Genomic DNA, 114158 nt, shown 5'->3' with positions numbered 1-114158 from the left:
GGCTGGGGCGGGTGGGGCGGCTCGCTCGTCATGGTCGATCCCTCGGCCCGGATGGCGGTCGCGTACGTGACCAACCAGATGCGCGAGCCCGCGAACGACCAGCGGGGCCTGGAGATCGTCTCGGCGGCGTACGAGGGCCTCCAGGGCCTGTCGGCCTGACATCGGGCGCGCACACCGGTCGCCTCGGGGCCTGGTCCGGCGTTCCCTTCCAGGCACGCCGGGCACGCTCCGGCCTTCGTCCCGCTGTCCGGCCGTACAGGCCGGGCATGCCGCGGTCCTCGTCCGTCGTGGTGTGCCAGGTCGCCGCGGTCCTCGTCCGTCCTGGTGTGCCAGGTCGCCGCGGTCCTCGTCCGTCCAGGTACGCCCGATCCTCGTCCCTCCTGGTGTGCCAGGTACGCCCGATCCTCGTCCCTCCTGGTGTGCCATGTGCGCCCCGATCCTCGTCCGCCCCTTCCACCCGAAGGCGCCGAGCGCACTCCCGTCCCCGTCCGTCCGGGCGCACCACACGCGCCCCAGACCCCGTCCCCCTAACGCGCCGCACGCCACCGCCCGCGTCCACACCATCCGCCCGGAAAGGTCGCCCGCGTTTCCGTCCCCGCCCGCCCGAGCGCGCCACACCCGCCCCAGCCCCCGTCCCCCTCCGCCCTAACGCATCGCACGCCACCGCCCGCGTCCACACCTTCCGCCCGAACGTGCCGCGCGCGCCACCGCCCGCGTCCACACCATCCGCCCGGAAAGGTCGCCCGCGTTTCCGTCCCCGCCCGCCCAGGCGCGCCACACCCGCCCCAGCCCCCGTCCCCCCTCCGCCCGAACGGGCCACCGCTCGCGTCCGCGCCTTCCGCCCGAACGTGCCGCGCGCCGCACTGTCCGCGTCCACACCATCCGCTCGGACAGGTCGCCCGCGTTTCCGTCCCCCTCCGCCCGGACGTGCCGCTCGCGCCCCAGTCCCCGGACGCCTGGGAATGCCAAATGCGCCCCAGTCCCCGACCACCCCCCTCCGCCCGAAGACGCCTGGCACGCCCCCACCCCACCCCCGCCCATCCCTCCCGCCCGGGTGCGCCGCAGGCGTGTCGTGGCGCATTCTTGCTGTGTCGCCCGAGTGGCGGCACAGCGACGAGGCAGGGCTCATGACTGGGAGCGGCGAGGACGCGCACCGGGCGCCGGGACGGCTGGCCGCGCTGCTGATCGACGCCTTGACGGAGGCGATCGGCGCGGCCGGGGGTCACGCCGGCGGTGTCTACCTGCGCTCGCACACCCCGGGAGTGCTGCGGCTGGCGGTCCTCGCCGGACTGCCGGGGCCGCTGTTCAAGCCCTGGTGGCGGCTGCACGCCGACCGGCCCTTCCCCGTCGCCGACGCCTACCGGCTCGGGGTGGACGTGGTGCTGCCGAACGCCACGGAGACGATGCGCCGCTATCCGCAGTTCGCGGCGGGCCTGCCGTTCCAGTTCGGGTCGATGTACGTACCCGTGGTCGGGGCGTCGGAGACGTACGGCGTGCTGACCGTGCTGCGGCCCGCGGTCCCCGACGCCGCCGAGGTGCTGCCCGCGCGCGAGCGGCTGACACGGGTGGCCGAGGAGCTGGCCGCGCGTCTGGAGGACCACCGGGAGGCGGTCGCCTGGGAAGGCGAGCCCCTGTGCGTACGGCCGCCGACCGCGCACCCGTCCGAGGGACGGCTGGGGCGGTTCGCCTGGGACCCGGCGAGCGGTGTCGTCACCGCCGACGCGCCGCTGCACGCGCTGCTCGGCGTGGCGCCGGACGAGTTCGAGGGGACCGTGGAGGCGCTCGCGGAGGCGCTGTCCCCGGGCGACACGGAACGGGTGCTGGCGACACTCCAGGAGACCGCGGCGAGCCGGCCCCCGCCGTCGCTGCCGATGTATGTGCGGGCCCCGGACGGTGGCCTGCGGCTCATGGAGTTCTGGACCCCGGATCCCGGTCCGTCCGGCTCGGACACCCGGCCCGTGCGGGGGTTCGTGCTCGATCCGGGGCCTTCGGTGGCGGGCGACGCGGCCGCCGACCTGCTGCCGGAGGGCGTGTTCTGTCTGGACCGGCTGGGGCTGGTCGCCTACGCCAACCCGCGCGCGGCCCAGCTGCTGCAACGGCCGCGCGACCTGCTCCTCGGGCGCTCGCTGTGGGAGGGCGTGCCCTGGCTGAACCAGCCCGACTTCGAGGACCACCTGCGCAGCGCCCTGCTGTCACCGGACCCGGTGCATCTGCATGTGCGGCGGCCGCCCGACCCGGCGAACGACTCGTACGAGGGCGACTGGCTGGCGTTGTCGGTGTATCCCGGCCCGGATGTGCTGACCTGCACGGTCCAGCCCACGAGCCGGATGCCGGACGCGGCGGAGGCCACGGACGGCGCCGATACGGCCGGCGCGTCCTCGCTGGCCCCGCTGTACCGGCCGATCGTCCTCGCCATCGCCCTGACGGAGGCCGTCACCGCCCGTCAGGTCTCCGCGGTGGTTATGCGGGAGCTGCTGCCGGCGTTCGGCGGCCGGCGGTTCGCGCTGTACCTCCTGCAGGACCGGCATCTGTTCCTGGCCTGGGAGTCCGGTTTCCCGCCGGGGTTCCTCGCCCCGTTCGACGGTGTGGGCCTCGACGCGCAGCTGCCCGGCGTCGAGACGCTCACCACCGGCCGGCCGCTCTTCTTCGACTCGATGGAACAGCTCTCCGCCGCCTACCCGGGCATCGCCCTGGACGCGACGGAGGGCGCCCGTGCCTTCCTGCCGCTGATCGCCTCGGGGCGCCCGGTCGGCTCCTGCATCCTGGGCTTCGACGGGCGGCGCAGCTTCAGCGGCGAGGAGCGTTCGGTGCTGACCGCGCTCGCCGGGCTGATCGCCCACGCCATGGAGAAGGCCCAGCGCTACGAGAGCGAGGCCTCGCTGGCCCGCGGGCTCCAGCAGGCGCTGCTGCCCCGGCGGCTGACGGAGCATCCGCTGGTGGAGACCGCCGGACGCTATCTGCCGGGCACCCAGGGCATGGAGGTCGGCGGCGACTGGTACGACGTCGTCGAGTCGGGGGACGGCCTGGCCCTGGTCATCGGGGACGTCCAGGGACACGGCGTGCAGGCCGCCGCCACGATGGGGCAACTGCGCAGCGCGGTGCGGGCGTTCGCGCTCGGCGACCGGCCGCCGGACGAGGTGATGAGCGGTACGAACCATCTCCTCATCGACCTCGATCCCGGTCAGTTCGCCAGTTGCTGCTACATCCGGCTCGACCCGGCCACCGGACTCGCCCGTGCCGCCCGGGCCGGCCATCCCCCGCCCCTGCTGCGCAACCCCGACGGCAGCACCCGCGTCCTCGACCTGCCCGGCGGTGTCGTCCTCGGCGTCGATCCCGGGGCCCGCTACCCGGTCACCGAGTTGCAGATGGAACCCGGCGCCGTCCTCGCGCTGTACACCGACGGTCTCGTCGAGCGGCCCGGCATCGACATCGACGACGGCATCAGCGCCCTGCGGGTGGCCCTGACCCGGGCCGGCAACCCCTCGACCCGTCTCGCGGACCTGGCCGACCGCCTCACCACGGCGGCCCGGCACACGGCCGAACGGCCGGACGACATCGCCCTGCTGCTGGCGACCCGGCGCCCGGAGCGAAGGCGGCGGCAGCGATGACCCGCCCCGGCACCGTGGCCGCGGCGGCCGGAACCACCGGACCTGCGGTGCGGAAGTGTCGTGCAGGTCGTGTCACGGACCGTGACGCCCCTCGCCTCCTGGGGCCGTGCAGTGTAGACATGGCACATGGGCCGACTCTCGCAGCGTGACGCAGGCCCGTCGCGGCGCGCGCGGCCGGAGGTACGGTCGGCGCTGGGCGGACGCAGCGTCGCCGGACAGGTGTTCGTCCTCCAGGTCGTGATCGTGCTGCTGCTGGTCGTGGCCGCTGTGGTGGCCCTGGTGCTCCAGGTGCGGCACGACAGCACGACCGAGGCCCGCAACCGCTCGGTCGCCGTCGCCCAGGCCTTCGCCAACGCGCCGGGCACCCGTGAGGCGCTCGACGACCCCGATCCGACCGCGGTGCTGCAGCCCCGGGCCGAGGCCGCGCGCAAGGCGACCGGCGTCGACTTCATCGTCGTACTCAACACCGACGGCATCCGCTACACGCACCCCAAGCCGAACCGTATCGGGAAGAAGTTCGTCGGCAATCTCGAACCCGCACTGGCCGGGCACGTGGTGACCGAGGAGATCAACGGGACCATCGGGCAGCTGGTGCAGGCGATCGTGCCGATCAAGGACCCGGACGGGAAGGTGGTCGGCGCGGTGTCGGCCGGTATCACCACGGCCCACGTGGGCGGCGCCGCGGACGAGCAGCTGCCGTTGCTGATCGCGATGGCGGCCGGCGGACTCGCGGTGGCCACGGCGGGCACGGCCCTGGTCAGCAGACGGTTGCAGCGCCAGACGCACGGCCTGGGTCCGCACGAGATGACCCGCATGTACGAACACCACGACGCGGTGCTGCACTCGGTGCGCGAGGGTGTGCTCATAGCGGACGGCGAGGGCCGGCTCCTGCTCGTCAACGACGAGGCGCAGCGGCTGCTGCACCTGCCCGCGGACGCCGAGGGCCGACAGGTCGCCGAGCTCGGTCTGCCGCCGGACACCGCCGATCTGCTGGCCTCCGGGCGGGTCGCGACGGACGAGGTGCACCTGGTCGGCGACCGGCTGCTGGTCATCAACCAGCGGGCCACGGAGCTGGAGGGCGGCCCGGCGGGCACCGTGGCGACCCTGCGCGACTCCACGGAGCTGCGGGCCCTGTCGGGCCGGGCGGAGGCGGCGCGGGAGCGGCTGAACATGCTGTACGACGCCGGGGTGGGCATCGGCACCAGCCTGGACGTCACCCGTACCGCCGAGGAGCTGGCGGAGCTGGTCGTACCCCGGTTCGCGGACTTCGCCACCGTGGACCTGTTCGACGCGGTGCTCGGCGGCGGGCAGCCGGAGGCGGGGACGGAGCTGCGTCGTACGGCGTTCAGCGGCATCCGCAAGGACGCGCCGCTGTACCCGGTGGGCGAGCGGATGCGGCTGGTGGCGTCCGCTCCGCAGGCCCGTGCCCTGCGCTCCGGTCAGGCGGTCCTGGAATCCCGGCTGGCGGAGTCGCCGGGCTGGCGGGCCCAGGATCTGGAACGCACCTCGCAGGTCCTGGAGTTCGGCATCCACTCGCTGATCGCCGTGCCGCTGCGGGCGGGCGCGCTGGTTCTGGGCGTGGTCAACTTCTGGCGTTCGCAGAAGGCGGAGCCCTTCGACACCGACGAAGTGGCCCTGGCGGAGGAGCTGGTGGCACGGGCGGCGGTCTCCATCGACAACTCCCGCCGCTACACGCGCGAGCACACCATGGCGGTCACGCTCCAGCGCAGCCTGCTGCCGCGCAGCCTGCCCGAGCAGAACGCCCTGGACATCGCCTACCGCTATCTGCCCGCGCAGGCGGGCGTGGGCGGCGACTGGTTCGACGTCCTGCCCCTGTCCGGCGCCCGGGTCGCGCTGGTCGTCGGCGACGTCGTCGGCCACGGGCTGCACGCGGCGGCGACGATGGGCCGGCTGCGCACCGCGGTCCACAACTTCTCCTCGCTCGACCTGCCGCCCGACGAACTGCTGGTCCTGCTGGACGAGTTGGTCGGCCGCATCGACCAGGACGAGACCCAGGAGGGCGACAGCGCCCCGGTGACCGGCGCGACCTGTCTGTACGCCGTCTACGACCCCGTCTCCCGGCGCTGCACCCTGGCCCGCGCCGGCCATCCGCCGCCCGCGCTGATCCACCCCGACGGCAGCGTGGAGTTCCCCGACGTGCCCGCCGGTCCCCCGCTGGGCCTGGGCGGTCTGCCGTTCGAGACCGTCGACCTCGAACTCGCCGAGGGCAGCAGGCTGGTGCTGTACACGGACGGGCTGGTCGAGGACCGGGAGCGGGACATCGACGTGGGTCTGGAGCTGCTGGCCGCCGCGCTGGAGCGGGCCGGGGAGACGCCCGAGGAGACCTGCCAGGTGGTGCTGGACTCCAAGCTGACGGCCCGCCCGAGCGACGACATCGCCCTGATCGTGGCCCGCACCCGCGCGCTCGATCCCGGCCGGGTGGCCGAGTGGCAGGTGCCGTCCGACCCGGCGGCGGTCGGGCGGGTCCGGGCCGACGTCACCCGGCAGCTGGCCCAATGGGGCCTGGAGGACCTGGAGTTCACCACCGAGCTGATCCTGAGCGAGCTGGTGACCAACGCGATCCGCTACGGCGGTGATCACATCCGGGTCCGGATGCTGTACGACCGCAGCCTGATCTGCGAGGTCTTCGACAGCAGCAGCACCTCACCCCATCTGCGCTACGCGGCGATGACGGACGAGGGCGGCCGCGGCCTGTTCCTGGTCGCGCAGCTCGCCGACCGCTGGGGCACGCGGTACACGCCCGGGGGCAAGGTCATCTGGGCGGAGCAGCCGGTGCCGTAGCCCGGCCCCTCTCGTTCATTGGTACGAACCTTCTGCCGAAGGGCTGTTCTTCGCGCGCGGCGTCTGATAGGAAACCTTCCTATCAGTGTCACGTACGGCCAACTCCCCACCCCCCACCTCCCTTTGGAGCCGCCGTGAAGCACCCCGCGCGCACCTCGCGCCGCACCCTCCTCACCCTGATCGGCGCGTCCCTGGCGTCGGTCCCGCTCCTTAACAACTCCCCCCGTGCCGCCGCCGCTTCGGCCGCGGTCGGGCTCGACGACCCGGCGAAGAAGGAGATCGCCATGAAACTGGTGTCGAGCGCGGAGAACTCCTCGCTCGACTGGAAGGCGCAGTACAAGTACATCGAGGACATCGGAGACGGCCGCGGCTACACCGCGGGCATCATCGGGTTCTGCTCGGGCACCGGCGACATGCTCGACCTCGTCGAGCTCTACACCGACCGCAAACCCGGCAACGTCCTCGCCCGCTATCTGCCGGCGCTCCGCCGGGTCAACGGCAGCGACTCGCACTCCGGTCTGGACCCGAACTTCCCGGCGGACTGGCGCCGGGCCGCACAGGACGCGGAGTTCCGGCGGGCCCAGGACGACGAGCGCGACCGCGTGTACTTCAACCCCGCGGTCCGTCAGGGCAAGACCGACGGACTGCGCGTGCTCGGCCAGTTCGCCTACTACGACGCCATCGTCATGCACGGCGACGGCGACGACCCGACCAGCTTCCGCAACATCCGGGCGCGGGCCCTGAACCGGGCCCGGCCCCCGGCCCAGGGCGGCGACGAGGTCACCTACCTCAACGCCTTCCTGGACGCCCGGGTGTGGGCCATGAAGCAGGAGGAGGCCCACAGCGACACCAGCCGCGTCGACACGGCCCAGCGGGTGTTCCTGCGCAAGGGCAACCTCGACCTGAACACGCCGCTGGACTGGAAGGTGTACGGCGACAGCTACCACATCGGCTGACCGGGAGCCGGCAGCTGTCTACGGGCGTTGTCCGATGCGGTCGACAACGCCCGTCTCCTGCCGGGCCCGCAGCTCGTGATACCGGTCACGCAACCTCATCCGGCCGTCCACCATCTCCCCGGTGCCGCCGTCGACGTTCAACCCGAGGTAGGCGTAGGTCTTCGTGTCGAAGAGGAACGCGAAGTCGAACGTCGGGTAGGAGACCGCGACCCCCTGGCGGCCGAGCGCGTCCACCGCTTCGCGGTCGGTCCGGACACCGGGGATCAGAGCGACCGCTTCGAAGGTCGCGGCCTCCAGCCCAGGCGGCATGGCGCGCGGCACCACGAAGAACTGGACGGCGTTCACGAACGCCATGCGATCGTCGCCGCCCTTGCCCATCCGCAGCCGCTGCAGGAGCTCGTCCGGCTCCGTCGGCCACTGCGCCAGCTCGGCGTACTCGGTCGGCGGCCACATCACCTGGTGCTTGCCGAGGGGCGGATCGCGGTGGACCTTGCCGTACTCCTGGCGCCGGGAGGGCTTGGAGCCGTCCACGGACATCCAGCTCTCGTCCGTCCAGGTCCTGCGCTTCCCGCCCTTCACATAGGTCCGGGTGATGAACATCTTCGTGTACACGTACTGGTCGTCGCGCGGGATCGGCGTCCCGGCACTGTCGGCACGGGATCGCGCCGCGGCCTTGTGCAGCAGCTCGGCCGCGCTGAGCGTTCCCATCCGCGAGCCGTCCGCGCCTCCGTCCCCGTGGTGCCGCCCGGCCACGACCGCACCACCGGCGACCGCCGCGGTGGCGGTCCCCACCACCGCGACCCTGAGCATCAGCCGCCGCGACAGATCGCCCGGGCGGCCCTCCCGCACGATGGCGCGCCGCAGCCGGGCGCGGGCCGCGAAACGGGCGTCGCCGGTGAGAGGGGCCACGTCGGCCTCGAACTCGCGTACCGCAGTGAGGTCATCCACGACCGGTCTCCTCGTTCTCCTCGTGCAGGGCTGTGGGGTCCGCCCCGCCCAGTGCCTCGCGCAGCCTGGTCCGCGCCCGGTTGAGCCGTGAGCGCACCGTGCCCACGGGGATGCCGAGGGCCTCGGCGGCCTCGGCGTAGTCGAGATCGCCCCAGGCGATCACGAGCAGCACGTCCCGGTACCGCGCGGGCAACTTCGCGAGCGCGCTCGCCAGTTGGGCGCGGGAGTGCTCGGCACCGACCCTCGCCACCACCCGGTCGGCCAGCGCCTCGCCACCGTCTCCGGTCCCCGTCGTGGCGACCCGCGAGAACGCCCTGAGCCGCCGCGCCTCGGCGCGCCGGTGCCGGCCGACGAGGTTGGTGACGATCCCGTACAGCCACGGGCGGGCCTGCGGCCGCGACAGGTCGTAGCGGTGGCGCTGCTGGAACGCGATGACGAAGGTCTCGGCCATCAGGTCGTCGGCCGCCTCGGCGCCGAGCCGCCGGGACGCGTAGCGGTGGATGTCGTCGGCGTATCGGTGAAAGAGGATCTCGAAGGCATCGGGCTCCTCCCGCGATCGCTCGACGACCGCGGCGTCGGACTCGACGCCGTCGCGGGGAACGACGTCGGGAAGGTCCTCGACGCGCGGATCGCCTGTCGATTGCATGCGGTTCCCTTGAGGTCATGGGCATGGTCGACTGCTGTTGTCCGATGCCCGTGATCGAGTTCCCGCGCCGCATGAGAGAGTGCTCGCACAGCCCGTTCAGGTCATAAAGTAGCCTTATGAGCTCATAGACCAGACCCGCGTACCCACTTAGGTTTGCCTTAGTTTAGGCTTCCCGTCGAGATCGCTTGTCGCCTCTCGAAGGGAACCTGATCATGCCCCGCCCCCTGCGGGTAGCCATCGTCGGCGCCGGCCCGGCCGGCATCTACGCCGCCGACGCTCTGCTCAAGTCCGACGTGGCCGCCGAGCCCGGTGTGTCCATCGACCTCTTCGAGCGGATGCCCGCCCCGTTCGGGCTGATCCGGTACGGCGTCGCCCCCGACCACCCCCGTATCAAGGGCATCGTCAAGGCTCTCCACCAGGTCCTCGACAAGCCGCAGGTCCGCCTCTTCGGCAACGTGGACTACGGCACGGACATCCACCTGGACGACCTGCGCGCGTTCTACGACGCGGTGATCTTCTCGACCGGCGCCATGGCGGACCGCGAGCTGAAGATCCCGGGGGTCGAGCTCGACGGTTCCTACGGCGCCGCCGACTTCGCCTCCTGGTACGACGGCCACCCGGACGTCCCGCGCACCTGGCCGCTGGAGGCGGAGAAGGTCGCGGTCCTGGGCGTGGGCAACGTGGCGCTCGACATCTCCCGCATCCTCGCCAAGACGGCGGACGAGCTGCTGCCGACCGAGATCCCGCCGAACGTCTACGAGGGCCTCAAGGCGAACAAGGCCGTCGAAATACACGTGTTCGGCCGCCGTGGCCCGGCGCAGGCGAAGTTCTCCCCGATGGAGCTGCGCGAGCTGGACCACTCCCCCAACATCGAGGTCATCGTCAACCCCGAGGACATCGACTACGACGAGGGCTCGATCGCCGAGCGCCGGGGCAACAAGCAGGTCGACATGGTCGCCAAGACCCTGGAGAACTGGGCGATCCGCGACATCGGCGACCGCCCGCACAAGCTGTTCCTGCACTTCTTCGAGTCCCCGACGGAGATCCTCGGCGAGGACGGCAAGGTCGTCGGCCTGCGCACCGAGCGCACCGAGCTGGACGGCACCGGCAACGTCAAGGGCACCGGCCAGTTCACCGACTGGGACGTCGACGCGGTCTACCGCGCGGTCGGTTACCTCTCCGACAAGCTTCCCAAGCTGCCCTGGGACATCGACTCGGGCACCGTCCCGGACGAGGGCGGCCGGGTCCTCCAGGAGAACGGCGAGCACTTCCCGTCGACGTACGTCACCGGCTGGATCCGGCGTGGCCCGGTGGGCCTCATCGGCCACACCAAGGGCGACGCCAACGAGACGGTCGCCAACCTCCTGGACGACTTCGCCAACGAGCGTCTCCAGAAGCCGGCTTCGCCCGCTCCCGAGGCCGTGGAGGCATTCCTCGCCGAGCGCGAGATCCGCTTCACCACCTGGGAGGGCTGGTACCAGCTGGACGCCGCCGAGAAGGCGCTGGGCGAGCCGCAGGGCCGCGAGCGCGTGAAGATCGTCGAGCGCGAGGACATGCTCAAGGCCAGCGGCGCGTGAGCGAGTTGCCGTAGGCGAGGCGAAGGGGCCGGGAGGTGCACTCCCCGGCCCCTTCGCACGTTCACCGGTGGTCGACGGTGACGACGATCTTCCCGATCTGTGAACCCGCCTCCATGTACCGGTGCGCCTCGGCGATGTCCTCCAGGGCGAAGGTCCGGTCGACGACCGGCGCGAAGACCCCCGTGCGCAGCCCGGACGCGACGAACGCCTCGGCGCGGCGCAGCCGTTCGGGATCGCGGGTCGTCTCGTGGAGGGTGTACGTCCGCATGTTCAGCGCGGGCATCCCCAGGTCGAACCCCGGGTACGGGGTCGGCTGCCCGCTGAGCGCCCCGTACAGCAGCAGCGTGCCGCCGGGGGCGACCGCCCGGGCCAGGTCGACGACCCCGGGGCCGGCCACGGCGTCGAAGACGAACTCGGCACCCCGCCCGGCCGTGCGGTCGAGGACGCGTGCGGTGACGTCCCCCTCCTCGGTCACGATCACGTCGGCCGCCCCCGCCTTCCGCAGCGCCTCCGCCTTGGCGCGGGTGCGCGTGGTGGCGACGGGGACGGCGCCGACGCTGCGGGCGACCTGGATCGCGGCCAGGCCGACACTGCTGGAGGCGGCGGTCAGGACGACCGTGTCCCCGGCCCGCATCCCGGCGACCTCCACCAGTGCCCCGTACGCCGTCACGTACGGCATCCACACGGCGGCGCCCGCCACCGCGTCGAGCCCTTCGGGGCGGTGGAGGACCGCGCGGGCGGGGACGATCGCGCGCTCGGCGTAGACGCCGTACTCGTTCATCGAGAACGCGGGCACCACGCTGACCGGTTGGCCGGCCGCGAACCCCGTCACACCCGGGCCGACGGCCTCGACGACGCCGGCGGCCTCGGTGCCGAGCCGGGCCGGGAACTCCTTGACGGGCTCGATGTACTGGCCGCTGCGGAAGAGCACCTCGGCCCGGTTGAGGCCGATCGTGTCCACCCGGATGAGCAGTTCGCCCGGGCCGGGCTCGCCGACCGGCACCTCTTCGAGCCGCAGCACCTCGGGCCCGCCGACCTCGTGGAACCGTACCGTCCTGACCATGACTCTTCCCCCATCGATCGGGCATTCAAGTTCGACATGCGTCGAACTTCGATGGCCATCGTAATATGGTGAGGCCTACAGCTGGTCGAGATCTCCAGTCGTACGCCCCAGGCAGACGACCGACTCCAGGTCCGGTACCGGGATCTCCCGGAAGCCCAGCCGGTCGTAGAAGGCACGGGCCGGGACGTTGGCCGTCGCCATGACCAGGTGGACCGCCGGGACCCCGCGGTCCCGCAGGGCCGCCAGGAGCGTGCGCATCAACTCCCTGCCGTGTCCGCGGCCCTGCCACTCGGGAAGCAGGTCGATGTGCAAGTGGGCGGGGTACTCGGCGAGTTCGGGGACGATCATCCGCTCGGGGTCGTGCAGGAGCCGGATCATCAGCTCGTCCGGGGTGCCGGGGGCGGCACTGCCCTCCGGATACCGGTCGGCGACGAGCGGGAGCCACTTGGTGCGGAACTCCGCGGCGAAGCGGGGGGTGTCGGCGACGCCGAGGATGTAGCCGACGGCCTGCCCCCGACCGTCGTCGAGCACGAAGGCGAGGTCCGGCTCCAGTTCGGCGTACGGCTGCGCGAAGATCGCCGGGAGGATGGTGGGGTCGGCGTAAACGGGCCTGGCGTCCAGGCCGTTGTGGGCGGTGCGGATGCAGATGTCGTCGAGGGCGGCCCGGTCGCCGGGGCGGTACCGGCGGATCACTGCTGGCGAGGTCATCGCAGCATCCTGACCCGTTGGGAGCGCTCCCACAAGCCTTCCGGCCCCAACACGCCCGCCGGGGGCGGAAGATCGCCTGTTAGCGTCCTGCGGTGTTCTCCCTTCACGAGCCTGCCCTCTTCACCCGTCTGCGTGCGGCGCGGCGGGTTCTCGTCGCGGGCGCAGGCGGCGGTTTCGACGTCTACGCCGGGCTGCCGCTGGCGCTCGCCCTTCAGGCCGCCGGAAAGGAGGTGCACCTGGCCAACCTGTCGTTCGCGGACCTCTACGGCCTGGACCTGGACGCGTGGCTCGACCAGGACGTCGCGGCCGTACGCCCCGACACCGCCGCCCGCGGCGACTACTTCCCCGAGCGCACCCTCGCCCGCTGGCTGGAGAGGCAGGGCCTGCCCGCAACGGTGTACGCCTTCCCGCTCATCGGGGTGGCCCCGCTGCGGGCCGCCTATCGCAGGCTCCTCGACCACCTGGGTCCGGTGGACGCGATCGTCCTGGTGGACGGCGGCACCGACATCCTGCTGCGCGGCGACGAGCACGGGCTCGGCACCCCGGAGGAGGACATGGCGAGCCTGGCGGCGGTGGCCGGACTGGACGACGTACCCGAACGACTGGTCGCCTCCCTGGGGTTCGGGGTGGACGCGCATCACGGCGTGAACCACTCCCTGGTCCTGGAGAACCTGGCCGCGCTGGACCGCGAGGGCGGTTACCTGGGCGCCTTCTCCCTGCCGCGCGACAGCCGCGAGGGCGCCCTGTACCTGGACGCGGTGGCGCACGCCCAGGAGTGCACCCCGGACCATCCGAGCATCGTCAACGGCTCCGTCGCCGCTGCCGTGCGCGGCGACTTCGGAGATGTGCGCTTCACCGAACGCACCCGGGGCAGCGAGCTGTTCATCAACCCCCTGATGTCCCTGTACTTCTGCGTGGACGCGCCCGCCCTGGCCCGGCGCAACCTCTACCTCGACCGGCTGGAGGACACCGCGCTGATGCGCCAGATCCACTCCGTCATCGCGGAGTTCCGCGACGCACTGCCCCGACAGCGGCAGCCGCGTGCCTACCCGCACTGACGTGGTCACAGTTCGGGGAATCGGCCGTGACCCTACAAGAAGGTTGTATACGCTCCAGGTTCTTCTTCACCGAACCATCACAAGGGGGGCTTTCTCATGCGGATACGTCTTGCCGCCACCACGGCCGCTGCCGCCACCGCCGCCGGGACGCTCATCGCGCTCACCGCCGTGCCCGCGCAGGCCACCGAGTACTCGTCCGCGCTGAAGATCCGCGGCGTCCAGTACGACGCGCCCGGCCGTGACTCCAACAACTGCGCCACCGGGAACACCGACGAGGAGTACGTGACGATCAAGAACTACTCGTCGACCAAGACCGTGAACCTCAAGGGGTACTGGGTCGAGGACGCGGCCGGGAACTACTTCGAGTTCACCGCGAACCACTATCTCCAGCCCGGCGACTACGTGAAGCTGCGCGGCGGCCACGGCACCGACTCGGACGCGAAGAACGTCGTGTACCGCGACAACTGCAACTTCCTGTGGAACAACGACAAGGACACGATCTACCTGTTCAAGCCGGCCGGCAGCCGGGCCGACGTCCACTCCTACACCAAGAGCGGGTCCGACCCGGACGGCAACGGCTACATCAAGTTCCACAGCTGAGCGCGCGGCGCGACCCCGTCAGCGGGGGGCGAGGTCGCGCCTGGCCACCACACCCAGCACCAGGACCAGCAGCGTGAGCGCGGCCGCCTGGGCGTACGCGCCGGCGAGGTAGACGGCGGGCAGCGGAAGGCCGCTCCACAGGAGCAGCGACGCCGCCCGGACCGCGAGGACCAGCAGGCCGAGGACCGCCAGGGCCAGCGCTCCGCTGCCTGTTCCCGGTTCCGCACGGCGGGTGCGCAGCAGCAGCCAGCCGAGGGCGGCGAGGACGAAGCAGGTGGCGGGCGCCCAGGCGATGTCGGCCAGGGTGGGCAGCAGGGCGACGGAGCCGCCGGTGACGACACAGCAGGCCAGGAAGGCCAGCCCGGGGGTGCTCACGGGGAGCGTGGCCGGCGGGGCGTCGCGGTGGTACGCGGCGCACACCGCGAGGGCGGGCAGCCAGGCGAACAGCGCGTTGGCCGTGGCGAAATAGGGCGCGGACATCGGCCACTCGGTCACCAGCGGCTCGATGAGCGGCCACAGCGAGGGCAGCGCGGCCAGCAGCACGGCGGCCCGGGCGAGCCGCCGGCGGTCGTGGACGAGGGCGAAGAACCCGACCGTCCACAGCAGCGGCAGCACCCATCCGGCGATCGCGACGACGGTCGGCAGCGGACCGCTGCCGGTGAAGCCGGTCAGGAACAGGTCCCATTCCCGGGGACCGCGGGTGGCCGACCAGGTGACCCGCAGGACCTCGTCGGAGACGATGACCGCCGCCTGGAGCAGTACGGCGTACAGCGCGAAGTTCCGTACGGCCGAGCCGAACACGGCGTAGCGCCGGGGCGCCCCGGTGGTGGCCAGCCTGCTGCGCACGGCGAGGGCGGCGATGCTGGCGACCTCGCCGAGGGTGGGCCTGCTCTGGTCCTGGGTCTCCTGGTCGACGTCCCAGAGATAGACCTCGACCATCTCCTCCTCGCGGGCCTCGCGGTAATAGGAGGGCAGCAGGCGCAGCACGGTGCGGTAGCGCGCTTCGAGCAGGGTCGTCATGCGAGGCCTCCCGCGAGTCCGGGTCCGGTGACGGGCGGGGTGGTGCCGCCGGCCTTGCGGCCCTCGGCGATGCGCTGCTTGGCGGCGCTGGCGCCCGCGGCCATCCGCTCCGCCTCGGCGTCCAGGGCCCGCATCCCCTCGTCGGTGAGGCGGTAGTAGCGCCGGAGCCGGCCCTGCTGCACCTCCTCACGGTCCAGGACGATCAGTCCGTCCGCGGTGAGCCGGTCGAGTACGCCGTACAGCGTGCCGACGCGCAGCTGGACCGTGCCGTCGGACAGCTCCTCGACCTCGCGCAGGATGCCGTACCCGTGTCGCGGTTCGTCGGCCAGGGCGGTCAGGACGAAGAACGCCGCCTGTGTCATGTTCCTCGGTGCCATGAAACTGAATATATCGGCTGCCGATATATTCTGCGAGCCGAACGCGCCGCGGATTCCGGGCGGTCGCGCCGCCGATGTCCGGGCGGTCAGGAATGGAGAAGCGGGGGGCACGGGTCCGGACCTAGCCTGAGAGCCACGCCGCCTCGGCCCCGCCGAGCGCCCCGGCCCCACGGAGGAGAGACGACCACCATGGCCAGGAAGACGGACTCGCAGCCCGCCGCGCCGCACGTTGCCGACAGCCACGATCTGATCCGCGTGCACGGGGCGCGCGAGAACAATCTGAAGGACGTCAGCATCGAGATCCCCAAGCGCCGGCTGACGGTGTTCACCGGGGTGTCCGGCTCCGGCAAGAGCTCGCTCGTCTTCGACACCATCGCCGCGGAGTCGCAGCGGCTGATCAACGAGACGTACAGCGCCTTCGTGCAGGGGTTCATGCCGACGCTGGCCCGTCCCGAGGTGGACGTCCTCGACGGCCTGACGACGGCGATCAGCGTGGACCAGAGCCGGATGGGCGCCGACCCGCGCTCGACCGTGGGGACCGCCACGGACGCCAACGCGATGCTGCGCATCCTGTTCAGCCGGCTCGGCAAGCCGCACATCGGCCCGCCGAGCGCGTACTCCTTCAACGTCGCCTCGGTCTCGGCGCAGGGCGGCCTCACCGTCGACCGGGGCAGCGAGAAGACCAAGACCGAGAAGGTCACCTTCAACCGCACCGGCGGCATGTGCACCCGCTGCGAGGGCCGCGGCACGGTCACCGACATCGACCTCGCCCAGCTCTTCGACGACTCCAAGTCGCTCAACGAGGACCCGTTCACCATCCCCACCTACACCGGGGACGGCTGGGTGGTGCGGGTCATCAGGGAGTCCGGCTTCTTCGACCCGGACAAGCCGATCCGCAAGTACACCAAGAAGGAGCGGCACGACTTCCTGTACCGCGAGCCCGTCAAGGTCAAGATCAACGGCGTCAACCTCACCTACGAAGGCCTGATCCCCAAGCTCCAGAAGTCGATGCTGTCCAAGGACCCCGAGGCGATGCAGCCGCACATCCGGGCCTTCGTGGAGCGCGCCGTCACCTTCGCCGTCTGTCCCGAGTGCGACGGCACCCGTCTGACCGAGGGTGCCCGCTCCTCGAAGATCGAGGGGATCAGCATCGCCGACGCCTGTGCGATGGAGATCCGGGACCTGGCCGACTGGGCCCGCTCCCTCAACGAGCCCTCGGTGGCCCCGCTCCTCACCGCGCTCCAGCACACCCTGGACTCGTTCGTCGAGATCGGCCTCGGCTATCTCGCCCTCGACCGTCCGGCCGGCACGCTGTCGGGCGGTGAGGCGCAGCGCGTGAAGATGATCCGCCACCTCGGCTCCTCGCTCACCGACGTCACCTACGTCTTCGACGAGCCGACCGCGGGGCTGCACCCGCACGACATCCAGCGGATGAACGACCTGCTGCTGCGCCTGCGCGACAAGGGCAACACCGTGCTCGTCGTGGAGCACAAGCCGGAGATGATCGCGATCGCCGACCATGTCGTGGACCTCGGCCCCGGCGCCGGGGTCGCGGGCGGCGCCGTCTGCTACGAGGGCACCCTGGAAGGGCTGCGGGCCTCCGGCACCATCACCGGCCGGCATCTCGACGACCGGGCCGGCGTCAAGGAGAGCGTGCGCAAGCCCACCGGCGCGCTGGAGATCCGTGGTGCCACGGCCAACAACCTCCAGGGCGTCGACGTCGACATCCCGCTCGGCGTCCTCACCGTCATCACCGGTGTCGCCGGGTCCGGCAAGAGCTCGCTGGTGCACGGCTCGGTGCCGCTCGACGCGGGCGTGGTGTCGGTGGACCAGAGCCCGATCAAGGGCTCCCGGCGCAGCAACCCGGCCACCTACACCGGGCTGCTCGAACCGATCCGCAAGGCCTTCGCCAAGGCCAACGGCGTCAAGCCGGCCCTGTTCAGCGCCAACTCCGAGGGCGCCTGCCCCACCTGCAACGGCGCCGGCGTCGTCTACACCGACCTCGGGATGATGGCCGGTGTCTCCACCACCTGCGAGGACTGCGACGGCAAGCGGTTCGACGCGTCGGTGCTGGAGTACCGGCTCGGCGGCCGGGACATCAGCGAGGTGCTGGAGATGTCGGTGACGGACGCGGAGGAGTTCTTCGGCTCCGGCGAGGCCCACACCCCGGCCGCGCACAAGATCCTGGAGCGGCTCGTGGACGTCGGCCTCGGCTATCTCACCATCGGCCAGCCGCTGACCACGCTGTCCGGCGGTGAGCGGCAGCGCCTGAAGCTGGCCACGCACATGGGCGACAAGGGCGGCGTCTACGTCCTCGACGAGCCGACGACCGGTCTGCACCTGGCCGACGTCGAGCAACTGCTGGGGCTGCTCGACCGGTTGGTGGACTCCGGCAAGTCCGTCATCGTCGTCGAGCACCACCAGGCGGTCATGGCCCACGCCGACTGGATCATCGACCTCGGCCCGGGCGCGGGCCACGACGGCGGCCGGATCGTGTTCGAGGGCACCCCGGCCGACCTGGTCGCCGCCCGCTCCACGCTCACCGGCGAGCACCTCGCGGCCTACGTGGGCGCCTGACCCGGAGCACCGCCGGCCCTCCGGGGCGACCGCCGTAGCATGACCGGACCGCAGTCGCCCCGAAGGAGTCCCCATGGCCCGCCCCCGCACCGCCGCACGGACGGTGGAGCACCCCGCCGTGGCGGAGGTGTCGCTCCAGCAGGTGCTGGAGGCCCTGGTGGACCCGGTGCGGCGCGCCGTGGTCTCCCAACTCGCGGGCGCCGGCACGGAGATGAGCTGCGGCACCTTCGACGTGGCGGTGTCCCGGTCGACGCTGACGCACCACTTCAACGTGCTGCGCGAGGCCGGGCTGATTCGTCAGTACTACGTCGGCACCACCAAGATGAACGCCCTGCGCACCGACGAGATGCAGGAGCGCTTCCCCGGTCTGCTGACGGCACTGGTGGAGGCCTCGGCCCGGGAGGACCGGCACACCGCCGGCCGCTGAGGCCGGGCTTCAGGAGTCGAGGTCGTCGGCGAAGTGCCGGAACCCGTGCCGGTCCCGGTGCAGTTCCCACAAGGTGTCCGCCAGGGTGTCCGGGTCCTTGCGGGGGTGCCCGGGGATGATCGCGCCGGGGATGACCAGCTGGGCGACATGGATGCCCTCGGCCGCGAGGGTGTCGTGCAGCAGATGCCCGTACGCGCTCTCCGCGGCGAAGGCGATCGACGTACCCGCGCGGTCCGGGTGCGGGACGACTGCGGTGCCGCCGTTGACGAACAGGATGGTGCCGCGGCCGAGTTCGCGCATGCCGGGCAGGACCTGCTGGACCGCGGCGACCGGACCGTAGACCGAGAACTCGACCGGACCGGTGAGGTCGGCGTGGGTGGTCTCCAGGACGTGGCGCATGAAGCCGGGCTGCGGGACCGGGCTGTACTGGAGGACCTCGATCGGGCCCAGCGCCGCCCGCGCCTCGTCGAGGGCGGCCGCCAGGGCCTTCGGGTCGCGTACGTCGGCGGTGAAGGCGCGGGCCGTGACGCCCTGGCCGGTCAGGCCGGCCGCGAGGGCCGCGACGCGCTCGGGGGTGCGGGCGACGAGGGCGACGTCGAAGCCCTCGCTGCCGAACCGCCGGGCCACGGCCGCGCCGAGTCCGGGGCCGGCTCCGATGATGGCGATGGTGGTCATGGACCCATCCTTCCCCCGCCGGGGCCGGCATGCGCCACGGCGAACAGGACCCGCCCCGATGCGGATGGTGGGCGGGCCCTGTTCGTGCCGGTCATTGTGGTGGTCGCGGGGGCCGCGCGACACGGGTGAACGACGCCCACCCGAAGCGCGCCCCGCACACCCCGAGTGATCCGGACCGCCAGGGGCTCGTCCCGTCTGTCGACCCCGCCCGATGTCGTGCCGGCCGCGGCGACGATACTGGGAGGCGCACGTGCCCCCGCCTCCAGATGGACTCATGCCGATCTCCCCCACCACCGCCCCGTCCACCACGACCCCCGCCACCGTGTGGCAGGTGCGCGGCCGCCATGCCGACTCCGCCGCGGTGGACGTGCTCCGGGCCTCTCACCTGCGGCAACTGAAGGACGAGGGGGTCGTCGACGACTTCCAGGAACTTCCGGAGGAACGGGTCTTCGAGGCCCGCTGGCGGGTCGAGGACGAGGTGACCGTGCGGGCCCGGCTGACCCTCACCGACGAGGAGTGGGTGCTGGTCGCGGAGGCGGAGCGGGCCTGGAACATGTCCTGGCCCTCCCCCGTCGGCATGTTCTGGCCGCTCGGCCCGGAGGCGCAGTGGGATCACGACACGGTCGCCGGAGTGCGCTTCCGGGAGGTCAACCGGCTCACCGAGGACGACAAGGAGATGCGGCGCCTGCTGAAGAGCTGCGCGCGTGAGTCGTGGGCGGTCCATGTAGTGGTGCACGAGGCCATGACGCCCGACGAGCGCGGCCTGCGCCCGCTGGCCGGGCTGCTGCCGCCGGGACTTGCGCACCGTGTGGTGGAGCACCGCGCCGCGCCGCACCAACTGCGGGCCGTCAACTGGGCGTTGAAGGACCTCGACGTGCAGGTGCCGCGCGGCGGCGCCGTCGTCCTGCCGCCGCTGCCGTCCGGTCACGACGCCGACGAGTTCTCCGTACGCAGCGTCTTCCTCGACGGGACGCCGCCCACGGAGCTGATCGACGTCCTGACCCGGTTCGCCACGCTCCCCAGGCCGTTGCCCGGTGACGCCGAGGAAGCGGTCACCGACCTGCGTGAGAAGTGGGGGCTGCTGACCCTGGAGGAGGAGCTCGCCCGCCAGCGCGAACTCGTCGCCATGTACGCCGAGGCCCTCGACGCCATGACCAAGTCCCGGGACCTGTACCGGGAGGCCGCCGAACGCGCCAACGAGGCGCTGGCCGCCTACCGCGAGGGCCGCGCCGTCGACCCGGCCGAGCCGCCCGCCGAGCAGCAGCCCGCGTCCCCGCTGCACCAGCTCACCCGGACCTTCGAGCGCCTCAAGCGCCGCCCCCCGAAGGACGGCGACGGCGTCAGCTGAACAGCGGGATGCGTTCGGCGTCGGCTCCTAGGACGCGGCGGTCGGCATCCGTGAGGGGTGCGCGCCCGGTGGCGGCACGGGCGTAGTGCTCGTCGCTCCACGCCACCGGGACGGGACGGCCCAGCAGCCCGTCCAGGGTGGCGCGCACCGCGGCCAGGCCCACGGCTGACGGCCCCGGCACGCCGGGCAGGTCCACGACGAGGTCGAGGTGGTGGATGGTGGCCTCGACGGCCAGGGTCGTCATGAGGTTCCCGGCGGTGAGCACATGGCCCTGCGTGGCGACGAGGCGGTCCGGGGCCGCCGCCTCGGCGGCCGTGACCGTGGCCGCCGCGGTCTCCAGGTACAGCTCCCGCAGCTGACGGAAGTCCAGGAACATGCTGGCGCCCACCCGGCTCCAGCGCCGCCCGTTGGCCGCGCCGGCGGGATCGGGCCGCCAGTCCTGCCAGTAGGTGACGGCGTCACGGTCGGCGGGTCCGGCGGCCGGGGTGTGCAGGGCGACCAGGGCCCGCTGGCAGTCGGAGACGCAGTGCAGGATCAGATCCCGCACCGCCCAGCCCGTGCAGCCGGACGGCCGCCAGGACTCCTCGTCCTCCAACGGCCGGACCACGTCCGCGAAGGCGGTGTAGGCGGCGCGGAGCACCTCGGACGGGGGCGTGGGGTCCGCGGGCACATGGGTCATGACGCCAGCGTAGGCACCGCGCCGCTGCCGCAGGGGCCGGGGCGGCCGGGGCGGCGTCCATCTTGGTCTCGAACTCGGACTGGGCCACCGCGTCGTCGACGGAGGGCTGGAGGTTCTGAGGTGGAGCACCGCGTCGGGCTCCTGGAGCTGCGCGGTCTGACCGTCCTACGGACGGGGTCGGACCGTCGTTCGGCGCCCCCGGCCTCGCCACCGGCCGAGGGCCGGACGGCGGCGACCGGGCAACCAGACGACAGGGTGTCAGGGCGCCAGGGCCTCTGGGCGACGGCGTGTCAATCCGCCCGGTGCTGGGCCTCCGCGAGCAGGCGTTCCGGCGCGTTCGGGCGCGGCGTCGGGGAGGCCAGTCGTACGACCAGCGCGGTCAGCGCGGCGAGGGCCGCGCACACGGCGGCCAGTCCGGCGGCCCAGGCCGGGGCGAGGGTGAGGTCGAGGGCGTGGGACAGCCGGCCCGCGTCGAAGCGGGCCGCGTACAGCTGGGTCGCGGCCAGGGCGGCCGGCACCAGGACCGCGAGGGTGAGCGGCGGCGCCGTCGGGCGCAGGGTCACCAGCAGGGCGAGGAGCAGGCAGAGGCCGGACAGGCCGAGGACGAAGCCGTAGCGGCGCAGGGAGACTCCGTCCTGGTGGGCCGGGAAGTACGCGGCGGCGCAGACGAGCAGCGCCAGTGCGGCCAGTCGGGCGGGCCAGGCGGGCGGGGTGGCGCCGCGGAAGCGCACGCGTGCCGTGCGGGGCACCGGTGTCCCCTCGCGAGGCGGCGCGGCCGGCATGGGGGCGGTCTCCTGCGGCTGCTGGGGCGGGTGGGGGCCGCCGCGTTCGTCGGCCAGGCGGCCGATCAGCTCCACGAGGTCCTCGACGGGCCGGCCGGTGGCGGCCGCCCGCACCGCCTCCTGGCCGCAGTGGGGTTCCAGCGGGGCCTGCTGGAGGAGGGCCATCAGCCGGGTCACCTCCTCGACCGGGCGGGACTCGGCCGCGGCGCGGATCGCCTCGTCGGCTCCGGACGCGTCCCGCGGCGGCTGGGTCAGCAGGACCACGAGCCGGGTGACGTCGTCCACGGAGCGGTTCACCCCGACCGCGCGGAGCGCGTCGGCGGTGGCGCGGGCGTACCGGGGTGACTGTTCGAGCAGCCTGATGAGCTGGGCCACCTCGTCCAGGGGGCGATCGGCCACGGCGGCACGGACCAGTCCGTCGACCGGGTCGCCGTACGCCGGGACGCTCCCGTCCCCTCGGTCGCCGGTCGGCGCGAGGGGGCTGGTCGGCTCCGTGACGGATATGGCGGGTTCGTTCGACTGGGGTGTGGACGGACTACTGGTCATGCGCGGTTCTCCAAGCGGATGAGATGCGGCCGCTGCTGCGCCCCCGAAGCGCGACACGCAACGTTACGGTGACCATTACTAGGTGTCGGCGCCCGACCGTGCCACTCGGATGGGCCACGGGTATGACGGACCCCCGACGGCCCACGCCCCTGCACTCCCACTGGTCTTCGACGGCACCGGTTCGAGCCTTGTCGGTCATACCCGTGTCGGGAACGGGAATCCGTGAAGAGATGCACACACCCTGATACGGCACGTCCCGATTCGAGGAGGGCCTGTGGACACCAGCACCGTGATCGTCGTCGCCGCGGTGATCGCGGCGGTCCTGCTGGCCGCGGCCGTGGTCGTTTTCGCACGACTCCTGCGCACCCGGCGGGACCTGAGGCGGGCCGGGCTGCCGACCGGTCCGCGGTGGGTCTTCTGGGGCGCCCTCGCCTACTTCCTGTTGCCGGCCGACCTGTTGGTCGACCCTGTGTATCTGGACGACATCGGAGTTCTCCTGCTCGCTCTGCGCAGCATGCGCGCGTACGCGGAGCGTGACCAATTCACCGATACGGCCTGATCAAACGCCTCGACGTCCCCATCTGTCTCCCCCGCCCCCGCTCCCCCCACCGCCTCTGGTTACACACGGTAAGGAAACCAACCACTCGTTCGATTCGTATAAGTCTCAGGAGGCCGACGGCAGTCGGCGACCCGGGCGACGGTGCGAGTGACCGCCGCCGGCTCGGCGCAGCATCCACGAGGGAGAGACGATGCAACCGTTCGCGCTCAACTACGCCCGCCCGGCAGCACAGTCGGAGGCCACCACTCCGTATGTGTACGACTCCGGACGGCAGTTGAACGTGCTCTCGGACGGGCGGATAGCCGCCCATGACCTGGCGTTGCTGAGAGAGCTCGGAACGACGACGTCAACTGCCGGTTCGAAGACCCATTTCGACGACTGAACACGGGCCTGCGCACATGACCGTGTTGATCCTGACCTGTGAGGAAGACGTGACCGCCGACATGGTGGTCGCCCATCTCAACGCGTCCGGGGTGCCGGTGGTCCGGCTCGACCCGGCCGATCTGACGGGGAGCGCGGCGCTGTCCGGGGAGTACGTGCACGGCTCCTTCCGCGGCCATCTGTCGTCCGGGGGGCGGCTGGTGAGCATCGACGGGCTGCGGTCCGTGTGGGTGCGCCGACCGGGCACGGCCGCCACCCGGGCCGCCGAGCCGTCCCAGTGGCTGACGGAGGAGTCGTCGCAGGCGCTCTACGGCATGCTCCGCAGTTCGCGGGCGCGGTGGATGAACCACCCGGACGCGGCCCGCCGGGCCCGCCACAAGCCCTGGCAGCTACGGCTGGCCCAGCGCTCCGGGCTGCCCGTGCCGGCCACGCTGATCACGACCTTTCCGCAGGCCGCCCGGGAGTTCGCCGAGCGGTACCCGGATCTGGTGGTCAAGCCGGTGTCGGGGGCGCATCCGCAGGATCCGCCGCGGGCGGTGCCGACCAGCAGGGTGGCCCCGGACGCGGACTTCGGGGCCGTGGCGTACGGTCCGACGCTGCTCCAGCGCCGGATAGCCAAGCGGGCGGACATCCGGCTCACGGTGGTGGGTGAGCGGATGCTGGCCGCGCGCAAGTCCACGGCGGCGGACCCGGACGAGGTGGACGTCCGCTTCGCCTCCCCCACTCATCCGTGGGAGGCCGCAGAGGTGCCGCCGCGGGTCGCCGACGCCGTGCGCGCCTATCTGCGGGGCGCCGAACTGGCCTACGGCGCCTTCGACTTCGCGGAGGACGCCGACGGGACGTGGTGGTTCCTGGAGTGCAACCAGTCGGGGCAGTTCGGCTTCGTGGAGGTGGAGACGGGTCAGCCGATCGCGCGCACCATCGCCGAGTGGCTGGCCCGTCCCGTGCCGGGCGAGGGGGCACAGGTCAATGGCGCGAACACCGCGCTCACCTGAGGGTCACAGCTGTCCGGGGCCGGGCATGAGCGCGTTGCGCTGCCAGCCCGGGGGCGGCGGAGGCGGCGAGGGCAGCTCGCCGAGCTGGGAACGGCCGACGGACTGGAAGGGCTGCATGACGAACTCCAGTTCCCTGCTGACTCGTTCGGCCTCCCTGCGAACCTGAGTGGGTATGTCGCCGCGCTCCGCGATGAGTCGGTCATAGATGGGGGAATCCTGGAACACCCGTCAACGTGCCTTTCGTGTCACGGCCCACAGGTATGGGCACGGCTGTCGAGTCTAGGCGTCCCTGCACCCTGCGGGGTGAATTCCTCCGTTCGGCTTGACTCACGCTCCCGTCGTGGAGCCGGGCCGGACGATCATGAGCACGGTGACGGTGGCCCACAGCAGGTTGAAGACGCCGGTGAACATGGCGAGTTGGGCGGATTCGGAGCGCTCGACGGGCTGCCCCGCGTCGAGTTGTTCGAGGAGTTCCGACTGCCGGGGGAGAACGAAGGCCACCAGGACGCCTGCCGCCGTGGCCGTCAGCGCCATGGAGGCGATCAGCCAGCCGCTGCTCAGCACCCCCATCGCGGCGGCCGTGGCGAAGCCGAGGAGCGGGACGGCCAGTCCCAGGGCCGCGTAGACGCGGCATATGCGGTGCAGCAGGGCGACGGTGCCCGTGCCCGCCCCGTCGTCGCCGGACCGGCGGGCCGCGGGCGGGAACATGCTGGCCGCGACGGTGACGGGGCCGACGGCGACGATGGCCGCGAGGACATGGAGGGACAGCAGGAGCTTGGTCATCGGGTGAGGTCCAGGGTCGGTCGTGGGTGGTCGGCGGCCCACGTTAGGGATCTTCGCGACCGTCGCACAGGGGCTGGAACGACAGGTGCCAACGGATTCTCGCCAACCGTGCTGACGTTGGTCTTTCTCTCTGTCCCCTGGTACAGCGGCTGGCGGGAACCCGCTTATCGTGGTCTTCATGCACACCGTGGCGATCCTGGCTCTCGACCAGGTGGTGCCGTTCGACATGGCGGCGCCGATGCAGGTCTTCGACTGGACGCGGCTGCCCGACGGCCGCGGGCCCTACCGGGTCCGGCTGTGCGCCGAGTCTCCTGAGGTGCGGGCCGACGGCGGCTTCTCGCTCCGCGTCGAACACGGCCTGGAGACCCTGGCGGACGCGGACACGATCATCGTGCCCGGCTGCTCCCCCGAGGCCGGTCCCACCCCCGCCCCCGTCCTCGACGCGCTCCGGCAGGCCGCGGCGGCGGGCACCCGGATCGCCTCGGTGTGCGCGGGCGCGTTCGTGCTGGCGGAGGCCGGGCTGCTGGACGGGCTGCGGGCCACCACGCACTGGGTGGCCGCGGGCGAACTGGCCCGCCGCTTCCCCCGGGTGCGGGTGGAGCCGGACGTCCTCTACGTCGACAACGGCCGGATCCTCACCTCGGCGGGTGCCGCCGCCGGCCTCGACATGTGTCTGCACCTGATCCGGCGCGACTTCGGGTCGGCCGTCGCCGCCGATGCCGCGCGGATGTCGGTCATGCCCCTGGAACGGGAGGGCGGCCAGGCCCAGTTCATCGTGCTGGACCATCCGCCGGTGCCGCGCGGCTCGACCCTCGAACCGGTCCTGGAGTGGATCGAGGACAACCTGGCCCGCGAGATCACCCTGGCCGCGATGGCGGCCCGGTCGGGGATGAGCGAGCGCACCTTCAGCCGCCGCTTCCGTGAGCAGACCGGCACCACTCCGCTGCAGTGGCTGCTGCGGGCGCGGGTGCGGCGCGCCCAGTACCTGCTGGAGAACAGCGACCACCCGATCGAACGCGTCGCGCGGCAGGCCGGGTTCGGTTCCCCGACCGCGTTCCGCGAGCGGTTCCGGCGCGTCGCCGGAACCACTCCGCAGGCCTACCGCGCCGCGTTCCACGTGAGTTCGAAAAGACCCTAGATCAGGGCGTCCGCCTTGGCCACGGCGTCGTGGACCGCGCTGGCGCCCATCAGGACGCACAGGGTGTAGTTGACGTCCTCCAACTCCCGCGCGACCATGGCGTCGCCGCGCTCGGCGTGGGCGATCTGAAGCGACGCGTACTGCGTGAGCAGCTTCCTGACGACCTTCGGGTCCGGCACCAACACGGAACAGCCCCTCTCAAGACGGATCGGTCCACGGGCCCGGTTCCGGCATGCTCACATCTCCCGCATCCGGGCCCGCATTTGACGGAATCCTGACGCTTCGTGCCCGAGTGGCGCTCGAATCCGGCCTGCGGGAGACCCACAGGAGTGACGTTCCGGCGAGCGTGGAACCGAACCGCTTCCCCACGGGCCCTCGGCAGTTGAACAGGGGGCATCCCCTCGCACGAACGGTGTACGTCATGAACTGGCTCCCCCGCCTGCTCTGCGCGATCTACGTCGCCACGAGCGCCGGACTCGCCTGGACCTCGGTCCTGCAGCACCGCCACGGCCCCACGTGGGCCGTGTATCTCCTCGCCGCCGCGAGCCTCGTCCCGGTCATCGCCGTCGTCCGCGAGGCCGAGTGGCACGAGGAGCGGACGGCGGCCGCCCCGGCCGGGTACGCGGGCGGTCTCGGCATCGCCGAGGCCGCCGACGACGTCGTCCAGGCCGAGCTCGACGCCGCGTGCTGCGAGCGCTGGTGGACCAGTTGCGGCACGGACCACGACACCCGCTGCCCGCACCGCGTCCCGCGCAGCAGCGCCGCCTGACGGACCACCGTCGCGCGCGTGCCCTCCGGGCGCCGGTGCCGCCCGGAGGGCACCGCTCAGGCCACCTGCCCGCTGTGCAGCGCCGTGTACGCACCGCCCCGGCGCAGGAGTTCCTCGTGCGTGCCGATCTCCTGGATGCGGCCGTCGCCCAGCACGACGATCCGGTCCGCGCCGCGCACGGTGGACAGCCGGTGGGCCACCACGAAGGTGGTGCGGCCGTGCAGGAGCCGGGCGAGGGCCTCCTGGACCAGGGCCTCCGAGCGGGTGTCCAGCGCCGAGGTGGCCTCGTCGAGGACGAGGACCCGGGGGTCGCGGATCAGGGCGCGGGCGATCGCGAGGCGCTGGCGCTGGCCGCCGGACAGCCGGGCCCCGCGCTCGCCGACGACCGTGTCCAGGCCCTGCGGCAGCCGGTCGACGAACTCCAGCGCGTTGGCGTCCCGCAGAGCCGCCCGCACCTTCTCCTCGTCGGCCTCGTCCTCCATGCCGTAGGCGACGTTCTCCCGGATCGTGCCGTCGAACAGGATCGACTCCTGCGGCACCACCGACACGAACCGGCGGTAGGTACGCAGGTCGAGGTCGTTCATGTCGGTGCCGTCGAGCAGCAGCCGGCCCGAGGTGGGGCGGATGAAGCCGATGACGAGGTTGAGGACGGTGGACTTGCCCGCGCCGGAGGCGCCGACCAGGGCGATGGTCTCCCCGGGCCGCACGGCGAGGGTGAAGTCGTGCACGGCGGGCCGCTCCCCGTCCCCGTACACATGGCCGACCCGCTCGAAGGCGACGGCCCCGCGGACCTCGCCGACCTCGGACTTGCCCGCGTTGTCCTCCAGTTCGGGAGCCTGGAGCACCTCGCCCACCGAACGCACCGACTCCAGCCCCTTGGTGATGACCGGGGCGAGCCCCGCCAGCGTCGTCGTGGAGTTGGTCAGGGTGGTCAGGAACGCGCTGAGCATCACCACGTCGCCGGGGGTGACGCCCCAGACGCCGTAGTACGACACCAGCGCGGCGCCCGCGAGGACCAGCACGCCGACGACGTTGAGCACCACCCAGGCCAGCGAGCCGAAGCGGCCGTTGACGAGGTCGAGGCGGTTGCCGGAGGTGAGCAGGCGGTGCAGGGTGCCGTCGATGCGGCGCAGCGCCTTGCGTTCCAGGCCGTGGGCGCGGGTGACGGGGATCAGCCGGGTCATCTCGGTGACCCGGGACGACAGGGTCTCGACCTCGTGCCGGAAGTGCTCGTTGTGGGTGCGCAGCCGGGCCCTGAGGCGGGCCACGACGAGCGCGGCGGCGGGGACGACGACCAGGAACACCGGCAGGAACTCCGGGGTGCGGATGCCGATGATGACGAGCCCGCCGATGAGCACGGTGCCCGCACCGAGGCCGGTCTCGGCGGTCTGCTGCACCATCTGCTCGACGGTCTCGACGTCCCGCACGACCTTGGCCTGCAACACGCCGGCGCTGACCCGGGAGTGGTAGCCGATGGACAGCTGCTGCATGCGGGTGCACAGCGCGGAGCGCAGCGAGGTGCCCATGCGGCGCACGCTGCCGTACAGCAGGCGGACGTAGAGCACGTGCAGCGGGTAGTTGACCAGCAGGATCAGCAGGATGATCCCGGTGCTCAGCCAGAGGTCGCCGATCGGACCGTGCTGGACGACCGTGTCGATGATGGACGCGGTGATCAGCGGCAGCAGCCAGATGGGGCTGTGCTTGACCGTGAAGACGCCGACCGCCACGGCGAGGCGGCGGCGGTCGGCACGGAACAGGTAGGCGAGGGTGCGGATGGGGTGCTCGCCCCGGTAGCGGTGGTCGAGCGGTCTCTCCAACGGCGAGGCCATGGGCGGTGGTCCTTCCCGGGGTCGACTGGTCGGGCGGGCACTCCCTGGGGCTACACCTGGTCGAGCGTGGCGATCTCCGCGGCGCTCAGGGTGAGGTCGGCCGCAGCGAGGGAGTCGAGGATGGTCTCCGGCCGGCTGGCCCCCGGGATCGGTACGACGACCGGCGACTTGGCGAGCATCCAGGCCAGGCACACCCGCTGCGGGCTCACCCCGTGCACCTCGGCGATCCGCGCGAACGGCGCGTAGGCGGAGCCGAGTTCACCCGCCCGGGAGATACCGCCGAGCGGGCTCCACGGCAGGAAGGCGACGCCGAGTTCGTCGCAGAGCTCCAGCTCCGGCTCGCTGGAGCGGAAGGCCGGGGAGAACTGGTTCTGCACGGAGACGAGCCGTCCGCCGAGGATGTCGTTCGCCTGCCGGATCTGCTCCGGGTTCGCGTTGGAGATCCCCGCCATCCGGATCTTGCCCTCGTCCAGCAGGTCCCGCACGGCACCGACGGAGTCGGCGTACGGCACCCGCGGGTCGGGGCGGTGGAACTGGTAGAGCCCGATGGCCTCCACGCCCAGCCGGCGCAGCGACGCCTCGCAGGCCGCCTTCAGATGCTCCGGGCGGCCGTCGAGGGTCCAACTGCCGTCGCCGGGCCGCAGATGGCCGCCCTTGGTGGCGACGAGGACGTCCCCGCCCCGGTCGTGGGAGGCGAGGGCCTTCGCGATCAGGGTCTCGTTGTGGCCGACCTCGTCGGCGCCCACGTGGTAGGCGTCCGCGGTGTCGATGAGCGTCACGCCCGCGTCGAGGGCGGCGTGCAGGGTGGCGAGGGAACGCGCCTCGTCCGGGCGTCCCTCGATGGACATGGGCATTCCGCCCAGGCCGATGGCACTGACCTCGACGTCACCGATGCGTCGCGTGTGCATGGGGTGTGACCTCTCTGCGGCTGCCGTACGGGTGCGAATGTCCGGTGGATCGACACACGGCCGCCCGGCCGGACACCCGTCTCAGCCTGAACCGGTCCGGGCCCACAGGTCCAATAGAAGAAAGAGAACGCATTCAGCACTGCGAGGACTGAATTGCGCGGCACGTCGACCGGTGTGCGACCCGTCTTCCCGATCCGCTTGCGCGGGCTTCGGGTACGTGTGGCACGCTCGCCCTCGACCAGCGACGACGGTGAGAGGCGGCGGTATGCGCATCGGACTGCTCGGCACCGGCCCATGGGCCGAGGGGGCGCACGCGCCCGCCCTGAGCGAGCACACGGAACTGGACTTCGCCGGGGTGTGGGGCCGCCGTCCGGACGCCGCGAAGGAGTTGGCGGGCCGCTTCGGCACGCGGGCCTACGACGACGTCGACGCGCTCTTCGCCGACGTGGACGCCGTCGCGATGGCGCTGCCGCCGGGGGCGCAGGCCGAGCTGGCGGTACGGGCCGCGCGGGCGGGCTGCCATCTGCTCCTGGACAAGCCCCTGGCGCCGACGGTCGAGCAGGGGCGGGCCGTGGTGGACGCGGTGCGGGAGGCCGGGGTCGCCTCGGTCGTGTTCTTCACGACGCGCTTCCAGGCCGTGACCGAGGCGTGGATCACCGAACAGGCGGCGGTGGAGGGCTGGTTCACCGCGCGCGCCGAGTGGCTGGGCGCGGTGTTCACCACCGACAGCCCCTTCGGGGCGTCACCGTGGCGGCGGGAGAAGGGCGCGCTGTGGGACGTGGGCCCGCACGCGCTGTCGGTGCTGCTGCCGGTCCTCGGCGACGTACGACGGGTCACGGCGGCCGCCCACGGTCCGGCGGACACCGTGCATCTCGTCCTCGAACACACCGGTGGCGCGTCCAGCACCCTCACCCTGAGCCTGAGCGCGCCGCCCGCTGCGGCGGGCGCGGCCGTCGAACTGCGCGGCGAGGCGGGGGCCACGCTGCTGCCGCGCAGCCCGGAGGGCGCGGTGCCGGCCCTGGTCCGCGCGGCGGACGCCCTGCTCGCCGCGGCTCGCACCGGCCGACCGCACCCGTGCGACGCCGCGTTCGGCTTGCGCGTCACCGAGATCCTGGCCACGGCGGAGGGCCTGCTGGGCGAGGAACGCCCCTGACGCGGGCGGTGGTTGGCGGGCGGCGGCTGAGGCTCAGGTCCCTGCGGTCGTCGCGAGGCGGGTCACGGCAGCCGGGTCCGGCAGGGTCGCCAGGGTGTCGACGACCCTGTTGCTCGCGAACTCGCGTTGTTCCGGGGTCACTTCGGGGTCGATCGCGCACTCGGCCTGGACGTACACGAAATTCAGGTCCGTGGCGAAGAGCATCGAGAAGGAGTCGAGGCCCGTGATCCGGGCGGGGCCTCCGGCGTCCGTGTAGGCGCGGGTGAGGCGCCGGGCGGCCTCGGCGGAGAAGGCGTTGCCGCCCGCCCATACGTAGAGCGCGCGGGCGAGTTCACGTTCCGCCGAGATGACGCCGGCGTTGTCCCAGTCGATGAGGGTGGGGCCGGCCGGGCCGACCAGGACGTTCGGGGGCTGCATGTCGAGGTGCGAGGTCACCAGGCCGTCGGGGCCGGACGGTGTGACGTGCCGGGCCAGTTCGGGCATTCGGGTGTCGAGGAACCGGGCCAGCTCGTCCGCCCACTCCACCCCGGCCCGGCGCACGTCCTTCGACAGACGGGCCCAGTCGGCTTCCTGGGGACACTCCTCGTACCAGGCGTCCGGCGCCTCCGTGGCCCCTTCGCCGGCCCGGTGCAGGAGGGCCAGCGTGCGCCCGCACCAGCCGAGCGTCTCGGGGTCGGTGGGGTCGGCCGGGCTGCCGCCGACCCAGTCGTACACCTTGACGTAGGAACCGTCGAGCCGCGTGACGTGGGAGCCGTCGTGGTTGGGCAGCAGCCGGGGCGCGGAGGTCCCCAGTTCCTCGGCGGCGTCCCGCAGTGCGGCCTCGCGCCGTACCTGTCCCTCGTCGCAGCCGAAGAGCAGTTCCTTCACCGCCCACGTGGTGCCGCTTCCCGACAGCTTCCAGATCTGCCCCAGCGCCCCACGGGCGACAGAGGTCATGGTCCACGGTCCACCGCCGAGTCCGTAGTGGTCGGCGATGGCATCGGCTGCTCGCTGCACAGGGGTCCTCTCCACGGTCACGACGACCACCCAAGATCCCAGGTACGACGGCTAGTCGTCGAACGGTTTGTCGCTCCACCGGAACCAGGCCCGGTCCCCCTCGATGTGCAGCAGGAACTCGGGGACCGGGCCGTCCGGCGAGACCAGCGACACCCGCCGCCGGATCTCGTCGTAGACCCGCTCCCACTCCTCCCGGTGACCGTCGTCGTCCCGTTCGGCCAGGGCGAGTTCCCGCGCGAACAGTTCTCGTACGACGTCGTAGCCCGGCCCTGCCGTGAACTGGCCCGACAGCCAGGGGAAGTCGGCTTCGTCGATGAGGATCTCCCCCACCGGACCGTCGCCGCCGCGCACCTGCCAGACCTGACTGTCGAACCCCACTGCGCCTCCGTCACCCGGTGCCGATGCCTGCGTTCACCTTGTCATCCGGCACTGACGGAGGCCGTCGTGGCTACCGCGCGTCCGCCGGGAGATGGAAGTTGACCCGCTCCCGGGTCACGGGATAGCCGGCCTTGGCGAAGTGCGCGGCCATGGGGAAGTTGCCCTGGTCGGTCGCCGCGACGATGTACTCGGCGCCCTGCTCGACGAGGTAGTGGGTGCACTCGGTCAGCAGGTCGTAGGCGTAGCCGTGGCCGCGCTGTTCCGGGACGACGCCGATGAAGGCGATGATCGGGGCCTGGTGGTTGCGTGCGGGGATGTGGATGCCGGCCAGCTCTCCGTCCGGTGTGCGGGCGACCTGCCACCATTCGCGCGGGGAGGGGCACCAGCGGAAGAAGTCCAGTTCCTCCTGGGCCGCTCGGTCGAGGCCTCCTTCCTCGGCGGCCTTCTGGCTGTGGGCGTCGAGGGTGGCGGAGTGGATGCGGCGCAGCGCGTCGAAGAAGACGGCGTCGTCGGGCTCGGGGGCGTGGACGAGGCGGCCGGTCCGCTCGGGCAGGCCGCAGTCGGTGGTCCAGCGGTAGTGGAAGCGCTCGACGAGGAGTTCGTAGCCGGCGGCTCGCGCGGCGGCGAAGCGGGCCTCGACCGCGGGGCGCAGGGCCGGGTCGTCGCGCCAGCCGGGCGGCAGGCTGAAGTCGATGTCGACGCGCCAGGGCGCCGTGCGCAGAAGTTCCGCCGCCGCCTCGGTCTCCCCCTCGGCCAGGTCGAGGCGGTCGACGCAGAGCGGCTCGGTGTCGTCGGGGCCGCCCCACCAGGCGGCGCGGGCGACGACCCGGCCGTCGCGCAGGGCGATCCGCTGCCAGTCGGGGCGGTGCCGGGTCAGCGGATGCGCGGCGCGCACGCCGAGGGGGTCGGGAAGCGTGTCGTACTCATGGGCGGTGCTCTCGTCGAGCGCGCGGATGACCAGACCGGTCATGGGTTCCTCCGGGATACAGGCTGCGTGAAGCGCTCCCGGGAACTCAGACGTGCACGCCCGGGGCAACGGGAAGGGAGCGCTGGATGTCGGTGAACTGCATGGCACTCGCCTCCTTCCGTCGGTCCTGGGGCGTGACGTGGACACGTTAGAAGATCCATCGGGGAACGCGCCAGCGGTTTTTCCGTACCGCTCGCCTTCCGCCCGGACCGCCGCTCGTGTTCAAGGGCGAGCGGGGCACTCGGTGACGGTCGGAGCAGTCCAGGCCCGGGAGGGACACCATGAACGTGCCGACACGGAAGTCCGTCGACGGTCCGGCGCGGCACAAAATGCTGGACATCTACCTCAACGACCATCTGGCCGGCGCCACGAGCGGTACCGCGCTCGCCCGCCGCATGGCCAAGGAGCATCACGCGTCGGCATACGGCAACGACCTGGAGAAACTGGCGACGGAGATCGCCCAGGACCGCCGGGCGCTCGCCGCGCTGCTGAGGGACCTCGATGTTCCCGTGCGGCGCTACAAACGGGGCCTCGCCTGGCTGGCGGAGCGGATCGCGCGCGTGAAGCCCAACGGCCGGGTGCTGCGCCGCTCCGGCCTCGCCGTGCTGGTCGAGCTGGAGGCCCTGCGGCTGGGCGTGCAGGGCAAGGCGTCGCTCTGGCGCGCGCTGCTGCCGGTGTCGGCGCTGGAGCCGCGTCTGGACGCCGATCGGCTCGAACAGCTGCTGCGCAGGGCGGAGCAGCAGATCAAGACCCTGGACGCCCTGCACGCCAGGGCGGTCGTGCAGGTGTTCCGGCTGCATCCCCGGCCCACGCCTCACCCGGCGCCCTGACGACCCCCTCGGCATGCGTCCCACCCCCGTACGGAGGACCGTGGAGGCGTGGGCAAGGAGCGGGAGGCGGAGCAGGAGGGCTGGTTGCGCGGGGCGCCGCCGCCCGGGTGGGTGCGGGTGTTGCCCGTCGCGTTGTTGGCGGGAGTGTGCGCGGCGACCCTCGCGAGCCCCGAGCCGCTGGACATCGGCTTTCTGCTGGGCGCGATCCCCCCGCTGGCCGTGCTCTCGTACGGCCCCGCCGCGACGGCCGTCCTCGGTGGCCTCGTCGTGGCCGTCCTGGTCGCCCCGGCGTTCCGGCTCGACGACCCCGGCAACACCGACCTGCTCACCGTGGGGTTCGTCGCGGCACTGAGCGTGGTCGTGTCCTTCGTCCGCAGCCACCGTGACGCCCAACTGGTCACCGAGCGGGCGGTGGCCGAGGCGGCGCAGCGGGCGGTCGTGCCGCCGTTGCCCGCGCGGGTGGGGCCCGTGGGGTGTGCGGGGCTGTACCGGGCGGCGCAGCGCGGCACGCTCGTCGGCGGCGACTTCTTCGACGTACGCCGGGGGCCGCACGGCGTGCGGGCGGTCATGGGGGACGTCCAGGGGCACGGGCTGGCGGCCGTGGCCACCGTCGCCTCGCTGCTGGGCGCGTTCCGGGAGGCGGTGCTGGACGAGCCGGACCCGGAGTCGGTGGCGGCGCGCCTGGACCGCCGGCTGGTGGTGGACTCGGCGGACGTGCCGCACGCCGAGCTGTTCGCGACCGCCGTACTGCTGGACTTCGCCGCCGACGCCCGGTCCGTCCGGATCGTGGTGTGCGGGCATCCGGCACCCGTGCTGCTGCGCGAGGGGCGGGCCGTCGAGCTGGAGGTGGCGGCGGGCGTGCCGCTGGGACTGGGGCTGGGCGGCGCCGGGTCCCCGGCCGGGCTCACCCTGCCGCTGCTGAGCGGTGACCGGCTCTTCCTGGCGTCCGACGGCGTCACCGAGGCCAGGGATGGGGGCGGGGCGTTCTATCCGCTCACCGAGCGGCTCACCGGCTTCATGGACCTGGAACCGGCGGTCCTGGTGGAGCGCGTGTGGCGGGACCTGCTCGGCCATGGCGGTACCGCCGTCGACGACGTGACGATGCTCGTCCTCAGTCCAGTCTGAGCTGCTCAGCCCTGCATGACCGTGGGCCGCTCCTCGGCCGACTCCGCCTCCCCCTCCGCGTCGATGTGCGGCAGCATCCGGTCCAGCCACCGGGGTGTCCACCAGGCGTGCGGGCCGAGCAGTGTCATCACGGCCGGCACCATCAGCAGCCGCACCACGGTCGCATCGATCAACACGCTCACCGCGAGGCCCAGCCCGAGCATCTTGACCACGATGTTGTCGCTGACGATGAACGCGGCGAACACGCTCACCATGATCAGCGCAGCACACGTGATGACCCTCGCGGTGATCTCCAGCGCGTGCGCGACCGACGCCTTGGCGTCCCCCGTGTGCAGCCAGGCCTCGTGGACTCGGGACAGCAGGAAGATCTCGTAGTCCATGCTCAGCCCGAAGATGATCGCGAACATCATCATCGGCACATAGCTCTCGATGGGCACCTTGCCCGAGACGCCGAGCGCGGGCCCGCCCCAGCCCCACTGGAAGACGGCGACGACGACACCGTAGGAGGCCGCGATCGACACGACGTTGAGGACGGCGGCCTTCAGGGCGACGAGCAGGCCGCGGAACACGGCGAGGATGATCAGGAAGGCCAGGGCGACCACCACGCCGATGATCAGCGGGAGCCGGCTCGCGACGATGTCGCGGAAGTCGACCTGGGCCGCGGTCGTGCCGGTGACGTATCCCTGGGCCTTGGTGCCGGAGACCGCGGCGGGCAGGGTGTCGTCGATCAGACGGTTCGTCAGGTCCGTGGTGGCGGCGCTCTGCGGCGACTGTTTCGAGTAGACGGTGCTGATCAGGACGTCGCCGTCCTTGGTGGGGGTGAGCGGGGTGACGAAGGCCGCGCCGGACACGCCGTCGAGGGTCTTGCCGGCCTGGGTGGCGAGGGAGGAGCGCTGCGAGGACGGTACGGAGGTCTGGTCGACGACGACGGTGAGCGGGCCGTTGGAGCCGGGTCCGAACGCGTCGGTCATCAGGTCGTAGGCGCGCCGGTCGGTGAAGGAGGTCGGGTCGGCGCCGTCGCCGATGTGGCCGAGCTGGATCGAGAACACCGGGATGGCGAGGACCACGACGGTCACCACGCCCGCGGCAAGATAGCGCAGCGGATGGTGTTCGACGCGCTGGGCGTAGCGGTGCCAGGTGCCCTGCGGGGTCTCCCCCGCCGCGGCGTCGGTCTCGGCGACGGGACGGCGCACCCGGTAGCGGTCGATGCGGGTGCCGATGAGCCCGAGCAGGGCGGGCACCAGCGTGAGCGCACCGAGCACCGCGGAGACCACCGTCACGGCGGCGGCCAAGCCCAGTTTGCTGATGAAGGTCACGCCGGACGCGGACAGGCCCGCCAGGGCGACGATGACCGTGCAGCCGGAGACGAGCACGGCGCGGCCGCTGGTGGCGTTCGCGCGGCCCGCCGAGGTCACGGGGTCGGCGCCGTCCATGAGGTTCTGCCGGTGCCGGGTGATCTGGAACAGGGCGTAGTCGATGCCGACCCCGAGGCCGATCATCGTGGCCAGGGTCGGCGAGACGGTGGCGAAGGTGAACGCGGCGGCGAGCAGTCCCAGACAGGCCAGCCCGCCGATCGCGCTGAGCAGAGCCGTCACCAGCGGCAGTCCGGCGGCGATCACGCTGCCGAAGCCGATGAGCAGGACGACGATCGCGACCGCGAAGCCGATCAGTTCGCTCACCCGGTCGTCCGCGGCGGGCCGCGCCAGTTCGCCGAGCGGTCCGCCGTACTCGACGTCGGCGCCGGCTGCCCGCAGCGGGTGCACCGCGCTGTCCACGCCGTGGAGGTAGGCGTCGCCGAGGGTGGAGGGCTGGACGTCGAAGCGGACGGTGACGTACGCCGTCTTCGCGTCCTTGGACAGCGGTCCGACCGGCGTGGTGGAGACGGTCAGGGGGTTCTGGACGGCCAGGACGTGCGGCAGCTTCTGCAGATCACCGACCGTCGTGGACATCTGGGAGTCCAGCGAGGTCAGCGGCTTCTGCGCGTCGTGCACGACGATCTGGCTGCTGTAGCCGCCGGCCGCCGGGTCGTGCTTCTTCAGGACGTCCAGACCTTGCTGCGACTGCACGTCCGGAAGGGAGAAGTTGTCCTCGTACTCGCCGCCGACGGACCGGTTGAGGATCTGGAGGGCGACGATGGCGACGAGCCAGGCCACGAGGACGATCACGAAATGCCGGGCGCACCACTGCCCCAGCCGCCGCAGTCCCCCGGTGGCGGCGGGCCCCCCGTCCCCTGGCGTGCTGCGGGTGGGTGCCATGGCATTCGCCTTTGCTCGCTACCCCCATTAGACGCCCGCCCGATCCCCCCGGCATCCGGGGCGGGCGTCTCTCCGGATGCAGACGGCGCTCCCCGGGTGAATGGTGATATCGGACCCGATGACGACCCGAGGAGCACACATCATGCCGACGTCACAGCCCGAAGCGGCCGGGCCCTCCGAGGACCGCGCCACCCCCGACGCCCTGCTGCACACAGGGGCCGGCTCCGAGGTGTCCCCCGAGGACGTGGTGCTCGCGGCCGGCCGCGACCTGACCCCGCGCAACCTGGAGTGGGCGCGGCGCAAGCTGGAGTCCGAGGGGCCGGCCGCGCTGGAGAAGCTGCTGCCGTAGCCGTACGACGTCCGGGCCCGGCTCGCGTCGGGCCCTTCAGGCGTGCGCGTCCTCGTCGAGGCAGAGGACGGGCACCCGCTGGACGAGGTTGACGGCGAAGCCGCCGCGGTTCCACGGCTGGTCCAGCGGCTGGGTGTGGCCGTCCGCGTCGGTGGCCCGCGCGGTCAGCGTGTGCTCGCCCGGGGTCGCCGTCCAGGTGGAGCGCCAGTGGCGCCAGGCCCAGCGGTGCCCCGCGTCCGGCTCCAGTCCGGCCTCCTGCCAGGTCTGTCCGGCGTCCGCGCTCACCTCGACGCGGGTCACGGGCGCCCGCCCCGACCAGGCGCGCCCTTCCAGCGGCACGGGGCCGGGCCGGACCACGCGGGTGCGGGACATGAAGTCCGGGAACCCCGGCGGGACCAGCAGGGCGCGCGGCGCGATCCGGGTGACGGGTTCGCCCGTGTCGCCGGGGTGCCGGCGCAGCCGGTAGGCGACGGACTGCTGGAATCCCTCGAACGCGGTGTCGGTGACGGTCACTTCGCGCAGCCACTTCACGTGCGCCATGCCGTACCAGCCGGGCACGACCAGGCGCAGCGGGCGGCCGTGCTGTGGTGGCAGCGGGGCGCCGTTCATGGCGTACGCCACGAGAACCTCGGGTTCGGTGCCGGTGGCCGTTCCGATCGGCAGGGCGCGCTGGTAGTCCTGTTCGACGCCGCGCTCCACGCCGTGGTCCGCGCCGGTGAACACCACGTCCGCGGCGCCCTGTTCGACGCCGGCCTCTTCCAGGAGCAGCCGCAGCGGCACTCCGGTCCAGTCGGCGGTGCCGACGGCCTCGACGAGCCAGGGCTGGCTGACCGGGCGGGGTGTCAGCAGGGCCCGGCCGTTGCCCGCGCACTCCAGCGTCACCCGGGTGGTGACCTGCGGGAACGCCCGCAGGTCGGCGGGGGTGAGGCGGAGCGGGCGGCGGACCAGGCCGCCGACGGTGAGCTGCCACTGCGTGTCGTCGGGGACGTACGGGATGTCGTAGTGCGTCAGCACGTAGTGCAGGCCCGGCGGGGTGACGTCGTAGCGCAGGGCTTCCAGGGGCAGTCCGTGGTTGCGGGTCGCGAGGGCGAGTTCGTCCCGGCCGATGCCCTCGTCGGGGGCGGCCAGCCGGGCGGGGGCGCTCACGTCGTCGAGTCGATGGCCCATGACGGCATTGTCGCGCCGCGCGGCGGACTCGGCACCCCGCCGCTCAACTGATCATCATCGACGAGGAGTTGTCCGCTCTTCCGGAGCGGGCCGTTGAACTGACACACTTCTGAGGGTGCCCGACTTCGACTTTGATCTGCTCGTCATCGGATCCGGCCCGGGTGGCCAGAAGGCCGCCATCGCCGCGGCCAAACTGGGCCGCCGGGTGGCCGTCGTCGACCGCCCCGACATGGTCGGCGGGGTCTCCATCCACACCGGCACCATTCCCTCCAAGACCCTGCGCGAGGCGGTGCTGTACCTCACCGGTCTCACCCAGCGCGATCTGTACGGGCAGAGCTACCGGCTGAAGGAGGACATCACCGTCGCCGATCTGACCGCCCGCACCCAGCACGTGGTCAGTCGCGAGGTGGACGTCATCCGCAGCCAGCTCTCCCGCAACCATGTCTCCCTCTACGCCGGAACCGGCCGTTTCGTCGACCCCCACACCGTCGCCCTGCGCGAGGTGACCGGTCAGGAACGTCTGCTGAGCGCCGAGCACATCGTCATCGCCACCGGCACCCGGCCGGCCCGCCCGGACAGTGTCGAGTTCGACGGGCGCACCATCATGGACTCCGACAACGTCCTCGCCCTGGAGCATGTGCCGCGCTCGATGGTCATCGTCGGGGCGGGCGTCATCGGTATGGAGTACGCGTCGATGTTCGCCGCGCTCGGCAGCAAGATCACCGTGGTGGAGAAGCGGGCCGGGATGCTCGACATCTGCGACGTCGAGGTGATCGAGTCGCTCAAGTACCACCTGCGGGACCTCGCCGTGACCTTCCGGTTCGGCGAGACGGTGGCCGCGGTGGAGCGGCATCCGCGCGGCACGCTGACGATCCTGGAGAGCGGCAAGAAGATCCCCGCCGACGCCGTGATGTACTCGGCGGGCCGGCAGGGCCTCACCGACGACCTCGACCTGGACAAGGCCGGCCTGTCGGCGGACCGGCGCGGCCGGATCACGGTCGACGAGTTCTACCGCACCGAGGTGCCGCACATCTACGCCGTCGGCGATGTCATCGGCTTCCCGGCGCTGGCCGCGACGTCGATGGAGCAGGGCCGCTCGGCCGCGTACCACGCCTTCGGGGAGCCGGTCGGGCGGATGCACCACCTCCAGCCGATCGGCATCTACACCATTCCCGAGATCAGCTTCGTGGGCCGGACGGAGGACCAACTCACCAAGGACAGCGTGCCGTTCGAGGTCGGTATCTCCCGTTATCGGGAGCTGGCCCGAGGACAGATCATCGGCGACTCGCACGGCATGCTGAAGCTGCTGGTGTCCCCCGAGGACCGCACCCTCCTCGGCGTGCACTGCTTCGGGACGGGCGCCACCGAGCTCATCCACATCGGCCAGTCCGTGATGGGCTGCGGCGGCACGGTCGACTATCTCGTCGACGCGGTGTTCAACTACCCGACGCTCGCGGAGTCCTACAAGGTCGCCGCCCTGGACGCCACCAACAAGCTCCGCCAGATCGACCGCATCGGCGACTGAGCCACAGCCTCCGGCTCCGCCCCGGGCAACCCTGCTGACCTGCGGCGGAGTTGGAAGCGGGAGATTCCCCTCCGGCCAATCTTGAAAGGCCGACGGGGAGGGCTATCATCACTCGCACACACGGTGTGACCGTCTGCCGACGCAGTGCTGAACGGTGTCTGCCGCCCCCCTTTGTGCCGCCCCTTGCCCGAGGCCATCCCTCGCCGTGGGAGGCGGGTTCCACCCCCCACCCCCCTACGCCGTCGGGGTTCTGGTCGCCCCCGCGTCGTGCACGACGGAAAGCAGCAAGTCATGAGCAACAACAGGGGCAGAGGGCTGCAAGCAGGCGCCCTCGGAACCTTCGACACGGTGGTGATGGCCGTCGCGGGCAGCGCCCCGGCGTACTCGATCGCCGCCACCACCGCCGTCCTCGTCGGTGCGGTGGGCCTCGCCAGCCCGGCCGCCCTGCTGTACTGCGCGATCCCCATGCTGGGCATCGCCCTGGCGTTCAGCCGGCTCAGCCGTATCGACGTGAACGCGGGCGCCAGTTACTCATGGGTGGGCCGAACGCTACACCCGTTCCTGGGCTTTCTGAGCGGCTGGGCGCTGGTGGTGTCGGCGACCCTCTTCATGGTGGCCGGCTCGCTGCCCGCCGGGTCGATGACGCTGGCCCTGTTCGACGAGGGACTCGCCGACAACACCGCGCTGTCGACGCTGGTCGGTGCGGGCTGGTTCGTGGTGATGCTGCTGGTGGTGCTCGGCGGCGCCCGGCTCACCGTCCGCGCCCAGTTGCTCATGTCCGGCATCGAACTCGCGATACTCGCCCTGTTCGCGGTGCTGGCCCTCTTCCACTCGGACAACGCCCGCGCCTTCGACTGGTCCTGGTTCGGCTTCGGCCAGTTCGACGGGGTGTCGGGCTTCGCGTCCGGGGCGCTCATCGCCGCCTTCTACTACTGGGGTTGGGACGTCACCAGCAACCTCTCCGAGGAGACCCGCAACAGCCGTCGTACGACCGGACTCGCGGGCCTGATCGGGGTGGGCGTGGTCTTCCTGCTGTTCGAGGCGTTCACCATCGCCGTGAACATGGTGCTGTCCTCGCGGCAGATCGAGGAGAACGACGCCAATGTGCTGGCCGTGCTGGGCGAGGAGATCTGGCCGGGCTGGGGCGGCAAGCTGCTGATCGTCGCGGTGATGCTGTCGACCATCGCCACACTGGAGACCACCCTCATCCAGGTCACGCGCTCGCTGTTCGCGATGGGCCGCGACCGTACGATGCCGGCCGCGCTCGGCAAGGTGCACCGCCGCTGGAACACGCCGTCGGTGGCCATCGGCGTGGTCGGCGTGGTGGCGCTGGTGATGCTGATCGCCTCCAACCTGCTGGGCACGGTGGGCGACATCCTCTCCGACGCGATCTCGGCGATCGGACTCCAGATCGCCGTGTACTACGGACTCGCGGGCCTCGCGGCGGTCGTCGCCTACCGCAAGACGCTGCTGAGATCGGCGGCCCACTTCCTGCTCGGCGGCCTGTGGCCGCTGCTGGGCGCCGTGTTCATGTTCTGGGTCTTCGTGGAGTCGCTGAGCGAGCTGAGCGCCGCCGCGGTCACCATCGGCATCGGCGGTCTCGCCGTCGGACTGCTGCCGATGCTCTGGTACTGGCGGCAGGGCAGCGACTACTACCGGCCCGCCGCACTCGACGCCACGCGCACCGTCGAGACGGACTACGTCCCCGACCGCCTCATGATCGCGCAGTCCCGTGCCCACGAGGGTCTCCCCACCGACTTCTGAGGGAGCCGGTAATGGCGCGAGACCGCTTCACCCTCGACTTCGACCCCGACTGCGGCGACACGGCCCTCACCGACGCCCGCCACGACATCGTCATCGGCCGCTGGCAGGGACTGCGGGAGCTGCTGCGCGCGACCGGCCCGGACTGGCTCAGCCGCGGCCACCGCGTCCGGCTGCTCGCGCAGGCCTGCGCGAGCAGTTCGACGGCCGAGTCCTGGCTGGCCGCCGAACCGCACAGCGCCGACGCGCTGGTGCTGCGGGCGGCGACGGAGACCGCCCGGGCGTTCAACGTGGCGATCGCCGCGGGCCGTGGCGTGCCGATCGACCAGCAGCGCATCGACACCGCCGTGCTCGCCTGCCTCCAGGCCGCCGACGCCTACCTCGACGATCCGACGCCATGGATCTCCCTGATCTCCGTCGCCCGGCTCTATCCGTCCGGGGTGCGCAGACAGGAACTGGCGCGCTGGTGGGACGAGTTGCACCGCCGCGACCCGTACAGCGTGGAAGGCCACCTCCAGATACTCCACTACTACTCGTCCCGCTGGCACGGCACGCACGGCCTGATGTACGACTTCGCCCGCGACGCCGCCGGGGTGGCCCCGCCGGGCTGCGCGCTGCCCGTCCTGGTCCAGTACGCCCGCGTGGAGGAGTACCGCTACGCCCTGGACGCGGCCCAGGGGCGCCGTTCCGCGGTCGGTCTCGCCGAGCACTGGAGCAACGACGGCGCCGTCGGCGACGTACGCCGCACCTGGCACCGCTGGTTCGCCGACAGCCCGCGGGCCGTCGCCCCCGGTGAGCTGCGCGACCTCAACTACCTGACCCACGCGGCCTGTCACGCGGGCCTGACGGACATCGCGGGCCCACTGCTGCGTGTCCAGGGCGCCCTCGCCACGCGCACTCCCTGGTCGTACACGGGAGATCCGGAGAGGCAGATGGTGAAGTGGCGCAAGGAACTTCGGCTGTGAGCGGGGTCAGTCCGCCAGATCCGCCGTCCACTTCTCCTCGATCCGGCCGGCCTTCCACACCACCAGCGCGACGATCCAGGTCAGCACGAACAGGCCTACGACGGCGAAGCCGAGGGTGTTGAGGTCGAGGCCGGAGACCCAGGTCCAGAACGGGCCGTGCAGGTCGAGCTTCTCGGCGAGCAGGCCGAGGAGTTCGACCGTGCCGATCAGCAGGGCGACGGCGACGGACAGGCCGGTGATGGTGAGGTTGTAGTAGACCTTGCGGACCGGCTGGGAGAAGGCCCAGCCATAGGCGAAGTTCATGAACGTGCCGTCGATCGTGTCCAGCAGGGACATCCCGGCCGCGAACAGGACGGGCAGGCACAGGATCGCGTACCAGGGCAGCCCGGACGCGGCGCCCGAGCCGGCCAGGACGAGCAGGGCGACCTCGGTGGCGGTGTCGAAGCCGAGGCCGAAGAGGAGGCCGAGCGGATACATCTGCCACGGCTTGGTGACCGACCCCATGACCCGGCCCAGGAGCCGGTTCATGAAGCCGCGGTTGTTCAGGTGCTCCTCCAGCGCGGTCTCGTCGAAGTCTCCCGAGCGCATCCGGCGGAACACCTTCCAGATCCCGGCCAGGATCACGAGGTTGATGCCGGCGATGACGTACAGGAAGGTCCCGGAGATCGTCGTACCGATCAGGCCCGTGACGTCGTGCAGCGAGGAGTCGTCGTCGCGGACCGGGCCCGCGAGGGCCTTCATGCCCAGCGAGAGCAGGAAGGTCAGGCCGAAGACGACGCTGGAGTGGCCGAGCGAGAACCAGAAGCCGACCGACAGCGGCCGCTTGCCCTCCCCCATCAGCTTGCGGGTGGTGTTGTCGATCGCGGCGATGTGGTCGGCGTCGAACGCGTGCCGCATGCCGAGGGTGTACGCGGTGACGCCGATGCCGATGCCGAAGGACTTCGTGCCGACGCTGTAGTGCTCGGGCGCCACGAGGACGACCAGGGTGAACCAGCCGATGACGTGCAGGGCGAGGATGAACGCGGCCATCCCCCCGACCCTGATCCACTCCTCACGCGTCATGGAGCCGCGGACGCGTTGCCAGACCCCGGCGCTTGCGGTGGCCGAGGCGGGGAGGGGCGGAGCGGAGTCAGGGGCGACCGGCATCGGGAGGATCTTTCGTTCGGCGAAGCGGCCGCTACAGGCAGCCTTATGCCATCCTCCAGTAACTGCAACTCATGTGCAGTAAAGGCCGCGGCAGATCTTCCCCACGAGAGGGAAAAGAGCCTGGTGAAAGGGGTCAGGGTGTCGCGCTGGGGCCGTCCGGTCGGGCGCGGCGCTGCTCCACCATCTCCCGGCTGAGCTCCTCCGTCACCGGCTCCGCCAGCCGCTCGAAGCCGTCCTCGGTGATGACCGACAGGATCGGGAAGATGCGGCGGCTGATGTCGGGGCCGCCGGTCGCGGAGTCGTCGTCCGCGGCGTCGTACAGCGCCTGGAGCGCGGCGAGCGCGGCCTCGCGCCGGGACATGCCCCGCCGGAAGAGCTTCTTCAGCGCGCCCCGGGCGTACGGCGAACCGGACCCCTCGGCATGGAAGTCCTGCTTCTCGTACAGGCCCCCGGCGACGTCGAAGCTGAAGATGCGGCCCCGCTCGCCCTCGGGCGCCGCGTCGTCGTACCCGGTGAGCAGCGGCACGACCGCGAGACCCTGCATGGCCTGGCCGAGGTTCTGCCGGATCATGCCCGCCAGCCGCCTCGCCTTGGCGTTGAGGGTCATGGGGATGCCCTCGATCTTCTCGAAGTGCTTCAGCTCGACCTGGTACAGCTTCACCATGTCGAGGGCGAGACCGACGGTGCCCGCGAAGGCGACGGCCGTGTAGTCGTCGGCGGGGTGCACCTTCTCCAGGTCGCGCTGGGCGATGAGGTTGCCCATCGTGGCCCTGCGGTCGCCGGCGATGAGCACGCCGTCGCGGTAGGCGAGGGCCAGCACGGTGGTGCCGTGCGGGAAGCGGTCGGGGGCGGCACGGACGTGGTCCGGGAAGGGCTTGCGGGTGGGCAGCAGGTCCGGGCGGTGGGCGGTCAGGAACTCGGTGAAGGACGAGGTCCCGGGAGTGAAGAACTCCTCCCCCAGCCGCCCGCCTTGGTCACTCGCCGTCATCGTGGTCCCCCCTGGTCGTCTCCGGGCCGACAAACGTGTCCTACCTGAAGTCCGCGGAGGGGAAACACGGGTGGGGCTCAGAGGGCTTTGCGGCGTACCAGTACGGCCAGGACCACCAGGCCCGGGATCAGCGGCAGCCACACCGTCAGCAGGCGGTAGCCGAGGACCGCGGAGGCGGCGGTCGCGCCCGGGGCGCCGCTCGCCGTGAGGGCGAAGGCGAGGGCGGCGTCGAGGGAACCGAGGCCGCCGGGCGTGGGCAACAGCGCGGCGGCGCTGCTGGCGGCGACGTACAGGAGGGCCACCCGGGCCGGGGGCAGGGAGAGGGCGACGGCTTGAGTGACGGCGATCAGGACGAGAGCGTGCAGGGCGGCGAAAGCCAGCTGGCCGCCCCAAAGTGCCGCCGCCCGGGGCGGGTTGGCGTGCACGGCCCTGATGTCCGCGAGGACGGTCGCGAGCGCGCGCCGACACCGGGACCAGGCCAACAGGAGGGTCACGCACGCGACGGCGGCGAACAGGGCGGCGAGGACCGCGAGGTGCGACAGCGGCATCTGCAGCATGCCGGGGCAGGCGACCACGAGGGTGACGGTCAGGACCACTCGGACGACCGCGGCGGCGGTCCCCTTGACGGCGAGGGCGCTCGCGGCGCGCCCCGCGGTCAGACCGCAGCGCATCAGAAAGCGGAGGTTCACCGCGCCGGCGCCGAGCCCGGCGGGCAGCAGGTGGTTGGCGGCACCGGCGGCGAACTGCGCGGCCACCAGCCGCCCTTGAGGCAACCGCGGTACGACCGCGCCCTGTTGGGCCAGCGCGGCGCACACCCAGGTCGCGGCGGCGGCGACCCCGCCCACCAGCAGCCAGCCCTGGTCGGCGACGGCGAGCCGCACGGCCCCGCGTTCCAGCGTCGGCCAGTGCCGCCGGGCCAGACAGGCGGTGCCGACGAGGACGGCGAGGGTGACGGCGGTCTGCCAGTAGACGCGTCTTCGAGACGGGCTGACGACGACCGATCCGGACGTCACCGCACACCATCCGCGAGACCTGGAGACGCCGACCACACGACCACCGCCCCGCCCCCGAACGGCTCAGGCGCCACGCGCCGCCGCGCTCCGCGCCGGACCGGCGCGGCCGCCATCCGCCACCAACCGCCGGGCCCGACCGGCACGGACGACATCCGACGCCACCCACCTGCCCCAACCGGCACCAACGCCATCCGCTGCCACCCACCGGCCCCACCCCGCTCGGGCGTCATTTGCCGCCCCCGTCCGGGCCCGGCGGTGCCAGTCGCACCAGTACCCCGTCCGTCTGGTACGGCGTCCAGTGGCGGGCGTACCGGGCCGTGGCGCCGTCCGGGGCGGTGAGGTACGCGACCGGGATGTGGCGGGCCGTGGCGCGGATCTCGGCCGCGGTGGAGTTGGCGTTGTGGCCGCCGGTCGCCGCGGAGGAGCAGCCGGTGTAGTAGGCGATGGGGATGGCCTCGTGCCCGGTGAGCAGGCAGGGCGGGCGGACTCCTAGGCGGTGCAGCTCGGCCGCGGTGCGCTCCCATCCCTGCCGGGAGGCGGTGGAGTTGGAGACCGCGCGGTGCAGGACGCTCACCTGGACGGCCAGATGCAGGGCGAGGCCGACGGCGAGGACGGTCGCGGCCACGGGACGCCACGTGCCGTTCGGCCTGGTGGCCAGGTACAGGAGCGCCTCGGCGACCGGCAGCGCGAGCAGCACGTAGGCGGGCAGCAGGAACCGCGGTGCGGCGTACCCGATCATGAACAGGTACGGGACGGCCGCGGTGACGGCACACGCGAGCGGCACCAGGGTGCGCTCGGTGCGGCCAGCACGGACGGCGACGACGAGCCCGAGCACGGCGAGCACCGGAAGGACGTACCACCACGCGGTGACCAGCGGATTCGGCATCGATCCGGTGCACGGCCGGCACAGCGCGCGCCCCGCCAGGCTGCGCATCTGGTCGTCGACGGCCATGTTCCAGCCGAGCCCGCCCTGGATGCGGGACGCCTCGTGCAGCCGCTCGGAGAGGCCGCCGAAGGAGACGTACGCCTCGATGATCCACTGCACCGCGCCGAGGGCGAGCCCCGTGACGAGCGCGGCGAGCGGCCGCCACCGCCGGGCCGCGACCGCGAACACGAGCAGGGGCACCGTCACCCACACCGCGTCCGTGGGCCGCATCCACGCCATGAGGGCGGCGCCAGCCAGGACACCCCACACGCGGCCCTTCAGGAAGCTGCCCACGGCGATCAGCGCGCCGATGGCGACCCAGTAGTTGGGCATGGCCTGCGGGCCGTAGAAGACCGTCACCCACAGGGAGGCGAACAGTGCCCCCGCGACGGCCAGGACGCGGAACCGGAACAGCCCGTGCCACACGCGCAGGCCGAGATAGAGGCCGAGGCCCGAGAGGACGGCGAGGTACACGCGCAGCAGCTCCGTGGACGTCGACCAGGAGGCGATCGGCGCCACCAGCAGGGAGACGCCGCGGGCGCGCGGGGCGCTGAAGAAGGCGGGCGGCGCGCCGGAGCCGACCTGGCTGACGTACACCGCTTCGTCCCAGCCGAGGCCCATCCCCGGCCGGACGAGCAGCAGTTGCGCGAGGACGAAGACCCCGGCGACGGCCGCGAGCAGCGCGTCGCCCCGCCAGTACCGGAACGTGATGGGCACGGTCACCCTCTCGCTCCGTCGTCCCTCGGCGAGCAGGGCATTCATGCCGTGCGCCATCGTCCACCCCTTACCCCGTCGATGCCACGGAGGTGCTCGGCTCTGGTCAGGAGCCGTAAAAAGAACAGAAACAGGGACAAATTAACCCGCAGCCGCGCCGTGCGCCGCACGATGTTCGCCCACTTGTATGACGATCGGTCATATGCTCAGGTTCCGGTTGGGGCGGGTCAGTCGTGGGGGAACGAGTGGTGCTCGTGCGCGACGAGCCAGCGCCCGTTCTCCTTGCGCAGACCGAAGGTCAGCCGCAGCCGCAGGGTGGGGTGTTCGGCGAGTTCCTCGGGGGTCGCGCAGCGCAGCAGCGCGTGGGCCCAGGCGACGTCGGAGCCTGCGGTGACGTCGAGGGTCTCGATGTCGAAGCAGGCGCCCTGGGCCTGCCAGGCGAAGAACGGGCGCCAGGCGGCGCGGTAGGCGGCGAGACCGTGGATGCCGTGGTGGGGCGCCGGTACGTCGTACATGACGAGGTCCTCGGCGTGGTCGGCGACGACGGCGTCGAGGTCGCCCCGGTGGACGGCGTCGGCCCACTTCGTGATCAGCGCGCGGATCTGCGCGGCGTCGCCGGTCCCGGCGGTCTCGTCGGTCCCGGTGGTCTCCTCGGACACGGTGGCGGCTCCCTCCTGCGTCCCCCTCTCACTCCATCTCCCTGCGTCCCGGGGAATGGGCGGCACATGCCCCGGTGGCACACTCTCCAGTGTGCCGCTGACATTCGACGACCTGCTCGTTCGCGCCCGTTCCCTCGCGCGGGGCGACCGGCGCGCGATCCTCGGCATCGCGGGCAGCCCCGGCGCGGGCAAGACGACGCTCGCCGAGACGCTGGTGCGCGAGCTGAACGCCGGCGGTGAGCCGTGGGTGGCGCATGTCCCGATGGACGGTTTCCATCTCGCCGACGTCGAACTGGACCGGCTGGGGCTGCGGGACCGCAAGGGCGCGCCGCCCACCTTCGACGCGGCGGGCTGTGCGGCGCTGCTGCGGCGGTTGCGCGCCGAAGAGGACGGCGACGACATCGTGTACGCGCCCGGCTTCGAGCGGGTGCTGGAGCAGCCGGTCGCCGGGGCCGTACCGGTGCCGCCCTCCGCCCGGCTGGTGGTGACCGAGGGGAACTATCTGCTGCTGGGCACGGGCGCGTGGCCGCGGGTGCGGGAGCAGCTGGACGAGGTGTGGTTCTGCGAGCTGGAGGAGGGCGAGCGGATCCGGCGCCTGGTGGCCCGGCACGAGGAGTTCGGCAAGGGGCACGAGGAGGCGGTGGCCTGGGTGCGGCGCACGGACCAGCCCAACGCCGAGCTGGTCGCGACGACCCGGGACCGGGCGGACCTGATCGTGCCGGTCGCCACGCTCGACACACCGGGGCGTCAGGCGGTGTCGTAGGCGCGCGGAACGGGCGGTGCGGCGAAGTGTCAGGCCTCGTCGTAGGCCTGTCTGGCCTCCTCCACCTCACCGAGGTGCTCGATCGACCACTCGGCCAGGTGCGCGAAGAGCGGGGCGAGACTGCGGCCCAGTTCGCTGATCTCGTACTCGACGCGCGGCGGCACTTCCGGGTGGTACGTCCGCACGACCAGCCCGTCCCGTTCCAGCTGGCGCAGCCGCTGGGTCAGCACCTTCGGCGTGATCCTGGTGATGCGCCGCTCCAGCTCGACGAAGCGCTGGCGGCCGTGCGCGTGCAGGCTCCACAGGATCGGGGTGGTCCAGCGACTGAACACGATGTCCACGACCGGGCTTATGGGGCAGGCGATTTCAGGTTCCGTGGCGGTGTCGGCGACCCGCATCCGCATCCCTCCGAGGTAGTCACTTTCCTCTAGGTACCTACTATATCCACGGTGTTAGCGTCCCTTCACCGGCAACAAGGCCGGTTTCACAAGGGAGTTGCTCATGATCGTGGTGACGGGGGCGACGGGGAACGTCGGCCGGGAGCTCGTCCGGAATCTGGCCGCGTCAGGTGCTCGGGTGACGGCGACGTCCCGGCGGATCGCCGAGGCGGAGGTGCCGGACGGAGTCCGGGTGCGGCGGGCGGAGTTGACCGACCCCGAGAGTCTCAGGCCCGTGGTCGACGGCGCGGAGGCGCTGTTCCTGCACGACGGCGGTCCCGTCGCGCATCTGCTCGATGTGCCGCATCTGCTGGACGTGGCCAAGGCCGGCGGGGTGCGGCGGATCGTGCTGCTGTCCTCGCTGGGCGTGCTGACCAGGCCGGAGTCGGCCTCGCACGGCGGCACGGGCCGCGGCATCGAGGAGGCCGTACGGCAGTCGGGCCTGGACTGGACGCTGCTGCGACCGGGCGGCTTCCACTCCAACGCGTTCCAGTGGGCGGAGTCGGTACGCGAACAGCGCACCGTCGCCGCGCCGTTCGGCGACACCGGGCTGCCCACGGTCGACCCGTCCGACATCGCCGCCGTGGCGGCGGTGGCCCTGCGCGAGGACGGACACGCGGGCCAGGCCTACGAGTTGACCGGTCCCGCGGTCGTGACGCCTCGTCAGCAGGCGGCGGCCCTCGGGGAGGCGGTGGGTGAGCCGGTCCGGTTCGTCGAGCTGGGCCGGGACGAGGCCCGGGCTCGGCTGCTGCGGTTCATGCCCGAGCCGGTGGCCGACACCACCCTTGACGTCCTCGGCGCACCCACGGCTGTCGAGCAGCGGGTCAGCCCCGACGTCGAGCGCGTCACGGGCCGGGCCCCGGGGGCGTTCGCGGACTGGGCGCGCCGGAACGCCGCCGCGTTCCGCTGAGGCACCCGGCGCGCGACCGAGATCACGTATGCAGCGACAACGAGGTCACGCGTGCAGCGTCAACTCCGGTTCCCCGTGGGCGTCTCCGGCTGCCTCGCCGATGACGGCCGTGAACGCCTCGGTGCGGACGGTCAGGCCGGAGGCGCTCTGCTCGAACGTCGGCAGGAACTGCCTGCCGGGTCCGTAGCGCACCGCGAAGACGTGCAGGTCCTCGGGCCCGTCCGGTACCGGCCCGGCCTCCAGGGCCGTCGAGGAGACCAGGTGCCGCCAGCCCTCGTCCGGGTTGCCGTAGCCCCGGGGGTCGGCGGCGAGGGCGAACGCCGCCTGTTCCTGGGTCTGCTGCGAACGGGCGTCGAAGTGGTCGACCCCTTCCGACTCGGGGTGCGTCAGCCGCAGTTCACCGGCGGCGACGACCTCGGCGTCGGAGGTACGGCGCACCCGGTCGCCGTCGTCCGCGGCGTACGGCAGCCCGGCGAGCAGATAGGGCGTGCCGGGGAGGCGTTCCACCGCGACGGTCATCCACAGGTTCGTGCCGTCGGTGACGTACAGGGACCGCACGTGCCGCAGGACGTGGTCGCGGCCGACGGCGGGCTTGGTGACGAGCTTGGCCGTGAGGCCGCCGGCGCGCAGGTCGCGGACGCGGACCTCGCCCATCGGCCGGCACAGCAGGAAGCCGTCGACGACCGGGCCGAAGCCGTGCTGGCGGTTGACGGCGGCGGGGAGGTAGTAGGTGCCGGCGGCCTCGACCAGCGCCGGGGTCATGCGGTCGTCGAAGGCCACCGAGACCGTCCCGGCGCGCAGTTGGTGCCGGGCGAGGGCGGTCGACGGCTCGCGGTGCCAGCGGGTGGTGTCCTGGATCTGCCAGATCAGCATCCACGCGAAGTGGCCGTCGACGCCTCCGTCGTCCTTGACCGCGTGCCGGGCCCAGCGGCTGTCGCCCCGGTAGCGGCCGAGGTCGGAGCCGATGCGGGCGCCGAAGTAGCGCAGTCCCAGGACCGATTCGAAGGCGGAGTGCTGCTCGCTGTAGCGCGGGCCGCCGTTGTCGAAGCCGCCGTTCGTCAGGCGGGCGTCGATGTAGCGGGCGAGCGCCTCACCGTCCTCGGCGAACATCTCCGCGCCGCTGACCCGGTGGGCCTGGGCGAGGAAGGACAGGGAGATCGGGCCGTAGTTGTTGTCGTACGCCCCGCCGTGCTCGGGCGGCAGCAGCGCGCCCCGGTCGGCGACCCGGTGGTCGCGGATCCTCTCGACGTACAGCTCTATGGCGCGGGTGCGCACCGACTCGCCTTCCTCCGGCGGGAGATGGCGGGCGAGCATCAGGCCGCCGACGACACAGCCGATCGCCTGGTTGCCGGCCTCCTGCGGGTTGAAGAAGGTCGCCTCGGTGAGCCAGCGCCAGTATCCGCGGGCCACGTCGAGGAGTTCGGCCCGCTGGGCGTCGTCGACCACACCGTCGGCCGCGTCGAGGAGGTTCACCGCCTGGAGCAGCGCCCACACCGTGCTCGGCCAGTCGCCGATGGGGTGGGCACCGGCGGCGAGCGTGTAACGGGCGTATGGCAGACCGGAGTTGCGGACCCTGAGGTTCGGGTAGCCGGGGTTGTCGTCGACGTAGACGCGCTCGCGCAGATGGAAGGCGAGGCTGCGGCGGACCGCCTCCGGCAGCCGGTCGTCCTTGGTGCGCTGCCAGGCGAAGGCGAGCAGTGAGGTGATGCCGAGGGAGGTGTCGCCGATGTCGTCGTCGCAGTCGGGGTGTTCGAGACTGCCCTCGGGGGTGAGGCGGGCGAGGGCCTGCTCGGTGACGTCGGCGAGGACGGCGTCGTAGGCCTCGGGGGTGTCCGGCAGGTCGTGCAGCGGGCCGAGCTGGCGGGGGAGGTGCAAGGAGATCAGCCCTTCATGCGTGAGAGGTGGCGCGCAGTGTGAGGGTCAGGGTCTGCGGTCCGTGCCCACCGAGGTAGACGCGGTTCCCGGTGGTCGCGTCGGTGCCGCCGGCCACGGTGTAGTCCTGCCCCGGGTCGTAGCGCAGTACGTCGCTCCGGTCCGGTCCGGCGAGCGGTTCGCCCGTCTCGACGGCGGCCTCGACCCGGATCTCGTCGTCGCCGACGCGGTAGGTCACGGGCCCGGTCGTCATGCACCAGCGTCCGTCGCCGAGCGGTACGGCGCCCTGCGGCTCGCCGCCCGGCCGGAAGGTCAGTTCCAGGGCCCAGGGCACCGTGGGGCCGCTGATGTCGATGCGCAGGTCGGCCCCGTCGTCCCGCAGGTCGACCTCGACCCGGGTGGTGTGGGAGACCTCGTCCTGAGGGCGGTCGGGGAAGGCCATCGCCGCGGAGAAGCGGCCCTCGTCCACCAGGTGGTAGGCGCCGTCGTCGCGTCTGCCGTCCTTCGGGAGCGGCTGGTAGTAGGCGGAGGTGAGGGTCTCGGTGAGCCGGTAGCGGTGGTCGGCGAGCCGTTCCATGTCGGCGGCGCGGAACGGGCCCAGGTCGAAGAACGCCCGCGAGAGGCGGACCGCGTCGAGGACGGCGGCACCCGCGAACAGGCGCAGGAAGGTGGGGTTGCAGGCCAGGCCGGAGCGGATGCGCCGGTGCTCGGGCACGTCGGAGCCGCCGTACACCACGGTGTGCGCGCCGGCGGAGGCGTGGGCGGCGAGGCGTGCGGTGGGGAGGTAGCGGTCGCGCGGGAGCCGCTCCGCGTCCGAAGCCGGCAGGGTGCGGGCCAGATCCGGGGTGAGGAGGGTCTGGGCGAGCAGGTCGGGGTCGTGGACGCCGTCGGCGGCCGCCAGGCGGGCCGCGCGGGCGAAGTCGCCCCGGCCGGTGCGGACCGCGAGCAGCCGGTAGTGCGGCAGGTAGGGCCACAGCGCGAACGACATCCGCTGGTCCTGGCGGCGCGAGTGGACGGTCTCCACCGTGCCGTCCGGCCTGATCAGGTCCAGGGTCGCGGTGAGGTTGCGTTCGACGGCGGCCACCAGGCCGGGTCGCCCGAGCACCTCGGCGAGCAACAGCAGCGCAGGGTTGGTCACGACGGACGCGTAGACGGCGCTGCGTTCCGAGTACAGGCCCTCCGCGTCGATGTCGACGCCCTCGGCGAGCCACTCCTCGGCACGGGCGAGCAGCCGGTCGTCGGGGAACGACCGGTGCAGCCGGGCCAGCGCCGCCGACAGCTCCCAGCGGTGGTTGGGGGTGTGCACGCCACCGGTCAGGAGGCTTTCGGTGGCGGCGCCGGCGATCTCGGCGAGCGCCACCGTGACGTCGGCCAGTTCGGGCCCCGCGCCCGCGGCGAGGACGTACGCGTCGCACACGTCGTTGACGGTGAACGCGGAGTCCGGCGGCGACTGCACGTTGTCGCCGCCCGCGAAGAGACCGGAGGCCGTCTGCAGGGACCGCAGGGCACGCAGGTGGGTCAGCGCGCCGGCGACGGCCCGCTCGCTGCCGTGCAGGGCCGACTCCGGTGAGCGGTACGCCGCGACCAGCGTCTTCACCCGCCGGGCCAGGGCGCGGTGCGGCTCGATGAACTCCGCCGACGGGTCGGCCGACCCGTCGGCGGCGAGCGCCGCCGCGCGGACGAACTCGTGGTCGATCGCAGCGGGCAAGGTCAGTCCTTCAGACCGGCGTTGATGTCGGCACCCATGACGTACTTCTGGAAGACCAGGAAGATGGCGATCAGCGGGATCATGGAGATGACCGACGCGCCCAGCAGGACCGACCAGTTGATGTTCTGCGCGCCGACGATGCTCTGGATGCCGATCTGGACGGTGAACTTGTTCGGGTCGTTCAGCATCAGCAGCGGCCAGATGTAGTCGTTCCAGCGCCACTGGAAGGACAGGATGGCGAGGGTCAGCATGATCGGCCGGGACAGCGGCACCATGATCCGCACGAAGATCGACAGTTCGCGGGCGCCGTCGATGCGGGCGGCCTCAACGAGTTCGTCGGGGACCGTCAGGAAGAACTGGCGGAACATGAAGCAGCCGGTCGCGGTGAGCACGGCCGGGAGGATGATGCCGGCGAACGAGTTGTAGAGGCCGAGGTTGCGGACGACCAGGAACTCGGGGGCGAGCATGACCTCGCCCGGCAGCATCGTGGTGGCCAGGATGCACAGGAAGAACGCCTTGAGCCATTTGTTGTCGTACTTGGCCAGCGCGTACCCGGTGCAGCAGCTGACCCCCACCGTGAGGATCGTCGTGACGACGCACACGAGGGCCGTGTTGATGAAGTACTGGGAGAAGTTGGCGCTGTCCCAGGCCGCCTTGAACCCGGTCAGGGTGGGGTTGTGCGGGACCAGCGTCAGCGGATAGGAGAACAGGTCGCTGGACGGCTTGAAGGAGCTGAGGACGAACCACAGCACCGGGATGCCGTACAGGCACGCCATGATCCACAGCAGGGTCGTCGCGGCCACCGCCTGCCGGAGCCCACCGGTGGGCGTCTTGCGGAGCCGCTTCTTCGAGACGCCCCGCTTGGAGGTGACCTTGGCCGGGCGCGGGATGTCTGTGGTTGTCATCGGTTCTCCACCCGCCGGTTGACGATCAGCTGGATGATCGCGACGGCCATCAGGATGAGCATGAGCACGAACGACGCGGCGCTCGCGTAGCCGATCTGGCCCCGTTTGAAGCCGGTCTCGTAGATGTACTGGACGAGCAGGTTGTTCGACGTACCGGGTCCGCCGTTGTTGAGGGCGACGAAGATCGGGTACTCCTTCATCGCGTTGATCGTGTTGAGCAGGATGACGATGAACGAGGTGGGCGCGATGCTCGGCAGGGTGATGCTGAAGAACTGGCGCCAGGGTCCGGCGCCGTCGAGCGAGGCGGCCTCGTAGTACGACACCGGTACGTTCTTGATGGCCGCGATGAACAACAGCATGGTGAAGCCCGTCCAGGCCCAGGCCGCCGCCATCACCACCACGAGCAGCGAGAGGTCCGCGTTCGACTGCCACGGCACGGCGTCTCCGCCGAACTTCTCGATGACGTAGTTGACCAGCCCGAAGTTCTCACCGAACATCCACCGCCACAGGACGCCCACGACGATGGGCGACAGCAGCCACGGAATGAAGAAGACGACCCGGGCGACCGACCCGCCCTTGGCGTGCTTGCTGACCACCAGGTTGGCGGCCAGCAGGGAGACCACGAAGTTCAGCGGGACGAACAGGACGGTGTACAGCAGCGTCCGGGTCAGCGCGTCGTAGAACGTGGAGTCCCCGAACAGGTTGTGGTAGTTGTCCAGCCCGATCCACTGGAACGCCCCCACGCCCGTGTAGTTCGTGAACGAGTAGAGGAGCCCGATCACCGCCGGCCAGACGAAGAACAACGCGAAGAGCACGACGTTGGCCGCGATGAGGACGAGCGGCGCAAGGGTGTACTTGCTGCGTCTCCTGGGCGGACTCGGCGAGCTCACCGACACGACCGAGGCGCGTTTTGTCATCTTCCTGTCTCCGTGCTGGTGGAAGGGATTGCTGTGGGCTCAGGCCCTGAGCCCTGAGCCCTGAGCCCGGCGTCAGGCGGGCGGCCGGGGCCGGGCGGCGGGGCGGGGTCGCCGCCGCCCGGGCACGGGTGGCCTGCGATCAGCCGCCGACCTGCTGGTTGTAGCCGTCCACGATGTTCTGCAGGGCCTTGTCGGCCGACTGCTGACCGTTGATCGCCTTGCCGAGCTCCGTCTTCGTCGGGTCCTCGGTGAGGCTCTTGCCCTTCAGCACCCACTCCGTCTGCGCGTTGTTGAAGTAGCCGGAGATCGGGTCGTAGAGCGGGATCTCCTCGTTGTAGAGCTTGAACGCCGCCTGCGCCGCCTCGGACTTGAAGGGGTACGTCGGGTTCAGACCGCTCTCGACCGGCAGGAAGCCGGACGTCTCGCACAGCACCTTGTAGTGGGCCGGCTCGTACAGCCAGGTCAGGAACTTCGTCGCGGCCTTGGCGGCGTCGCCGTTGTTGTTGAAGCCGACGACCATGCCGCCGGCGTTGACGTCACTGGCCTGCACCGGCTGGGCCGGGGTCGGGACGCTCGCCCACTCGAACTTCTTGATGCTGTCCGCGAAGGAGGCGACCTGCCACACGCCGGACCAGTAGGCGACCACGTCACCGCTCTGGAACATCGCGGACGGGTCGGCGCCGGAGGTCCACACCGACTTCGGCATGACCTTGTCGTCGTTCCAGCCGACGAAGGTGTTCACGGCCTTCTTGGTCGCCGCGTCCACCGAGAACTTGCCGGAGTCGTCGGCGTGCACGTACTTGCCGCCCAGCTCGTACACCATGGCGCGCAGTCGCGACGGCGACTGGTCGAAGGTCAGGGAGTACTTGGCGTTCGTCTTCTCGCGGACCTTGTTGGCCGCCTTGATGAACTCGTCCCAGGTCCAGGTCTTCGACGGCTCGGTCGGGAAGGAGACGCCGGCCTTCTCGAACAGCGACTTGTTGATGTACAGGCCGGACGCGGTGACGTCCGAGGGGATGGACAGCACCTTCCCGGACGAGTCCTTCGCCAGGAAGTTCTGGTTGATGTTGTTGCTCTTCTTGTCGGCGATGGACTTGAGGTCGAGCAGCTTGTTCGACCAGATCGGGTCCAGCGCCGGGACGGCGGCCACGTCGGGCAGGGAGTTCGCCTGCGCGGCGTTGTGCAGCTTCGTGGTGTAGCCGTCGTAGGGAATGTTGACGAGCTTGACGGCGACGCCGGTCTCCTTCTTGTACTGCGCCACCAGCTTCTTCCAGCCCGCGTCCTGTCCCGGAACCGTGGAGATCCAGAACGTCAGCGACTTGGAGGTGCCGCCGGAGCCGGAGCCGCCACCACAGGCGGTCAGCAGCAGGGCACCTGCCGAAGCCACGGCAGCGAGGGGAACCAGGCGGCGCACACCGCCGCGGCCGAGTCGGCGAGAGCGCCGCACACCCACAGTGGTCATCTTCGATCCCATTTCGTGATTAGGGGACGGAGCACGGCGCCGACCGAGGCGGCACGGGTGCATTGTGCAAGAAAGGGGTGCTTTCCCAGGGCGCGGCCTCGCCCGGCCACGTCGCCTTGACGGGTGGGATCCCCGGCCCTGAGGGCCGTCGTCGCACGAGCTCACCCTCGTGCGGCTGCCGTACGTCGCGTACGGCCGGGACGCTCACCCTGAGCCGGTGTTCCCGACCGGCTTAGAAAGCGCTTGTCCGGACATTGGCAGACCGACGCGAAACCGTCAATCCTTCGTCCGCACGGCGTGGGTCACGGTTTGGACTCCCCGGGCCACCGCGAGCCGTGCGGCCCCCACGACGGTGCCCAGCTCGCCGAGCGTGCTGCTGACGACCTCGGTGGGCCAGCTCAGCCGGCGCAGCTCGGCCCGCACCCCGGGCAGGAGCTGCGGATCGGAGCCGGTGCTGCCGCCGAGGACGATCAGTCCGGGGTCGAGCACGGCGGTCACGGCGGCGGCCAGCCGGCCCACGTCCACGGCGTGCCGGTCGACGACCGCGCGGGCCGTGGCCCGCCCCGCGCCGGCCAGCGCGAAGAGCTGCTCCGCGGTCTGCGGGCAGGGCCCCTCGCCGTCCTGCCAGGCCTCCGCGGCCCGGCGCAGCAGGGAGCGGGCGCCGATGTACTCCTCCAGCGCCTCGTGGCGGGGCTGGCGGTCGTCGTCCCAGGGGTAGGGCAGCCGGGCCAGCTCTCCGGCGGCCCCGTTGGCACCCGACAGGACCCGGCCGCCGACGACGATGCCGAGACCGATACCGACGCCGATCCGCAGGTAGCCGAAGGTGTGCCGGCCCTGGGCGGCACCTTCGTGCAGCTCGGCCAGGGCGGCGCAGTTCACGTTGTTCTCCAGGTGGACGGGCACGCCCCGGGGCAGCGTGACGGCCACCGCGTCGAAGACGGGCCCGGCCTTGGCGGTGGCGGGCCGCATGCCCGCGCCGTCCTGCTGCGCGGCGACGTCACCGACGGCGACGACGATGGAGCGCACGGGCGCGTCCCCGGGCAGCGTGAACAGCGCCTCGCGGACGACGTCGGCGGCGTCGGCCCGGGAGCCGGTGGCCTCGGCGAGCAGGGAGCCGTCCAGGGCGCAGCCACGGACCCGGGTGAGGGCCGGCCCCAGGTCGATGGCGAGTACGGCACCGGCGGCTGGTCCGAGCCGGTAGACGGCGGCGTTGCGGCCCGTGCCGCTGGACGCGGTGCCGGAGTGGGCGGCGAGGCCGACGCTCTCCAGCTCCGCGACGGCGGAGGACACCGTCGGCTTGGACAGCCGCGCCAGGCTCGCCAGCTGCGGCCGGGTCGCACTGCCCGCCTCGGCCAGCACGGTGAAGACAGCGTTGGCGCTCTCGGTCAGACGGGGGGCGATAGCCACGTCATGTTCCACATATCCCCCACAGGTCGCGGGCCGCACTCCCGGTTCGATCGCGTTCGATCGGCTCTGCGGAAGGCGGCGACGGTATGGCTCGGGCAGCACGTGTTCCCGCCCCCGCGGCGGCCCGGACGGGCCTACCCAGGGGTCGAGCGTGTGAAGCCTCTTGACGCACTGTACTTCGTTAGTTAACTTCCTAACGAACGTCACGGTACTCGCCTGCCGTGGTCCGTCAGAAGCCCGTCCCGGGGCTTCCCTAGCTCCTGAACTGCCCTTCCTCCAGGCACGGTTCGCCCGCCGTCGCAGCACCAAGCAACGACGAAAGAGAATCCGTGCAGGAAGCCTCGTTTTCCGGCCCTCTCGTGCTCGGCATCGACGTGGGCGGCACCAAGACGCACCTGCGTGCGCTCGCGGGAGACACCCCGGTGGCCGACCACGTCCGCTTCAGTGTGGGCTGGCGGCCGCACGACCCCGTGGCCGCCGCCGGCTGGCTGGCCGCGCTGATCGCCGAAGCCCTGCCGCCGGGCGTCCGCCCCTCCGCCCTCGCCTTGGGCGGGCACGCCTGCGAGACCCCTCGTCAGTGCGCCCAGATCCGCACCGCACTGCAACTCCACTTCGACGTCCCCGCGCTGGTCGTGGGCGACGCCGAACTCCTCGCGCCCGCGGCGGGCCTGGACAAGGGCGTCGGCCTGGTCGCCGGGACCGGTTCGGTCGCGGTGGGCAGGACCGCCGCCGGCGCACTCGTCCAGGTCGGCGGCTGGGGCGCGGTCCTCGGCGACGAGGGCGGCTCGGCCGGGCTCGTCCGCGAGGCCGCCCGCGCCGTGTGGGCCGCCCACGACCGCGGGGAGGAGCCCGACGCGCTCGCCGCCGGGCTCGTCGCCGCTTTCGAGGTGCCCGAAGTACCGGCCCTCGGCGCGGCGCTCGAACGCGCCCAGGACGTCTCCGCCGAGTGGGGCCGCCACGCCCCGGCCGTGTTCGCCGCCGCCCAGGCGGGCTCGCACCTCGCCCGCACGGTGATCGCCGAAGGCGGCCGCGCGCTCGCCGCCCTGGTCGCACGCCTCGCCGCCCGCGGCGTCGCGGTCGACGACGTGGTGGTGGCGGGCGGCACGATCCTCGCCCAACCCCTCTTGTACGACGCCTTCACCACCGCCCTCGCCGACAGCGTCCCGACAGCGCGGCCACAGCCGCTGCGGGTGCCACCGGTCGAGGGGGCGGTGGCACTGGCGCGTTCACTTCTGTGACACCCGTCGGACGCCGGGCCCACCCCCGTCCGACACAACTCGCCCGTAGATCTTCGCTCGTACGCCGCAGAAAGCGCATACGGCCCGTCCGTCCTCCCGCGCCGCACGGCAGTCCTTCGCACGACTCCCCCGGCCGCACGGCCGAGGAACTCCAGAGCAGAACTCAAGAGAGGCAGCCGCATGCCGTCCACCGCCGGGCCCCGCTCGCACTCGCCGGCCACTGAACTCGCCCCGAGCAGAAGGGGGTTCCTCCGCACCTCCCTGGGCGTCTCGGCCGGGGTGCTGGCCGCACCCACCTTCGCCTCCTGGCTGGGCGCCGCCGACGCCAAGGCCGCCACGGCCCCGCTCGCGTTCGTCGACGACTACAAGACCAACCTCCCGACGAACCTCACGCCCGAGACCAACGCGGTGGTCCGTGCGCTCGGCGGATTCGCGCAGATATGGAAGACCGGCGGCGCCTGGAACACCGGCACGCCCCTGCGGCCCGAGATACTGCGCGCCAACATGCGCTACTGCGCCCGCATCACCGGCGCGCGCACGGACGCACAGGCGAAGGAGGCGTTCCTCTACGACCGCCAGCACCAGAGCTACGCGATGATCGCGGGCTTGGGGCCGCTCGCCGACCTGTACAAGGCGGGCGCCAAGGCCGTCACGTCGATCACCAGCGCCCCGGACGGCACACCGCCCGCCAAGATCGACGACGCGGTCCCCGCGGACGCCCCGGCCGGCTCCGCGCTCGGCGCCGGCTCGCACGACTCGGCGCTGGGCAAGGTCGCCGAACTGGTCGACACGCTGCGCGGCAACTGGGCCTCGGGCAACCCGTCCAAGTACGCCTACCAGTACCCGCGTCCCTGGCGCATGAACGAGGACAGCGAGGTCGTCGACACCGGCGCGAAGGACGCGCTCGGCTACCCCGTGTACGACTCCGAGGTGGTCGTCGCACCCCAGCTGCTGCGCCAGCGCAACACCTCCCCGACCGACGACGGCGGCTTCCCCAGCGGCCACACCAACGCCTTCCACCTGGCGGGCCTGGCCTACGCGTACGCCGTGCCGGAGCGTTTCCAGGAGCTGGTGACGCGGGCCTTCGAGCTCAGCCACACCCGGATCATGGCGGGCATGCACTCCACGGTCGACGTCATGGGCGGCCGCATCATGGCCACCGCCCTCGCCGCCGCCACGCTGGCCGACCCGGCGAACGCCGACCTCAAGGCCGCCGCCCGCGCCCAGGCCCTCGCCTACTTCCAGGCGAAGACCGGCACCACGGCGGACACCCTCTTCGCCTACGCCCACCCGGAGTCCGGCGACGCCTACGCCGACCGCGACGCCAACGCCCGCCTGGTCGCGCCCAAGTTGACCTACGTCCTCACCCGGCACGGCCGCAGCGAGCCCCTCACCGTGCCCAAGGGCGCCGAGGTCCTGCTGGAGACCCGGCTGCCCTACCTGGACGCGGACCAGCGGCGCGAGGTGCTGCGCACGACCGCGCTGCCCTCGGGGTACGTCCTGCTGGACGGCTTCGAGCAGTGGGGCCGCCTCAACCTGTTCGCCGCGGCGGACGGCTACGGCGCCTTCGACACGGACGTCACCGTCACGCTCGACGCGTCGGCCGGCGGCTTCCAGGCGGCCGACAGCTGGCGCAACGACATCGACGGCTGCGGCGGCCTCACCAAGCTCGGCACCGGCACGCTCACCCTGACCGGCCACAACCGCTACACGGGCGGCACCGTCGTGAAGGGGGGCGTCCTCGCCGCGGCCTCCGCGCACGCCCTCGGCCACGGCGCCGTCCGCGTCTCGGGCGGCACGCTGGCGGTGGCGACGGCCAAGTCGGTGCAGATCCACGGTGGTTACGCCCAGGAGTGCGCGACGCTCGACGTCACCCTGCGCTCGGGCCGCGGTCCCGCGCTGGAGGTCACGCGGCGCGTCGTGCTCGGGGCGGGCAGCGTGCTGTCGCTGCACCTGGACGCCGAGAAGCCGCCGGCCGTCGGCAGCGTGGTCCGCGTGCTGAGCGCGGCGGGACTGCGCGGCCGGTTCGACCGCGTGGAGCTGAACTCCGAGACGCTGCGGGCCGTACCCGTCTACACGGCGGAAGGTCTGTCGGTACGACTCCTGAAGCGGTGACGTCCCGCGGGGCGGGAGCTGATGCAGAGTAGGCGCATGAGGCGTCCTCGCATCGCTCCCGCTCCCGTGCGGCCCCGGTCATCGCGGGGCGGATGATGGCGCGCGAACTGCACACGGTCCTGGACCGGGAGCCCCTCCCCACCGCCCCCGCGCGCCCACCGCGCCGGCGGCCCTGGCTCGTGCCGCTCCTGGTGTGCGTGCTGCTCGCCCAGATGGCCTTCGCGATGGTGACGACGGCGGTGCAGCAGACGCCGACCATCGACGAGCCCGTGTACGTGGCCACGGCCACCGACTATCTCCACGAGCACCGCGTCCGCTACAACCCCGAGCACCCGCCGCTGGGGAAGCTGGTCATCGCGGCCGGCGTGGCGATCGCCGACCCGCACTACGACCCGTCCTTCGCCGGCGACCAAGGCCAGGTCGGGCGGCATCTGCTGTACGAGTCCGGCAACGATCCCTGGCGGGTGATGCTGTGGGCCCGATTGCCGGTGATCGTGCTGACGCTGGCGTTCGGGCTGGTCGCGTTCGCGTTCGCGCGTGACCTCATGGGCCCGGCGGGCGGGGTGGTGGCGCTCTCCCTGTACGCCTTCTCCCCCGACCTCATCGCCCATGGCTCCCTCGCGACCCTCGACGTACCGGCGGCCGGGTTCCTGCTCACGTCGGTGTGGCTGCTGTGGCGCGCCCGGCGCCGACCGCGGCTGTACGTACCGCTCGCCGGAGTGGCGGCCGGGGCCGCACTGGCCACGAAGATGAGCACGCTGGCGGCGGTTCCGGTACTGCTGGCACTGGCGGCGTGGTCGGTGTGGCGGGCGAACGCCGACGCCGACGCACGTAGTGCGGGGGACGTGCGGTCGGGCGTGAAGGGTGCGGCGGGGGTCTCGGGCGGCGCGGTGGTGGACGCGGAGGGTGTGGCGGCAGGCGCGGTGGGCGCGCCGGAAGTCGCGGGCGGCATGGCGGCCGACGCGGGGGGTGTGACGGGGACCACCGGGGGTGCAGCGCCGGACGCAGGCGGCGCGGCGGAAGTCGCGGGCGGCATGGCGGCCGACGCGGGGGGTGTGATGGCCGGCGCGGGCGGCGCGACGGCGGCCGCCGGGGGTGCAGCGCCGGACGCAGGCGGTGCGACGGGGGTCGCGGGCGGCGCCGCGCCAGTCGCCGATGGCATCACGCCGGTCGCGGCCGGCATCGCACCGGTCACCCAAAGCATCACGCCGGTCGCAGGCGGCATCACGTCGGCCGCAGGCCGCATCACACCGGTCGCAAGCCACATCACACCGGGCCTTGGGAGTCGGGGCCCGGCGCTGCTGCGGGCGTTGGCCGGTGCCGCCGTCCTCGCGCTGGGCGCCCTGGTCGTCGTATGGGTGTCGTATCTCGTGGTCGATCCGCGGCTGCGGTGGGCGCCGCAGCAGCCGGTGCCGGACGTGCACGGGCTGCGCGCGGTGCTCGTCGATCTGCTGCCGTTCCCTGAGGCCTACCGGGACGGGATGCGGGTGCAGTTCGGGTTCGAGGACTATCCCTGGCAGGGCTTCCTGTTCGGGCGGCTCTACACAGGGTCCCTCTGGTACTACCTGCCGGCCGCGCTGCTGGTGAAGACGCCCCTCGGCATGCTCGCCCTGTGGGCCGCCGGTGCCGGCGCCGTCGTGGCGATACGGCGGCTGCGCCCCGCGGCGCCCTATCTGCTGGTGCCCACCGCCGTGCTGCTCGGCGCGGCCATGACCGGCTCACGGGACTTCGGCACCCGGTACGCGATCTTCGTGCCGATGTTCCTGGCGGTGGCGGCGGCCGGGGTCCTCGCCGTGCGGTGGCGGTGGGCGGCGGCGGTGACCGGGGCACTGGTGCTGTTCGTGGCGGGCAGCTCGCTGCGCACGTACCCCTTCTATCTGCCGTACTCCAACGAGGCGTTCGGGGGTACGGACCAGACGCATCTGCGTCTGCACGACTCCAACGTGGACTGGGGACAGGACCTGGGGCGGCTCGCCGACCGGCTCCGGGAGCGGTATCCGGGCGAGCGGATCTGGCTCGTGTACAAGGGCGCCGGAGTGCCTTCGTACTACGGGATCAAGGCGGCCGATCCGCGCAAGGCGCCGGCGGCCGAGGTGCGCGGACTGCTGGTCGTGTCGGACTCGGCGGCGGCGAAGGCCACAGGCCGACTGGCCGAACTGATCGACAGCGCCCGTTCGATCGACCATATTGGTCATTCGATCACGGTCTATCGACGATGACATCCGTCCCTCGTGAGCCACTTGAGCATGCGTCCGCCGGGCTCCGGGGGCCGGTCCACAACCCCTGGTCACGGCGGTGCGTGAGCTATGTTGAGGCACTGTGGAAGACAAAGGAGACGCACCCGTGCCGTCGCTGCAGCAGGCACGTGCGCAGGCATCCGCGATCACTTCGGGGAAGTCGGTTCCGGAAGCGGAAGCCGCACCGACTTCCCAGCTCAGGACCCTTTTCGACCGGCCACGGCTGTCCCCGGGGCAGCGCCGGATCGCGCAGTATCTGATCGAGCACATCACCGAGGCGGCGTTCCTTTCGATCACCGATCTCGCGGAGCGCGTCGGTGTCAGCCAGCCGTCGGTGACGCGGTTCGCGGCGGCGGTGGGGTTCAGCGGCTACCCGGCCCTGCGCGAGAAGTTGCAGTCGATCGCGCTGGGCACGCTGGCCGGCGGGCCCGCGGCGGCCGAGGAGAACCGCGGCAACGAACTCCAGGCCGCGGTCGACGCCGAGATCGAGAACCTGGAGAACCTGCGCCGCGACTTCGCCGACCCTGACCAGCTCATCGACATCGGCCGCGAGTTGTCGGCGTCGACACCGCTGACCGTCCTCGGGGTGCGCATCTCGGTGTCGCTGGCGGAGTACTTCGCCTACGCGGCCCGCCGCGTCCATCCCGACGTGCGGCTGGTGACGCTGGGCGGGAGCGTCGCCTACGACGCGCTGCTGCAGTCCCGTGAGGCGGGCGGCACCTGGGTGCTGGCGTTCTCGATGCCCCGGCACGCGCAGGAGACGCTCACGGCGGTGCGGGTCGCGCGCAGCGCGGGCCTGAAGGTCGCCCTCATCACCGACCTGGCGCTCGGACCGGTCGCCGACGAGGCGGACGTCGTCTTCGCCACCGGCACCGGCTCCCGCCTGGTCTTCGACTCCTACGCGGCCCCCGGCGTGATGGCCGCCGCGCTGCTCCAGGCCATGACCGACGCCGACCCCGAGCGCACCCAGGCGCGGCTCGAGGAGTACGAGCAGATCTCCGAGCAGCACCAGTTCTTCCTGCGGGACTGACCCGCACCCTCCCCGGCCCCTTCGGCCACTCCCGACGAACAAACTCACAAGGGGATCAACCGGATCAAATCACGCATGAATGTTTTCATACGTCTTGCAAAGAGGACGGCATATATAAATACTGCTCACGGATCGCGACCGGGCCGCTCCCGGGAGGCGTTCCGCACCCCCGTCCCCACAGCCGCCACACCCCGCAGTTCCCCGCAAGCACGGACATCCGAGCCCGCCGTCTCCTACCCGCGTCGGCGCCCCGGATGCCCGGTCGGGCATCGCCTGCGCGAGCGCCCGTGGCGGCGGCCCCGGTCATCCCCTAGGCCGGGGCCGCCCTAAAACCGTCGGACCACCCCACACGACGCCGCACACCCGGAAGCGATCACCATGACTGTGACGACGACGACACGCATCAGCCCGGACTGGCCCTGCCAGGTCAAGCCGCCCGGCAGCTACGACTGGGAACGCTCGGCCGCCAGGTGGCTGCGCGAGCTGGTGCCGGCGCGCTACGCCAGCTACCCGGCGCTCATCCGCCACCCCGTCCTGCTCGCCCGGCATGCGCAGATCCAGGTCCAGCACGAGATCCGGGTCGCCCGCACCGCCCTGCAGACGGCCCGCGCCGATCTGCCGGGGCTCGGACTGCCCGAGTCGGTCATCGAGCACACGATCAAGCTGTACGCGGCGGAGGTGCTGCAGCTCCAGCACATCGCGCGCAGCGTCCGCGCGGTCACCGGCGCCCTGATCGACCACGGCGCCGGGCGATAACGCCGCACGTCGGCGAAAGTTCTCCGACCCGGCACTTTCGAGTGAAGACGGTCCCGACGAGACCACCCAGGTGGTGCGCTGTGTGTGCGATGCTCATGGCGTGACGAGCGAGCCCGGCATCCCAGCGGAGTCCGGTTCCGCGCCCGACACGGTCGCCCTGGCCAAGATCGTCGCCAGACAGCGCGCCGAGATGGACCGGCTGCGGGACCAGGCTGCGACCTCCGCGGTCGTGGAGCGGGCGAAGGGCGCCGTGATGGCCCTAACGGGCTGTTCCCCGGATGCCGCAGGGGAGGAGTTGGCCAAGCGCGCCAAGGCCGCCCACCGCACGTTGCTCGAGGAGTGCTGGCTCACCCTGGGCGACCTGGTGCCGCCGCTGACCACCGCGGCACCCGGCCCCGGGCCCCGTTCCACCCTGCCCGAGGTCCCGTTCGCCCTGCGCAGCACGGCCGACCTCGGCCGGCTCGGCAAGGCCCTGGTCCGCGTGGGCACACCTCAGGACCTGGCCCGCTGTCTGCTGGAGCATCTGTCGCCGGGCGCCGAGGCCGACGCGATCATGATCTTCGCGCGGCTGCCCGCCGGGGGCCTGGAACTGATCGGGCACGCCGGCGTGGACGAGACGCTGGCCGCCCAGTGGCGCCAGGTGCCGCCGGTCAGCGGGATCGCCGCCATCGAAGCGCTCCGCTGCCGGGAGCCGCGCTGGCTGGAGGACGTCGCCTCGGACAGCGAGCGCTACCTCCTGATCGGCGACCCTCCCGAGCGCTGGCGGTCCCGCGCCTGGGTGCCCGTGGTCGTGCGGGACACGGCCGAGATCTGCATCGGCTTCCTGCGCGCCCGGCGCGGGCCGTTCGCCGCGCACGAACGGGAGCACCTCCTGGCGGCCGCCCAGTTGTGCTCCGGCCGGCTGCGCGCCTTCGACGCCCGCACCGAGCCGGCCGGCGCCGGCCCCGTGCAGGAGGTGTTCGACGCACTGCCCGGCGCCAGTCTGCTGCTCACCCCGCTGCGTGCCGTGTCCGGCGAGGTCGAGGACTATCGCGTCGCCGCCGCGTCCGCGGAGGCGTTCGACGCACTCGGCCGCACCGGCCGCGAACTGATCGGCCTGCGGCTCCTGGAGTGCTTCCCGGACCTCGCGGGCGAACCGCTGTGGCAGGGCTGCCTCCACACGCTGACCACCGGCGAACCGTACGACGGTGAGCCCTTCGCCCAGCAGTCGATGGTCGCCGGGGTCGCCGAACTGTCCACCTACACGGTGCGGGTGGCGAGACTGGGCGGTGCGCTCGCCGTCACCTGGATCCGGCACGACTCCTCCGACCTCCAGGAACAACGGCTCGCCGACGTCCAACGACTCGGCAACCTCGGCTGGGCGAACTGGAACCTGCTCACCCATGAAGTCGGCTGGTCCTCCCAGGTCTACGCCGTCCTCGACCGCGATCCCGCCGACGGCCCCGTGCGGATCACCGCCCTGCCCGAACTCGCCCTGGACGAGGACGTGCCCGGGCTGGCCCGCGCCGTCGGGGACCTCGTGCGCCACGGCCAACCGCTCGCCGTGCCCTTCCGGATCAGGGCCGCGGACGGCGTCCGGCACCTGCGGATCGTCGCCGAGGCGGTCACGGACGTGCAGGGCAGCCCCGTCGAGGTGCACGGCTTCCTCCAGGACCTCACCGCGCAGCGCCGCGCCGAACTCGCCCTCGTCGAGAGCGAGCAGGCCATCCTCACGCAGCACGACGTCCTGCGCGCCGAGCGCACCCTCGCCGCCAGCCTCCAGCACGCGCTGCTCCCGCTGCCCACCCACCCGCTGCGGCTGTCCGGACTGCGCGTCGAAGTCGCCTATCTGCCCGCCCAGTCGGGGGTCCACGTCGGCGGAGACTGGTTCAGCGCCATCGAACTCCCCGACGGCGACGCCCTGTTCGTGGTCGGCGATGTCGCCGGGCACGGCCTCGACGCCGTCGCCACCATGGCCCAGCTCCGGTTCACCGCCAAGGGCATGGTCATCACCGGCTCGTCGCTGACCGGCGCGCTGGCCCGGCTCAACACCCTGCTGCTGCACTCCCGCGACTCGCACGGCACCGCCACCATGGTCCTGGCCCGCTACTCCCCCGCCGAACACCGGCTGGTGTGGGCCCAGGCCGGGCATCCGCCGCCGTTGCTGCACCGCGACGGCGAGGTCCGCTATCTGGAGCGGCCGGGCGGCATGCTGCTCGGGGCGAGCGCCTCACCGGCCTTCGAGGAGAAGGACATTCGGCTGGAACCCGGCGACCGGCTGCTGCTCTACACGGACGGGCTGGTGGAGCGGCCGCCGGAGGGCATCGACCGGGGACTCAAGCGCCTCTCCGAGGCGGTCCTGAGCCACCCGGCCGACGGGCCCGGCTCGCTGCGCACGCTGCTGACGGACCTGCTCGAGGGGGAGCGGCGCGACGACGTGTGCGTGGTGGACATCCGGGTGCCGCAGGACGAGATCTGACGGGGGCGCCGGTCAGGGCGCGTCGTCGTCGCGGTGCCGCCAGTACCAGATCGCGCCGATGACGAGGGCCAGCAGGAAGACGGTCGGGAGGACGAGGCCCGGGACGCGGGAGAGAGTCATCGGCGTGGCCTTCGGTGCAAGGTGCGCTGGCCCACCCATGATGACGCCCTTCGCCACGCCATCCGCGCTTCTTTTGCTGTGCGTTGCCCCGTGTTCGACAGGGACCGTGCCGGGGTCAGCCGCCGCCGGTGCCCGTCCTGGATTCCAGGTCGCGGCGGGTGTCGTCGCCGTAGACGCCGGTCTCGTCGCCCCGGATGCCGTACCAGAGCTGGAAACGGGCGACTGCCTCGGTGAGGTCGGGGTCGTAGGTGCCGTTGGTGGAGCCGTTCTCGTAGACGTTCGGGATGCGCAGCAGGCGTTGTTGGAGGTCGGTCACCTCGGGTCCGCTGTCGCCTTCGCGCAGGGTGCCGGCGCCGTCGGGGTCGGGGTCGGTCGTGGCGGGCGCGGTCGGCGAAGGAGACGAAGGCGGCGAGGTCGCCGGGGTGGAGGGCCTGGCGGACGGTGCGGGTGCGGCGGCGCCGTCCGCCCGGCCCGGGAGCAGCAGGGCGCATCCGAAGCCGACCAGGGCCGCGGCACTGACGGCGACCACGATCGCGGCGCGGCGCAGTCCGGGACCGAAGCCGAAGCCGTCGCCGTGGCCAACGGGGCGGCGGGTGCCGCGGACGGGCGGCAGTTCCTGGGTCGCGCCCTGCGCACCGAAGTCCTCCGCGCCGAAGTCCTCCTCGTCGGACAGCCGTCGCGGCATCACCACGGACTCGAAGCCGGTGACGCGCGGGGGCATGTCCTTCATGAGTTCGGCGAGGGCGTCGGTGCGGCGCGGGCGCAGCACGCGGATCGGTTCGAGGACCGGCCGGTCGTCCGGCTGCCCGGGCTCGGGCGATGTCGACACGTGGTTCTCCTTCCGTCCCCCGTGCTTCGCCCAGGGATACGGGTCAGATGGCTCGGGAGTTCATCCGTTCCTCCCGGTCCGTCGACAAGAAACGATCGATACGATCGATTCGGTGGTTTCTATTGAGCGTTTGAGCGATAGCGTGCTAGAAACCGCCGTCATGACGACTCGTTGGTCACGTCGCGGCTTGCTGACCGCAGCCGCAAGCACCGGTACCGCCGTCGCGCTCGGCGTCCCCGCTCAGGCACACGCCGCTCCTCAGTCCGCCGTGCGGGCCGCGGAGGCGGACGAGTTCGCGACCCTGCGGGCGAAGTGGCGCACGCTGATCCTCGGCGAGGGCTTCAGCCCCACCGCCGAACCCTTCAAGAGCCGGCTCACCGAACTGGGCGCCACCGCCGCCCAGTTGCAGTCCGCCATGGCACCGGCGTCCGGCTCCCTGTGGCCGGACCTCGTGTACGCGGACCCGGAACCCGACACCGACCAGGAGTCGTACGGCTACTCAGGCAATCTCCACTCCAGCTACAACCGGCTGAGCACCCTGGCCCAGGCGTACTGCCAGCAAGGCACCGGCCGCACCGGCGACACGACGCTCAGGACCGCGATCCTCACCGGGCTCGACCATCTGCACACCGAGGTCTACCACGCCGGCCAGACCCGCTACGGCAACTGGTACAGCTGGCAGATCGGCGCCCCGCAAGCGCTGCTGGACGTGTGTGTGCTGATGTACGACTCTTTGTCGGCGACGCAGATCGCGAACTACGTGTCCGCGGTCGACCACTTCGTGTCCGATGCGGCGGTCGCGAGCTACAGCGGCACCAGTACCGGCGCGAACCGCGTCGACCTGTGCCGGGTGCTGGCGCTGCGCGGGATCGTCGGCGCGAGTGCCGCGAAGGTCGCGCTGGCCCGGGACGCCCTCTCCCCCGTCTTCCCCTACGTCACCAGCGGCGACGGCCTCTACAGGGACGGGTCGTTCGTCCAGCACACCACCGTGCCCTACACGGGCTCGTACGGCTCGGTCATGCTCGGCGGGCTCGGGATGCTGTTCGCGCTGCTCACCGGGTCGACCTGGCAGGTCACCGACGGGAACCGGCAGATCGTGTTCGACGCCGTGGAGAACGCCTGGGCGCCCTTCCTCTACAACGGCCTGGTGATGGACGGCGTCTCGGGCCGGGCGATCAGCCGGGGTGTCTCCGCCGCCGACGCCCAGCAGATCCAGCAGAACGACCATCTGCGGGGTCATCCGATCCTCGCGTCGATCGTCCTGCTCGGGCAGAGCGCGAGCGCCACCGAGAACGCGCGCTGGCGCGGACTGGTGAAGGGCTGGATCCAGCGCGACTACTACAGCCCGCCGATGAGCGACCCGTCGCTCGGGCTGACGGGCCTGGCCCGCCTCAAGGGCGTCGTCGACGACACGACGGTCACCGCGACCGCCGAGCCGACCGGCCACCGCCTGTTCACCGGCATGGCCCGGGCCACCCACCGCAGACCCGGCTGGGCGGCGTCGATCAGCATGGCCGACCGCAGGATCACGTACTACGAGACCGGCAACGGCGAGAACCTGCGCGGCTGGCACACCGGCTCCGGAATGCTGTACTGGTGGGGCGACACCTACGCCAACGGCCAGTACAGCGACGCCTTCTGGCCCACCGTCGACCCCTACCGCCTGCCCGGCACCACGGCCTCCCGCAAGACGCTCGCGGACGCGGCCGGCGGCGACTGGGGCGCGTCACTGCCGGACGTGAACTGGGTCGGCGGCGCCACGGACGGTCAGCGGGCCGCGATCGGCCAGTATCTCAAGGGACTTCAGTCCACGCTCATGGCGAAGAAGTCGTGGTTCTGCGTGGACGACGCGATCGTCTGCCTCGGCGCGGGCATCAAGTGCACCGACGGCACGACCGTGGAGTCGACGATCGAGAACCGCAACCTCGGCCCCACCGGGAGCCATGCCTTCACGGTGGACGGCACCGCATACCCGGCCACCTGCCCCTGGTCACAGCAGTTCACCGGGGCGCGCTGGGCGCACATCGGCGGCATGGGCGGCTACGTCTTCCCCGGCGGCACGACCTTCACCGCCCTCCGGGACTCCCGCGACGGCAGGTGGAGCGACATCAACAAGGGCGGTTCCACGACCGTCCTCACCCGCAGGTACCTGACGCTGTACGTCGATCACGGCACGAACCCGACGAACGGCGGCTACGCCTATCTGCTCATGCCGGGTGCCACGGCCGCGCAGACCCAGGCGCGGGCCACCGCCACCGGCTGGCTGAGCGTGCTCGCCAACACCGACGGCCAACAGGGCGTATCCGTGCCCTCGTTGGGGTTCACGGGCGTCAACTTCTGGTTCGGCGGCACGGTCGGCGACCTCGTCGCGAGCGACCCCTGCTCCGTGATGATCAGCGAGAAGGGCGACGGTACGGCGGCGATCTGCGTCAGCGACCCGATGCGGATGCGCACGAGCCTCACCCTCACCTGGAACCGGGCGGTGTCCGCCGTGCTGTCGAAGCCGTCCACCGTCACCTCGGCGACGACGGGCTCCTCGCTCCAGCTGACGTTCGGCGACCTCACCGGCACGGCCGGAGCCACTCAGAAGATCACCGTGAGGCTGGGGTGACTTCCAGGAACCGGTGCAGGGACGTCTTCATCGCGCTGACGAAGGCGTCCCTCGTCTCCTCCCCCAGCACGTCCAGCGACAGATAGGGGTTCAGGTCCTCCAACTCCACCAGCAGCAGCTCCCCGCCCGGCGCGCGGCAGGCGTCGACGCGTTGGATGCCGTGGTCGAGGGTGTTCCAGTCGACGAACCGGCGCGCGAACTCCAGGTCCTCCACGGTGGGTGCGTACGGCTCCAGCTGCCAGCGCCGGTCGGGGTGCGGGGCATAGAGGGCGTACTGGAAGTCGTGGTCGACGAAATAGAAGGACACCTCGTAGGCGAAGTCGACGCAGGGCTGGACCAGGACGTCCCCGGTCGCGAGGGCGCGCGCCTCGTCGGCGTGGACGATCTTCAGGCCCATGGAGTCGGCGCCGAGCTTCGGCTTGACGACGTACCGGTCCATGTCCGGCAGCCGGTGCAGGTCCTCGGCGCGGTCGACGGTGGGGATGACCGGGAAGCCCGCCGCGTGGAGGTCGAGGAGGTACTGCTTGCCCGCCATGTCGGCCCTGCCGGAGAGCGGGTTGTAGACGCGCGCCCCGGTCGCCAGCGCGTGGTCGCGGAAGGCGTCGTAGGACTTCTGGTACGTGAGCACGGGACCGCTGTTGCGTACGACGACCGCGTCGAAGGCGTCCATCAGCGCCACGGCGTCCCGCGGGTCGCACAGGGCGAGGTCGAAGTCCGCGCGCAGTCGTGCGGTCAGGTGGATGTCCTCGTCGCAGTACCGCCGCCCGCGCGCCTCGTAGGCGAGGTCGGTGACGTACAGGATGCGCGGCATGCGGAGCTTCCCCTCGGTTTGTCGACTCGGCGACGGGAGGCGATCGTATGCGGCGGGCGCGCGTCGAACAAAATGCCGGATCGCCAGGTCACAGACCTGCCGTCCACAGCTCGTGCCGGCCGATCCCCTTGAGGTCGGGGAGCACGGTGCGGCGGGGCGCGGGAGCGACGGAGGCGTACGACGGGACGGCGAGGACCCTGCACCCCGCCGCCTCGGCGGCCGCGACGCCGGTGGGCGAGTCCTCGACGGCGAGGCAGGCCGCCGGGTCGACGCCGAGGCTGCGGGCGGCGGCGAGGTAGGGGTCCGCGGCCGGCTTGGTGCGGGGTGTCTCGCCCTCGGCGATCGTCGTACGGAACCGGTCGCGGCCGAGGACGCCGAGGACGGCGTCCATGACGGGCCGCGAGGACGCAGAGACCAGCGCCGCCGGAATGCCCGCCTCCTGGAGGAGGTCGAGGAGTTCGAGCGCGCCCGGCAGCGGGGTCGCCTCCTCGCGGACGGCTGCCAGGAAGCGTGCCTCCAGGTCGGCGGCCAGCCGCTGCGGGTCGTCGCCGGTGAGGGTGTGGAGGTGGGCGGCCGTGTCGAAGACCGAGCGGCCCAGGACATGGGCCACCTCGACGTCCGGGACCGTCTCGTGGACCGTCCGCAGCCACAGCGACTCGGTGTCGACGAGGGTGCCGTCCATGTCGAGGAGCACGGCATGCGGGGCGGCGGCGAAGGGGCGGCCGTCCAGCGTCCAGTGCCGGTCGGGGTGACGGCCGATGGCCGCGAACACCTGGGCGGCGACGTCCACGTGGCGAAGCACGGGCGGTGCGGCGCCGATGCCCGGACCGGCCGCGGCCAGCCACGCCGTGCGCTCCTCCGGCGTACGGCCGCCATGGCCGCCCGCGTCGACATGGCCGTGGTCGGTGACGACGAGGACGGTCCAGTGCTCGTCGGCGTACGAAGGGCGGGACCGGATCGCGGCGAGCAGCCGGCCGAGGCGGCGGTCGGCCTGTCGTACGGCCGCCTCGTACGCCTCTCCGCAGCCGAGGAAGTGTGCCGTCTCGTCGGGCGCGCCGAGGTAGACGAACGAGGCGTCCACCTCGTCGGCGGCGAGGACGGCCGCGGCCGCGTCGGTGATCTGTTCGTCGCAGCGTTCCCAGGACTTGGGGGTGTCCGCGACGGGCTCGATGAACACGCTCCTGGACGGGGCGCGGAACAGGGGCCCGCCGTCGCGGACCTGCATCAGTGGGCGCCAGCCCGCGGCGACGAACGTACGGCGGCCGTCCTGTTCGGCCAGCCGGGTCGCGAAGTCGGGGAAGACGTCGAGGCGGTGTCCGGTGAAGTCGTTGCTCCACACGCCGTGTTTGGCCGCGGTGACGCCGGTGACGATCGTCGCCCAGCACGGTCCGGACATGGTGGGGGTGTCCGCGTCCACCTCGACCGGGGTGAGGAAGCCGTCGGCGGCCAGGCCGGCGAGGTGCGGGGTGGGAAGACGGCGCAGTACGTCGAGACGTACGCCGTCGATGCCGACGACGAGGACACGGCTCTGCATGGAACGTCCTTCCGGGTAAGGGGGGTTGGCGTGTCAGGCCGAGCGGGAGAGTTCCTCCGGGCCGACCTCGTACGCGAACGGCAGGCCCTGCGCGTAGCGGACGACCTCGTCGACTGCCCAGTCTGTCATCCGGTGCAGTTCGTTGCCGAGGGAGCCCGCGATGTGCGGGGTGAGCAGGACGTTGGGCAGCGTGTACAGGGGCGAGTCGGCGGGCGGCACGTCCGGTTCCGTGACGTCGAGGACGGCGTGGACACGGCCGGTGACCAGGTGGGCGGTGAGGGCGGCGGTGTCGACGAGCGAGCCGCGGGCGGTGTTGACGAGGGTGGCGCCGTCCTTCAGCAGGGCGATGCGGCGGGCGTCGAACATGTGCCGGGTCTCGGGGAGTTGGGGCGCGTGGACGGAGACCACGTCGCTGCGCCGGACGAGTTCGTCGAGCGGCACCGACGTCACCCCGAGCCTGCGGGCCTCGGCGGCGTCGACGTACGGGTCGTGCAGCAGGACGTCGAAGTCGTGCGGGCGCAGCAGGTCGATGACCCGGCGTCCGATGCGGGAGGCGCCGACGATGCCCACGGTGCGCCGGTAGTTGCCGTGGCCGCTGTAGTACGGGAGCAGGTCGGGTTGGGCGCGGGTGGTGGCGTAGAGCTGGGCGATGTCGAGGACGCGCTTGCCCGCGAACAGGATGACGGCCAGGGTGAATTCGGCGACGGGCAGGGCGTTGGCGGCGGCCGCGGAGGAGACCGTGATGCCGTGCCGCCAGACGGCTTCGGTGACATGGTGCTTGACGGAGCCCGCCGCGTGGACGACCGCCCGCAGCCGGGGCAGCCGGCGCAGCGCCTCCTCGGTCAGCTCGGGTGCGCCCCAGTGGGTGAAGAGGACTTCGGTGCGGGCGAGTTGGTCGGCGTGGGCTTTTTGGTCCGTGGCGGTCAGGTCGGTGACCGCGGTGGTCGTGTCGACACGGGCCACGGAGGCCAGTCGGTCCAGGGCGCCTTCGGCGAGCAGGCGGTGGTGGATGTCGGCGCCCATCGCGAGCAGGGTCCGCGGTCGGGGGGCGGTGGGCAGGGGGCGGGTGCTGTTCAGGGGGGTGCCTTCCGGTACGGGCGGCGCGGCGGGCGTCGGGCGCGCGGGAACCGTCACTTGACCGCGCCGGCGGTCAGGCCGGAGCGCCAGAAGCGCTGGAGGCACACGAACGCGACGATCAGCGGGACGACGGCGACGAGGGAGCCCGTGATCACGAGCGAGTAGTACTCGGGCTGCTGCTGGGTGACGCTGTTCCACATGAACAGGCCCAGGTTGACCGGGTAGAGCGAGTCGTCGTTGAGCATGACGAGGGCGCCGAAGAAATTGTTCCAGCTGGCGGTGAACGAGAACAGGAAGATCGTCATGAAGCCGGGCGCCAGCATGGGCAGCGAGATCCGGGCGAACAGCCGCAGTTCACCGGCCCCGTCGACGCGGGCCGCCTCCAGGACCTCGTTCGGCACATAGCCTTCCGAGAAGACGCGGGCGAGGTAGACGCCGAAGGGGTTGACCAGGGCCGGCAGCAGCAGCGCCCAGTAGGTGTTGACGATGCCCGCCTTGCTGGCGAGCAGGTACATCGGCAGTTGGATCACGGTGGTGGGGACGAGGACGCCGCCGAGCACCACGCCGAACAGCTTCTCCTTGCCCCGGAACGCGTACTTGTCGAAGGCGTAGCCCGTGGCCACGCACAGGAGGGTGGAGGCGGCGGAGCCGACGACGGAGTACAGGATGCTGTTGCCGAACCAGCGCAGATAGATGCCGTCGTTGAAGGTCAGGACGCGCTGGAGGTTCGCGAAGAGGTTGAAGTCGCCGAAGCTGAAACCCGAGGTGGCGAACAGGTCGCGGTGGTTCTTGGTGGCGGCGAACAGCAGCCAGCTGACCGGCATGAGCGTGTAGAAGGCGGCGACGAGGAGGATGCCGTTGACGACGCCCTGGGAGAGGAGGAGGTTCGTGGAGGTGCGGCGTCGGGTCTCGGCCGGGGCGGGGCGCGGGCCGGTGTCGCTCTCGGATGCGGGTGCGGTGCCGTGGACGAGGGTGCTCATGACGTGGCCGCCTTCCACCGGTTGCCGAGCCGGGTGACGAGATAGGACAGGGCGATGCCGAGCGCGGCGAGCAGCAGGGACGCGGCGGCGGCGAGCCCGTAGTCGTGCCGCACGAACCCGGCCTTCCAGATGAAGAGCGTGGGCGACCACTCGGTGTCGACGGCGGGCGCGCCCCGCTGGTTGAGGAGTTTCGGCTCGGTGAAGATCTGGATCGCGCCGACGCAGGTGAACAGAACGGTCATGACGACCGCGGAAGCGATCATCGGGACCTTGATGCGCAGGGCGGTGCGCAGGGCTCCGGCGCCGTCCACCACGGCCGCCTCGATCACTTCGCGCGGAACGGCCTGCAACGCGGCGTAGAAGATGACCATGTTGTAGCCGGTCCACTGCCAGGCGCACAGGTTGACCATCGAGGCGAGTACGTGGTCGTTGCTGTAGAAGTCCCAGGACCCGCCCAGCGCGCCGATCCAGTCGAGCACGGGGCTGAGGCCGGGTGTGTAGAGGTAGATCCAGATGATCGAGGCGATCAGTCCGGGGATCGCGTGCGGCAGGAACAGGGCGAGCTGGAAGATCCGCTTGGCGCGGGCCAGGGCCGAGTCGACGAGGAGGGCCAGGGCGAGCGAGCCGCCGATCATCACCGGGATGTAGAGGGCGCAGTAGAGCGCGATGTGGGCGAAGGACGACCGGAAGCCGTCGTCGGACAGTGCGTCGGCGTAGTTGTCGAGGCCGGAGAAGACGCGTTCGGCGCCGCCGAAGCCCAGGCCGGAGGACCGCTCCTGGAAGAGGCTCATCCAGAGCGCGTAGCCGATCGGCGCCACCATGACCACGGCGAACAGGGCGAAGAACGGGACGATGAAGAGGGCGGCGGTGCGGTGCTGACTGCACCGGAGCCGTGCGGCGCCCGGGGCGGGGGCTTGGGGTGGGGCTTGGGCTGCGGCTTTGGCCAGCGCTTCGGCAGGGGCCTTGGCCGGGGGCCGGCGCCGCATGGCCTGCCGGCTCGCGGGGCGGGCGGAGGGGAGTGCCACGGGGGCTCCTTGACGGGCGGGGGTGATGGAGTGAGCCGGGTAGGCCAGGTGGGCCGGGGGTGGGTGTCGCTCGCCCGCGCTTGCGGGGTGCCGCCGCGCCCACCCGTGCCGCCCCAGCGGCACGACTGCCCGCGGCCAGGTGGGGACGTGCGGGCCAGGGGCACTACTGCCCGCGGCTGCGTAGGGACGCGCTTCTCGCTACTTGGCGAGTTTCAGGCCCCGGTCCTCGATGCCCGACTCCGCCTTCCGCTGGCCCGCGTTCACGCCCGCCACGAAGCCGGACTTGGCGGCGGTGTCCTGGACCGCGGTGTAGACGTCCATCTGGTCGGGGCCCCACGTCCAGCCGGGGACGATGGTGTCGACCTGCTGGGAGGCGAGGGCGTAGACGTCCTGCCCGTTCAGGTACGCGGTGTCGAACTTGGCCGCGGCCACCGCACGCATCTCGGGGTCGGCCGGCAGCGCGCTGCTGGGTGACTCCAGGTCGGCGAGGCGGGCCTCGACGCCGGCCTTGTTCGTGGTGAGCCAGGTGATGAACTCGGTCGCGGCCTCGGCGTGGTCGCTGCCCTTGAGGACGCCGTAGGAGGTGCCGCCGTAGTTGCCGCTCGCCGCGGTGCCCCAGTTGGGCATGGGGGCGGCGGCCCACATGCCGGCGAGGTCGGGCATGGAGGTCTTCATGCCGCCCGCGGACCAGGACGCGCCGAGGAAGGACAGCGTCTTGCCGGAGGTGCGCGCCTTGGTCTCCTCGGGGCTCCAGCCGGCGTAGGACTGCACGAGGTCGTCGTTGACGAGGCCGTCCCAGTAGGCGGCGACCTTCTGGGTGGCGGCGTCGTTCACGCCGGGCTTCCAGGCGTCGCCCTCGGTGGCGAACCACTTGCCGCCGGCCTGCCAGGACAGCGCGGCGAGCAGCGCCGGGTCGCTCTTCGGCATGGAGGCGAGGCGGACGTTCTTGTCCTGCTTCTTGACCTTCTCCGCGGCAGTCTTGAACTCGTCCCAGGTCTTGGGGACTTCGATGCCGTACTTCTTGAACAGGTCGGTGCGGTAGTAGTACAGCTGCGGGGCGACGTCGTAGGGCACGGTCCAGGTCTTGCCGCCGAAGGTCACCAGGCTCTGAACGGACTCCGGGAACTTCGACTTGACCGTTTCACCGGCGTACTCGGTCAGATCGATCAGGTTCCCCTGGCTCGCGAACTCGGGGACCGTCTGGTACTCGATCGTGGCCACGTCGGGCGCGTTGCCCGCCTTCACCGCGTTGGCGAGCTTGCTGTAGCCCTCGGTACCGCTCGGTATCTCGGCGAACTTCACCTGGATGTCCCGGTGCGTTCTGTTGAACGCCTCGACGGTCGACTTGGCGCCGAGTGTCCAGGTCCAGTAGGTCAGGGTGACCGGCTTGCCGTCGGACGCGGCGCCCGACGAGCCTTCGCCGCCGCAGGCGGTACCGGTGGCGAGCAGGCCCAGCACCGCGATCGCGGCGAGAGATGCGGTACGGAACGAACGTGAAGTGCGCGTCATGGAACGTCTCCTACGAGACCTCGAACGGGAAGAGGCGGTCGCGGGACATCTTTTGGGCGCGGACGATCGAAGTCAAGAGCGTTCGCGCAATACAATCAAAACGATCGACGATCGCTCAGAGAGCGATCACTTCACTCCATGACGCTCAGTTCGCGGGACGGCTGCCCCCGCAGGACGCACGGATCTTCAACTCCGGGAGCAGGTCGAGATGTTGACGCGGCGCCGGGTCCGCCGCCCCGCCCGACCGCTCCGCGAGCCGCTGGAGGAGCAGCTTGGCGGCGAGCTCCCCGACCGCCCGCTTGGGCGGCGCCACGGCGGTGAGGGGCACGTCGGCGAGGCCGGCCACCTCGTCCTCGTAGACGATCAGCGCGAGGTCGTCCGGCACCCGGATGCCGCAGGCCTGGAGGCGCGGCACCAGCACGATGGCGTCGGCGTCGCTGTGCACGAGCGCCGCGGTGACACCACGCTTCTTCACCGCCTCGACCAGGTAGTCGACGCTCGCCTCGTAGTCACCGTGCTCCCGCACGGTCGGCGCGCCCGTCGCGACGTCGAGGCCCAGGGACTGCACGGCGGCCTGATAACCCGCCGTGATCTGCGCGGCGTGCGGGCCCTCCTGCAACACGGCGGTGATCTTGCGGTGGCCGAGCGCGGCGAAGTGGCTCACCGCCACGGCCGCCCCGTGGGCACGGTCGGTGCGGACCCGGTCGAGCGCCGCCGCGGGGTTGGTGGGCGGGGCCAGGCGTTCCACCAGGACGGCGGGCACGCCGTGCTCCAGCAGCCACTTCTCCTGTCCGTCCACGGGCACGCCGTCGAACCAGCTCGGGGCGACGATCAGCCCCTCCGCCCCGCCCGCGACCAGGTGTTCGGCCTGTACCGCGTCCTCGGCCTCCACATATCCGGTCACACCCAGCACGAGCCGGGCCCCCTGGGCGGCGGCGGCCTCCCGGGCGCCGTGCACGATGTCCGCGAAGAGGTTCTGCGTGTTCGGCACGATCATCCCGATCACCGCGCCCTCGGCCCGCTCCGGCCGCGCCTGGGTCTCGGCCGCGCGCTCCCCCGGCCACACCACCGCGCCGTGCAGCCGCTGCACCCGCCCCTGCGCGGCCAGTGCCTCCACGTCGCGGCGCAGGGTGACCGCGGACACCCCCAGCTCGGCGGCGAGTTCGGCGACCCGGAGGCTGCCACGCTGCCGGACGAGTTCGAGCACTCGCTCATGACGCTGGTCGACATGCAGTCGCATGGAATCCCCCTGGTGCGAGGCCTGGACGAACGTTCTCGGGGCCGACGCGGAGCGTGATCCCGGGGCGCTCACTCTACGCCCACAAGCGTATCGATCACTTCCGATCAATACGATCACGGCGGGCCACGGACCCGCCCGGAGCGCACTCAGTCCCCCTACCGAAGAGCACTGAGTGCCATACGGGACGTACCGGTGCTACGTTCCCGTCCATGAGCTCCAGCAGCGCGGCGCCCCGGCGCGGTGAGAAGACGGAAACGGCGGCCGCCAAGCCGCCCATGCGTGACGCCCTGGTCGCGGCGGCGTTCCAGCTGTTCCTGGAGCGGGGGTACGAGCAGACCACGGTCGACGACATCGTGGCGCTGGCCGGCGTGGGCCGGCGGTCGTTCTTCCGCTACTTCCCCTCCAAGGAGGACGTGGTCTTCCCCGACCACGAGCGCTGCCTGGCCGACGTGACCGAGTTCCTCGCGGCCGGCGACGACGCGGACGACCCGGTGCTGCGGGTCTGCGAGGCGGTCCGGCTGGTGCTGCGGATGTACACCGAGAACCCGACCTTCTCGGTGCAGCGCTACCGGCTCACCAAGAAGGTCCCCGGCCTGCGCGCGTACGAGCTGTCCGTGGTGTGGCGCTATGAGCGGGCGTTCGCCGAGTACCTGCGCCGTCGCCTCGCCGGGCGGCGCGACGGGTCGCTCCAGGCCGACGTGATCGCGGCGGCCGTCGCCGCGGCGCACAACAACGCGCTGCGGTCGTGGTTGCGCTCGGACGGCAAGGGCGACGTGGGCACGGAGATGGACCACGCGCTCGGCTACGTCCAGTCGGCCTTCGGTCCGTCGCCCGCACCCGGCGACCCCGGCCGGCCCGACGACTCCGAGGACGTCGTGGTCCTCGTCTCCCGTCGCGGGGCGCCGCTGTGGCGGGTCGTCCAGGAGATCGAGGCGACGCTGGGGCACGGCCCGGAGCAGGGCTGACCCGGCCCTCGGCCGGCCTCCGCAATTCTGGGGTACCGAGTACCTTTACGGATGACACTGAGTGCCATACGCTGCGGATGTGCACGGTCGCACGGAGCGCCGCGCACGTCCGTGCCCGGGTGACCCGCGCACGTGGGATTCCGGTCGAGCGCAGGGAGTTGACCAGCGTGTACCACTACTCAGGAAGCGTCGCTCATCAGTCATCCGGTACCGCGGCGGCCGTCCTCGAACCCGCGGCCCCCGACCAGAACGCCATCGTCTTCCAGCGCTGCAACTGGTGCGGCACCGCCATGTACCACCGGCTGCTGTGTCCGGTCTGCCAGGGCAGCGACCTGCGCACCGAGCGCAGCGAGGGCGTCGGCACGGTCCGGCACTCCACCGTGGTGCACCGCAACACCCCCGGCGCGCGCAATGTGTCGATGATCGAGATGGCCGAGGGATTCGTCGTCCGCGGCCGGGTGATGGGCCCGCTCATCGGCATCCACAGCGGCGACCGGGTACGGCTGTCCACGGCCAAGGACCCTGTCCGCGGCGAGCCCGTCTTCCAACTCCTCGACGAGCCCTACCGCGCCTGGACCTGACGGTCGGGGCAAGTCCGGACTCCACCCCGCTGGCCTGATCACATCGCTCGGCCGTTTTCCTCCCCTCGCACAGACAACCCACAGGCATCTGTCACCCCTCCTCTGAGACGCGAGAGGCTCCCGGGACCGACGGGACGCCTGCGCTCGGGGTTTTGAGGAGAGGGACTTGATCCGTGCCCGGCGAATAGGTGTGACCGCCGTGGCGGTGCTGGCGGCCCTGGTGGGGTCGCCCGGACCGGTGCAGGCGCAACAGGCGCCTGATGCGGGGGTGTTGAGTGCGAGTGGGGAGAACGGGCTGCCGCCGGGGTGGCGGATCGACGGGGAAGGGCCGGCGCGGGAGTTGGTCTGGCGGGCCGCGAAGCCCGTTCCCATGGGAGACGCCCGCGTCGAGTTCCGGGCCGGGGACCGGTTGCTCGGGGTACCTCGGCCGGCGAAGGACGGTCGTACCTTCCGGCTGGACCTGGCGGAAGCCGCCACCGTCGGTCTGACGGGCCTTCAAGTGACGGCCGGGGGACGTCGGTTGGACGCGGCGGCGGGCCACCGGGGCACGGTCTCCGGGGCCGCTCCGCGGCAGCCGGCCGCGCTGCCCGCGAACTCCGTCGACCCCGGCAAGCCCGGTTCGTACCGCACGGTCAGCGGGGAGTACTCACTCCCCTCGGTCCGGCTGCCGGGCTACAAGGAGCCGATCGAGATGCGGGCCGAGGTCGTGGCCCCCACGGGCGCCACGGGTGCCCGGCCGCTCGCCCTGTTCCTGCACGGCCGCCACTCCACCTGCTACAAGCCGGGCTCCACGGACGACGTGACCGGCGACTGGCCCTGCGCGGCCGGTTACAAGCCGATCCCCAGCCATCTCGGTTACCTGCGCGACCAGCGGCTGCTGGCCTCCCAGGGCTATGTGACCGTGTCGATCTCGGCGAACGGCATCAACGCCCAGGACGCGGACGCCGACGACGCCGGCGCCCAGGCGCGCTCCTCGCTGGTGCGCCTGCACCTCGCCCACTGGGCCGACTGGGCCGCCCGGCCGGACACCGCGCCGACCGCCGTACGCCAGGGCGCGAAGGCCGATCTCTCCCGCGTCCTGCTCGTCGGGCACTCGCGCGGCGGCGAGGGCGTCAACCGGGCCGCCATGGACAGCCTGTACCCGGCGCCCGCCAACCAGGACGGTTATCGGGGTCCGGTGCGCTGGAAGGTGCGCGGGACCGTGCTCATCGGACCGACGATCTTCGGCCAGAATCCGGTGGCGGACGTGCCGTCCGTGACGCTGCTGCCGGGCTGCGACGGCGATGTGTCGGACCTCCAGGGCGAGGTGTTCACCGACGGGACGCGCGGGATCAGCAAGGGCCGTGCACTGCACAGCGCGGTCTACGTGGTCGGCGCCAACCACAACTACTTCAACAGCGAGTGGACCCCGGGCCAGGCCAAGGCCCCCGCCTGGGACGACTTCGGGAAGGACGAGGAGCAGCCCGACCGGGTCTGCGATCCGGGCACCGCGACCCGGCTGACCGCCGATCAGCAGCACAAGGCGGGCGCCACCTACATCGCCGCCGCGGCGCGGCTGTTCCTCGCCGGGGACGACAAGGTGCGTCCGCTGCTGGACGGCTCCGGCAAGCGGGCCCCGTCCGCGGACCCGGCGCGGGTGCTGACCCACGCGGTCGGCGGGCGACGTACGGGCGGCTTCCTGCCGGACGGCCCGGTCAAGGTGACCGGCGCCCGGCTGTGCTCGGCGATCGACCCCGATCCCGCCGCGGCCTGTCTGCCCGCGGACACGAAGGGGGCGTCGCCGCACTTCGCGTGGTGGGAGACCCAGCGCGAGACGGGCCGCCGCGCGGTCGACCTGAAGTGGTCGGCGCCGGGCACCGCGGCGCGGATCACCCCGGACAAGCCGCTGTCCCTGGCCGGTTCGCAGAAGCTCGCGCTGCGGGTCTTCGTGCCGCCGAACACCACCGGCACCAAGCTCGACGTGTCCGTCACCGACGCCACCGGACGCAAGGCCGACCTCGGCCGCGTCCAGGTGGACGGCCTGCCGGGCAGCGACCGTACCGCCTCCTACTGGGCGCGCGAGGTACGCGTACCGCTCACCGCTGCGACCCGCGCGGGACTCGACCTCACGCACGTCAAGTCCCTGGCGCTGACGCCGCGTTCCGGCTCGGGGCAGGCCTGGCTGATGGACGCCTGGGGCTGGGCGCCCGGTATCCCGGCGGTCACGGCGGCGGCCCTGCCCCGCGTCGACGTCGGCCGCACGGTCGTCAAGGAGGGCGACTCGGGGACCGTGACCTACCGGGTCCCGGTACGGATCTCCGGGCACGGCAGCGGGCAGGTCCGGGTGTACGTGCTCGACCCGGAAACCGGCTCCGGCACGCAGAAGCTGGTGACCGTGCGTCCCGGCAGCGACGCCATCGACGTACCGGTCGAGGTCAAGGGGGACACCGCCTTCGACTACGACCAGCAGCACGACATCGCGGTGAAGGCGGTGCGGGGCGCCGTCGTGGGCGCTCACCGCGGCGGGATCACCGTCCAGAACGACGACCCCGAACCGGTGATCACCCTGGCCCCGGTCGCCGACCGGGTGACCGAGGGCGAGACGCTCAAGTGGCGGCTGTCGCTGAACGAGCCCGCGGCCGTGGACATCTGGGCGCCGCTGCGGGTGCTACCGGTCACGGACGGGGCCGAGCTGTCCACGAAGGACGTCGACCCGCAGTGGCTCCTGGACTACTCCGGTGACGTGCCGGACCCCGAGCGGTCGCTGTCCCGGGCGAACCTGTGGGTGTGGATCAACATCCCGGCGGGACGCACGAGCACCGACTTCGACGTCGTGACGATCCGGGACCAGGTGACCGAGCCGGCCGAGTCGATGCGTCTCGCGCTCACCGACGACGACGCCGAGCCGCTGCCGGACCGCCCGGTGCTGACCGGGACGGTGCTGGACGCCTCGTAGCGGAGCCGCACACACCTGAGAGGGGCACGGACGAGTCGGTCCGTGCCCCTTTCGGTCGTCACAGGGTGATGCGGATGCCCACGGTGCCGTCCGCACCCCGGCGCAGCCGGCTGCCGAGGAGGCTGAGCCGGCCCATGATGCCGTACTTGCGTGCGATCAGGCTGCGGTACCGGGCGCTGGTCTCGGCGTCGCAGATCTCGGCGGTGGCCGGTACCGGATCGCCGGTCGGGTTGCCGCGCAGGTCGCAGGGGCCGACGAGGACGTCGGCCCGGTTGCGGATCCGCTTGACCTTCCAGGAGTCGGCGACCGTCCACACACCGAGCGCGTCTCCGTCGCGTACCACCCAGACCGGGGTGGGGACGGTGGTTCCGTTCTTGCGGTAGCTGGTGATCAACAGGTACTTGCCGGCGGCGAGCCGCTCCAGCGGCGTGTCACTCATGACGGGAGTCTAGGCAGCGGGCGCCGGACCATCGTCGCCCGGGCGCGCGGACAATTCGGTTCACCTCCGGTTTCGTCCGAGGGATGCTGGGGGTGACGGACCGGACAGGGGGCTCGTGGGTGACCTGGAATCCTGAGCACGACGTACGGGGGCCGCTGGAAGTCGTCTGCGACGAGTCGGGGTCGGACGGGGAGAACCTCACGGGCGGCAACACCGATGTGTTCGCGCACGGCAGTGTGTCGCTGCCGGTGGAGGTCGCCGCCGCGTACGTCCAGGAGGTCCGGGACCGGATCCGCTCGCCCGCCACCGAGTACAAGGCGACCCATCTGCTGCGCGAGAAGCACCGGGACGTCCTGGAGTGGCTGCTGTCGCCCTCGGGTCCGATCGACGGCCACGCCCATGTCCATCTCACCGAGAAGGGGTACTTCGTCGTCCACCGGACCCTCGACCTGCTGCTCGGCGACGGGACCGAGGCGCCCGCCCTGTACCGGGAGGACCGGCCGGCGGTCGGCGCGGAGCGGTGGCGGGACTTCCTCGACGCCGCCAACCGGCTGCTGCGGGTGCGGCTCGACGGGGAGGCGGACGGCGCCGTCGACGGCTTCTTCCGTACGGTGGACGATCTGCGGCGCGCTCGCCCCCGGTCGGAGATCCTGGAGCGGCTCGCGGCGGCCCGGCCCCGCGCCGACGCCTACCGGGCGCGGCTGCTCGAAGGGCCGCCCCTGATCCCCGTGCTGAATCCGCTGCTGCCCGCCATCGTGCACACCGTCGCTCACTGGAGCGCGGGCGGGCGGTCGGTGCGGGTGGTGCACGACCGGCAGAACATGCTCACCGAGCAGCGGATCGCCTGGATCGAGGAGCAGGCGGTGCGGGCCGGCGTCGGGTTCGACGGCATGGAGCTGGTCCAGGCGCGGTGGGATCCGCGGATCCAACTGGCCGACTTCCTCGCGGGGATCGCCCGCAAGACCGCCTCCGACGTGCTGGGCGGCCAGGTGGATCCGGTGCTCGTGGCGCTGCTGCGCCCCTATGTGGGGCCGACATCGGTGTGGGGCGACGAGGGCAGCTGGGCGGTGCTCGCGCCGGGGCCGGTGGACGGAGTTGCCCCCGCGGTCTCGGCAGACGTCAACTTCGCGGTCTAGATTGCGCCTTGACGTCGTATCCGAGCAGGCACTCCAGGAGTACAGAGCCCCGTGACGGACCACTCGCCGACCGCCGCCGCGTCCCTGCGCGGCCGGATCAACACCCTGCAGCCGCACACGGCGCGGATCTGGAACTACTGGCTGGGCGGCGGGGACTACTACGAGGTGGACCGGGTGGCGGGCGACCGCATCCGTGAACTCCACCCGGCCATCGACGAGTACGCCCGCGCCGACCGGCTGTTCCTGGGCCGCGCGGTGCGCCATCTGGTCGCCGAGGCGGGCGTGCGGCAGTTTCTGGACGTAGGCACCGGCCTGCCCACCGCGGACAACACACACGAGGTCGCCCAGCGTCTCGCCCCGGACGCGCGGGTCGTCTACGTCGACAACGACCCGCTCGTCCTGGCCCATGCCCGCGCGCTGCTCACCAGTACGCCCGAGGGCCGCACCGACCACCTCGACGAGGACCTGCGCAACGTGGACGCGATCCTCCAACGGGCCGCCGCCACCCTGGACTTCACCCGCCCGGTCGCGCTGATGCTGCTCGGGGTGGTCATCTTCCTCGGCGACGACGAGGACCCGTACGGCGTCGTGCGCCGCCTCCTGGACGCGTTGCCCGCGGGGAGTCACCTCGTCCTGTCGCACACCGTCGTCCATCCGGCGATGCCCGACGTGGACGCGGCCGTCCAGTTCTGGAACGCGCACGGCACGCCCCGGCTGACCCAGCGCACGCCCGAGGCGGTGGCGCGGTTCTTCGAGGGCCTGGAGGTACTGGCGCCGGGAGTGGTGTCGTGCTCGCGGTGGCGGGCCGAGGGCGCGGACGGGTCCGAGCCTGCCGAGGTGGCGCTGTACGGCGGGGTCGGCCGCAAGAAGTGATCCCTGCCCGGGTGAACACGACAGCCGTGGGGCCCGTATGAGGGGAGGGCACTCGACTTCGCCGGGGCCCCGCGGTGTTGCCGCCGCACGTTCGGGGTTCGGGAGCCATGCATGAGGCACGCACGACGACGGATGGTCCGGCGAGTGACACGGCTGGCCGCGGTCGGCGGACTCCTGCTGGGCGGCACGATGGTCACGCGCGCCGTCGCGAGCGAACCCACCGGCCCCTCCGCCCTGCCCCGTACGACGGCCGCCTCCGCGGCACAGACCGGCACCGAGCTGGTGGCACGGCTGGGCACCTCCCGTACGGCGGGCAGCTGGATCGGGGACGACGGCCGCGAGGTCGTCGCCGTCACCGACCAGGACGCCGCCGCACAGGTGCGCAAGGCGGGCGCCACTGCGAAGGTCGTCCCGCACAACATGGACGAGCTCAAGTCGGCCACGGGGACGCTGCGTTCGGCGCCCCGGGTGGCCGGGACGGCGTGGGCCGTCGACTACCGCACCAACGAGGTGGTGGTACGGGCCGACAGCACCGTCTCCGCCGCGGACTGGAAGCGGCTCACCCAAGTCGCCGAGGGCATCGGCGGTTTCGTGCGCATGGAGCGCACCGCGGGCACCTTCACCCCGCGCCTCAACGGCGCGCTGCCCATCCTGTCGACGGGCGGGCGCTGCTCGGCGGGCTTCAACGTGACCAACGGACAGCAGGACTTCATCCTCACCGCCGGGCACTGCGGGCCCACCGGATCGGTGTGGTTCGCGGACAACCGGGGCCGCACCCAGCTCGGCGAGACGACCGTGCAGAACTTCCCCGGCGCCGACTTCTCCCTGGTCAAGTACGACAGCGGCCGGGCGGGCGACGGCGCGGCGGTGGTGTCGGTGGGCGGCGGCAAGGGCGTGCTGATCACCGGCGCGGCCGATCCGGCCGTCGGGCAGCGGGTGTTCCGCAGCGGCAGCACCAGCGGGCTGCGCGACGGTCAGGTGACGGGGCTCAACGCCACGGTCAACTACCCCGAGGGGACGGTGACCGGGCTGATCGAGACGAACGTGTGCGCCGAACCCGGGGACAGCGGTGGTCCGTTGTTCTCCGAGGGGATCGCACTCGGGGTGACGTCGGGCGGCAGCGGTGACTGCACGTCGGGCGGTACGACGTTCTTCCAGCCGGTGACGGCGGCGCTGAACCAGCTCGGGGTGCAACTGCTGGTGTCGGCTCCCGCGGGCGGCGGGCAGCAGAACGCCGCACCGACCCCGTCGTCGTCCGCCCCCCAGGGCGCGGCGGCTCCGGGTGCGGCCACGCCGGGGTCGTCGGCGCCCGCGACGGGCGGTGGCGCGGAGGGCGAGACGCTGCTGGCCCGGCTCACGGACACCCGTAACGTCGGTCCGGGGCTGCTGGTCGTCGGGGGCAGTCTGATCGCGCTGGTGGCGACCCGGTACATCCGGGCGGAGCAGGACCGCAAGGCGTACCAGCGGTATTACTCGGCGACCTGGGGCTGATGCCGGGCATGGAAAAAGGCACCCGCGGAAACGGGTGCCTCAGGTGGTCTTGAGTGTCTTCCGAGGCTGGATGTCAGGCCGGCTGGGGGGCCGCGGCGGCCCACTCCAGGACGAGCCGCTGGTATTCCTCGCGCTGCTCGCCGCTCAGTGTCCCGCCCGACCGGAACCACAGGGCCCGGATCTCCTCGTTGACCTCGTCAGCCGACCTGTCGGAGGCGGGTTCAACACTGGTGGACATGATGTGAAGCATACGGGCCCCGACGTGAAGGCGCCGTGAGTAAGTACGAGTAATACGGACATATCGGACCGTGTTGCTGATCACGTCCATCTGTCCTCCCCGGTCAGGGAGTTCCCCAGCTCAGACGTGGTGGAACTCACGCTTCCGCGGCGCCGGGGGCCAGGACCCGGACGGCCAGGGCCGCCGCGCCGTGCGCCCAGTCGTGAAAATCGGACACCTTGGTCTCCAGGCCGCGGCCTGCGCCGAAACAGGTCTGAGCCGACGCTACGGGGCATCTGTCTACGCAACGACCAGATCGACTTCGTCCACGGCCAGAGATCCACAGCCGGAGAAAGGCAGTTCCTCCATGACGTTCTCCCTCGGCATCGTCGGCGCCGGGCAGTTCTCGGCCCAGTTCGCCAAGCTGTTCCTGGCCCACCCAGGCGTCAGCGACGTCCACGTCACCGACCTCCTGCCGGATCGCGCACAGCGACTCGCCGCCGCCGAAGGCCTGTCGGGCACCTTCTCGTCCTACCAGGCCATGCTGGAGTCGGAGGCGGTCGACGCGGTCGCGATCTTCACCCAGCGCTGGACGCACGGCCCGCTGGTCCTCCAGGGCCTCAACGCCGGCAAGCACGTGTACTCCGCGGTCCCCATGGCGATCACCGCCGAGGAGATCGCGGCGATCATCGACGCGGTCGAGGCGACCGGGCTGACGTACATGATGGGCGAGACCAGCCAGTACAACCCGGCGACCGTGCACGCCCGCAACCAGATCGCCGAGGGCGCCTTCGGGCGGCTCTTCTACGCCGAGGGCGACTACGTCCACGACATGGATCTCGGCTTCTACGAGGCGTACCAGTACAGCGGCGGCGAGAACTGGAAGGCCACCGCCAGCTATCCCCCGCTGCTGTACCCCACGCACTCGGTGGGCGGGGTGCTCGGCGCCTGGCGGACGCACGCGGTGAGTGTGTCGGCGATCGGCGTCGTGGACGACCGCGGGGACGGGGTGTTCGACAAGGAGGTCAGTCAGTTCGGCAACGACTTCTCCAACGCCACCGCGCTGTTCGAGGTGGCGGGCGGCGGGTCGTTCCGTACGAACGAGTTCCGGCGGGTGGGCTACCCGTCCCACATCCGCGAGTCCCGTTTCCGCTTCTTCGGCACGGAGGCGAGCATGGAGCAGCTCGCCACGTACGCGCTGTGGCAGGACAAGAACGGGGTGAAGGACATCAGCGAACTGCTGGAGCCCAAGCCCACGCTGTCCCCTGACGACCCGTCACTCCAGCACATCCCGCCGGATCTGCGGGCCGCCTTCACCTCCGGCTCGGCGCCGGTGCACGACCGCTCACGGCTGCCGCGGGAGTTCGACCACCTGCACAACGGCCATGAGGGCAGCCACCACTTCCTGGTGGACGACTTCGTCACCGCGGTCAACTCCCGCACGCTGCCGTCCGTCAATGCCTGGGTGGCGGCCCGCTACACCCTGCCGGGCATCATCGCGCACGAGTCGGCGCGGCAGGGCGGGGTACGGCTGGAGATCCCGGACTTCGGGGACGCACCGAGGTAACCGGCCCGCGCCGCAGGCCGGGTGGCCGGTCAGGTGCCCGGCTTGCGGCCGTAGATGAAGACGTCGTCGCCCGTCTTCAGCAGCGACCAGTACTTCTTGGCGTCCTTCTTGGTCATGTTGGTGCAGCCGTGCGAGCCCGGCGGGTTCCACATGCTGAGGTTCACCGAGTGGAAGGCCTGGCCGCCGTCGAAGAACTGGCTGTACGGCATGGGCACGTTGTAGATGTTCGAGACGTGGTCGATGTCCCGCCAGTAGATCTTCTTCAGGCCCGTGCGGGTCTCGTAGCCGTCGCGGCCGGTGCGCACCGGGACGGGCCCGTAGACCAGCCGGTCGCCGTCCTGGATCCAGCTCAGCTGGAGGGTGAGGTTGACGCAGGCGATGCGGCCCTTGTTGGTCGGGCACTTGCCTTCCTTGTTGGGGTTGTTGCCGACGGCCTTCTGCTTCTTCATCAGGTCCATCACACCCCAGGTGACGGAACCGGCGTAGCCGACGTTCGGCTTGATGCCGTGCTTGTTCTGGAAGGCCTGGATGGCCTTGCAGTCGGTCGTCGACTGCTTGCCGTCGACCGTGAGGCCGAGGAACTTCTCGACCTGCTTCTGGTACGGGCCGGTCTGGGTCGTGCAGCTCGCCGCCTGCGCGGGCGTGGTGCCCAGCGCGAGGGTGAGCGGTGCGGCCAGTCCGGCGACTGCGAGGGCGACGGCCCCTCGTCTGCGTATGTCCCCCATGATGTGCCATGCCTTTCCGTGTCCGGTGCGATCTCCCTGTTTGACCAGTGCACGGGGGCGGCGGTTGTATGCCGGCTCAGGCTGTGACGAAACGGTGAACTTCCAGCTCGTCCGAGCGGCGCAGCAGCTCCACCGCACGGCCGAGGACGTCCGGGGTCGCGGTGAACGGCAGGCGCAGATGATGGGTGAGCGTGGCGCGGTCGGCGGCGAAGTGCGGGCCGGGCGTCACCGCGAGCCCGTGCCGGGCCGCGCGGGCCGCCAGCTCCGTGGCGGGTGTCGTGCCGAGGTGCAGCCACAGGGACAGCCCGCCGTCCGGGACCGTGTACGTCCATCCGGTGCCGTCGAGGAGGCGTGCCAGGTGATCGCGCTGGGCGCGCAGTCGGTCCCGGCGGTCGGACAGCACCGCGGCCAACCCCTCGCCGAGGAGTTCGGCGGCGATGAGCTGTTCCAGCGGCGGTGGCGACAGTTGCGCCTGGAGCGGGTTGCGCCGCAGCTGTCGTACGAGATCGGCGGTGGCCCGGATCCAGCCGATCCGCAGGCCGGTCCACAGGGTCTTGCTGGCCGAGCCGATCTGGATCACGCGCGGGCCTGCGAGGTGGGGTTCGCTGCCGGGCGGCGTTCTGAGGTCGAGGTCGCGCAGGGTCTCGTCGGCGATGACGGTCAGGGGCAGCCGGGCGATCTCCGCGCGGGTGGCGGCGTCCATGTGCGCGCCGGTGGGGTTCTGGAAGTCGGGGACGAGATAGGCGAGTTGGGGACTCCGGGTGCGTACGGCGGTGGCCAGGTGGCCGACGTCCCAGCCGCCCTCCGACGTCACGGGCACGGGCAGCAGACGGGTGCGGCGGGCATGCAGGACCGCCAGCGCCCCCGGGTACGACGGGCTCTCCACGGCGACGGGGCGGCGCCGGTCGGTGTGGAGGTGGTCGAGGAGCAGGGTGAGGGCGGCCTGCGCTCCGGAGGTGACGAGGATCTGTTCCGGGCGGGTCGCGAGGCCGTCCCGGGTGTACCGGTCGGCCAGCAGTTCCCGCAGCCGCGGCAGGCCGGCCGTGGCGGCGCCCGAGTCGACGAGCAGGGCGGCGCTGCGCTCGGCGGCCCGGGCGAGGGCGGCGAGGTAGGCGTCGTGGGGTGCGGCCGTCAGGGCGAGGGTGAGGTCGAGGTCGGCGTCGCCGGCTCCCCCGCGGTCCAGGGACCAGGGGGTGGTGCGCTCCGTGAGACGGGCCGGGAGACGGACATGGCTGCCGCTCCCTTGCCGGGTGTGCAGCCAGCCGTCGTCACGGAGCTGGGTGAGGGCGGCGACGACGGTACCGCGACTGACACCGAGGACACGGGAGAGCTCCCGCTCGGAGGGCAGCCGGGTCCCGGCGGCCAGCCGACCGTCGACAACGGCCTCGCGAACGGCCGTGGAGAGGGAGCGGGCGAGCGGGCCGGGACGGTCCCGCCAGGGGCCGAGGGCGGCGGGGAAGCCCGGCGGAACGGGTGTGGGGCTGTCGCTGCGACTCGGGACCGGGCTGGTCGCCACCGGTGCGGGACGGGCGCCGGGGCTCGGGGCCGGGCCGGTCGCCGTCGACGCGGCCACGGATGCGGGGCGGGCGCCGGGGCTCCGGGCCGGGCCGGTCGCCGTCGACGCGGCCACGGATGCGGGGCGGTCGCCGGGGCTCCGGGCCGGGCCGGTCGCCGTCGACGCGGCCACGGATGCGGGGCGGGCGCCGGGGCTCCGGGCCGGGCCGGTCGCCGTCGACGCGGCCACGGACGCGGGGCGGGCGCCGGGGCTCCGGGCCGGGCCGGTCGCCGTCGACGCGGCCACGGATGCGGGGCGGGCGCCGGGGCTCGGGGCAGGGCCGGTCGTCACCGGTGCGCCGCGGCTCCCGGCCGGGCCGGTCGTCGTCGGAGCGGGCGCCGGTGTGGGGCGGTCGCTGTGGGGCAAGGCCGGGCCAAGCGCCAACGGAGCAGGCACCGGTGTGGGGCGGTCGCTGTGGGGCAGGGCCGGGTCGGTCGTCATTGGTCCAGTTTTGCTCAAGTGGACCAGTCCTCGGTCGTCTCCCCTCCCCTACGCTCCCCTCCATGCACCGCACTCTCGCCGACGACCTCTCCCGGCTCCCCGAACTCCTCTCCACCGCCCGCGACTTGGCCGTCCAGGAGCTGGCCGGGCTGGCCGAGCGGCCGGTCGTGCGGCTCGACAAGGCGCCCGATCCCGAGGCGCTGCCCGGCACCGGTGCCGGGGGCGAGGCGGCGCTCGCGCGGTTCGCCGAGCGGTGGGCGCCCGGGTTCTCCGGTTCGGCGGGGCCGCGCTACCTCGGCTTCGTCACCGGTGGGGCCACGCCCGCCTCGGTCGCCGGGGACTGGCTGACCGGCGCGTACGACCAGAACAGCGGGGGGTCGACGGGCTCCTGGACGGCGGCGTTGGAGCGCGAGACGGTCGGCTGGCTGCGGGAGCTGTTCGGGCTGGGCGCGGCGCACAGCGGCGCCTTCGTCACGGGGGCCACCACGTCGAACACCGTGGGCCTGGCCATCGCCCGCGAGTGGCTGGGCGAGCGGCTCGGCGTGTCCGTGTCCCGCGACGGCGCCGCCGCGCTCGGCCAGGTCGACGTGCTGTCCGGCAGCCCGCACTCCAGCATCGGCAAGGCCCTGTCCGTGCTCGGCATCGGCCGCGACCGGCTGCGGTCGGTGCCCGTGCTGCCCGGCAACCGGGAGGCCGTGGACGTCGCCGCCCTCGACCGGGCCCTGTCCGAGCTGGACGGCCGCCCGGCGATCGTGGTGGCGAACGCCGGCACCGTGAACACCGTCGACTTCGACGACCTGCGGGCCATCGCCGCGCTCAAGGAACGGCACGACTTCTGGCTGCACGTGGACGCCGCGTTCGGCGGCTTCGCCGCGCTCTCCCCGTCGTACGCCGCACTCGTCGACGGCCTCGACGCCGCCGACTCCGTCTGTGTCGACCTGCACAAGTGGCTGAACGTGCCGTACGACGCGGCCGTCCAGTTCACCCGGCGCCGGGATCTTCAGGTGGCCGTGTTCCACAACGCGTCGCCGTATCTCGGACTGCCGGTCGGCGAACCGGACTTCGTGCACCTCACCCCCGAGAACTCCCGGCGGCTGCGCGCCCTGCCGGCGTGGTTCTCGCTGGTCGCGTACGGCCGCGAGGGGCACCGCGAGATCGTGGAGCGGAACGTGGCCCTGGCCCGTGACCTCGGTGAGCGGATCGCCGGGCTCGACGGGCTGCGGCTGCTGGCGCCGGTCCGGCTGAACGTCGTGTGCTTCACCCTGGCCGACGATCCGACGCAGGAGCGGGTCGCCGCGCTGGCGCACGCGCTCGCCGAGACGGGCGAGGTCTTCGTGACCCCGACCGTCTACGACGGCACTCCCGGGCTGCGGGCGGCGTTCAGCAACTGGCGTACGTCGGCGGACGACGTGGACCGGATCATCGGGGCTGTGGCACGGGTGCGGTGACAAGGGCGGGGTCCGGGAGTTCGCGGCGGGCGCGGACCGGCGAAAGGAAGACCGGAAGAAAGGCCGTCGCCAGCAGCGCCCCGCCGGCCCACAACGTGACGCGCACACCGGCCAGTTCACCGAGTGTGCCGGAGGCCGCCGCACCGAGCGCGAGCGCGCCCGTCAGCACGAAGCGGAACGTCGCGTTCATCCGGCCCAGCAGCTCGTCCGAGGTCATCCGCTGGCGCAGGCTGACACCGAGGACGTTGTCCGTGCCGGTCTTGAACAGGGCCAGCGTCCAGCCGGCGCCGGCGAGCCACAGCCACCCGCCCCGGTCGATGAGGGGCACCAGCAGCGCGGCGGGCGCGAGGGCGACACCGGCCAGCCCGAGTGACCGGCCGTACCCCAGCCGTCCGGCGAGCGGGCGGGCGCAGCGGGCACCGAGCAGGAGGCCGAGGCCGCCCGCCGCCCAGAACAGCCCCAAGGCGACGGCCGGCAGGTCGAGTTCACGGACGAACACGACGGGCAGCATGGTGTTGACGATCTGCATGCCGACGTTGGTGAGGGCGGCGGTGAGTGCGAGGGCGCGCAGTTCCGGGTTGCCGAAGACGTGCCGGAGGCCTTCGGCGATCTGCGCCCCCAAGGTCGCCGGCCGTTTCGGTCCCGCGGGTTCCCGCGGCTGCCGGAGCCGGCTGAGCTGGAGCGCGGAGGCCAGGTAGGTCACCGCGGTGCACAGCACGGCCAAGGGGGCGCTGAGGAGCTGGACCAGGGCACCGCCCGCGCCGCGCCCGGCGACGTTGCCCACGGCCTGCAGGCCGACCATGGCCGCGTTGGCGGGCACGAGCGCCTCGCGGCCCACGAGACGGGGCAGCGCGCTCTGGGAGGTCACGTCGAAGAACACGGTCGCGGCGCCATTGAGCAGGACGACGGCGTAGAGCTGGCCGAGGGTGAGCGCGTCCGTCCACCAGGCGAGGGGGACGGAGGCGTAGAGGACGGCACGGGCCAGGTCCGCCAGGATCAGCACCCGACGGTGCCGCATCCGGTCCACCCAGGCCCCGGCGGGCAGCCCGATGAGCAGGAACGCCAGTGTGCTGAGGGTGGCGAGCGCGCCGACCTGTCCGGGTCCCGCGTCGAGGGCGGTGACGGCGATCAGGGGGACGGCGACGTAACTGACGTTCGTGGCGAGCTGGCTGAGGGCGCTCGCGGCGAAGAGGGTGCGGAAGTCGGCGGCTCGCCAAGGGGAGTCGGGTGGTTGGGGGACAGCGGCGGCGGGGTGGATGTCGGGCACACGAGAACGCTGCCCGACGCCACCCGTGCAGGACAAGTGAAAAGATCTTCGGCAACCGTTAAGCGTTACTTCGCGGTCGGGGGCGTGCGCCGGGCGCGGCGGAACCCGGAGTCGCCCACGGTGAGGCCGCCGTCCACGACGAGGGTCGTGCCGGTGATCCAGGAGGCGTCGCGGGAGGCGAGGAAGGTGATCGCGGCGGCGATGTCCTCGGGCTCGCCGACACGGCCGAGGGGGTACAGCGGGCGGATGAGGGCGAGTTCGTCGTCGCGGCCTTCCCAGGCCGTGGTGCGGACGGTGCCGGGCGCGACGAGATTCACCCGCACGCCCCGCTCGGCGGCGTGCGCGGCGAGGGTGCGGGTGAGGGAGCCGAGGCCCGCCTTGGCGGCGCTGTAGGCGTGGTTGCCGAAGTCCGCGAGGCCGTTGACGGAGCCGACGTTGACGATCGCGCCGCGGCCGGAGGCGGCCAGGTGCGGAAGGGCGGCCCGGCAGCAGCGGTAGGCGCCGGTGAGGGTGATGTCGAGGTCGGCCATCCACACGTCGTCGGGTTCGTCCTCGAACAGCGGGGCGTCGGGCGTGCAGTGGAAGGCGTTGTTGACCAGGACGTCGAGGGTGCCGAAGGCGGCGGCCGCGTGGGCGACCGCCGCCTCGACCGCCGCCCGGTCGCCCACGTCACAGCCGTACGCCTCCGCCGTCAGGCCCTCGTCGCGCAGGTTCGCCGCGGTCTTCTCCGCGGCCTCGGTGTCCCGGTCGGTCACCAGCACGCGCGCGCCTTCCGCGGCGAACCGTCGGGCGGTGGCGGCGCCGATGCCGCGGGCGGCGCCGGTGAGGAGGACTCCGTACCCCTGGAAACGTGTCATGCGGCCGAACCGTAGGCGGCCTCGCCCGTCAGCGGTAGCCGGTCACGTCGGCCGGCTTGTCCGCGTCCTGGACCTCGACGATGTAGCGCCAGGCGTCGGGGCGGCTGCCGTCGAGGTCGGTGAAGCCGTAGACCTGGGCGAGGCCGCCGCTGGAGAGGGACTGTCCGTTGAAGCGGGACACGTCCGGGTCGGCGGCGAGGGCCGCGACCGCGCGGCCGACGTAGCGCGGCGTCTCGGAGATGGCGAAGTGCGGGACCTTGGTGAGGGCGTCGCGCCAGTTGTCCTCGCGCACTCCGAAGCCTTCGAGCATCATCTCCGAGCGCAGCCAGCCCGGCGTCAGGGCGACCGCGGTGGCTCCGCGGGGGCCGAGTTCGTGGCTGAGCGCGAAGGCCATCCGCAGGACGGAGGACTTGGCCAGGTCGTAGAAGAAGGTGGCGCGGTAGTGCGTGCTGTTGTACTCGGCGGTGCCGTCGGTCATCTCGACGACCAGGCCGCCGGGGTGCCTCAGGAGGAGGGGAAGGGCGTGGTGGCTGGTGATCGCGTGGGTCTCGACGGCGAGCCTCAGCAGCCGCAGCCCGTTGTCGAGGTCGTGCTCCCACACCGGGCTCGTCCACTCGAAGAGCTTCTCGCCGCCCCAGACGTCGTTGACGAGGACGTCCAGGCGGCCCTGTTCGTCGGCGATGCGGTCGACCAGCGCGCGGACCTGCGCCGGTTCGAGGTGATCGGTGGGGACGGCGATGCCGGTGCCGCCCGCCTCCGTGACGAGGTCCGCGGTGTCCTCGACGGTCTCGGGGCGGTCGTACTCCGAGCGGCGCTCGCGCGTGCTGCGTCCCGTCACGTACACGGTGGCGCCGGCCGTCCCGAGCTCCACGGCGATGCCCCGACCGGCTCCCCGTGTCGCCCCGGCGACCAGCGCGACCTTGCCCTTCAGTGGCTGTGCTGCCATGTCCGAACCTCCCGTACGACCGTTGGTGTCGACCCCACGGTCTCCGGTAAGCCGGACATCTTCTGTCGCCTTTTACATCGGCTCTGGCGTTTTCCGGGCCGGGTCACCCGGCCGGGCGCAGCCGCTCGCCCAGTTCGTCGTCGTCCGCGACGATCCAGACGTGCCCGCCCTGGTTGGTCTCGCGCACGAAGTCGCGCAGCGCCGTGCTCTCGTCCAGGTGGCGGGACACGTCCCCCACGACGGCGAGACGCACCCGGTAGTTGACGAACTTCTGCATGACCGCCCCGGCGACCCCCGACCGCAGCCGGAAGAACTCCTCCGCGACGCGCTCGGCGGGCACGGCGACCACGTCGGCGCCCCGTCCCATGGCGTCTCCGATCAGATCCAGCGCGGCCCGCTCGCCGTCGAGCGCGGGTCCGTCGGGCGTGCAGCGCAGCACGGTGACGCCATGGAGGTTCACGAGTTCGTCAGTGGTCATGACAGGCGAGCCTAGTCGTGACCCGCCATGGCCCCCGGGGATGTTCAGTGACCGCGGGCGATCCACTCCTCCAGGTGCGGGGCCTCCGCCCCGATGGTCGTGGAGTCGCCGTGCCCGGTCAGGACCTTCGTCTCCGGCGGCAGCTCCAGCAGCCGGGCCCGGATCGAGTCGATGATCGTCGGGAAGTGGCTGTACGACCGACCCGTCGCCCCCGGTCCGCCGGCGAACAGCGTGTCGCCCGTGAAGACGGTGGCGAGCCCGGGGTCGTAGAGGCAGACCGCGCCGGGCGCGTGCCCGGGGGTGTGCAGGACCCGCAGGTCCGCGCCCGCGGCCTCGATGACCTGGCCGTCCTGGAGGTGGGCGTCGGGGTCGCGGTCGGGGTGGGTCTGCTTCCACAGCGGCAGGTCGTCGGGGTGCAGCCAGATGGTGGCGCCGGTGAGGTCCGCCAGTTCGGGCGCGGCGTCGATGTGGTCGTTGTGGGCGTGGGTGCACACGATCGCCGTCAGGCGGCGCTCGCCCACGGCCTCGGCGATCGCCCGGGCGTCGTGCGCGGCGTCGATGACGATGACCTCGTGGTCGTCGCCGACGATCCACACGTTGTTGTCGACGTCCCAGGTGCCGCCGTCGAGGCTGAACTGGCCGGAGGTGACGAGGCGTTCGATGCGGGCGGTCATCAGAGCACCACCACCGAGCGCAGTACGTCGCCGTGGTGCATCCGCTCGAACGCCTTCTCCACGTCGGTGAGTTCGATGGTCTCGGTCACGAACGCCTCCAGGTCCAGGCGGCCTTGCAGATGCAGGTCGATCAGCAGGGGGAAGTCGCGGCTGGGCAGGCAGTCGCCGTACCAGGACGACTTCAGGGCGCCGCCGCGGCCGAACACGTCCAGCAGCGGCAGTTCGAGCTTCATCTCCGGGGTGGGCACGCCGACCAGGACGACGGTTCCGGCGAGGTCGCGGGCGTAGAAGGCCTGCTGGTACGTCTCCGGGCGGCCGACCGCCTCGATGACGACGTCCGCGCCGAAGCCGCCGGTCAGCTCGCGGATCGCCTCGACCGGGTCGTTCTCACGCGAGTTGACCGTGTGGGTGGCGCCCATGGTGCGGGCCTTCTCCAGCTTGCGGTCGTCGATGTCCACCGCGATGATCCGCGCCGCGCCCGCGAGGTTCGACCCGGCGATCGCCGCGTCCCCGACGCCGCCACAGCCGATGACGGCGACGGTGTCGCCCCGGCCGACGTTGCCGGTGTTGATCGCGGCGCCGATGCCGGCCATCACCCCGCAGCCGAGCAGGCCCGCGACCTGCGGGGAGACCGAGGGGTCGACCTTGGTGCACTGGCCCGCCGCCACCAGCGTCTTCTCGGCGAACGCGCCGATCCCCAGTGCGGGCGACAGTTCGGTGCCGTCGGTCAGGGTCATCTTCTGCTTCGCGTTGTGGGTGTTGAAGCAGTACCAGGGGCGTCCGCGCAGACAGGCACGACATTGCCCGCACACCGCACGCCAGTTGAGGATCACGAAGTCACCGGGGGCCACGTCGGTGACACCCTCCCCCACCGACTCCACGACGCCCGCGGCCTCGTGGCCGAGCAGGAAGGGGAAGTCGTCGCTGATGCCGCCCTGCTTGTAGTGCAGGTCGGTGTGGCACACGCCGCACGCCTGGATCTGCACCACGGCCTCGCCCGGTCCCGGGTCGGGCACCACGATCGTCTCCACCCGGACCGGCTCGTCCTTGCCCGGTGCGATCACGCCGCGTACTTCCTGCGCCATGGTGGTGAACCCTTCCTTCGGCCCTGTCCGTTCTCCCTCCGACCCTACGTGTAACCGATCAGTAACGGCACGGGAGCGGAGGCCTCCGGCCTCAGGTCAGGAAGTCGGTCACGGCCCGGCCGAGTGCCGTCTCGTCGCGGGTGTCCGCGACGCCCAGGACCAGCAGCCGGTGCGGTACATGGACCAGGGTCGCGGCGACGTGTCCCGCCGAGATCCCCGGCCTGCCCGGTTCGACCAGGACGACGTCCGCGCGGTCGGCGGCCAGAACGGCCGTCCGCAGGGCGATCTCGTCGAAGGGACGGACGGTGGTCGCGTAGAGCACGGTCACGTCCAGCCCGGCGGTGGCGCGCAGCACCGGGTCGAGCGTGGCGCCGACCGCGAGGACCACACCGCCGAGCCCTTCCCGTACGCGCGCGAAGCCCTCCCCGCCGCCGCGCGGCTCGGCGTTGGACTCGGCGGAGACATGCACGTACGCCCGCTCCCCGTCGCGCACCGCGCCCAGCACGGCCCTGCGCACCTCGTCGGGGTGCCCCGGCACGTGCACGGTCCAGCCGGGGGTGGCCGCGACCCGGGTCAGTACCTCTTCGGCGCCGTAGCCCAGGAGGAGGGTGCCACCGCCGTCCTGCGGAAGGGAGTCGGCGGCGGCGAGAAGCATGTCGGACTGCACGGGACGACCTCCAGGTGAGGAATTCTCGTAAAGGCGTCAAGAATCCGTCAGGAACAACTCGACGGTTTCTCGTAGAACCCTGGATTCCCCCCACCTGGGCCGTTCACTCCGCGAAATTCAACCTTTAACAAGTCCACAGGAAGGTAGCTTTCTCTTTGCCCGGTCCAGATCCCTGCCTGGTTCTTCGCCCTGTCCTTTCGCGCTTAGGTTGACGCCGACTCTCCCCGCAGACGGAGTGGAAGGGGACATCCCGTCATGGTCCACAGCGACCCGCGTTCCACAGCACGTCCGTGCGTCCGCCTCATCGCCGGGCCGACCGGCGTCGGCAAGAGCGCGGCGGCCACCGCGCTGGCCCGGGAAACCGGCGCCCCGGTCGTGGTCGCCGACCGGCTGCAGTGCTTCACCGACCTCGCCACCACCAGCGCCCGCGCGGGCGCCGACGTACCGGGGGCGCGCCGCCACTGGCTCGGGGACCGCACCTTCGCCGACGGCGACCTGGGTGCCGTGGCGGCCACGGACGCGCTGGTCGCGCTGGTGGAGCGGCTCGGCGACCGGCACCGGCTGGTGATCGTCGAGGGCGGTTCGATCTCGCTGCTGCGGGAGCTCGCCGCCCGGCGGACCGCGCTGGACTGGCGGCTGACGGTCCAGTTGCTCGCGCCGCCCGACCGGGCCGAGTACGTCGCGAACCTCACCCGCCGGGCCCACGAGATGCTCACCCCGGAGCCGCCCGGCCGCAGCCTCCTCGACGAACTCGCCGTGCTCTGGCGCGAGCCCCGGCAACGCTGGCTCGCGGCGTCCGTCAACGGCTTCGAGGCGGTCCTCGAATGCTGCGCCAAGTACGGAATCGACGTGTCGACCATCGGTGAACAGCCGCTTTCCGCGCATGTTCTGAACCGCATGGCCACGCTCATCGCCGAACGGCACGCCGAGCACGGATTTCTCCAGTACCGGGTGTTCTCCGAAATTTTCGACGGCCGAACAATAGATTCCGGACCCGAGGCGACGGCAGTGGAGCGTGCAGCATGAAAACGGTTGGCACGGACAGCGCATTCGCTGCGCACGATTTCGGCCACATCATCCAGTCCCGGCCACTCGACGTCCTGTCGCCGCGTTCCGGTGCCGAGGTGCAGGGCCTGGTCGCCTTCGCGGACCGGCACCGGCTGCCGGTCACGGCCCGCGGCCGCGGACTCGCCCCGTACGGGCAGAGCCAGGCCGACGGCGGTTACGTCATCGACATGGGCGCCCTGAACGAGGTGCGCTGCGTGCCGGACGAGCGGACGCTGATCGCCGGGGCGGGTGCGACCTGGGCTGACGTGGTGCGCGCCGCGCTGGCCGTCGGCCTCGCACCCCCCGTCCTCCCCGACCATCTCGGCGCGAGCGTCGGCGGGGTGCTCAGCACCGGCGGCTTCGGTACCTCCAGTCACCGGTGCGGGCTGGTCGCCGACTGGGTACGGGAGGTGGAGGTGGTCACCGGTACCGGCGAGCGGCTCGTCTGCTCCGCCGAACGGCACCCGGACCTCTTCCGAGCGGTCCTGGCCGGTCTCGGCCAGTGCGCGCTGATCCTGCGGGCCGTCCTGCGCCTGGTACCCGCGCCCGAGCGGGTCCGCCGCTACCGGCTCTACCACGACGATCCCGGCCCGTACTTCACCGACCAGCGGCGCATCGCCCGCGACAGCCGGTTCACCCATGTCGTGGGCCAGGCCCGCCCGGCCCTCGGCGGCGGCTGGCGTTACATGATCGAGGCGGTCGCCCCGCACGACGGCGAACTCCCCTGTGTCGACGACCTGTTGATCGGCGACCTCGACCACGACCGGGACACCCAGGAGATCGAGGACCTGTCCTACGCCGAGTACCTCCACCGCCTGGACCGTGACGAACGGCTGCTGCGCGCCACCGGCGAGTGGGAGCGCCCGCACCCGTGGCTCGGCCTGCTGCTCCCCGAGGAGGTGGCCGAGGCCTCCGTCCCGGGTGCGCTCACCGAGCCCGAGCAGCGGGGCCTGCGCACCTGCGGAGTGGTGCAACTGCGCCCGCTGAACGGCCGTACGCTGCGCGCCCCGATGCTGCGCAGGCCGGCCGGTGAACTCCTGTGTCTGCTCTCCATGATGCGCACCGCGCCGCCCTCGGACCCGGACACGGTCCGCCGCATGCTCGCCGCCAACCGCGCCCTGTACGAGCGGGCCCGAGCCGTCGGCGGGGTCCTGCACCCCATGAGCGCGCTGGCGATGACACCCGAGGACTGGCGCAGCCACTTCGGCGCCGACTGGGCGGACCTCGCGCAGTCCAAGGAGCGCTACGACCCGCACGCCATTCTGACGAGGGGCTACGGGATGTGGGCGGATGCGCGCTGACCGCCCAGGCGCCCCCTGGGCGCGGCGGCCGACGTAGCCTGAATGCTCCGCCCGACTCCGAGGGAGCGCCGTGAGCATCGCAGAGCCCGAGCCGGCCACGCCCACCTGGCGGCTGCTGCTGGGATACGTCCGGCCGCATCGGTGGGCGCTGCTGCTGGGCGCCGTTCTCTCGCTGCTGACGGGGGCCACCGGGCTGCTGTTGCCGCTCGTGGCAAGGGAGTTGATCGACGACCTGTCCCACGACCGCACGGTCACGGGCGCGTTGCTCGTGATGTCGGCCCTGGTGGTGGGCAACGCGGCGGTGGGGGCGCTGGGTTCGTACGTGCTGCGCAGGACCGCCGAGTCGGTGGTGCTCGGCGCGCGGCGCGCTCTGTCGTCGTATCTGCTGCGCCTGCGCATCACGGCCGTCGACCGCACCGAGCCCGGCGACCTGATGGCGCGCATCACCTCGGACACGACGTTGCTGCGCGAGGTCACCACCGACTCCCTCGTCGGCCTCGGCACGGGCGGGCTGACGCTCGTCGCGACGATCGTGATGATGGGCCTGGTCGATCCGGTGCTGCTGGGCGTCACGCTGGCCGTCATCGCCGCCGCGGGCACGGTCCTCGGCGTGATCGTGCCGCGCATCAACAGGGCCAGCCGGCAGGCGCAGGACGCGGTCGGAGTGATGGGCGCGTCACTGGAGCGGATCCTCGGCGCGCTGCGCACGGTGAAGGCGTCGGGCGCGGAACACCGGGAGGAGCGCACGCTGCACGAGGCCGCCGAGGAGTCCTGGCGGCAGAGCGTGCGCGCCGCCAAGTGGTCGGCGGCGGCGGGCAATACGGCGGGCCTGGCGATGCAGATCGCCTTCATCACGGTCCTCGCCGTCGGCGGGGCCCGGGTGGCGACCGACGCGATCGACGTGGGCACGCTGGTGGCGTTCCTGCTGTACGTCTTCTATCTGATGTCCCCGATCCAGCAGGTCGTCGGCGCGATCACGCAGTACCAGACGGGTGCCGCGGCCCTGGCCCGCATCCAGGAGGCGCTACGGCTGCCCGCCGAACCGGCCGACCTGCCCGCCCCCTTGCCCGCCCCGGGCGCCGAACCGGCCACCCTGGCCTTCACGGACGTGCGCTTCCGCTATGCCGACGACCTGCCGTACGTCCACCACGGGGTGACGTTCTCGGTGCCGGCCCAGGGCATGACGGCGTTCGTCGGCCCGTCCGGCGCCGGCAAGACCACGGTGTTCTCGCTGATCGAGCGCTTCTACGACCCCGAGTCGGGCACCATCGCCCTGGACGGCCGCGACCTCGCCGACTGGCCGCTGCCGCAACTGCGGTCGGCGATCGGGTACGTCGAGCAGGACGCGCCCGTGCTGTCGGGCTCGCTGCGGGACAACCTGCTGCTGGGCAACCCGGAGGCGGCCGAGGACGCGCTGACCCGTGTGCTGAAGACGACCCGGCTGGACGGTCTGGTGGCCCGGCTGCCCCGCGGTCTGGACACACTGGTGGGACACCGCGGCACCAAGCTCTCCGGCGGCGAGCGCCAACGCGTCGCCATCGCCCGCGCGTTGCTGCGCCGCCCCCGTCTGCTGCTCCTGGACGAGGCGACCTCGCAGCTGGACGCGGTCAACGAGGCGGCGCTGCGCGACACGGTCGCGGACGTGGCCCGTACGACCACCGTCCTCGTCGTCGCACACCGGCTGTCGACGGTCACCATGGCCGACCGGATCGTGGTGATGGACGCGGGCCGGGTGCGCGCGGTGGGCACACACCGCGAACTCGTGGCGTCCGATCCGCTGTACGCGGAGCTGGCGGCGACACAGTTCCTGGCGACGGCGGGGTGAACCCCGGGCTCAGGCGCGGCGGTTGCGCTTGCGCACCAGGGCACGCACCGACTTCGACCCGACGATGCCGATCAGCATGCCCGCGAGCGGGAGCGCGATGTCGACCCAGGGGTCACGGATGGGCTTGTAGACGGCCGTACCGTCCTTGATCTCGATGTAGCCGAGCGGCCTGGCGTCGACACCGCCTCCCCCGCCTCCGCCCTCCCCGCTCAGCGAGGTGCCGCTCCCCTGCCCCGCGCCGCCGCCGAAACCGAAGCTGACCCGGGCGACAGGAACGACCGTGATGCCGTCCCGGGTGATCGGCTCGCCGTAGACGACCTCGACGGAGGCCTTGCCGCCGAGCTTGTCGGCGAGGCGTTCCAGCAGGGTGGTGGAGGCTTGGAGGGCGCCGGGTTCGGTCAACGGCGTGGACGCGGAGCTCTCTTGGGCGGCGGTCATCGCCTCACCCTAGGCCGGAGGCCGCCCCTCCGACAGTACCGCCGGGCTTTGGCCCTCCAGGCGGCGCAGCCGTTCCGCGTCGCAGGTGCGCGGGCACGTGGAGCAGGCCTCGGCCGGGCGGATCGCGTAGAACATGCAGCAGCCGGTACGGGTCCGGGTCGGATGGCGGCGGCCGTCCGCGCCGACGAGGTGGCGGAAGTCGGCGCCACTGGGGTACGGCGGCACGGCCACCGGCAGCACCTCGGTGGCGGCTCTGATCGCGGCGCCTTCCTGGCCGAGCGTCCGCCCGAGGTACCACAGGGCGGAGACGAGGTCGTCGGAGACCATGCCCCACAGGGCGCGTGAGCGGCGGCGCGCGACGGGGCCGATCGCGGCGAGCAGGGGACGCATGTGCTCTGCGAGCGACATCCTCAACTGGGCGCGCAGCTCGGACTCCTGAGGCAACGTCAGCGCACCAGGGCGTCCGGCCACCGGGTCGTCGGCCAGACAGGCCAGTTCCGTGCCGGGAGTGATGGTGTACGTCCCCGAGGCCAGGTCGAGGCGAAGGTCCTCGGGATGGATGCGCGGCACCCGGCGTTCGAGGTACCAGGGGCCACCCATGAGCATGCCGACGGTCCAGGCGTAGTCGTGCAGGGCGCGGGAGGCGGCGACGTCCGGGCGTGGACGCACACCGTAGCGATCGTGAACGCGTGCCGCCTCCGCCTCGACGAAGGCGTCCAGCGTCGCGCGATCACTCGCCAACTCGGCTGCCGTCACTCCCCCTCGTCCCGTTGACGCGACCCGTACATCCAGCGCCTCGCAGACATCTGCCAGCCGCCGGTAGACGCCACCCAGGGCATGGGCGACGGCTTCGTCCGGCGAGGTCTTCAGGGCCACCGGCATCGGCGCGCTCCCCACAGAGAGATTCAACAGGCAAGAGACTTAATAGGCAAGCCTTACCTTATCTTGATCAAGGGATCTCCATGTCAAGCGGTGGCACATCATTCTCACAGCCGGTTGAAAAGTAAAGCAAGCCTCACCTAAGCTCACCGTTCGTGACTGCGACCCAACGGGACGCACCCGCCACAGGTGTGCCCACCCGTGCCTTCAGGCACATACCGCTCCTCCTGACCGGCCTCGCCGCCCTGACCCTGTGCACCGCGCTGAGTCTCGCGCTCGGCACCCGCTCGGTGCCGCTCCCCACGGTGGTCGACGCCCTCTTCGGCGACGCCCACGGGCGGGACGCGCTGGTCGTGACCGGGCTGCGTCTGCCACGGACCGTCATCGGCCTCGCGGTCGGCGCCGCGTTGGGCGTCGCCGGAGCCGTTGCACAGGCAATCACCCGCAACCCGCTCGCCTCGCCGACGACCCTCGGCATCAACGCGGGCGCGTCCTTCGCGGTCGTCGTGGCGATCTTCGCGCTGAAGCTCAACGACCCGGTCGAATATGTGTGGTTCGCGTTCGCCGGTGCCGCCGCGGCGGCGCTGTTCGCCCAGGCGCTGGCCCGCCGCGCCGGGGACATCGATCCCGTACGGCTCGCCCTGGGCGGCACCGTGCTCCAACTCGTCCTGCTGTCCTGGACGTCCGCGGTGATGCTGCTGAACCAGCGCACGCTCGACGAGGCCCGCTTCTGGCTCGCCGGTTCCCTGGCCGGGCGCCCGCTCGACACGCTGTGGCCGGTCCTGCCGACGCTGCTGCTCGGGATCGTCGTCGCGCTGGCCGTCTCCCCCGCCCTCAACGCCCTTGCCCTGGGCGACGATTCGGCCCAGGCCCTCGGTGTCCCGGTCGCCCGCATCCGGCTCGCGGGCGGTATCGCGGTCGTCCTGCTCGCCGGGTCGGCGGTCGCGGTGGCGGGCCCCGTCGCCTTCATCGGCCTGGCCGCCCCTCATCTCGTACGACCGCTGCTCGGCGCCGACCACCGGCTGCTGCTGCCCGGCTGTCTGATCGCGGGTCCGCTGCTCCTGCTGTCGGCCGATGTACTCGGCCGGATGGTGCTGCGCCCCTCCGAGCTGGAGGTCGGGATCGTGACCGCGTTCCTGGGCGCGCCCCTGCTGGCACTGCTGGCCCGGAAGGTGGCCCGATGAGCGGCATCCGTAGCCGGGTCGTGACCTTCGCCGTCCTCGGCCTGCTGACGCTCTTCACGCTGCTCACCGTCTCCCTGACGACCGGTGAGATGCGCATCCCGGCCGGCACGGCCCTGCGCGCCCTCGTCGGGCTCGGCGACGGCGGTGACGTCCTGGTGGTGCAGCAGTTCCGGGCGCCCCGCGCGGTGGCGGCGATCGTCGGCGGTGCCGGGCTCGGGGTCGCGGGCTGTGTGCTGCAACGGCTGTTCCGCAATCCGCTGGCGTCCCCGGACGTCATGGGTGTGACCGGCGGGGCCTCGCTGGGCGCGGTCGCGCTCCTCGCGGCCGGCGCCTCGCAGACCCTGATCCCCTTGGGCGCGTTGGCCGGCGGGCTCCTCTCGGCCCTGCTGCTCGGCGTGTTCGCCTGGGGCTCCGGGCTCTCCGTCACCCGCCTTGTGCTCACCGGCCTCGCGGTCCAGGCGGGCCTCGCCGCCGCCGTGAACCTGATGATCGTGCGCTTCCCGGCCGAGCTCGCCGGGTCGGCGCTGCAATGGACCACGGGGTCGGTGTACGGGCGGACGTGGACGGAGGTGTGGGGAGCGGGCGGCGCCCTGCTGATCACGCTCGCCGCCGCGCTCGTCCTGCACCGCAGACTGGCCGTGCTCGATCTCGGGGACGACTCGGCGGGCGCCCTCGGCCTCAACACCGCCACGGCACGCCTCCAACTCCTCGTCCTCGCCGTCGTGTTGGCGTCCCTGGCCGCCTCGCTCGCCGGTCCCGTGACCTTCGTCGCGCTCGCCGTGCCGCACATCGTGCGGTTCCTCACCGGGCCGCCGACCGCCGTGTCCCTCGCCCTCGCCGGGCTCACGGGGGCCGTTCTGCTGCTCGCCTCCGACCTGGTGGTGCAGCACCTGCTGCCGATCGAGGGGCTGCCGGTCGGCGCGGTGACGGCCACGCTCGGCGCGCCCTGGCTGCTGGTGCTGATGCTCCGGCAGAGCTCGCCCGTCCGGAGGACCCACGCATGACCGCGGAGACGCCAGTGAACACGCCCAACCAGCTCGCCACCGAGGCCCTCGACCTCCGCTACGGCGACCGGCTCGTCGTCGGCGGCCTCGACCTCACCCTCCCCGGCGGCGCCGTCACCGCGATCGTCGGCCCCAACGCCTGCGGCAAGTCGACGCTGCTGCGTGGCCTGAGCCGCCTGCTGGCCCCGGCGGCCGGCACCGTCACCCTCGACGGCTCCGACATCCACCGCATGTCGGCCAAGGCCCTCGCCCTGCGCATGGGTCTGCTGCCGCAGCAGCCGGTCACCCCGGAGGCGATCACCGTCGAGGCCCTCGTACGGCTGGGCCGCTACCCGCACCAGCGGCTGCTCAGCCCGTGGTCGGCGGCCGACCAGAAGGCCGTCGACGAGGCTCTGGAGCGCACCGGCACCGCGTCCCTGCGCGACCAGGCCGTCGACCGGCTCTCCGGCGGTCAGCGGCAACGCGCCTGGATCGCCCTGGCGTTGGCGCAGGACACCGAGCTGCTCCTGCTCGACGAACCCACCACGTTCCTCGACCTCAGGCATCAGCTCGACGTGCTCGACCTGGTCGCCGAACTGCACGCCGAGGCGGGCCGCACCGTGGTGATGGTGCTGCACGACCTCGGACAGGCCGCCCGTTACGCGGACCACATGGTGGTCCTCAAGGACGGCCGGCTCGCCGCCGCCGGAACCCCGGCGGACGTCCTCGACGCGGAGCTGGTCAAGTCCGTGTTCGACGTGGACTGCCGGGTCGTCCCCGACCCGGAGACCGGCACGCCGCTGGTCGTCCCGAGAAGCAGCGCGGCCCGGCGCTCCGCCGCGACCGCCTGACCCGCTCACCTACCCAGAAGGAACCCACCCCCCATGTCCCAGCGCTTCACCCTGCCCGGAATCAGAAGGATTCTGGCCACCCTGCTCGCCGTGATACTCGGTACGGCCGCCCTGGCCGCCTGCGGCGGCTCCGACTCCGGGTCCGGCGACTCCGCCGCCGCCAAGCCCGCCCCCGGCTCGGCCGGTTTCCCGCGCACCCTGAAGACCGTGATGGGCGACGTGAAGATCCCGTCCCAGCCCAAGCGGGTCGTCGTCCTCGACACCGGCGAGCTGGACGACGTCACCCTCCTCGGCATCGACCCGGTCGGCGCGGTCGCCCCGCACTTCAAGACCGAGGGCGGCTTCCCGACGTATCTCAAGGGCGAGTTGAAGGACACCGCCGACGTCGGCCCGCTCCTGGAGCCCAACCTGGAGAAGATCGCCTCCCTCAAGCCGGACCTGATCCTGTCCTCCAAGATCCGCCACGAGAAGGTCTACGACAAGCTCAGCGCGATCGCCCCCACCGTCTTCACGGAGACCACCGGCGGTGTGTGGAAGGAGAACCTCAAGGTCCACGCCGAGGCGCTGGGCCTGGAGAAGGAGGCCGCGGCCAAGCTCAAGGAGTACGAGACGCGGGCCAAGGCGCTCGGTGAGGCCATCGAGAAGAAGGACGGCGGCACCATGCCGACCGCGTCCGTGGTCCGCTTCATCGCCGGCCCGACCCGCCTTTACCAGTCCAACTCCTACAGCGGTGTCGTCCTCAACGACATCGGCTTCAAGCGGCCGTCCTCGCAGGTCTCCGACGACCCCGAGGTCACGATGAAGGACGTCAGCCCGGAGGAGATCGACCAGGCCGACGCCGACCTCATCTTCGTCACCTCCGCGGACGTCGACGACAAGACCCAGAAGAAGCAGGTCACCTCCAACCCGGTGTGGAAGGACCTCCCGGCCGTCAAGGACGGCAAGGTCTTCGAGGTGCCCGACGAGACCTGGATGTCCGGCATCGGTGTGCAGGCCGCGGAGCAGATGCTCGCGGACGTCGCGAAGGCCACCGGCGTCGCGCTCCCCGCCAAGTAACTCCCGCTGATCCGGGGCGGGTCATGGCCCCCGGCCGGGCCCGCCCCCGTCAACCCCCCACCCGCTAGCGGAAGTTCCTTCTCACCCATGCGCCTGTACCTGCTCGCCCTCAATCCGACCGACTCCGTCGCCGAGGGCTTCCTGCCCGCCGCCGCCCGGCTGGGCCTGGACGTCACCGTCCTCACCGACCAGCCCGCCGCCCACCGCGCCACCTATCCGGACGTCGAGGTCCTGGAGTGCGACGTCCGCGACTTCCGGGCCGTCGTCACCCGCGTCTCCACCCACCACCGCCCCGACGCGGTCTTCACCAACAGCGACCACCTCCAGACCCAGGCCGCCCTGGCAACCGCCTACTTCGACCTGCCCGGCAAGGACTGGCGGGCCACGCTGCGCTGCAAGGACAAGGCGGAGATGCGCCGCCGGCTCGCCGCCGCGGGCGTGGACACGGTCTGGTCGGCGGAGATCACCGCGCCGAGCGCCCTCCCCGACGCCCCGTACCCGTGCGTGGTGAAGCCGCGCGAGGGCGTCGCCAGCGAGGACGTCGTCCTCGTCGACGGGCCGGAGGAGATGGCCACCCGCTCCAAGGAGATCTTCGAGCGCCGCCCGGACACGGTCCTGCTCGTGGAGGAGTACCTCCCCGGCGAGCTGTACACCCTGGAGACCCTCGGCGACGGGCAGGTCCGGCACGTCCTGGGCGGCTTCCACACCGAGCTGTCGCCCCCGCCGTACTTCATCGAGGAACGCCTCACCTTCGTCCCGGCCCACCCCGAGCCGGTGGTCTCTCAGGTCCTCGCTCAACTGGACGCGCTGGGCGTCGGGTTCGGTGCCTGCCACACGGAGTTCGTGGTGCACGAGGGCCGGGCGCGGCTCATCGAGGTCAACTACCGGGCCATCGGCGACCAGTGCGACCTGCTGCTGGCCCGGCTCCTGGAGATCCCGCTCTTCGAGCACATCCTCCGCACCCACCTGGGCGAGCCGCTCCCCGCGGACCTCGGCGCCCGCCTCGACGGTGCCGCCCGCCTCGAGTACCCGTGCGCCGACCGCGCCGGACTCCTCACCGCGGCCCCCTCCGCCGCGGAACTCACCGTGGACGGCGTCCATCTGACGTACCGACCGCTGCGGCCGACCGGCGAGCGGCACGAGCTGTACCGCACCAACCGCGACTACCTCGGCGTCCTGCGCGCCACCGGCACCGACCAGCCGACGGTGGACCGGGTGACGGCCGACTTCCTGGCGGGCCTGCGCTGGGAGATCCAGCCGTGACGGCGACCTGTGACGCACAGCTGCTGACCCGCGTCCTCGGCGCCCTCCTCCGCGAGGACGTCGTGGGCCTGCGCACCCGCAGCACCCTCGTCGCACGCCCGGACGGACCCTGGCTGCGGCTGCCCACCGAGGACGACGCGCTCCTGCTGCCCGTCGTCGAGGACGGCTTCCAGTGCGAGTACGCGGCCCGACGGCCCCTGCTGGTCCGCGAGTCGGACGGCAGGGAACTCAGCTCGTACGACACCGTCGTCAACGCGCTGCGCACCCTCGCCGACCCCGTCGACCGTGCCGGCTACGACGCCTTCGCCGAGGAGTGCCGGCAGACGTTGGCCACGATGCGGCTGCACGCGGCCTCACCCATCGGCTTCGGCGCCGACTCCACCCGGTGGCCACCGCTCGCGTACGACGCCCTCGCCGCGCGCCTCGACCATCCCGTGTATCCCACGGCACGCGGCCGCGCCGGGCTCACCGAGGATCAACTGCGCGCCTATGCCCCGGAGTTCCACCCCCGGTTCGCCCTGCGCTGGCTGGCCGTCCCCCGCGAGTCCCTCACCCTCACCGGAACGCTCCCGCAGTTCTGGCCCAGTTGCACCGACCTCGGCCTGGCGACGGCCGAGGGCACTCATCTGCCCCTGCCGGTCCACCCGTTGACCGCGGACGCCCTGCGCGAGGCCGGCCTCCCCACAGGTGCCCTGTTCGCCGACCGCGTCCACCTCGACGTCGTACCGACCCTGTCGATGCGCACGGTGGCCGTGGACGACACGCACCACCTCAAACTCCCCCTCGCCACCTCCACGTTGGGCCTGCGCAACAAGCGGTCCATCAAGCCCGGCACCCTCGTCGACGGCGCGGCGGGACAGCGGCTCGTCGAGGCCGTACTGGCCCGTGAACCCCGGTTCCGGGACACGATCCTGCACGCCGACGAGACGACGTACGCGCATGCCGGGCACGAGTTGCTGGCCGTGCTCTGCCGCCGCTTCCCGGCCGGGCTGGACGACAGCGAGGTCGTACCGCTGGCCGCACTGCTCGCCGAAACGCCCGACGGGCGGCTGGTCCTCGACCACCTGGCCGACCGCTTCTACGGCGGCGACCCGCTCGCCCTGCTGGACGCCTTCCTCACGCTGCTCTTCGACTGGCAGACCACGCTGTTCGGGTGCGGCATCGCGCTGGAGTCGCACCAGCAGAACATCTCGCTGGTGCTGCGGCCCGGAAGCCTGCGGCTGCTGTTCAAGGACGACGACGGGCCACGGATCAACCCCGAACGGCTGGGCGCGGTCCTGCCCGGCCCGTGGGGTTTCGACGACGCGCGGACCTGTGTCGACGGCGACGGGCCGGTGGCCGACGTGTTCACCACCATCACCGTCCATCTGTGCGCGGGCGCCTACGCGTTCGGGCTGCCGCGGCAGCGCCGGGCCGTGCTGGATCTCGTACGGAGCCGACTGACGGAGGCGGTGGACCGGCTCGGCGGCGACGCCGGGGAGGTGCTGCGGGCCCGGGTGCTGCGGGCGCCCCGGCTGCCGGTGAAGGCGATGGTCACGGCCGGGACGCTGCTGTCCAAGGAGCGCTCGGGCGCCACCGACGTCAACAAGCACTACACCACCGGTCCCAACTACCTGATCCCGAACGGGGGTCCGGCATGAGCGCCGCCCAGGCCGTCCGACTGCCGCGAGGCGGCTTGGGGCGCGGCCAGGTGCACGCCGTGGCGGGCTGCTACTTCGTGGCCTCCTTCGCGGCCCTCGGCCTGCCGCCGTATCTCACCTCGATCCTCCCGGAGTTGGGCGACCGCCAGGCCCGCTGGGCGGGGGTGCTGTATGTCGTGCCGACGGTGTTCGGCGCGCTCGCGGCCCCGCTGTGGGGACGGCTCGCCGACCGGTACGGCCGCAAACGCCTGCTGCTGCGGGCCCAGTTGGGGCTCACGGTCGCGTTCCTGCTCGCGGGCTGGGCCGACTCGCTGGCGACCTTCACGCTGGCGCTCGTCCTCCAGGGCGTCCTGGGCGGCACGTTCGCCGCCTCCAACGGATATCTGGGCGCCGCCCTGGAGGGCCCGGCGCTCTCGAGGGCGCTCACCCTGATGCAGGGCAGCGCGAGGGCGGCGCTGGTGGTGGCTCCGATCGTGGTCGGCACGCTGTCCGGCTGGCTGTCCCCGCACCGCCAGTACGCCTTGCTCGCCGTACTGCCGCTGACGGCCGCGCTGTTGCTCGCGGCACTGCCGGAACCGGGGCCTGCCGAGCACCGGGAGACCGACGCCGCCGCCCCTCCGCAGACGGCTCCCGTGATCTCACTCCGGGCGCTGTACACACTGGAGTTCGCGTTCGTGTTCTCCACCGTCATCTCCTTCCCGTACCTCATCGCCCTGGT

Annotated in this window: 101 protein-coding genes (2 of these 101 only partly in view); 49 read left to right on the top strand and 52 right to left on the bottom strand. The window is 72.0% G+C overall.

Annotated elements, in window-relative coordinates:
- From CRP56_RS38355 to CRP56_RS38340, 4 genes are all read left to right on the top strand, one after another.
- A protein-coding gene (locus tag CRP56_RS38355; protein ID WP_097272035.1) for a serine hydrolase domain-containing protein crosses the window boundary here: on the top strand, nt 1-159 show its final stretch. Its footprint begins 948 nt before the window's first position; only the last 159 of its 1107 coding nucleotides appear in the window; the start codon falls outside the window, past its left edge; the stop codon is at nt 157-159.
- A gap of 968 nt (nt 160-1127) precedes the next feature.
- Nucleotides 1128-3608 (top strand): SpoIIE family protein phosphatase, encoded by a 2481-nt coding sequence (locus CRP56_RS38350; RefSeq protein ID WP_097272033.1) that lies wholly within the window; start codon nt 1128-1130, stop codon nt 3606-3608.
- A gap of 126 nt (nt 3609-3734) precedes the next feature.
- Nucleotides 3735-6410 carry a SpoIIE family protein phosphatase/ATP-binding protein gene (locus CRP56_RS38345; RefSeq protein WP_097272031.1) on the top strand — a complete coding sequence of 892 codons (2676 nt, stop codon included), beginning with the start codon at nt 3735-3737 and terminating at the stop codon, nt 6408-6410.
- Nucleotides 6411-6544: 134 nt separating this feature from the next.
- On the top strand, nt 6545-7366 hold the full coding sequence (locus tag CRP56_RS38340; protein ID WP_097272029.1) for a chitosanase: 822 nt from the start codon (nt 6545-6547) through the stop codon (nt 7364-7366).
- 18 nt (nt 7367-7384) lie between these two features.
- On the opposite strand, the gene CRP56_RS38335 is transcribed toward CRP56_RS38340, so the two are convergent.
- Together CRP56_RS38335 and CRP56_RS38330 are read right to left on the bottom strand one after the other, a co-directional pair.
- A complete protein-coding gene (locus tag CRP56_RS38335; RefSeq protein ID WP_097272027.1) occupies nt 7385-8314 on the bottom strand; it encodes a CU044_5270 family protein in 930 nt (309 codons plus the stop codon).
- Nucleotides 8307-8960: an RNA polymerase sigma factor gene (locus CRP56_RS38330; protein ID WP_097272025.1), complete on the bottom strand. Its 654-nt coding sequence runs from the start codon at nt 8958-8960 to the stop codon at nt 8307-8309. Before CRP56_RS38330 ends, CRP56_RS38335 begins: the two co-directional genes overlap by 8 nt.
- A 212-nt stretch (nt 8961-9172) precedes the next feature.
- Here CRP56_RS38330 and CRP56_RS38325 point away from each other — a divergent pair, with 212 nt between their 5' ends.
- A complete protein-coding gene (locus CRP56_RS38325; protein ID WP_097272023.1) occupies nt 9173-10537 on the top strand; it encodes an FAD-dependent oxidoreductase in 1365 nt (454 codons plus the stop codon).
- Nucleotides 10538-10598: 61 nt separating this feature from the next.
- Here the strand turns inward: CRP56_RS38325 and CRP56_RS38320 are convergent, their stop codons facing one another.
- The gene (locus CRP56_RS38320; protein WP_097272021.1) at nt 10599-11600 is read right to left on the bottom strand and encodes a zinc-dependent alcohol dehydrogenase family protein; all 1002 of its coding nucleotides are present in this window, start codon (nt 11598-11600) and stop codon (nt 10599-10601) included.
- Between the two features lie 75 nt (nt 11601-11675).
- On the bottom strand, nt 11676-12308 hold the full coding sequence (locus tag CRP56_RS38315; RefSeq protein WP_097272019.1) for a GNAT family N-acetyltransferase: 633 nt from the start codon (nt 12306-12308) through the stop codon (nt 11676-11678).
- Nucleotides 12309-12400: 92 nt separating this feature from the next.
- Between CRP56_RS38315 and CRP56_RS38310 the strand changes: the two genes are divergently transcribed.
- Nucleotides 12401-13366, top strand: a complete 966-nt coding sequence (locus CRP56_RS38310; RefSeq protein ID WP_097272017.1) for a DUF1152 domain-containing protein — start codon at nt 12401-12403, stop codon at nt 13364-13366.
- 96 nt (nt 13367-13462) lie between these two features.
- On the top strand, nt 13463-13966 hold the full coding sequence (locus CRP56_RS38305; protein WP_097272015.1) for a lamin tail domain-containing protein: 504 nt from the start codon (nt 13463-13465) through the stop codon (nt 13964-13966).
- A gap of 18 nt (nt 13967-13984) precedes the next feature.
- Here the strand turns inward: CRP56_RS38305 and CRP56_RS38300 are convergent, their stop codons facing one another.
- Both CRP56_RS38300 and CRP56_RS38295 read right to left on the bottom strand, forming a co-directional pair.
- The gene (locus CRP56_RS38300; protein ID WP_097272013.1) at nt 13985-14986 is read right to left on the bottom strand and encodes a hypothetical protein; all 1002 of its coding nucleotides are present in this window, start codon (nt 14984-14986) and stop codon (nt 13985-13987) included.
- Nucleotides 14983-15348 carry a PadR family transcriptional regulator gene (locus CRP56_RS38295; RefSeq protein ID WP_097272011.1) on the bottom strand — a complete coding sequence of 122 codons (366 nt, stop codon included), beginning with the start codon at nt 15346-15348 and terminating at the stop codon, nt 14983-14985. The genes CRP56_RS38300 and CRP56_RS38295 overlap by 4 nt, the downstream gene beginning before the upstream one ends.
- Nucleotides 15349-15552: 204 nt before the next feature.
- Between CRP56_RS38295 and CRP56_RS38290 the strand changes: the two genes are divergently transcribed.
- Both CRP56_RS38290 and CRP56_RS38285 read left to right on the top strand, forming a co-directional pair.
- A complete protein-coding gene (locus CRP56_RS38290; RefSeq protein ID WP_097272009.1) occupies nt 15553-17940 on the top strand; it encodes an ATP-binding cassette domain-containing protein in 2388 nt (795 codons plus the stop codon).
- Between the two features lie 73 nt (nt 17941-18013).
- Nucleotides 18014-18367, top strand: coding sequence for an ArsR/SmtB family transcription factor (locus CRP56_RS38285; protein WP_097272007.1), 354 nt, complete (start codon nt 18014-18016; stop codon nt 18365-18367).
- Nucleotides 18368-18376: 9 nt separating this feature from the next.
- Here the strand turns inward: CRP56_RS38285 and CRP56_RS38280 are convergent, their stop codons facing one another.
- Entirely contained in the window at nt 18377-19042 is a 666-nt protein-coding gene (locus tag CRP56_RS38280) for an SDR family NAD(P)-dependent oxidoreductase (protein WP_097272005.1), read from the bottom strand.
- Nucleotides 19043-19316: 274 nt separating this feature from the next.
- On the opposite strand from CRP56_RS38280, the gene CRP56_RS38275 reads away from it, so the two are divergent.
- A complete protein-coding gene (locus CRP56_RS38275) occupies nt 19317-20390 on the top strand; it encodes a hypothetical protein (RefSeq protein WP_097272003.1) in 1074 nt (357 codons plus the stop codon).
- On the opposite strand, the gene CRP56_RS38270 is transcribed toward CRP56_RS38275, so the two are convergent.
- Both CRP56_RS38270 and CRP56_RS38265 read right to left on the bottom strand, forming a co-directional pair.
- Entirely contained in the window at nt 20383-21069 is a 687-nt protein-coding gene (locus CRP56_RS38270) for a maleylpyruvate isomerase N-terminal domain-containing protein (RefSeq protein WP_097272001.1), read from the bottom strand. The two genes, CRP56_RS38275 and CRP56_RS38270, sit on opposite strands and share 8 nt — an antisense overlap.
- Before the next feature lie 290 nt (nt 21070-21359).
- The gene (locus CRP56_RS38265) at nt 21360-22397 is read right to left on the bottom strand and encodes a hypothetical protein (protein WP_179851220.1); all 1038 of its coding nucleotides are present in this window, start codon (nt 22395-22397) and stop codon (nt 21360-21362) included.
- Nucleotides 22398-22671: 274 nt separating this feature from the next.
- Here CRP56_RS38265 and CRP56_RS38260 point away from each other — a divergent pair, with 274 nt between their 5' ends.
- The 3 genes from CRP56_RS38260 to tgmB all read left to right on the top strand — a co-directional run bounded on the left by CRP56_RS38260 (nt 22672) and on the right by tgmB (nt 24332).
- Nucleotides 22672-22956 (top strand): DUF1232 domain-containing protein, encoded by a 285-nt coding sequence (locus CRP56_RS38260; RefSeq protein ID WP_097271999.1) that lies wholly within the window; start codon nt 22672-22674, stop codon nt 22954-22956.
- Nucleotides 22957-23146: 190 nt separating this feature from the next.
- Nucleotides 23147-23338 carry a putative ATP-grasp-modified RiPP gene (tgmA, locus tag CRP56_RS38255; protein ID WP_097271997.1) on the top strand — a complete coding sequence of 64 codons (192 nt, stop codon included), beginning with the start codon at nt 23147-23149 and terminating at the stop codon, nt 23336-23338.
- A 16-nt stretch (nt 23339-23354) separates the two neighbouring features.
- The gene (gene tgmB / locus CRP56_RS38250) at nt 23355-24332 is read left to right on the top strand and encodes an ATP-grasp ribosomal peptide maturase (protein WP_097271995.1); all 978 of its coding nucleotides are present in this window, start codon (nt 23355-23357) and stop codon (nt 24330-24332) included.
- 3 nt (nt 24333-24335) lie between these two features.
- Here the strand turns inward: tgmB and CRP56_RS38245 are convergent, their stop codons facing one another.
- Both CRP56_RS38245 and CRP56_RS38240 read right to left on the bottom strand, forming a co-directional pair.
- Nucleotides 24336-24557 (bottom strand): hypothetical protein, encoded by a 222-nt coding sequence (locus CRP56_RS38245; RefSeq protein ID WP_097271993.1) that lies wholly within the window; start codon nt 24555-24557, stop codon nt 24336-24338.
- Nucleotides 24558-24659: 102 nt separating this feature from the next.
- Complete coding sequence (locus CRP56_RS38240) at nt 24660-25115, bottom strand: DUF2269 family protein (protein WP_097271991.1); 456 nt, start codon at nt 25113-25115, stop codon at nt 24660-24662.
- 178 nt (nt 25116-25293) lie between these two features.
- Here CRP56_RS38240 and CRP56_RS38235 point away from each other — a divergent pair, with 178 nt between their 5' ends.
- Nucleotides 25294-26253 (top strand): GlxA family transcriptional regulator, encoded by a 960-nt coding sequence (locus CRP56_RS38235; protein ID WP_097274868.1) that lies wholly within the window; start codon nt 25294-25296, stop codon nt 26251-26253.
- Here the strand turns inward: CRP56_RS38235 and CRP56_RS38230 are convergent.
- Nucleotides 26250-26438, bottom strand: coding sequence for a DUF5133 domain-containing protein (locus CRP56_RS38230; protein ID WP_097271989.1), 189 nt, complete (start codon nt 26436-26438; stop codon nt 26250-26252). The genes CRP56_RS38235 and CRP56_RS38230 overlap by 4 nt on opposite strands.
- A gap of 236 nt (nt 26439-26674) precedes the next feature.
- Here CRP56_RS38230 and CRP56_RS38225 point away from each other — a divergent pair, with 236 nt between their 5' ends.
- Complete coding sequence (locus CRP56_RS38225; RefSeq protein ID WP_097274866.1) at nt 26675-27022, top strand: hypothetical protein; 348 nt, start codon at nt 26675-26677, stop codon at nt 27020-27022.
- Nucleotides 27023-27078: 56 nt separating this feature from the next.
- Here the strand turns inward: CRP56_RS38225 and CRP56_RS38220 are convergent, their stop codons facing one another.
- Both CRP56_RS38220 and CRP56_RS38215 read right to left on the bottom strand, forming a co-directional pair.
- Entirely contained in the window at nt 27079-28851 is a 1773-nt protein-coding gene (locus CRP56_RS38220; RefSeq protein WP_097271987.1) for an ABC transporter ATP-binding protein, read from the bottom strand.
- Nucleotides 28852-28901: 50 nt separating this feature from the next.
- Entirely contained in the window at nt 28902-29759 is an 858-nt protein-coding gene (locus CRP56_RS38215) for an aldo/keto reductase (protein ID WP_097271985.1), read from the bottom strand.
- 265 nt (nt 29760-30024) lie between these two features.
- On the opposite strand from CRP56_RS38215, the gene CRP56_RS38210 reads away from it, so the two are divergent.
- Nucleotides 30025-30912, top strand: coding sequence for a Gfo/Idh/MocA family protein (locus tag CRP56_RS38210; protein WP_097271983.1), 888 nt, complete (start codon nt 30025-30027; stop codon nt 30910-30912).
- A gap of 33 nt (nt 30913-30945) precedes the next feature.
- On the opposite strand, the gene CRP56_RS38205 is transcribed toward CRP56_RS38210, so the two are convergent.
- The 3 genes from CRP56_RS38205 to CRP56_RS38195 all read right to left on the bottom strand — a co-directional run bounded on the left by CRP56_RS38205 (nt 30946) and on the right by CRP56_RS38195 (nt 33256).
- Nucleotides 30946-31908, bottom strand: coding sequence for a phosphotransferase enzyme family protein (locus tag CRP56_RS38205; RefSeq protein WP_179851219.1), 963 nt, complete (start codon nt 31906-31908; stop codon nt 30946-30948).
- Nucleotides 31909-31959: 51 nt separating this feature from the next.
- Complete coding sequence (locus CRP56_RS38200) at nt 31960-32286, bottom strand: hypothetical protein (RefSeq protein ID WP_097271981.1); 327 nt, start codon at nt 32284-32286, stop codon at nt 31960-31962.
- Nucleotides 32287-32356: 70 nt separating this feature from the next.
- On the bottom strand, nt 32357-33256 hold the full coding sequence (locus CRP56_RS38195; protein ID WP_097271979.1) for a GNAT family N-acetyltransferase: 900 nt from the start codon (nt 33254-33256) through the stop codon (nt 32357-32359).
- Nucleotides 33257-33534: 278 nt separating this feature from the next.
- Here CRP56_RS38195 and CRP56_RS38190 point away from each other — a divergent pair, with 278 nt between their 5' ends.
- Nucleotides 33535-34083 (top strand): hypothetical protein, encoded by a 549-nt coding sequence (locus CRP56_RS38190; RefSeq protein WP_097271977.1) that lies wholly within the window; start codon nt 33535-33537, stop codon nt 34081-34083.
- Nucleotides 34084-34131: 48 nt separating this feature from the next.
- Nucleotides 34132-35208 carry a PP2C family protein-serine/threonine phosphatase gene (locus CRP56_RS38185; protein WP_257041530.1) on the top strand — a complete coding sequence of 359 codons (1077 nt, stop codon included), beginning with the start codon at nt 34132-34134 and terminating at the stop codon, nt 35206-35208.
- A 5-nt stretch (nt 35209-35213) separates the two neighbouring features.
- On the opposite strand, the gene CRP56_RS38180 is transcribed toward CRP56_RS38185, so the two are convergent.
- Nucleotides 35214-37463, bottom strand: coding sequence for an MMPL family transporter (locus CRP56_RS38180; protein WP_097271975.1), 2250 nt, complete (start codon nt 37461-37463; stop codon nt 35214-35216).
- Nucleotides 37464-37605: 142 nt separating this feature from the next.
- On the opposite strand from CRP56_RS38180, the gene CRP56_RS38175 reads away from it, so the two are divergent.
- Nucleotides 37606-37812, top strand: coding sequence for a hypothetical protein (locus tag CRP56_RS38175; protein ID WP_097271973.1), 207 nt, complete (start codon nt 37606-37608; stop codon nt 37810-37812).
- Nucleotides 37813-37848: 36 nt separating this feature from the next.
- On the opposite strand, the gene CRP56_RS38170 is transcribed toward CRP56_RS38175, so the two are convergent.
- The gene (locus tag CRP56_RS38170; protein WP_097271971.1) at nt 37849-38979 is read right to left on the bottom strand and encodes a sulfite oxidase; all 1131 of its coding nucleotides are present in this window, start codon (nt 38977-38979) and stop codon (nt 37849-37851) included.
- 115 nt (nt 38980-39094) lie between these two features.
- Here CRP56_RS38170 and sthA point away from each other — a divergent pair, with 115 nt between their 5' ends.
- The 3 genes from sthA (at nt 39095) to CRP56_RS38155 (ending at nt 43230) form a co-directional block, all read left to right on the top strand.
- Nucleotides 39095-40504 carry a Si-specific NAD(P)(+) transhydrogenase gene (sthA, locus tag CRP56_RS38165; RefSeq protein WP_097271969.1) on the top strand — a complete coding sequence of 470 codons (1410 nt, stop codon included), beginning with the start codon at nt 39095-39097 and terminating at the stop codon, nt 40502-40504.
- A 291-nt stretch (nt 40505-40795) separates the two neighbouring features.
- Nucleotides 40796-42268, top strand: coding sequence for an APC family permease (locus CRP56_RS38160; RefSeq protein WP_097271967.1), 1473 nt, complete (start codon nt 40796-40798; stop codon nt 42266-42268).
- Nucleotides 42269-42279: 11 nt separating this feature from the next.
- Nucleotides 42280-43230, top strand: a complete 951-nt coding sequence (locus CRP56_RS38155; protein WP_097271965.1) for a hypothetical protein — start codon at nt 42280-42282, stop codon at nt 43228-43230.
- A 6-nt stretch (nt 43231-43236) separates the two neighbouring features.
- On the opposite strand, the gene CRP56_RS38150 is transcribed toward CRP56_RS38155, so the two are convergent.
- From CRP56_RS38150 to CRP56_RS38130, 5 genes are all read right to left on the bottom strand, one after another.
- Nucleotides 43237-44376, bottom strand: coding sequence for a HoxN/HupN/NixA family nickel/cobalt transporter (locus tag CRP56_RS38150; RefSeq protein WP_179851218.1), 1140 nt, complete (start codon nt 44374-44376; stop codon nt 43237-43239).
- 133 nt (nt 44377-44509) lie between these two features.
- Nucleotides 44510-45364 carry a proteasome subunit beta gene (gene prcB / locus CRP56_RS38145; RefSeq protein ID WP_097271963.1) on the bottom strand — a complete coding sequence of 285 codons (855 nt, stop codon included), beginning with the start codon at nt 45362-45364 and terminating at the stop codon, nt 44510-44512.
- 77 nt (nt 45365-45441) lie between these two features.
- Nucleotides 45442-46377, bottom strand: a complete 936-nt coding sequence (locus CRP56_RS38140) for a lysylphosphatidylglycerol synthase transmembrane domain-containing protein (RefSeq protein ID WP_097271961.1) — start codon at nt 46375-46377, stop codon at nt 45442-45444.
- Nucleotides 46378-46603: 226 nt separating this feature from the next.
- Entirely contained in the window at nt 46604-48076 is a 1473-nt protein-coding gene (locus CRP56_RS38135) for a hypothetical protein (RefSeq protein WP_097271959.1), read from the bottom strand.
- 167 nt (nt 48077-48243) lie between these two features.
- Nucleotides 48244-48675, bottom strand: a complete 432-nt coding sequence (locus tag CRP56_RS38130; protein WP_097271957.1) for a YybH family protein — start codon at nt 48673-48675, stop codon at nt 48244-48246.
- Between the two features lie 91 nt (nt 48676-48766).
- Between CRP56_RS38130 and CRP56_RS38125 the strand changes: the two genes are divergently transcribed.
- On the top strand, nt 48767-49438 hold the full coding sequence (locus CRP56_RS38125) for a nucleoside/nucleotide kinase family protein (protein WP_097271954.1): 672 nt from the start codon (nt 48767-48769) through the stop codon (nt 49436-49438).
- 29 nt (nt 49439-49467) lie between these two features.
- Here CRP56_RS38125 and CRP56_RS38120 read toward each other — a convergent pair whose 3' ends face one another.
- On the bottom strand, nt 49468-49842 hold the full coding sequence (locus tag CRP56_RS38120) for a winged helix-turn-helix transcriptional regulator (RefSeq protein WP_373559728.1): 375 nt from the start codon (nt 49840-49842) through the stop codon (nt 49468-49470).
- A gap of 97 nt (nt 49843-49939) precedes the next feature.
- Between CRP56_RS38120 and CRP56_RS38115 the strand changes: the two genes are divergently transcribed.
- The gene (locus CRP56_RS38115; protein WP_097271952.1) at nt 49940-50785 is read left to right on the top strand and encodes an NAD(P)H-binding protein; all 846 of its coding nucleotides are present in this window, start codon (nt 49940-49942) and stop codon (nt 50783-50785) included.
- A 45-nt stretch (nt 50786-50830) separates the two neighbouring features.
- On the opposite strand, the gene CRP56_RS38110 is transcribed toward CRP56_RS38115, so the two are convergent.
- The 6 genes from CRP56_RS38110 to CRP56_RS38085 all read right to left on the bottom strand — a co-directional run bounded on the left by CRP56_RS38110 (nt 50831) and on the right by CRP56_RS38085 (nt 59056).
- Nucleotides 50831-52660, bottom strand: coding sequence for a hypothetical protein (locus CRP56_RS38110; RefSeq protein WP_097271950.1), 1830 nt, complete (start codon nt 52658-52660; stop codon nt 50831-50833).
- A gap of 13 nt (nt 52661-52673) precedes the next feature.
- Nucleotides 52674-54365, bottom strand: coding sequence for a hypothetical protein (locus CRP56_RS38105; RefSeq protein ID WP_097271948.1), 1692 nt, complete (start codon nt 54363-54365; stop codon nt 52674-52676).
- A gap of 2 nt (nt 54366-54367) precedes the next feature.
- Nucleotides 54368-55270 carry a carbohydrate ABC transporter permease gene (locus CRP56_RS38100; protein WP_097271946.1) on the bottom strand — a complete coding sequence of 301 codons (903 nt, stop codon included), beginning with the start codon at nt 55268-55270 and terminating at the stop codon, nt 54368-54370.
- Nucleotides 55267-56187, bottom strand: coding sequence for a carbohydrate ABC transporter permease (locus CRP56_RS38095; protein WP_097271945.1), 921 nt, complete (start codon nt 56185-56187; stop codon nt 55267-55269). The genes CRP56_RS38100 and CRP56_RS38095 overlap by 4 nt, the downstream gene beginning before the upstream one ends.
- A 139-nt stretch (nt 56188-56326) precedes the next feature.
- Complete coding sequence (locus tag CRP56_RS38090) at nt 56327-57649, bottom strand: ABC transporter substrate-binding protein (protein ID WP_097274855.1); 1323 nt, start codon at nt 57647-57649, stop codon at nt 56327-56329.
- A gap of 276 nt (nt 57650-57925) precedes the next feature.
- A complete protein-coding gene (locus CRP56_RS38085) occupies nt 57926-59056 on the bottom strand; it encodes an ROK family protein (protein WP_257041525.1) in 1131 nt (376 codons plus the stop codon).
- Nucleotides 59057-59385: 329 nt separating this feature from the next.
- Here CRP56_RS38085 and CRP56_RS38080 point away from each other — a divergent pair, with 329 nt between their 5' ends.
- The 6 genes from CRP56_RS38080 to CRP56_RS38050 all read left to right on the top strand — a co-directional run bounded on the left by CRP56_RS38080 (nt 59386) and on the right by CRP56_RS38050 (nt 68890).
- Nucleotides 59386-60294 carry a BadF/BadG/BcrA/BcrD ATPase family protein gene (locus CRP56_RS38080; RefSeq protein WP_097271940.1) on the top strand — a complete coding sequence of 303 codons (909 nt, stop codon included), beginning with the start codon at nt 59386-59388 and terminating at the stop codon, nt 60292-60294.
- A 180-nt stretch (nt 60295-60474) separates the two neighbouring features.
- Entirely contained in the window at nt 60475-62409 is a 1935-nt protein-coding gene (locus CRP56_RS38075; protein WP_097271938.1) for a phosphatase PAP2 family protein, read from the top strand.
- 92 nt (nt 62410-62501) lie between these two features.
- A complete protein-coding gene (locus tag CRP56_RS48640) occupies nt 62502-64628 on the top strand; it encodes a phospholipid carrier-dependent glycosyltransferase (RefSeq protein WP_257041523.1) in 2127 nt (708 codons plus the stop codon).
- A gap of 124 nt (nt 64629-64752) precedes the next feature.
- Nucleotides 64753-65676: a MurR/RpiR family transcriptional regulator gene (locus CRP56_RS38060; RefSeq protein ID WP_179851217.1), complete on the top strand. Its 924-nt coding sequence runs from the start codon at nt 64753-64755 to the stop codon at nt 65674-65676.
- A gap of 378 nt (nt 65677-66054) precedes the next feature.
- A complete protein-coding gene (locus CRP56_RS38055) occupies nt 66055-66432 on the top strand; it encodes a hypothetical protein (protein ID WP_097271934.1) in 378 nt (125 codons plus the stop codon).
- Nucleotides 66433-66532: 100 nt separating this feature from the next.
- Nucleotides 66533-68890 carry a SpoIIE family protein phosphatase gene (locus CRP56_RS38050; protein WP_373559727.1) on the top strand — a complete coding sequence of 786 codons (2358 nt, stop codon included), beginning with the start codon at nt 66533-66535 and terminating at the stop codon, nt 68888-68890.
- Nucleotides 68891-69125: 235 nt separating this feature from the next.
- On the opposite strand, the gene CRP56_RS38045 is transcribed toward CRP56_RS38050, so the two are convergent.
- On the bottom strand, nt 69126-69839 hold the full coding sequence (locus CRP56_RS38045; RefSeq protein ID WP_097271932.1) for a peptidoglycan-binding domain-containing protein: 714 nt from the start codon (nt 69837-69839) through the stop codon (nt 69126-69128).
- 160 nt (nt 69840-69999) lie between these two features.
- On the opposite strand from CRP56_RS38045, the gene CRP56_RS38040 reads away from it, so the two are divergent.
- Entirely contained in the window at nt 70000-72450 is a 2451-nt protein-coding gene (locus CRP56_RS38040) for a polysaccharide lyase 8 family protein (RefSeq protein ID WP_097271930.1), read from the top strand.
- On the opposite strand, the gene CRP56_RS38035 is transcribed toward CRP56_RS38040, so the two are convergent.
- From CRP56_RS38035 to CRP56_RS38005, 7 genes are all read right to left on the bottom strand, one after another.
- The gene (locus CRP56_RS38035; RefSeq protein WP_097271928.1) at nt 72431-73261 is read right to left on the bottom strand and encodes a hypothetical protein; all 831 of its coding nucleotides are present in this window, start codon (nt 73259-73261) and stop codon (nt 72431-72433) included. The genes CRP56_RS38040 and CRP56_RS38035 overlap by 20 nt on opposite strands.
- 88 nt (nt 73262-73349) lie before the next feature.
- The gene (locus CRP56_RS38030; protein ID WP_097271926.1) at nt 73350-74795 is read right to left on the bottom strand and encodes an HAD-IA family hydrolase; all 1446 of its coding nucleotides are present in this window, start codon (nt 74793-74795) and stop codon (nt 73350-73352) included.
- 33 nt (nt 74796-74828) lie between these two features.
- Nucleotides 74829-75818 carry a hydroxyacid dehydrogenase gene (locus CRP56_RS38025; RefSeq protein ID WP_097271924.1) on the bottom strand — a complete coding sequence of 330 codons (990 nt, stop codon included), beginning with the start codon at nt 75816-75818 and terminating at the stop codon, nt 74829-74831.
- Between the two features lie 107 nt (nt 75819-75925).
- On the bottom strand, nt 75926-76852 hold the full coding sequence (locus CRP56_RS38020) for a carbohydrate ABC transporter permease (RefSeq protein WP_179851216.1): 927 nt from the start codon (nt 76850-76852) through the stop codon (nt 75926-75928).
- Nucleotides 76849-77877, bottom strand: a complete 1029-nt coding sequence (locus CRP56_RS38015; RefSeq protein WP_373559726.1) for a carbohydrate ABC transporter permease — start codon at nt 77875-77877, stop codon at nt 76849-76851. The genes CRP56_RS38020 and CRP56_RS38015 overlap by 4 nt, the downstream gene beginning before the upstream one ends.
- A 198-nt stretch (nt 77878-78075) precedes the next feature.
- Nucleotides 78076-79386 carry an ABC transporter substrate-binding protein gene (locus CRP56_RS38010; RefSeq protein ID WP_097271922.1) on the bottom strand — a complete coding sequence of 437 codons (1311 nt, stop codon included), beginning with the start codon at nt 79384-79386 and terminating at the stop codon, nt 78076-78078.
- A gap of 145 nt (nt 79387-79531) precedes the next feature.
- Nucleotides 79532-80626 carry a LacI family DNA-binding transcriptional regulator gene (locus CRP56_RS38005; RefSeq protein WP_097271920.1) on the bottom strand — a complete coding sequence of 365 codons (1095 nt, stop codon included), beginning with the start codon at nt 80624-80626 and terminating at the stop codon, nt 79532-79534.
- Between the two features lie 209 nt (nt 80627-80835).
- Between CRP56_RS38005 and CRP56_RS38000 the strand changes: the two genes are divergently transcribed.
- The 3 genes from CRP56_RS38000 to CRP56_RS37990 all read left to right on the top strand — a co-directional run bounded on the left by CRP56_RS38000 (nt 80836) and on the right by CRP56_RS37990 (nt 85107).
- Nucleotides 80836-81591, top strand: a complete 756-nt coding sequence (locus tag CRP56_RS38000) for a TetR family transcriptional regulator (protein ID WP_097271918.1) — start codon at nt 80836-80838, stop codon at nt 81589-81591.
- Between the two features lie 167 nt (nt 81592-81758).
- Nucleotides 81759-82172, top strand: coding sequence for a Zn-ribbon domain-containing OB-fold protein (locus CRP56_RS37995; protein WP_097271915.1), 414 nt, complete (start codon nt 81759-81761; stop codon nt 82170-82172).
- A 166-nt stretch (nt 82173-82338) separates the two neighbouring features.
- Nucleotides 82339-85107, top strand: a complete 2769-nt coding sequence (locus CRP56_RS37990) for a hypothetical protein (RefSeq protein ID WP_097271913.1) — start codon at nt 82339-82341, stop codon at nt 85105-85107.
- Between the two features lie 58 nt (nt 85108-85165).
- Here CRP56_RS37990 and CRP56_RS37985 read toward each other — a convergent pair whose 3' ends face one another.
- A complete protein-coding gene (locus CRP56_RS37985; protein WP_097271911.1) occupies nt 85166-85546 on the bottom strand; it encodes a PPOX class F420-dependent oxidoreductase in 381 nt (126 codons plus the stop codon).
- A 119-nt stretch (nt 85547-85665) separates the two neighbouring features.
- On the opposite strand from CRP56_RS37985, the gene CRP56_RS37980 reads away from it, so the two are divergent.
- The 3 genes from CRP56_RS37980 to CRP56_RS37970 all read left to right on the top strand — a co-directional run bounded on the left by CRP56_RS37980 (nt 85666) and on the right by CRP56_RS37970 (nt 89046).
- Nucleotides 85666-86682, top strand: a complete 1017-nt coding sequence (locus CRP56_RS37980) for a hypothetical protein (RefSeq protein ID WP_097271909.1) — start codon at nt 85666-85668, stop codon at nt 86680-86682.
- Nucleotides 86683-86733: 51 nt separating this feature from the next.
- Nucleotides 86734-87555: an SAM-dependent methyltransferase gene (locus tag CRP56_RS37975; protein ID WP_097271907.1), complete on the top strand. Its 822-nt coding sequence runs from the start codon at nt 86734-86736 to the stop codon at nt 87553-87555.
- 111 nt (nt 87556-87666) lie between these two features.
- Entirely contained in the window at nt 87667-89046 is a 1380-nt protein-coding gene (locus tag CRP56_RS37970; RefSeq protein WP_097271905.1) for a S1 family peptidase, read from the top strand.
- Between the two features lie 73 nt (nt 89047-89119).
- Here CRP56_RS37970 and CRP56_RS47795 read toward each other — a convergent pair whose 3' ends face one another.
- Nucleotides 89120-89284, bottom strand: a complete 165-nt coding sequence (locus CRP56_RS47795) for a hypothetical protein (protein ID WP_165951053.1) — start codon at nt 89282-89284, stop codon at nt 89120-89122.
- Between the two features lie 346 nt (nt 89285-89630).
- On the opposite strand from CRP56_RS47795, the gene CRP56_RS37960 reads away from it, so the two are divergent.
- Entirely contained in the window at nt 89631-90830 is a 1200-nt protein-coding gene (locus CRP56_RS37960) for a Gfo/Idh/MocA family protein (protein WP_097271903.1), read from the top strand.
- Between the two features lie 29 nt (nt 90831-90859).
- Here the strand turns inward: CRP56_RS37960 and CRP56_RS37955 are convergent, their stop codons facing one another.
- Nucleotides 90860-91555 (bottom strand): L,D-transpeptidase, encoded by a 696-nt coding sequence (locus CRP56_RS37955; protein ID WP_097271901.1) that lies wholly within the window; start codon nt 91553-91555, stop codon nt 90860-90862.
- Nucleotides 91556-91631: 76 nt separating this feature from the next.
- Nucleotides 91632-93551 carry a MocR-like transcription factor YczR gene (yczR, locus tag CRP56_RS49145; protein WP_101924608.1) on the bottom strand — a complete coding sequence of 640 codons (1920 nt, stop codon included), beginning with the start codon at nt 93549-93551 and terminating at the stop codon, nt 91632-91634.
- 62 nt (nt 93552-93613) lie between these two features.
- On the opposite strand from yczR, the gene CRP56_RS37945 reads away from it, so the two are divergent.
- Entirely contained in the window at nt 93614-94999 is a 1386-nt protein-coding gene (locus CRP56_RS37945) for a pyridoxal phosphate-dependent decarboxylase family protein (RefSeq protein WP_097271896.1), read from the top strand.
- On the opposite strand, the gene CRP56_RS37940 is transcribed toward CRP56_RS37945, so the two are convergent.
- The 7 genes from CRP56_RS37940 to CRP56_RS37910 form a co-directional block, all read right to left on the bottom strand.
- A complete protein-coding gene (locus CRP56_RS37940) occupies nt 94971-96257 on the bottom strand; it encodes an MFS transporter (protein WP_097274848.1) in 1287 nt (428 codons plus the stop codon). The genes CRP56_RS37945 and CRP56_RS37940 overlap by 29 nt on opposite strands.
- Before the next feature lie 74 nt (nt 96258-96331).
- Nucleotides 96332-97123 (bottom strand): SDR family NAD(P)-dependent oxidoreductase, encoded by a 792-nt coding sequence (locus tag CRP56_RS37935; RefSeq protein WP_097271894.1) that lies wholly within the window; start codon nt 97121-97123, stop codon nt 96332-96334.
- A gap of 28 nt (nt 97124-97151) precedes the next feature.
- Nucleotides 97152-98069: an SDR family oxidoreductase gene (locus CRP56_RS37930; RefSeq protein ID WP_097271892.1), complete on the bottom strand. Its 918-nt coding sequence runs from the start codon at nt 98067-98069 to the stop codon at nt 97152-97154.
- Between the two features lie 103 nt (nt 98070-98172).
- On the bottom strand, nt 98173-98547 hold the full coding sequence (locus tag CRP56_RS37925) for a DUF4180 domain-containing protein (RefSeq protein WP_097271890.1): 375 nt from the start codon (nt 98545-98547) through the stop codon (nt 98173-98175).
- Between the two features lie 44 nt (nt 98548-98591).
- On the bottom strand, nt 98592-99221 hold the full coding sequence (locus CRP56_RS37920; protein ID WP_097271888.1) for an MBL fold metallo-hydrolase: 630 nt from the start codon (nt 99219-99221) through the stop codon (nt 98592-98594).
- Nucleotides 99221-100306: an S-(hydroxymethyl)mycothiol dehydrogenase gene (locus tag CRP56_RS37915; RefSeq protein ID WP_097271886.1), complete on the bottom strand. Its 1086-nt coding sequence runs from the start codon at nt 100304-100306 to the stop codon at nt 99221-99223. The genes CRP56_RS37920 and CRP56_RS37915 overlap by 1 nt, the downstream gene beginning before the upstream one ends.
- Nucleotides 100307-100397: 91 nt before the next feature.
- Nucleotides 100398-100973, bottom strand: a complete 576-nt coding sequence (locus CRP56_RS37910; protein ID WP_097271884.1) for a transketolase — start codon at nt 100971-100973, stop codon at nt 100398-100400.
- A 255-nt stretch (nt 100974-101228) separates the two neighbouring features.
- Here CRP56_RS37910 and CRP56_RS37905 point away from each other — a divergent pair, with 255 nt between their 5' ends.
- The 3 genes from CRP56_RS37905 (at nt 101229) to CRP56_RS37895 (ending at nt 105146) form a co-directional block, all read left to right on the top strand.
- Nucleotides 101229-101999: an isopentenyl transferase family protein gene (locus tag CRP56_RS37905; RefSeq protein WP_097271882.1), complete on the top strand. Its 771-nt coding sequence runs from the start codon at nt 101229-101231 to the stop codon at nt 101997-101999.
- Nucleotides 101996-103321 carry an FAD-binding protein gene (locus CRP56_RS37900; protein WP_097271880.1) on the top strand — a complete coding sequence of 442 codons (1326 nt, stop codon included), beginning with the start codon at nt 101996-101998 and terminating at the stop codon, nt 103319-103321. Before CRP56_RS37905 ends, CRP56_RS37900 begins: the two co-directional genes overlap by 4 nt.
- A gap of 70 nt (nt 103322-103391) precedes the next feature.
- Nucleotides 103392-105146 carry an ABC transporter ATP-binding protein gene (locus CRP56_RS37895; protein ID WP_097271878.1) on the top strand — a complete coding sequence of 585 codons (1755 nt, stop codon included), beginning with the start codon at nt 103392-103394 and terminating at the stop codon, nt 105144-105146.
- A 9-nt stretch (nt 105147-105155) separates the two neighbouring features.
- On the opposite strand, the gene CRP56_RS37890 is transcribed toward CRP56_RS37895, so the two are convergent.
- Both CRP56_RS37890 and CRP56_RS37885 read right to left on the bottom strand, forming a co-directional pair.
- Nucleotides 105156-105584, bottom strand: coding sequence for a spore germination protein GerW family protein (locus CRP56_RS37890; RefSeq protein WP_097271876.1), 429 nt, complete (start codon nt 105582-105584; stop codon nt 105156-105158).
- A 9-nt stretch (nt 105585-105593) separates the two neighbouring features.
- Nucleotides 105594-106466: a (2Fe-2S)-binding protein gene (locus tag CRP56_RS37885; protein WP_097271874.1), complete on the bottom strand. Its 873-nt coding sequence runs from the start codon at nt 106464-106466 to the stop codon at nt 105594-105596.
- Between the two features lie 188 nt (nt 106467-106654).
- Here CRP56_RS37885 and CRP56_RS37880 point away from each other — a divergent pair, with 188 nt between their 5' ends.
- The 7 genes from CRP56_RS37880 to CRP56_RS37850 all read left to right on the top strand — a co-directional run.
- Nucleotides 106655-107647, top strand: a complete 993-nt coding sequence (locus CRP56_RS37880; RefSeq protein ID WP_097271872.1) for a FecCD family ABC transporter permease — start codon at nt 106655-106657, stop codon at nt 107645-107647.
- Nucleotides 107644-108651, top strand: coding sequence for a FecCD family ABC transporter permease (locus CRP56_RS37875; RefSeq protein WP_097271870.1), 1008 nt, complete (start codon nt 107644-107646; stop codon nt 108649-108651). Before CRP56_RS37880 ends, CRP56_RS37875 begins: the two co-directional genes overlap by 4 nt.
- Nucleotides 108648-109481, top strand: a complete 834-nt coding sequence (locus tag CRP56_RS37870; RefSeq protein WP_097271868.1) for an ABC transporter ATP-binding protein — start codon at nt 108648-108650, stop codon at nt 109479-109481. Before CRP56_RS37875 ends, CRP56_RS37870 begins: the two co-directional genes overlap by 4 nt.
- 33 nt (nt 109482-109514) lie before the next feature.
- On the top strand, nt 109515-110537 hold the full coding sequence (locus CRP56_RS37865) for an ABC transporter substrate-binding protein (protein ID WP_097271866.1): 1023 nt from the start codon (nt 109515-109517) through the stop codon (nt 110535-110537).
- An 87-nt stretch (nt 110538-110624) separates the two neighbouring features.
- Nucleotides 110625-111800 (top strand): ATP-grasp domain-containing protein, encoded by a 1176-nt coding sequence (locus CRP56_RS37860; RefSeq protein ID WP_097271864.1) that lies wholly within the window; start codon nt 110625-110627, stop codon nt 111798-111800.
- Nucleotides 111797-113440, top strand: coding sequence for an IucA/IucC family protein (locus CRP56_RS37855; RefSeq protein ID WP_257041518.1), 1644 nt, complete (start codon nt 111797-111799; stop codon nt 113438-113440). Before CRP56_RS37860 ends, CRP56_RS37855 begins: the two co-directional genes overlap by 4 nt.
- Nucleotides 113437-114158: the 5' portion of an MFS transporter gene (locus tag CRP56_RS37850; RefSeq protein ID WP_097271862.1), read on the top strand. Its footprint extends 472 nt past the window's final position; only the first 722 of its 1194 coding nucleotides appear in the window; its start codon is at nt 113437-113439; the stop codon falls past the right edge of the window. Before CRP56_RS37855 ends, CRP56_RS37850 begins: the two co-directional genes overlap by 4 nt.

This window comes from Streptomyces sp. TLI_55 (assembly GCF_900206255.1).
In the GTDB taxonomy this organism is placed as follows: Bacteria; Actinomycetota; Actinomycetes; order Streptomycetales; family Streptomycetaceae; genus Streptomyces; species Streptomyces aquilus.
Note: the sequence above shows the minus strand (reverse complement) of the source record. Positions and strands in the feature narration are given on the sequence as shown.

Coding starts and splice junctions, on each gene's coding strand:
- CRP56_RS38350 (WP_097272033.1), top strand. CDS start 1,128: ATGACTGGGAGCGGCGAGGACGCGCACCGGGCGCCGGGACGGCTGGCC.
- CRP56_RS38345 (WP_097272031.1), top strand. CDS start 3,735: ATGGGCCGACTCTCGCAGCGTGACGCAGGCCCGTCGCGGCGCGCGCGG.
- CRP56_RS38330 (WP_097272025.1), bottom strand. CDS start 8,960: ATGCAATCGACAGGCGATCCGCGCGTCGAGGACCTTCCCGACGTCGTT.
- CRP56_RS38325 (WP_097272023.1), top strand. CDS start 9,173: ATGCCCCGCCCCCTGCGGGTAGCCATCGTCGGCGCCGGCCCGGCCGGC.
- CRP56_RS38320 (WP_097272021.1), bottom strand. CDS start 11,600: ATGGTCAGGACGGTACGGTTCCACGAGGTCGGCGGGCCCGAGGTGCTG.
- CRP56_RS38315 (WP_097272019.1), bottom strand. CDS start 12,308: ATGACCTCGCCAGCAGTGATCCGCCGGTACCGCCCCGGCGACCGGGCC.
- CRP56_RS38305 (WP_097272015.1), top strand. CDS start 13,463: ATGCGGATACGTCTTGCCGCCACCACGGCCGCTGCCGCCACCGCCGCC.
- CRP56_RS38300 (WP_097272013.1), bottom strand. CDS start 14,986: ATGACGACCCTGCTCGAAGCGCGCTACCGCACCGTGCTGCGCCTGCTG.
- CRP56_RS38295 (WP_097272011.1), bottom strand. CDS start 15,348: ATGACACAGGCGGCGTTCTTCGTCCTGACCGCCCTGGCCGACGAACCG.
- CRP56_RS38290 (WP_097272009.1), top strand. CDS start 15,553: ATGGCCAGGAAGACGGACTCGCAGCCCGCCGCGCCGCACGTTGCCGAC.
- CRP56_RS38285 (WP_097272007.1), top strand. CDS start 18,014: ATGGCCCGCCCCCGCACCGCCGCACGGACGGTGGAGCACCCCGCCGTG.
- CRP56_RS38280 (WP_097272005.1), bottom strand. CDS start 19,042: ATGACCACCATCGCCATCATCGGAGCCGGCCCCGGACTCGGCGCGGCC.
- CRP56_RS38275 (WP_097272003.1), top strand. CDS start 19,317: ATGCCGATCTCCCCCACCACCGCCCCGTCCACCACGACCCCCGCCACC.
- CRP56_RS38270 (WP_097272001.1), bottom strand. CDS start 21,069: ATGACCCATGTGCCCGCGGACCCCACGCCCCCGTCCGAGGTGCTCCGC.
- CRP56_RS38265 (WP_179851220.1), bottom strand. CDS start 22,397: ATGACCAGTAGTCCGTCCACACCCCAGTCGAACGAACCCGCCATATCC.
- tgmA (WP_097271997.1), top strand. CDS start 23,147: ATGCAACCGTTCGCGCTCAACTACGCCCGCCCGGCAGCACAGTCGGAG.
- tgmB (WP_097271995.1), top strand. CDS start 23,355: ATGACCGTGTTGATCCTGACCTGTGAGGAAGACGTGACCGCCGACATG.
- CRP56_RS38240 (WP_097271991.1), bottom strand. CDS start 25,115: ATGACCAAGCTCCTGCTGTCCCTCCATGTCCTCGCGGCCATCGTCGCC.
- CRP56_RS38235 (WP_097274868.1), top strand. CDS start 25,294: ATGCACACCGTGGCGATCCTGGCTCTCGACCAGGTGGTGCCGTTCGAC.
- CRP56_RS38225 (WP_097274866.1), top strand. CDS start 26,675: ATGAACTGGCTCCCCCGCCTGCTCTGCGCGATCTACGTCGCCACGAGC.
- CRP56_RS38220 (WP_097271987.1), bottom strand. CDS start 28,851: ATGGCCTCGCCGTTGGAGAGACCGCTCGACCACCGCTACCGGGGCGAG.
- CRP56_RS38215 (WP_097271985.1), bottom strand. CDS start 29,759: ATGCACACGCGACGCATCGGTGACGTCGAGGTCAGTGCCATCGGCCTG.
- CRP56_RS38210 (WP_097271983.1), top strand. CDS start 30,025: ATGCGCATCGGACTGCTCGGCACCGGCCCATGGGCCGAGGGGGCGCAC.
- CRP56_RS38195 (WP_097271979.1), bottom strand. CDS start 33,256: ATGACCGGTCTGGTCATCCGCGCGCTCGACGAGAGCACCGCCCATGAG.
- CRP56_RS38190 (WP_097271977.1), top strand. CDS start 33,535: ATGAACGTGCCGACACGGAAGTCCGTCGACGGTCCGGCGCGGCACAAA.
- CRP56_RS38180 (WP_097271975.1), bottom strand. CDS start 37,463: ATGGCACCCACCCGCAGCACGCCAGGGGACGGGGGGCCCGCCGCCACC.
- CRP56_RS38175 (WP_097271973.1), top strand. CDS start 37,606: ATGCCGACGTCACAGCCCGAAGCGGCCGGGCCCTCCGAGGACCGCGCC.
- CRP56_RS38170 (WP_097271971.1), bottom strand. CDS start 38,979: ATGGGCCATCGACTCGACGACGTGAGCGCCCCCGCCCGGCTGGCCGCC.
- CRP56_RS38160 (WP_097271967.1), top strand. CDS start 40,796: ATGAGCAACAACAGGGGCAGAGGGCTGCAAGCAGGCGCCCTCGGAACC.
- CRP56_RS38155 (WP_097271965.1), top strand. CDS start 42,280: ATGGCGCGAGACCGCTTCACCCTCGACTTCGACCCCGACTGCGGCGAC.
- CRP56_RS38150 (WP_179851218.1), bottom strand. CDS start 44,376: ATGCCGGTCGCCCCTGACTCCGCTCCGCCCCTCCCCGCCTCGGCCACC.
- prcB (WP_097271963.1), bottom strand. CDS start 45,364: ATGACGGCGAGTGACCAAGGCGGGCGGCTGGGGGAGGAGTTCTTCACT.
- CRP56_RS38135 (WP_097271959.1), bottom strand. CDS start 48,076: ATGGCGCACGGCATGAATGCCCTGCTCGCCGAGGGACGACGGAGCGAG.
- CRP56_RS38120 (WP_373559728.1), bottom strand. CDS start 49,842: ATGCGGATGCGGGTCGCCGACACCGCCACGGAACCTGAAATCGCCTGC.
- CRP56_RS38115 (WP_097271952.1), top strand. CDS start 49,940: ATGATCGTGGTGACGGGGGCGACGGGGAACGTCGGCCGGGAGCTCGTC.
- CRP56_RS38100 (WP_097271946.1), bottom strand. CDS start 55,270: ATGACAACCACAGACATCCCGCGCCCGGCCAAGGTCACCTCCAAGCGG.
- CRP56_RS38095 (WP_097271945.1), bottom strand. CDS start 56,187: ATGACAAAACGCGCCTCGGTCGTGTCGGTGAGCTCGCCGAGTCCGCCC.
- CRP56_RS38090 (WP_097274855.1), bottom strand. CDS start 57,649: ATGACCACTGTGGGTGTGCGGCGCTCTCGCCGACTCGGCCGCGGCGGT.
- CRP56_RS38075 (WP_097271938.1), top strand. CDS start 60,475: ATGCCGTCCACCGCCGGGCCCCGCTCGCACTCGCCGGCCACTGAACTC.
- CRP56_RS48640 (WP_257041523.1), top strand. CDS start 62,502: ATGATGGCGCGCGAACTGCACACGGTCCTGGACCGGGAGCCCCTCCCC.
- CRP56_RS38055 (WP_097271934.1), top strand. CDS start 66,055: ATGACTGTGACGACGACGACACGCATCAGCCCGGACTGGCCCTGCCAG.
- CRP56_RS38040 (WP_097271930.1), top strand. CDS start 70,000: ATGACGACTCGTTGGTCACGTCGCGGCTTGCTGACCGCAGCCGCAAGC.
- CRP56_RS38035 (WP_097271928.1), bottom strand. CDS start 73,261: ATGCCGCGCATCCTGTACGTCACCGACCTCGCCTACGAGGCGCGCGGG.
- CRP56_RS38030 (WP_097271926.1), bottom strand. CDS start 74,795: ATGCAGAGCCGTGTCCTCGTCGTCGGCATCGACGGCGTACGTCTCGAC.
- CRP56_RS38025 (WP_097271924.1), bottom strand. CDS start 75,818: ATGGGCGCCGACATCCACCACCGCCTGCTCGCCGAAGGCGCCCTGGAC.
- CRP56_RS38020 (WP_179851216.1), bottom strand. CDS start 76,852: ATGAGCACCCTCGTCCACGGCACCGCACCCGCATCCGAGAGCGACACC.
- CRP56_RS38010 (WP_097271922.1), bottom strand. CDS start 79,386: ATGACGCGCACTTCACGTTCGTTCCGTACCGCATCTCTCGCCGCGATC.
- CRP56_RS38005 (WP_097271920.1), bottom strand. CDS start 80,626: ATGCGACTGCATGTCGACCAGCGTCATGAGCGAGTGCTCGAACTCGTC.
- CRP56_RS38000 (WP_097271918.1), top strand. CDS start 80,836: ATGAGCTCCAGCAGCGCGGCGCCCCGGCGCGGTGAGAAGACGGAAACG.
- CRP56_RS37985 (WP_097271911.1), bottom strand. CDS start 85,546: ATGAGTGACACGCCGCTGGAGCGGCTCGCCGCCGGCAAGTACCTGTTG.
- CRP56_RS37970 (WP_097271905.1), top strand. CDS start 87,667: ATGAGGCACGCACGACGACGGATGGTCCGGCGAGTGACACGGCTGGCC.
- CRP56_RS47795 (WP_165951053.1), bottom strand. CDS start 89,284: ATGTCCACCAGTGTTGAACCCGCCTCCGACAGGTCGGCTGACGAGGTC.
- CRP56_RS37960 (WP_097271903.1), top strand. CDS start 89,631: ATGACGTTCTCCCTCGGCATCGTCGGCGCCGGGCAGTTCTCGGCCCAG.
- CRP56_RS37955 (WP_097271901.1), bottom strand. CDS start 91,555: ATGGGGGACATACGCAGACGAGGGGCCGTCGCCCTCGCAGTCGCCGGA.
- yczR (WP_101924608.1), bottom strand. CDS start 93,551: ATGACGACCGACCCGGCCCTGCCCCACAGCGACCGCCCCACACCGGTG.
- CRP56_RS37945 (WP_097271896.1), top strand. CDS start 93,614: ATGCACCGCACTCTCGCCGACGACCTCTCCCGGCTCCCCGAACTCCTC.
- CRP56_RS37935 (WP_097271894.1), bottom strand. CDS start 97,123: ATGACACGTTTCCAGGGGTACGGAGTCCTCCTCACCGGCGCCGCCCGC.
- CRP56_RS37930 (WP_097271892.1), bottom strand. CDS start 98,069: ATGGCAGCACAGCCACTGAAGGGCAAGGTCGCGCTGGTCGCCGGGGCG.
- CRP56_RS37925 (WP_097271890.1), bottom strand. CDS start 98,547: ATGACCACTGACGAACTCGTGAACCTCCATGGCGTCACCGTGCTGCGC.
- CRP56_RS37920 (WP_097271888.1), bottom strand. CDS start 99,221: ATGACCGCCCGCATCGAACGCCTCGTCACCTCCGGCCAGTTCAGCCTC.
- CRP56_RS37915 (WP_097271886.1), bottom strand. CDS start 100,306: ATGGCGCAGGAAGTACGCGGCGTGATCGCACCGGGCAAGGACGAGCCG.
- CRP56_RS37905 (WP_097271882.1), top strand. CDS start 101,229: ATGGTCCACAGCGACCCGCGTTCCACAGCACGTCCGTGCGTCCGCCTC.
- CRP56_RS37900 (WP_097271880.1), top strand. CDS start 101,996: ATGAAAACGGTTGGCACGGACAGCGCATTCGCTGCGCACGATTTCGGC.
- CRP56_RS37890 (WP_097271876.1), bottom strand. CDS start 105,584: ATGACCGCCGCCCAAGAGAGCTCCGCGTCCACGCCGTTGACCGAACCC.
- CRP56_RS37885 (WP_097271874.1), bottom strand. CDS start 106,466: ATGCCGGTGGCCCTGAAGACCTCGCCGGACGAAGCCGTCGCCCATGCC.
- CRP56_RS37875 (WP_097271870.1), top strand. CDS start 107,644: ATGAGCGGCATCCGTAGCCGGGTCGTGACCTTCGCCGTCCTCGGCCTG.
- CRP56_RS37870 (WP_097271868.1), top strand. CDS start 108,648: ATGACCGCGGAGACGCCAGTGAACACGCCCAACCAGCTCGCCACCGAG.
- CRP56_RS37865 (WP_097271866.1), top strand. CDS start 109,515: ATGTCCCAGCGCTTCACCCTGCCCGGAATCAGAAGGATTCTGGCCACC.
- CRP56_RS37860 (WP_097271864.1), top strand. CDS start 110,625: ATGCGCCTGTACCTGCTCGCCCTCAATCCGACCGACTCCGTCGCCGAG.